This window comes from Streptomyces sp. NPDC046821 (genome assembly GCF_040645335.1).
Lineage (GTDB): Bacteria > Actinomycetota > Actinomycetes > Streptomycetales > Streptomycetaceae > Streptomyces.
In genome coordinates, this window is the sequence record NZ_JBEYYB010000002.1 from 454,857 (window position 1) to 570,199 (window position 115,343).

The 115,343-nt window shown below is 70.0% G+C and carries 93 protein-coding genes and 1 riboswitch (2 of these 94 cut by a window edge); of the genes, 28 read left to right on the top strand and 65 right to left on the bottom strand.

The features are described from left to right. The 7 genes from ABZ893_RS05590 to ABZ893_RS05620 all read right to left on the bottom strand — a co-directional run. On the bottom strand, positions 1-416 hold the 5' end (the start) of the coding sequence (locus tag ABZ893_RS05590) for an ABC transporter ATP-binding protein (RefSeq protein WP_361397182.1). It extends 595 nt beyond the left edge of the window; 416 of the gene's 1,011 nt are visible here — the first part of the coding sequence; the start codon lies at positions 414-416; its stop codon lies off the left edge, out of view. An 80-nt stretch (positions 417-496) separates the two neighbouring features. Next, complete coding sequence (locus tag ABZ893_RS05595; protein ID WP_361397185.1) at positions 497-2,047, bottom strand: ABC transporter substrate-binding protein; 1,551 nt, start codon at positions 2,045-2,047, stop codon at positions 497-499. A gap of 36 nt (positions 2,048-2,083) precedes the next feature. Beyond that, entirely contained in the window at positions 2,084-2,971 is an 888-nt protein-coding gene (locus ABZ893_RS05600) for an ABC transporter permease (RefSeq protein WP_361397188.1), read from the bottom strand. 10 nt (positions 2,972-2,981) lie between these two features. Continuing rightward, positions 2,982-3,902, bottom strand: a complete 921-nt coding sequence (locus ABZ893_RS05605; RefSeq protein ID WP_361397191.1) for an ABC transporter permease — start codon at positions 3,900-3,902, stop codon at positions 2,982-2,984. Beyond that, positions 3,899-4,735 (bottom strand): enoyl-CoA hydratase/isomerase family protein, encoded by an 837-nt coding sequence (locus ABZ893_RS05610; protein WP_361397194.1) that lies wholly within the window; start codon positions 4,733-4,735, stop codon positions 3,899-3,901. Before ABZ893_RS05610 ends, ABZ893_RS05605 begins: the two co-directional genes overlap by 4 nt. Next, positions 4,725-6,866, bottom strand: coding sequence for an acetate--CoA ligase family protein (locus tag ABZ893_RS05615; RefSeq protein ID WP_361397197.1), 2,142 nt, complete (start codon positions 6,864-6,866; stop codon positions 4,725-4,727). Before ABZ893_RS05615 ends, ABZ893_RS05610 begins: the two co-directional genes overlap by 11 nt. A gap of 46 nt (positions 6,867-6,912) precedes the next feature. Beyond that, positions 6,913-8,355, bottom strand: coding sequence for an aldehyde dehydrogenase family protein (locus ABZ893_RS05620; RefSeq protein ID WP_361397200.1), 1,443 nt, complete (start codon positions 8,353-8,355; stop codon positions 6,913-6,915). Between the two features lie 192 nt (positions 8,356-8,547). Here ABZ893_RS05620 and ABZ893_RS05625 point away from each other — a divergent pair, with 192 nt between their 5' ends. Further along, a complete protein-coding gene (locus tag ABZ893_RS05625) occupies positions 8,548-9,351 on the top strand; it encodes an enoyl-CoA hydratase (RefSeq protein ID WP_361397203.1) in 804 nt (267 codons plus the stop codon). A gap of 136 nt (positions 9,352-9,487) precedes the next feature. Here ABZ893_RS05625 and ABZ893_RS05630 read toward each other — a convergent pair whose 3' ends face one another. Next, positions 9,488-10,129: a TetR/AcrR family transcriptional regulator gene (locus ABZ893_RS05630; RefSeq protein WP_361397206.1), complete on the bottom strand. Its 642-nt coding sequence runs from the start codon at positions 10,127-10,129 to the stop codon at positions 9,488-9,490. A gap of 284 nt (positions 10,130-10,413) precedes the next feature. On the opposite strand from ABZ893_RS05630, the gene ABZ893_RS05635 reads away from it, so the two are divergent. Beyond that, positions 10,414-14,919 (top strand): S8 family serine peptidase, encoded by a 4,506-nt coding sequence (locus ABZ893_RS05635; RefSeq protein ID WP_361397208.1) that lies wholly within the window; start codon positions 10,414-10,416, stop codon positions 14,917-14,919. Positions 14,920-14,954: 35 nt separating this feature from the next. After that, complete coding sequence (locus ABZ893_RS05640) at positions 14,955-16,640, top strand: kelch repeat-containing protein (RefSeq protein ID WP_361397211.1); 1,686 nt, start codon at positions 14,955-14,957, stop codon at positions 16,638-16,640. 114 nt (positions 16,641-16,754) lie between these two features. Here the strand turns inward: ABZ893_RS05640 and ABZ893_RS05645 are convergent, their stop codons facing one another. From ABZ893_RS05645 to ABZ893_RS05655, 3 genes are all read right to left on the bottom strand, one after another. Further along, a complete protein-coding gene (locus tag ABZ893_RS05645) occupies positions 16,755-18,086 on the bottom strand; it encodes a class I SAM-dependent RNA methyltransferase (RefSeq protein ID WP_361397214.1) in 1,332 nt (443 codons plus the stop codon). 135 nt (positions 18,087-18,221) lie between these two features. Then, the gene (locus ABZ893_RS05650; RefSeq protein ID WP_361397217.1) at positions 18,222-20,267 is read right to left on the bottom strand and encodes an APC family permease; all 2,046 of its coding nucleotides are present in this window, start codon (positions 20,265-20,267) and stop codon (positions 18,222-18,224) included. Between the two features lie 198 nt (positions 20,268-20,465). Beyond that, positions 20,466-20,837, bottom strand: coding sequence for a metalloregulator ArsR/SmtB family transcription factor (locus ABZ893_RS05655; RefSeq protein WP_361397220.1), 372 nt, complete (start codon positions 20,835-20,837; stop codon positions 20,466-20,468). Between the two features lie 140 nt (positions 20,838-20,977). Between ABZ893_RS05655 and ABZ893_RS05660 the strand changes: the two genes are divergently transcribed. From ABZ893_RS05660 to ABZ893_RS05670, 3 genes are all read left to right on the top strand, one after another. Further along, positions 20,978-22,147, top strand: a complete 1,170-nt coding sequence (locus ABZ893_RS05660) for an acyltransferase family protein (protein ID WP_361397223.1) — start codon at positions 20,978-20,980, stop codon at positions 22,145-22,147. A 183-nt stretch (positions 22,148-22,330) separates the two neighbouring features. Next, the gene (locus ABZ893_RS05665; RefSeq protein WP_361397226.1) at positions 22,331-23,002 is read left to right on the top strand and encodes a TrkA family potassium uptake protein; all 672 of its coding nucleotides are present in this window, start codon (positions 22,331-22,333) and stop codon (positions 23,000-23,002) included. Continuing rightward, positions 23,002-23,679 (top strand): TrkA family potassium uptake protein, encoded by a 678-nt coding sequence (locus ABZ893_RS05670; protein WP_361397229.1) that lies wholly within the window; start codon positions 23,002-23,004, stop codon positions 23,677-23,679. Before ABZ893_RS05665 ends, ABZ893_RS05670 begins: the two co-directional genes overlap by 1 nt. 122 nt (positions 23,680-23,801) lie before the next feature. Here ABZ893_RS05670 and ABZ893_RS05675 read toward each other — a convergent pair whose 3' ends face one another. From ABZ893_RS05675 to ABZ893_RS05710, 8 genes are all read right to left on the bottom strand, one after another. Beyond that, positions 23,802-24,572: a DUF3159 domain-containing protein gene (locus ABZ893_RS05675; RefSeq protein ID WP_361397232.1), complete on the bottom strand. Its 771-nt coding sequence runs from the start codon at positions 24,570-24,572 to the stop codon at positions 23,802-23,804. Between the two features lie 3 nt (positions 24,573-24,575). Continuing rightward, positions 24,576-24,986 (bottom strand): OB-fold nucleic acid binding domain-containing protein, encoded by a 411-nt coding sequence (locus tag ABZ893_RS05680; protein ID WP_361397235.1) that lies wholly within the window; start codon positions 24,984-24,986, stop codon positions 24,576-24,578. Positions 24,987-25,040: 54 nt separating this feature from the next. Next, positions 25,041-25,724 carry a response regulator gene (locus ABZ893_RS05685; RefSeq protein WP_361397238.1) on the bottom strand — a complete coding sequence of 228 codons (684 nt, stop codon included), beginning with the start codon at positions 25,722-25,724 and terminating at the stop codon, positions 25,041-25,043. Next, positions 25,721-28,276 carry a sensor histidine kinase KdpD gene (locus tag ABZ893_RS05690; RefSeq protein ID WP_361397241.1) on the bottom strand — a complete coding sequence of 852 codons (2,556 nt, stop codon included), beginning with the start codon at positions 28,274-28,276 and terminating at the stop codon, positions 25,721-25,723. Before ABZ893_RS05690 ends, ABZ893_RS05685 begins: the two co-directional genes overlap by 4 nt. Before the next feature lie 206 nt (positions 28,277-28,482). Then, positions 28,483-29,226 carry an ABC transporter ATP-binding protein gene (locus ABZ893_RS05695; protein WP_361397245.1) on the bottom strand — a complete coding sequence of 248 codons (744 nt, stop codon included), beginning with the start codon at positions 29,224-29,226 and terminating at the stop codon, positions 28,483-28,485. Between the two features lie 169 nt (positions 29,227-29,395). After that, positions 29,396-30,157 carry a DUF3710 domain-containing protein gene (locus tag ABZ893_RS05700; RefSeq protein WP_361397248.1) on the bottom strand — a complete coding sequence of 254 codons (762 nt, stop codon included), beginning with the start codon at positions 30,155-30,157 and terminating at the stop codon, positions 29,396-29,398. A 1-nt stretch (position 30,158) separates the two neighbouring features. After that, positions 30,159-30,686 (bottom strand): dUTP diphosphatase, encoded by a 528-nt coding sequence (dut, locus tag ABZ893_RS05705; protein ID WP_361397251.1) that lies wholly within the window; start codon positions 30,684-30,686, stop codon positions 30,159-30,161. Beyond that, positions 30,683-31,267 carry a PaaI family thioesterase gene (locus ABZ893_RS05710; RefSeq protein WP_361397253.1) on the bottom strand — a complete coding sequence of 195 codons (585 nt, stop codon included), beginning with the start codon at positions 31,265-31,267 and terminating at the stop codon, positions 30,683-30,685. The genes dut and ABZ893_RS05710 overlap by 4 nt, the downstream gene beginning before the upstream one ends. 58 nt (positions 31,268-31,325) lie before the next feature. Here ABZ893_RS05710 and ABZ893_RS05715 point away from each other — a divergent pair, with 58 nt between their 5' ends. Next, the gene (locus tag ABZ893_RS05715; RefSeq protein ID WP_361397257.1) at positions 31,326-31,772 is read left to right on the top strand and encodes a DUF3093 domain-containing protein; all 447 of its coding nucleotides are present in this window, start codon (positions 31,326-31,328) and stop codon (positions 31,770-31,772) included. Between the two features lie 16 nt (positions 31,773-31,788). On the opposite strand, the gene ABZ893_RS05720 is transcribed toward ABZ893_RS05715, so the two are convergent. The 4 genes from ABZ893_RS05720 to ABZ893_RS05735 form a co-directional block, all read right to left on the bottom strand. Next, a complete protein-coding gene (locus ABZ893_RS05720) occupies positions 31,789-32,742 on the bottom strand; it encodes a hypothetical protein (RefSeq protein WP_361397260.1) in 954 nt (317 codons plus the stop codon). A gap of 13 nt (positions 32,743-32,755) precedes the next feature. After that, complete coding sequence (locus ABZ893_RS05725; protein WP_003951337.1) at positions 32,756-33,052, bottom strand: DUF4193 domain-containing protein; 297 nt, start codon at positions 33,050-33,052, stop codon at positions 32,756-32,758. 427 nt (positions 33,053-33,479) lie between these two features. Beyond that, positions 33,480-34,724: a HAMP domain-containing sensor histidine kinase gene (locus ABZ893_RS05730; protein ID WP_361397263.1), complete on the bottom strand. Its 1,245-nt coding sequence runs from the start codon at positions 34,722-34,724 to the stop codon at positions 33,480-33,482. Between the two features lie 5 nt (positions 34,725-34,729). After that, positions 34,730-35,383, bottom strand: a complete 654-nt coding sequence (locus tag ABZ893_RS05735) for a response regulator transcription factor (protein WP_361397266.1) — start codon at positions 35,381-35,383, stop codon at positions 34,730-34,732. A 326-nt stretch (positions 35,384-35,709) separates the two neighbouring features. Here ABZ893_RS05735 and ABZ893_RS05740 point away from each other — a divergent pair, with 326 nt between their 5' ends. After that, positions 35,710-35,883, top strand: coding sequence for a hypothetical protein (locus tag ABZ893_RS05740; RefSeq protein WP_361397269.1), 174 nt, complete (start codon positions 35,710-35,712; stop codon positions 35,881-35,883). Between the two features lie 91 nt (positions 35,884-35,974). On the opposite strand, the gene ABZ893_RS05745 is transcribed toward ABZ893_RS05740, so the two are convergent. Then, entirely contained in the window at positions 35,975-36,772 is a 798-nt protein-coding gene (locus tag ABZ893_RS05745; protein WP_361397272.1) for an inositol monophosphatase family protein, read from the bottom strand. Positions 36,773-36,781: 9 nt separating this feature from the next. Beyond that, positions 36,782-37,918 carry a ferrochelatase gene (locus ABZ893_RS05750; protein WP_361397273.1) on the bottom strand — a complete coding sequence of 379 codons (1,137 nt, stop codon included), beginning with the start codon at positions 37,916-37,918 and terminating at the stop codon, positions 36,782-36,784. A 104-nt stretch (positions 37,919-38,022) separates the two neighbouring features. Between ABZ893_RS05750 and ABZ893_RS05755 the strand changes: the two genes are divergently transcribed. Continuing rightward, positions 38,023-39,294, top strand: coding sequence for an MFS transporter (locus ABZ893_RS05755; protein ID WP_361397276.1), 1,272 nt, complete (start codon positions 38,023-38,025; stop codon positions 39,292-39,294). Then, positions 39,221-40,573, top strand: coding sequence for a D-arabinono-1,4-lactone oxidase (locus tag ABZ893_RS05760; RefSeq protein WP_361397279.1), 1,353 nt, complete (start codon positions 39,221-39,223; stop codon positions 40,571-40,573). The genes ABZ893_RS05755 and ABZ893_RS05760 overlap by 74 nt, the downstream gene beginning before the upstream one ends. A gap of 18 nt (positions 40,574-40,591) precedes the next feature. Here the strand turns inward: ABZ893_RS05760 and ABZ893_RS05765 are convergent, their stop codons facing one another. After that, positions 40,592-41,962: a hypothetical protein gene (locus ABZ893_RS05765; protein ID WP_361397282.1), complete on the bottom strand. Its 1,371-nt coding sequence runs from the start codon at positions 41,960-41,962 to the stop codon at positions 40,592-40,594. A 460-nt stretch (positions 41,963-42,422) separates the two neighbouring features. On the opposite strand from ABZ893_RS05765, the gene sepH reads away from it, so the two are divergent. Then, complete coding sequence (sepH, locus tag ABZ893_RS05770) at positions 42,423-43,493, top strand: septation protein SepH (protein ID WP_361397285.1); 1,071 nt, start codon at positions 42,423-42,425, stop codon at positions 43,491-43,493. A gap of 79 nt (positions 43,494-43,572) precedes the next feature. Here sepH and ABZ893_RS05775 read toward each other — a convergent pair whose 3' ends face one another. Then, on the bottom strand, positions 43,573-44,427 hold the full coding sequence (locus ABZ893_RS05775) for a sulfurtransferase (RefSeq protein ID WP_361397288.1): 855 nt from the start codon (positions 44,425-44,427) through the stop codon (positions 43,573-43,575). Between the two features lie 261 nt (positions 44,428-44,688). Between ABZ893_RS05775 and ABZ893_RS05780 the strand changes: the two genes are divergently transcribed. Further along, positions 44,689-45,474 (top strand): VOC family protein, encoded by a 786-nt coding sequence (locus tag ABZ893_RS05780; protein WP_361397290.1) that lies wholly within the window; start codon positions 44,689-44,691, stop codon positions 45,472-45,474. A 26-nt stretch (positions 45,475-45,500) separates the two neighbouring features. Here ABZ893_RS05780 and ABZ893_RS05785 read toward each other — a convergent pair whose 3' ends face one another. The 4 genes from ABZ893_RS05785 to ABZ893_RS05800 form a co-directional block, all read right to left on the bottom strand. Beyond that, positions 45,501-46,151 carry a thymidine kinase gene (locus tag ABZ893_RS05785; RefSeq protein WP_361397293.1) on the bottom strand — a complete coding sequence of 217 codons (651 nt, stop codon included), beginning with the start codon at positions 46,149-46,151 and terminating at the stop codon, positions 45,501-45,503. 38 nt (positions 46,152-46,189) lie between these two features. Beyond that, positions 46,190-47,380 (bottom strand): nucleotide pyrophosphatase/phosphodiesterase family protein, encoded by a 1,191-nt coding sequence (locus tag ABZ893_RS05790; protein WP_361397296.1) that lies wholly within the window; start codon positions 47,378-47,380, stop codon positions 46,190-46,192. After that, a complete protein-coding gene (locus ABZ893_RS05795; protein WP_361397299.1) occupies positions 47,380-47,967 on the bottom strand; it encodes a DUF5998 family protein in 588 nt (195 codons plus the stop codon). Before ABZ893_RS05795 ends, ABZ893_RS05790 begins: the two co-directional genes overlap by 1 nt. Before the next feature lie 105 nt (positions 47,968-48,072). Beyond that, positions 48,073-50,907, bottom strand: coding sequence for a GNAT family N-acetyltransferase (locus ABZ893_RS05800; protein ID WP_361397302.1), 2,835 nt, complete (start codon positions 50,905-50,907; stop codon positions 48,073-48,075). Between the two features lie 305 nt (positions 50,908-51,212). Between ABZ893_RS05800 and ABZ893_RS05805 the strand changes: the two genes are divergently transcribed. Further along, positions 51,213-51,494, top strand: coding sequence for an HPr family phosphocarrier protein (locus ABZ893_RS05805; protein WP_361397305.1), 282 nt, complete (start codon positions 51,213-51,215; stop codon positions 51,492-51,494). A gap of 87 nt (positions 51,495-51,581) precedes the next feature. Here the strand turns inward: ABZ893_RS05805 and ABZ893_RS05810 are convergent, their stop codons facing one another. The 3 genes from ABZ893_RS05810 to ABZ893_RS05820 all read right to left on the bottom strand — a co-directional run bounded on the left by ABZ893_RS05810 (position 51,582) and on the right by ABZ893_RS05820 (position 55,545). After that, positions 51,582-52,382, bottom strand: coding sequence for a M23 family metallopeptidase (locus ABZ893_RS05810; RefSeq protein ID WP_361397308.1), 801 nt, complete (start codon positions 52,380-52,382; stop codon positions 51,582-51,584). Between the two features lie 12 nt (positions 52,383-52,394). Then, positions 52,395-52,553: riboswitch (cyclic di-AMP (ydaO/yuaA leader) on the bottom strand. Positions 52,554-52,780: 227 nt separating this feature from the next. Beyond that, positions 52,781-54,166, bottom strand: a complete 1,386-nt coding sequence (locus tag ABZ893_RS05815) for a pitrilysin family protein (protein ID WP_361397311.1) — start codon at positions 54,164-54,166, stop codon at positions 52,781-52,783. After that, entirely contained in the window at positions 54,163-55,545 is a 1,383-nt protein-coding gene (locus tag ABZ893_RS05820) for a pitrilysin family protein (RefSeq protein ID WP_361397735.1), read from the bottom strand. The genes ABZ893_RS05815 and ABZ893_RS05820 overlap by 4 nt, the downstream gene beginning before the upstream one ends. A gap of 288 nt (positions 55,546-55,833) precedes the next feature. Between ABZ893_RS05820 and ABZ893_RS05825 the strand changes: the two genes are divergently transcribed. After that, positions 55,834-58,290, top strand: a complete 2,457-nt coding sequence (locus tag ABZ893_RS05825; protein WP_361397313.1) for a DNA topoisomerase IV subunit A — start codon at positions 55,834-55,836, stop codon at positions 58,288-58,290. Here ABZ893_RS05825 and ABZ893_RS05830 read toward each other — a convergent pair. Then, complete coding sequence (locus ABZ893_RS05830) at positions 58,287-59,390, bottom strand: GTP-binding protein (protein WP_361397316.1); 1,104 nt, start codon at positions 59,388-59,390, stop codon at positions 58,287-58,289. The two genes, ABZ893_RS05825 and ABZ893_RS05830, sit on opposite strands and share 4 nt — an antisense overlap. A gap of 307 nt (positions 59,391-59,697) precedes the next feature. Here ABZ893_RS05830 and ABZ893_RS05835 point away from each other — a divergent pair, with 307 nt between their 5' ends. Together ABZ893_RS05835 and ABZ893_RS05840 are read left to right on the top strand one after the other, a co-directional pair. Then, positions 59,698-60,198 (top strand): DUF6082 family protein, encoded by a 501-nt coding sequence (locus ABZ893_RS05835; RefSeq protein WP_361397319.1) that lies wholly within the window; start codon positions 59,698-59,700, stop codon positions 60,196-60,198. Between the two features lie 102 nt (positions 60,199-60,300). After that, positions 60,301-60,537: a hypothetical protein gene (locus tag ABZ893_RS05840; RefSeq protein WP_361397321.1), complete on the top strand. Its 237-nt coding sequence runs from the start codon at positions 60,301-60,303 to the stop codon at positions 60,535-60,537. Positions 60,538-60,595: 58 nt separating this feature from the next. On the opposite strand, the gene ABZ893_RS05845 is transcribed toward ABZ893_RS05840, so the two are convergent. Next, positions 60,596-61,762 (bottom strand): citrate synthase/methylcitrate synthase, encoded by a 1,167-nt coding sequence (locus ABZ893_RS05845; protein ID WP_361397324.1) that lies wholly within the window; start codon positions 61,760-61,762, stop codon positions 60,596-60,598. Between the two features lie 108 nt (positions 61,763-61,870). On the opposite strand from ABZ893_RS05845, the gene ABZ893_RS05850 reads away from it, so the two are divergent. The 4 genes from ABZ893_RS05850 (at position 61,871) to ABZ893_RS05865 (ending at position 66,802) form a co-directional block, all read left to right on the top strand. After that, positions 61,871-63,157, top strand: a complete 1,287-nt coding sequence (locus ABZ893_RS05850; RefSeq protein WP_361397327.1) for a citrate synthase — start codon at positions 61,871-61,873, stop codon at positions 63,155-63,157. 10 nt (positions 63,158-63,167) lie between these two features. Continuing rightward, on the top strand, positions 63,168-64,139 hold the full coding sequence (locus ABZ893_RS05855) for a sucrase ferredoxin (RefSeq protein WP_361397330.1): 972 nt from the start codon (positions 63,168-63,170) through the stop codon (positions 64,137-64,139). 219 nt (positions 64,140-64,358) lie between these two features. After that, positions 64,359-66,125: a sensor histidine kinase gene (locus ABZ893_RS05860; protein ID WP_361397333.1), complete on the top strand. Its 1,767-nt coding sequence runs from the start codon at positions 64,359-64,361 to the stop codon at positions 66,123-66,125. Next, positions 66,122-66,802 carry a response regulator gene (locus ABZ893_RS05865; protein WP_361397335.1) on the top strand — a complete coding sequence of 227 codons (681 nt, stop codon included), beginning with the start codon at positions 66,122-66,124 and terminating at the stop codon, positions 66,800-66,802. Before ABZ893_RS05860 ends, ABZ893_RS05865 begins: the two co-directional genes overlap by 4 nt. A gap of 12 nt (positions 66,803-66,814) precedes the next feature. Here the strand turns inward: ABZ893_RS05865 and ABZ893_RS05870 are convergent, their stop codons facing one another. The 3 genes from ABZ893_RS05870 to ABZ893_RS05880 form a co-directional block, all read right to left on the bottom strand. Further along, positions 66,815-67,879 carry an ABC transporter substrate-binding protein gene (locus ABZ893_RS05870; protein ID WP_361397338.1) on the bottom strand — a complete coding sequence of 355 codons (1,065 nt, stop codon included), beginning with the start codon at positions 67,877-67,879 and terminating at the stop codon, positions 66,815-66,817. Positions 67,880-68,007: 128 nt separating this feature from the next. Continuing rightward, complete coding sequence (locus tag ABZ893_RS05875; protein ID WP_361397341.1) at positions 68,008-68,877, bottom strand: ABC transporter permease; 870 nt, start codon at positions 68,875-68,877, stop codon at positions 68,008-68,010. Further along, a complete protein-coding gene (locus ABZ893_RS05880) occupies positions 68,867-69,682 on the bottom strand; it encodes an ABC transporter ATP-binding protein (protein ID WP_361397344.1) in 816 nt (271 codons plus the stop codon). Before ABZ893_RS05880 ends, ABZ893_RS05875 begins: the two co-directional genes overlap by 11 nt. 160 nt (positions 69,683-69,842) lie before the next feature. On the opposite strand from ABZ893_RS05880, the gene ABZ893_RS05885 reads away from it, so the two are divergent. Further along, complete coding sequence (locus ABZ893_RS05885; RefSeq protein WP_361397347.1) at positions 69,843-70,535, top strand: response regulator; 693 nt, start codon at positions 69,843-69,845, stop codon at positions 70,533-70,535. Between the two features lie 197 nt (positions 70,536-70,732). Here the strand turns inward: ABZ893_RS05885 and ABZ893_RS05890 are convergent, their stop codons facing one another. The 6 genes from ABZ893_RS05890 to ABZ893_RS05915 all read right to left on the bottom strand — a co-directional run bounded on the left by ABZ893_RS05890 (position 70,733) and on the right by ABZ893_RS05915 (position 77,682). After that, positions 70,733-72,325 carry a cation acetate symporter gene (locus ABZ893_RS05890; RefSeq protein ID WP_361397350.1) on the bottom strand — a complete coding sequence of 531 codons (1,593 nt, stop codon included), beginning with the start codon at positions 72,323-72,325 and terminating at the stop codon, positions 70,733-70,735. Then, the gene (locus ABZ893_RS05895) at positions 72,322-72,816 is read right to left on the bottom strand and encodes a DUF485 domain-containing protein (protein ID WP_361397353.1); all 495 of its coding nucleotides are present in this window, start codon (positions 72,814-72,816) and stop codon (positions 72,322-72,324) included. The genes ABZ893_RS05890 and ABZ893_RS05895 overlap by 4 nt, the downstream gene beginning before the upstream one ends. A 95-nt stretch (positions 72,817-72,911) precedes the next feature. Continuing rightward, positions 72,912-73,631 carry a response regulator transcription factor gene (locus ABZ893_RS05900; RefSeq protein ID WP_361397357.1) on the bottom strand — a complete coding sequence of 240 codons (720 nt, stop codon included), beginning with the start codon at positions 73,629-73,631 and terminating at the stop codon, positions 72,912-72,914. 68 nt (positions 73,632-73,699) lie between these two features. Then, positions 73,700-74,854, bottom strand: a complete 1,155-nt coding sequence (locus ABZ893_RS05905; RefSeq protein WP_361397360.1) for a histidine kinase — start codon at positions 74,852-74,854, stop codon at positions 73,700-73,702. Next, complete coding sequence (locus ABZ893_RS05910; RefSeq protein ID WP_361397363.1) at positions 74,851-75,375, bottom strand: DUF1453 domain-containing protein; 525 nt, start codon at positions 75,373-75,375, stop codon at positions 74,851-74,853. The genes ABZ893_RS05905 and ABZ893_RS05910 overlap by 4 nt, the downstream gene beginning before the upstream one ends. Positions 75,376-75,546: 171 nt before the next feature. Next, entirely contained in the window at positions 75,547-77,682 is a 2,136-nt protein-coding gene (locus ABZ893_RS05915; protein WP_361397366.1) for a DNA topoisomerase IV subunit B, read from the bottom strand. A gap of 443 nt (positions 77,683-78,125) precedes the next feature. On the opposite strand from ABZ893_RS05915, the gene ABZ893_RS05920 reads away from it, so the two are divergent. Beyond that, positions 78,126-78,356: a hypothetical protein gene (locus tag ABZ893_RS05920; RefSeq protein ID WP_207826496.1), complete on the top strand. Its 231-nt coding sequence runs from the start codon at positions 78,126-78,128 to the stop codon at positions 78,354-78,356. Between the two features lie 127 nt (positions 78,357-78,483). Here the strand turns inward: ABZ893_RS05920 and ABZ893_RS05925 are convergent, their stop codons facing one another. From ABZ893_RS05925 to ABZ893_RS05955, 7 genes are all read right to left on the bottom strand, one after another. Further along, positions 78,484-79,314 carry a serine protease gene (locus ABZ893_RS05925; RefSeq protein ID WP_361397369.1) on the bottom strand — a complete coding sequence of 277 codons (831 nt, stop codon included), beginning with the start codon at positions 79,312-79,314 and terminating at the stop codon, positions 78,484-78,486. Between the two features lie 156 nt (positions 79,315-79,470). Next, positions 79,471-80,943 (bottom strand): RNA polymerase sigma factor, encoded by a 1,473-nt coding sequence (locus ABZ893_RS05930; protein ID WP_361397372.1) that lies wholly within the window; start codon positions 80,941-80,943, stop codon positions 79,471-79,473. 507 nt (positions 80,944-81,450) lie between these two features. Next, on the bottom strand, positions 81,451-82,338 hold the full coding sequence (locus tag ABZ893_RS05935) for a FadR/GntR family transcriptional regulator (protein WP_361397375.1): 888 nt from the start codon (positions 82,336-82,338) through the stop codon (positions 81,451-81,453). Between the two features lie 161 nt (positions 82,339-82,499). Continuing rightward, entirely contained in the window at positions 82,500-84,920 is a 2,421-nt protein-coding gene (locus ABZ893_RS05940; RefSeq protein WP_361397378.1) for an ATP-binding cassette domain-containing protein, read from the bottom strand. Positions 84,921-85,118: 198 nt separating this feature from the next. Further along, positions 85,119-85,880, bottom strand: a complete 762-nt coding sequence (locus ABZ893_RS05945) for an NUDIX hydrolase (RefSeq protein ID WP_361397381.1) — start codon at positions 85,878-85,880, stop codon at positions 85,119-85,121. A gap of 117 nt (positions 85,881-85,997) precedes the next feature. Beyond that, a complete protein-coding gene (locus ABZ893_RS05950) occupies positions 85,998-88,112 on the bottom strand; it encodes a glycogen debranching N-terminal domain-containing protein (RefSeq protein WP_361397384.1) in 2,115 nt (704 codons plus the stop codon). Between the two features lie 677 nt (positions 88,113-88,789). After that, complete coding sequence (locus ABZ893_RS05955) at positions 88,790-90,232, bottom strand: DUF4192 domain-containing protein (RefSeq protein WP_361397387.1); 1,443 nt, start codon at positions 90,230-90,232, stop codon at positions 88,790-88,792. 133 nt (positions 90,233-90,365) lie between these two features. Here ABZ893_RS05955 and ABZ893_RS05960 point away from each other — a divergent pair, with 133 nt between their 5' ends. Together ABZ893_RS05960 and ABZ893_RS05965 are read left to right on the top strand one after the other, a co-directional pair. After that, positions 90,366-92,528 (top strand): RecQ family ATP-dependent DNA helicase, encoded by a 2,163-nt coding sequence (locus ABZ893_RS05960; protein WP_361397390.1) that lies wholly within the window; start codon positions 90,366-90,368, stop codon positions 92,526-92,528. Between the two features lie 219 nt (positions 92,529-92,747). Beyond that, positions 92,748-93,386 carry a hypothetical protein gene (locus ABZ893_RS05965; RefSeq protein ID WP_361397392.1) on the top strand — a complete coding sequence of 213 codons (639 nt, stop codon included), beginning with the start codon at positions 92,748-92,750 and terminating at the stop codon, positions 93,384-93,386. Between the two features lie 251 nt (positions 93,387-93,637). Here the strand turns inward: ABZ893_RS05965 and ABZ893_RS05970 are convergent, their stop codons facing one another. The 6 genes from ABZ893_RS05970 to ABZ893_RS05995 form a co-directional block, all read right to left on the bottom strand. Then, entirely contained in the window at positions 93,638-94,291 is a 654-nt protein-coding gene (locus ABZ893_RS05970) for a hypothetical protein (protein ID WP_361397395.1), read from the bottom strand. 67 nt (positions 94,292-94,358) lie between these two features. Further along, positions 94,359-95,060, bottom strand: coding sequence for a ribonuclease HII (locus ABZ893_RS05975; protein WP_361397398.1), 702 nt, complete (start codon positions 95,058-95,060; stop codon positions 94,359-94,361). Positions 95,061-95,475: 415 nt separating this feature from the next. Beyond that, positions 95,476-96,387 carry an ADP-ribosylglycohydrolase family protein gene (locus tag ABZ893_RS05980; protein ID WP_361397400.1) on the bottom strand — a complete coding sequence of 304 codons (912 nt, stop codon included), beginning with the start codon at positions 96,385-96,387 and terminating at the stop codon, positions 95,476-95,478. A 12-nt stretch (positions 96,388-96,399) separates the two neighbouring features. Next, complete coding sequence (locus ABZ893_RS05985) at positions 96,400-97,059, bottom strand: phosphoglycerate mutase family protein (RefSeq protein ID WP_361397402.1); 660 nt, start codon at positions 97,057-97,059, stop codon at positions 96,400-96,402. A gap of 172 nt (positions 97,060-97,231) precedes the next feature. After that, positions 97,232-97,837: a YdbC family protein gene (locus tag ABZ893_RS05990; RefSeq protein ID WP_361397405.1), complete on the bottom strand. Its 606-nt coding sequence runs from the start codon at positions 97,835-97,837 to the stop codon at positions 97,232-97,234. 33 nt (positions 97,838-97,870) lie between these two features. Beyond that, the gene (locus ABZ893_RS05995; protein ID WP_361397408.1) at positions 97,871-98,716 is read right to left on the bottom strand and encodes an arylamine N-acetyltransferase; all 846 of its coding nucleotides are present in this window, start codon (positions 98,714-98,716) and stop codon (positions 97,871-97,873) included. Positions 98,717-98,773: 57 nt separating this feature from the next. Between ABZ893_RS05995 and ABZ893_RS06000 the strand changes: the two genes are divergently transcribed. Next, complete coding sequence (locus ABZ893_RS06000; RefSeq protein WP_361397738.1) at positions 98,774-99,331, top strand: TerD family protein; 558 nt, start codon at positions 98,774-98,776, stop codon at positions 99,329-99,331. Positions 99,332-99,462: 131 nt separating this feature from the next. Here ABZ893_RS06000 and ABZ893_RS06005 read toward each other — a convergent pair whose 3' ends face one another. Further along, complete coding sequence (locus ABZ893_RS06005) at positions 99,463-102,351, bottom strand: vitamin B12-dependent ribonucleotide reductase (RefSeq protein ID WP_361397410.1); 2,889 nt, start codon at positions 102,349-102,351, stop codon at positions 99,463-99,465. Between the two features lie 136 nt (positions 102,352-102,487). Further along, positions 102,488-103,033 carry a transcriptional regulator NrdR gene (gene nrdR, locus ABZ893_RS06010; protein ID WP_361397413.1) on the bottom strand — a complete coding sequence of 182 codons (546 nt, stop codon included), beginning with the start codon at positions 103,031-103,033 and terminating at the stop codon, positions 102,488-102,490. Positions 103,034-103,571: 538 nt separating this feature from the next. Here nrdR and lexA point away from each other — a divergent pair. Continuing rightward, the gene (gene lexA, locus ABZ893_RS06015; protein ID WP_361397416.1) at positions 103,572-104,360 is read left to right on the top strand and encodes a transcriptional repressor LexA; all 789 of its coding nucleotides are present in this window, start codon (positions 103,572-103,574) and stop codon (positions 104,358-104,360) included. 196 nt (positions 104,361-104,556) lie between these two features. Here lexA and ABZ893_RS06020 read toward each other — a convergent pair whose 3' ends face one another. From ABZ893_RS06020 to ABZ893_RS06040, 5 genes are all read right to left on the bottom strand, one after another. Continuing rightward, entirely contained in the window at positions 104,557-106,548 is a 1,992-nt protein-coding gene (locus tag ABZ893_RS06020; protein WP_361397418.1) for an ATP-dependent DNA helicase, read from the bottom strand. Between the two features lie 40 nt (positions 106,549-106,588). Continuing rightward, positions 106,589-108,547, bottom strand: a complete 1,959-nt coding sequence (locus ABZ893_RS06025) for an IucA/IucC family protein (RefSeq protein ID WP_361397421.1) — start codon at positions 108,545-108,547, stop codon at positions 106,589-106,591. A 58-nt stretch (positions 108,548-108,605) separates the two neighbouring features. Beyond that, complete coding sequence (locus ABZ893_RS06030) at positions 108,606-109,580, bottom strand: GNAT family N-acetyltransferase (protein WP_361397424.1); 975 nt, start codon at positions 109,578-109,580, stop codon at positions 108,606-108,608. Positions 109,581-109,619: 39 nt separating this feature from the next. Continuing rightward, on the bottom strand, positions 109,620-111,767 hold the full coding sequence (locus ABZ893_RS06035) for an IucA/IucC family protein (protein ID WP_361397741.1): 2,148 nt from the start codon (positions 111,765-111,767) through the stop codon (positions 109,620-109,622). Between the two features lie 275 nt (positions 111,768-112,042). Next, the gene (locus ABZ893_RS06040) at positions 112,043-113,410 is read right to left on the bottom strand and encodes a diaminobutyrate--2-oxoglutarate transaminase family protein (protein ID WP_361397744.1); all 1,368 of its coding nucleotides are present in this window, start codon (positions 113,408-113,410) and stop codon (positions 112,043-112,045) included. A gap of 419 nt (positions 113,411-113,829) precedes the next feature. Between ABZ893_RS06040 and ABZ893_RS06045 the strand changes: the two genes are divergently transcribed. Together ABZ893_RS06045 and ABZ893_RS06050 are read left to right on the top strand one after the other, a co-directional pair. Further along, positions 113,830-115,056, top strand: coding sequence for a hypothetical protein (locus ABZ893_RS06045; RefSeq protein ID WP_361397427.1), 1,227 nt, complete (start codon positions 113,830-113,832; stop codon positions 115,054-115,056). 173 nt (positions 115,057-115,229) lie between these two features. Then, a protein-coding gene (locus ABZ893_RS06050) for a hypothetical protein (RefSeq protein WP_361397430.1) crosses the window boundary here: on the top strand, positions 115,230-115,343 show its 5' portion. Its footprint extends 1,089 nt past the window's final position; only the first 114 of its 1,203 coding nucleotides appear in the window; the start codon lies at positions 115,230-115,232; its stop codon lies off the right edge, out of view.

Genomic DNA, 115,343 nt, shown 5'->3' on the forward strand with positions numbered 1-115,343 from the left:
TTCCGGCAGCGTCCGGCGCTCCAGCCCTTACGGATACGGAGTGCCTCGGTGAGCTGGTAGCCCACGGTGAGCGACGGGTTGAGCGACGACAGCGCGTCCTGGGCGATCAGCGCCATCCGGTCGCCGCGTATGTCACGCATTCGCCGGTTCGACAGGGTCGTCAGTTCCACTCCGTCGAAGGCGACCGCTCCCCGGATCCGGGTGCGCCGGTTCTTCGGATAGAGGCGCAGTACGGCCCGCATCGCCGCCGATTTGCCCGAGCCGGACTCGCCGACGATGGCCATCGACTCGCCGCGGCCGATCGAGAGCCCGAAGTCGTTCACGGCGGCGACGGTGCCGTGCGGGGTCGTGAATTCGACCGAGAGCCGCTCGACGCTCAGCAATGGACTGCCTGTCTCGCGCGTGGCTGACGTCATGTCCCCTCCTTCCGCCGGACCGACACGATGGACGTTGGCTGTCATCGCACGATGGACGTTCGCTCTCATCGATCGACCCGTCACTTCAGCTTGATGTCCTGGAGGGTGATGCCCTCGCCCATCTCCGGGGTCCAGATCATGCGGTCGCTGACGCCATACATGGCGTCCGGCTGCCACATCGCGCCCACGGCGTACTGGTCGTGGATGACCTGCTGGGCCTTCTGCCAGAGTTCGGTGTTCTTCTTCTCGTCCGTCGTGCGGCCGGCCTCGGCCGACAGGTCGTCGAATTCCTTGATCCTGGCGATGCTCGACGTGGCGGAGGACTGGATGAAGGAGTTCAGCTTGCTGGCGTCGCCCTCGCCGAAGTCCCAGCCGATGATGTAGAAGGGGCCTGCGCTGCCGCTCGTCATCTGGTTGATGAGGCGGCCCCATTCGACGGTCTGGGGCTTGATGTCGAAGCCGGCCGCGTCGAGTTGCTGGTTCATGGCTTCGTAGATCTGCTTGTCCGCCGGGTAGCGGCCTTCCGAAGTCTTGGTGTGGAGGGTGAGTTTGCCCTTGTAGCCCGCTTCCTTGAGAAGTTCGCGGGACTTCTTGGGGTCGTAGGTGTACGGCTGGATCGACTTGTCGAACTGCTTGACGTCCGGGTCCATCGGAACGCCGAGAACGCGTCCGTGTCCCTTGAGGAGTTCGTCGACGATGCCCTTCACGTCGATAGCGTGCGCGAATGCCTCGCGGACCTTCGGGTTATTGAAGGGCGGCTTTCGCATGTCGAGGAGAACGGTGTTGACGAGGCCCTTGTGGCTCGATGCCACGTGCACGCCGGCCGCGCCGTCGACGCGCTTGACCTCTTCGACGGGGACCCGCTCGATCATGTCCACTTCGTGGGCGCGCAGGGCGTCCACGCGCGTCTTGTCCTCGGGCACGAATACGAACGTCGCCCCTGTCACCTGCGGCTTCTTGCCCCAGTAGGACGTGTTCGGCGTCACGGTCACCGACTGGCCCTTGTTCCAGGTCCCCAGCTTGTAGGGGCCGGTGCCGATGGGCTTCTCGGCGACCTTGGCGTAGCCGGCCTCGCTGAAGTACTTGGGCGGCACGATGTAGACGCGGCCGGTGCCGCCGAAGGGCTGCATCCGGCGCGGGAGCACGGGGTCGGGGTATTTGGTGACGATGTCGACGGTGTGGTCGTCGACCGCCTTGACCTCCTTGACGGACGCGATCTGGCTGGCGCTGACCGACGACGTGGTCTTCGGGTCCAGGATGCGCTCGATGGAGTACTTGACCGCCTCGGCGTTGAACGGTTCGCCGTTCGTGAATTTGACGCCCTTGCGCAGATGGAAGCGCCATGTCGTCGGATTGACGAGCTCGTAGGAGGTGGCGAGCTTCGGGACCAGCTTGTGGGTCTTCTTGTCGAGGTCGAGCAAAGTCTCGTAGATCTGGTTCATGATGGCCAGGTCGGGGCCGCTCGCGGAGCGCTGGGGGTCGAGCATGTCCACCCCGGCACTGAGCGCGATCTTTATCTTGCCGTTTCCGCCACCGCCTTTTGCCGAGGTGTCTTCGACGGAACACGCGGAGCTTCCTGCCAGGAGGGTTCCGGTGGCGATGGCCGCCACCAGCCGGCTGGATCCTCTCATTACGGATCTCCTTACCTGCGCACAGGCACTAGGAACCTAATTCGGGGACAAGCGGTCACGGACCGCTTCGCTGATGATGTTGACGCTGAGAACGAGGAGGAATATCGCGATTCCCGGGGTGATGGTGATCCACCAGGCCGACGCCATGTAGTCGCGTCCGTCGCTCAGGATCTCGCCCCATCCCGGTGAGGCCGAAGGTGCCGAGAGGCCGATGAATCCCAGGCCGGAGATGATGACGATCGCGTTGCCGAAGGCGAGGGCGCCCAGGACGAGAATGGACGAGGCGACGTTCGGGAGGATGTGCCGGAAGACGATCCGCAGACCTGAGCCGCGCATCACGCGGACGGCGAGAATGTATTCCAGTTGGGACACTTCGCGGGTCTCGATATGGACCACGCGGGCGATCTCGACCCATGACGCGAGTGCGACCACGAATACGACGAGCCAGAAGCTTGCGCCCAGAATGCCGACGACGGCAAGAGCGAGGAGGAAGAAAGGAAAGGAGAGCTGAAGATTGGTCAGCAGAATCAGCAGATCTCCGAGCCGACCGCCTCGATATCCGCAGTAAAGACCCAGAAGGGCGCCCACGGCGGTGCCGATCAGGACGGCGAGGGCCGCCTGCACCACGATGGTCTGCGCCCCGGCGAGCACCAGGGACCACAGGTCGCGGCCCAGCGCGTCGGTGCCGAACAGATGGCTTCCCGCGGCGGTCCGGCTGCCGGGCGGCAGGAGCCGGCCCCTGAGATGCTGCGCGCCGGGGTCCATCGGCGCGAGCTTGTCCCCGGCGACGGTGACGACGGCGAAGGCCGCGAGCATGAGGACCGCGATCACGGTCAGTACGCGATGGCGCAGCAGGCCGCGGAACCTCCGGAGGCCGACCGGCGGTCGGGTCCTGGACGCGTTCGTTTCCAGGGTCGTGGTCATCGGTTCCTCCTCACGCCGCAAGCCTCAGGCGCGGGTTGGCGGCGCGGGCCAGCACCTCGGTCAGGACGGTGACGACGGCGAAGATCACGGCGACGTAGACCACGATTCCCTGGACCACGGGGAAGTCGCTGCGGCTGATCGAATGGACGGCCAGGGTGCCGATGCCGGGCCAGGCGAAGACGGTCTCGGTCAGCACGGCCCCGCCGAGCAGGCTGCCGAACTGCACCCCGCCGAGGGCGAGGACCGGGAGCAGCGCGTTGCGGAGCACGTGAACTGTCATGACGCGGCGCTCACTTGCCCCCTTTGTGCGGGCCGTGTCGACGTACGGCATCGGCAGCACGTTGAGGACGGAGGCGCGGGTGAGGCGGGCCATGTTCGGAAAGAGGTAGAGCATCAGGTTGACGCTCGGCAGGACGAGGCTCGCGACGCCGGCGGTGCCGAAGGTGGGCAGCCACCCAAGCGTGACGGCGAAGACCTGAAGCAGCAGAAGCCCCGACCAGAACGACGGCACCGAGTTCCCCACCACGGCGACGGCCTGCACCACCCGGTCGAGGACGCCGCCCCGCCCCATCGCGGCCAGGGTGCCGAGGGGTACGGCGACCAGGACCGTCAGGACGAACGACGACGCCGCGAGGATGGCAGTGTTCGGCAGGTAGCGCAGCACGACGGCCGACACCGACGAACTGTCGAAGTAGGACTTCCCGAGGTCGCCCCGCACCGCCCCGCCCAGATAGGAGAAGTACTGGGCGAGGAGCGGCTTGTCGATCCCGAGCTGTGCGCGCAGTTGGGCGCGCTGGGCCGCGCCGGCGTCCTGGGGCAGGATGAGGCCGGTCGGGTCGCCGCTCATCCGGACGAGGACGAAGGTGAGCGTGAGCGCGCCGAAGACGACCAGGAGCCCGATCGCGATGTGCTTGACCAGGAGTCTCGTCATGGCTGCGAGGGTTCGGCGGGGCGCGGGGTGGGCTGGTAGTAGGCGGTGCGCCAGGCGGCGGCCTTCTTGGCGCCGTTCTCCTCGACCTGCCGCTTGAACTCGCGGGTGACCTCGTCCTCGAACGTGGACACGTGGGCCGCGGTGTCGACCCAGCCGTCCATGTGCGCGAGCATTCCGGCGGTCTCGTAGGCGCGGTTGATGCCCTGCTTGTGGGCGCGCAGCGCGCCGGAGGGGAGCTTCCGCAGCCGGTCGGCGACCTCGTACACGCGCTCGTCGAAGCGTTCGTCGGGCACAGCCTCCGACACGAGGCCCAGACGGAAGGCCTCGGTGGCGTCGAACCGGTCGCCGAGGAGCAGCACTTCCTTGGCCTGCTTGTGGTTCACCATCCACGGCACCATGAGGAACGCGATGCCTGCTCCGAACTGCACTTCTGGCAGGCCGAGTTGGCAGGACTCGGCCGCGATGGTGAAGTCCGCGGGGAGGGAGAGTTCGAAGGCGCCGGCCAGGCAGTATCCGTGGACGGCCGCCACGACGGGCTTGGGCGAGTTCCAGATCGTCCAGCGGGTCCGGTTGGAACCGGAGCGAAGGCTGTCGATGCGCGATTCGGCGTCCTCGTCCGCCACCTGCTCGGCCAGGTCGAATCCGGCGGAGAACGCGCGGCCCCTCCCCCGCAGCACGATCACACGGCAGCCGTCGTCCTTGGCGGCCTTCTCGACGAGGCGACCGATCTCGTCGTACATCGGGAAGCTGAGGGCGTTGAGTTTCTCCGGGCGGTTCAGCCAGATGGTGAGGACGCCCTCGGACTGCTCGGCCTGTACCCATTCAGCGGACATCGTCGGCTCCTCGGTCTCCCGTTTCCGGCTCGGTCTCCAGGACGACGGCGGCGTCGACGGCCTGCAGCGCGCTGCCCACCACCGTGAGCGGATTGATGTCGACGCTCTCGATGTCCGCGTCGGCCCGGCACATGGCGTGCAGCGCGGTCACCTGCCGGTGCAGCTCGTCGAGGTCGACGGCGGGCTTTCCGCGCCAGGGGCGGAGGTACGCGGCCACGGGCGAGTTCTCGATCGCGTGGGCGAACTCGGCGCTGTCGAGCGGTGGGATCAGCACGGCGACGCGGGCGGCGACCTCGCTCAGGACGCCGCCGATGCCGACGACGACGGTGTGCCCGAAGGTGGCGTCCTTGCAGATACCGAGCAGCAACTCCCGTTCGGCAGCTATCTGTTGGGACACCGTGCAGGCGATGTCTGATCCGGCGCCGGGGATCGTACTCATCTGCCGGAACGCGGCGGCCACCTCGTCGGCGGAGGCCAGGCCCAGCCTGACGCCGTTCACGTCCGACTTGTGGGCGACGTTGGCGAGTTGGGCCTTGAGGACGACGGGGTAGCCGATGGCTTCCGCCGCTGTCACCGCCTCCTCGGCCGAGGACACGAGTTCCTGGCGGACGGTGGTGACGCCTGCGGCCGCTACCCGCTGAAGGGACTCGTACTCGGTGAGGGCGTACCCGGCGCCGGCCTCGGACGGCGGCGCTTCTTTCTGCTCGGTCCCGTCCTGGCCCTCGATGCGGGCGAGGAAGGAGCCGCGTGCCTTGAGTGCGGCGAGGGCGGCGGCGGCCTCGGCGAGTGAGCCGTAGCAGGGCACACCGCTGAGGCGCATCGTGGTGAACGCCTCCTCGTGTTCCTTCGCGAAGGGCGTGTAGAAGACGATCGGCTTGCCCAGCTCCTGTTGCAGGGTGGCGAGGAGCGGCGCCGCGCTCTCGAAGGTGCGGCCGTTGTCGTCGACGAGTCCCGGGCGCCACCCTTCTCCGTACAGGCCGTAACTGAGGCCGCCGTGGAACTCCGGGCGGCTCAGGGGGTAGCGCATCAGGGTCCTGAACAGGGTGAGGTCCTCGGTGAACCCGCCGGTCATGTCGACGGGGTTGGACATCGGCGCCCAGGGCGGCAGGTACCGGCCGAACGTGTCCCGGAGCTCCTGGTCGAAGGCGGGGACGGTCAGGCCGGCCCGCTCGACGCAGTCGGTGCCGACGGTGGAGTGGCCGCCGCCCGATCCGACGATGGCGATGTTGTCGCCCTTCATCGGCGGGCAGCGCAGCAGTGCCTCGGCGACGGCCATCACGTGGTCCAGGTCGCGGACCTGCACGACCCCGGCCTGCTCGAACGCCGCGTCGTAGATGTCCTCGGCGGCCGAGAGGCGCGAGGTGTGCGAGGCGGCCGCGCGCCGCCCGGCCTTCGTCACACCTCCCTTGATGGCGACGATCGGCTTGCGCTCGGCGACGGCACGGCATCGCGCGATGAAGTCGGCACCGGCGTTCTCCTGGAGGCTCTCCAGGTAGAGCAGGATCACGTCGACGGCGTCGTCCTGCGCCATGTACTCGACGTAGTCGATGGCGGGGATGTCGGCCTGGTTGCCGAAGCTGACGAACGACTCGAAGCCGAGGTCGTGCCGCTTGGCGTTGTCGAACAGAGTGAGCGCGATGTTGCCGCTCTGCGAGACGAACCCGATGCGGCCGGGGGCGAGGTGTTCGACGTCGGTCAGGTTCATCCGGCTGCCGGTGCTGAACACGCCCATGCAGTTCGGGCCGACGACGCGCATCCCCAGTTCGTTGCACCGGGCGACCATGTCCCGCTGGATCCTGGCGCCGTCGTCGCTCATCTCGGCGAAGCCCGCCGTGAACACGATGCCGACCTTGACCCCGGCGGCCGCGGCCTCCGTCATGGCCTGCGGGGTCGCCTGCATTCCCACGGCGCCGAAGACGAGGTCGGGTACTTCGGGGAGGTCCTTCACCGAGGGGTAGATCGTCTCGCCGCCGACGGTGCCGCCGTTGCGGCCCACGGCGTACACGCGGCCTTGGAAGCCGTAGCCGCGTACCTTGTCGAAGAATTCGTTGCCACTGCGTGCCGATGTCGCGGAGACGCCGACGATCGCGATGCTTTTGGGGGCGAAGAGTGCCCTGAGGTAGTGGTCCACCTGGATTCCTCCTGTCCTCACTGACTCACGTGGCTGACCGGGTTGTTCAGTCGCGGGCGGCATCCGCCGGAAGTTGGAGGGACTGCGGTTCGAGGTACTCGGCCATGCCGTGCGCGCCGAGTTCGCGGCCGTAGCCGGAGTGCTTGAACCCTCCGAAGGGGGCGGCGGGGTTGAAGGCGCCGCCGTTGATGTCGACCTGTCCGGTGCGGATGCGCCGGGCGACCCGTACGGCGTGGCCGGTGTCGCGGGCCCAGACCGATCCGCCGAGTCCGTACCGGGTGCCGTTCGCGATCTCGACGGCCTCGCCCTCGTCCCGGTAGCCGATGATGCTCAGCACCGGGCCGAAGATCTCGTCCTGCGCGAGGGTGGACGCCGGGTCGACGTCCGTGAAGACCGTGGGGCGTACGTAGTAGCCGTCGCCGCATCCGTCGGGAGGGGTCTCGCCGCCCGCGAGGAGCCGGGCTCCGTCGCTGAGGCCCGCGCGGATGAACGCCCGTATGTGTTCCCGCTGTTGATGGCTGATCACGGGGCCCATGCGGGTCTTGTCGTCCGTGGGGTCGCCCACGGTGTGCTTCGCGGCGGCCGCCTGCGCCAGCTCGTTCACGTGGCCGAGCTGGCCGGCCGGTACGAGGAGGCGGGTCCACGCGTTGCACGCCTGGCCGGAGTTGAAGAACGCGTTGGCGACGCTGACCTTCACGGCGGTGGGGAGGTCGGCGCCCGGCAGGACGAGGCTCGCGGACTTGCCGCCGAGCTCCAGGGTCACGCGCTTGACGGTGCGTGACGCGGCGGCGGCCACGGCTCGGCCCACGTCGACCGATCCCGTGAACGAGACCAGGTCCACGTCGTCGTGGTCGACCAGCGCCCGGCCCGCGGCCGGTCCTCCGGTGACGACGTTGAGCACGCCGTCGGGCAGGCCCGCGTCCGTCAGGATCCCGGCGAGGAGCAAGGCCGAGAGCGGGGCCAGTTCACTGGGCTTGAGCACCACCGTCGCACCGGCGGCCAGCGCGGGGACGACCTTGCTGGTGACCTGGTGGACAGGGAAGTTCCACGGGGTGATGGCGGCGACGACGCCCACGGGCTGACGGACGACCAGCGAGTGCCCGATCCGCTCCTCGAAGTCGTAGGACGCGAGCACGTCGGCCGTCGCCGCCGTGACGGTGACGGGGAGTTGGGCGTGCAGGGAGCGGGCGATCCGGATCGGGGCGCCCAGCTCGGCCGTCACCACCTGGGCGATCTCTTCCCGCCGGTCCTCGAGCAGCTTCGCCGCGCGGCGCAGCACGGCCACCCGGTCCGCGACGGGCGTGGCGGCCCACGTCCCGAACGCCTCGCGCGCCGACCTGACGGCGTCGTCGACATCACCGGGTCCTCCGTCGGCCACGGTCGCGATGACGCGTCGCGTCGCCGGGTTCTCCACCTCGATACGCGCTTCGCCGGCCGGTGACGGCCGGGTGACGCCGTCGATGAACTGGCCATGGTGGGGCGTTGGCACGGATCCCTCCTTCCGGGGAACGGCCCTTCCGGGGCACGGCCCTTCCACCGCGTGATTCCTCGCGGCGTGTTCATGACGCTAAAACTAAACGATCGTTTAGACAAGGGGTGTGCATGGCGACTAGGTCCAGTATTCACTGGGGTATAGACCCCTAAACGATCGCTCAGAACTGACGAATGACGGAGGCAAGCCATGATGAGTGACACCAAACCGGTGGTCCTGGCCGTGGAGGACGGCGTCGCCACGGTCACGCTGAACCGGCCGGAGCGCCTCAACGCCATGACCGCGGAACTGCTCCATCTGGCGACCAGTACGTTCGAGACCGTCGCCGCCGATCCCACGATCCGCGTCCTTGTGCTCACCGGGGCGGGCCGCGCGTTCTGTGCCGGCGGCGATCTCTCGCAGGGCGCCGGCGGAGCGGTCACCGCGGGCGTCGGCCCCGAGTCGCGGGCCAAGCTGCTGCGGCAGTTCATGGAGACGTCGAAGCTGCTGCACGAGATGCCGGCGGTGACGATCGCGGCCGTCAACGGCGCGTGCGCCGGCGCCGGATTGTCGTGGGCGTGCGCGTGCGATCTGCGCTATGCCTCGGCGAGGGCGAAGTTCAACGTGGCCTTCCTCAACGCCGGGCTCTCGGGCGACTTCGGCGGTACGTGGACGCTGCCGCGCATCATCGGGCAGGGCCGGGCACGCGAGAAGTACCTGGTGTCGCAGCCGTTCGACGCCGCCGAGGCGGAGCGGATCGGCCTGGTCTCGGGCGTCTTCGAACCGGAGCGGCTACTGCCGGAGGTGACCGCCGTCGCGCGCCGGATCGCGGTCTCGGCGCCGCTCGCGGTCTCACGTATCAAGCAGAACCTGGCCGACAGCGCGACGGTCGACTTCGGGCGCGCGCTCGACCTGGAGGCGCAACGGCACACCGAGTGCGTGGAGTCGGAGGACGGGAGGGAGGCGGCGCGGGCGTTCATCGAGAAGCGGGCGCCGCGGTTCGTCGGGCGGTGACGGGGCCTGCCGGGGGCTGCTGAGGGAGGCCGCTGAGGCGTGAGTCGGCTCGGCGACGGGCCGACTCACCCGTACGAATCAGGCAGCTCGGCGACGGGCCGGCCCACCCATACGGTCGCAGGCCCACCCGTACGGTTCAGGCGCCCTTATAGGTAGGCGGTTCGAACTGCGGTGCCCGCGAAGACCCCACCAGCGAGAGCGCCATGTGTCCGTAGCGCCAGGCGATCTCCTCGGGGCTGAGCGGACCTGCCTCCCGGTACCAGCGCGCCACGAACGTGCACATCACGACGACCGCCCGGCTCGCCTCGCGCGGCCACGGCGCCGTGAACACACCCTTGTCGCAGCCGTCTTCCACGCACGCGTCGAAGAGGCGCTGCAGCCGGTCCCGCTGCGCGACGTTCCGCTCGCGGTTGTCCGGCTCCAGGCTTCTGATCTCGCTGTTGACGATGAAACTGGAGGCGATGTCCGACGCGTTCCACAGGACGTGCGACTGCGCGGCGGCGAACAGCCGGGCCGCCGGATCCGGGCCGGCGCGGCGCAGCGCCTCCTCGGTCCGGTCGATGGAGTTGTCCATGAACCTCGTGATGATCTCCATCAGAAGTTCCTGCTTGGACGCGTAGTAGTGGTACAGCGCCGCCGGGGTCACTCCGGCTTCCTGCGTGATGTCCCTGACCGACGAGCCGTCGTACCCGTGCTTGTAGAAGCAGCGGACCGCGGCGTCGATGATCACCTGCCGGCCCGGCCGGTGCGCACCCGAACCCGCTCTGCCCCGTGTCACAGCCTGCGACTTCCCTTGCTTCTCACGGCCCTCGTCAGCCCACGTTCCCGGGCGTCAGCCTACTCGCAACCCGTGCGCCACCCCCGCGCCGTCCGGCGAGGAAAAGGCGCTGTCGCGCTCCGTGCGACGCCGCCCCCGGGACCGCTACGGACCGTGGCGGATACATGCCAAGGCGTAAACCCGCACCTCTGCGCACATTGCCCGCTCCGGCACCGTAATGCCAGGGTTCGGCTCGCCCCCCGCGCATGGAACTGCTCCTTCATCGAACAGGAGTTGACATCGCGATGCCCAGCGCGCACCTCACCGTCCGATGGAGAACCGGTCCCGTCCTTGCCCTGGTCGTGGCCCTCATGGTCGCCCTCCTCGCCACCCTGGGGACCCAGCGGGCCGACGCGACCGACAAGATCGACAGCGATCTCGCCGCCGCTCTGAGGAAGGACCCGGCCACCCCGTTCTGGATCCGCTTCGGCGAGAAGGCCGACCTGAGTGCGGCGCACTCCGCCAAAGGCCGCGAGAAGCAGGGCCGGAGCGTCGTCGACGCGCTGCGCGACTCGGCCCGCGGTCAACAGTCCGGCGTCCTGGCGCAGTTGAAGCGGTCCGGCGCCGAGTACCGGACGTTCTGGGCGTCCAACACCGTGTACGTGTCGCGTGGTTCGCTCGAACTCGCCAAGTCGCTCGCCGAGGACGGCAACGTCGTACGGCTGCGCGGCGACCACGTCTACGAGCTGCCCGACACGACCCAGGCCCCGAAGGTCAAGGCCGTCGCGGCGGCCGACGACGCCGAGCCGGTCGAGTGGGGCATCGGTGCGATCGGCGCGGACAAGGCCTGGAGCCAGTTCGGCAGCCACGGTGAGGGCGTCGTCATCGGCTCCATCGACTCCGGAGCCCAGTACGACCACCCGGCGCTGCGCGACTCCTACCGCGGCACCCGCGCCGACGGCACCTACGACCACAACTACAACTGGTTCGACCCGAGCAACGTGTGCGGCACCCCCTCGCTCGCGCCCTGCGACAACGCCGGACACGGCACCCACACCATCGGCACGATGACCGGCGGCCTGGCCGGCAGCGCCCGTATCGGTGTCGCCCCGGGCGCCAAGTGGATCTCCGCGAAGGGCTGTGAGGGCCGGACCTGCTCCGAGGCCGCGCTGCTCGCCTCCGCGCAGTGGATGCTCGCCCCCACCGACCTGAGCGGCAAGAACCCGCGCCCCGAGCTGCGGCCCGACATCATCAACAACTCCTGGGGCAACGACAACGGCATCGCCGTCGAGGACTGGTACCAGGACTCCGTGAAGGCCTGGATCGCCGCCGGCATCTTCCCCGTCTTCGCGGGCGGCAACGCCGGTCCCGCCTGCAACACCGCGGGCAGCCCCGGCGACTACGCCAACTCGTACGCCGTCGGCGCCTTCGACTCCAAGGGCGTCATCGCCTCCTTCTCCTCGCGCGGCCAGGGCGAGAACGGTGCGATCAAGCCCGATATCGCGGCGCCCGGCGTCAGCATCCGCTCGGCCGTCCCCGGCAACGCGTACGCGTACATGAACGGCACCTCCATGGCGGCCCCGCACACCGCGGGCGCGGTCGCGCTGCTCTGGTCGGCGGCACCCGCCCTGGCCGGTGACATCACCGCCACGCGCAAGCTCCTCGACTCCACCGCCGTCGACGTCAACGACACGAGCTGCGGCGGCACCGCGGCCGACAACAACGTCTGGGGCGAGGGCAAGCTCGACGCCCTGGCCGCCGTCACCTCCGCGCCCCGCGAGGGCACCGGACTCGTCACCGGCAAGGTCACCGACGCCGCGACCGGCAAGCCCGTCGCCGGCGCCGAGATCCACATCAACGACCGCCGGCTGATCACCGACGCGGACGGCGGCTACGAACTGCGCGTCCAGGCCGGCGAGTACAGCCTCGGCGTCACCGCCTTCGGCTACGAGGACGTCCAGCGCACCGTCACCGCCGTCGCCGACAAGACGGTGACCGAGGACATCGTCCTGAAGGCCGCGCCGACGACCACCGTCCAGGGCAAGGTCGGCGACGCCTCCGGCCACGGCTGGGGCCTCTACGCGAGGATCAGCGCGGTCGGTGTCACCGGCGCGGGCCCCTGGTTCAGCGACCCGGCGACCGGCGCGTACAAGATCACGCTCCCGGCCACCGCGCACTACACGCTGAGCGTCGACGCCCGGTCGGCCGGCTATCAGCCGCTGACCCGCGAGGTGCCGTTCACGGCCGACGCCACCGTGGACCTCGGGCTCTCCGTCGTCACCTCGCACTGTGTGGCGCCCGGCTACTCCGTGGGCGGCCTCTTCGAGCCGTTCGACTCCAGCGAGAAGCCCAAGGGCTGGACGGTGGTCAACCACGCCGACGGCGGCGGCTGGGAGTTCGACGACCCCGACACCCTCGGCAACCGCACCCCGAAGGGCAAGGGCAACTTCGCCTCCGTCGACAGCGAGTTCTACGGCTACCAGCGCACCCAGAACTCCGACCTGATCAGCCCCGCGATCGACCTGACGAAGGTCGACAAGCCGGTCCTCCAGTTCGAGACCCAGTACCAGGGCCCCTCCTGGACCCGTTCCGTCGCCACGATCGACGTGTCGACCGACGACGGCACGACGTGGACGCAGCTGTGGACCCGGCAGAAGTCCAACCTGGTCGCCTCGCTCAGCCTCCCGCTGCCGCAGGCCGCCGGGCACGACAAGGTCCGGGTGCGCTTCAACTACAAGGGCGCGTTCGACCAGTGGTGGATGATCGACGACGTGCTGGTCGGTGACCCGGCCTGCGCCGCCGTCGACGGCGGGCTCCTCGTGGGCCAGGTGAAGGACGGCAACACGGGCGGGCCTCTCGCCGCCGCCACCGTCAGCGCACCCGGCGCGGGCGACGCCGCCTCCGTGCCCACCACCGAGGACCCGAAGACCGGCGACGGCCTGTACACGTCGTTCCTGCCGCCGGGCACCCACAAGGTCAAGGCCGGGCACGACCGTTACGCCTCGGCCGAGAAGACCGTCACCGTGGGCAAGGACCAGGTGGCCACGGCCGACTTCACGCTTCAGGCCGGACGGCTCGACGTGAAGCAGGCGTCGCTGGACCCGACGGTCCGGCTGGGCGCTAGCGGCGGGCAGACTCTGACGCTCACGAACACCGGCAAGGCGCCGGTGACGGTGCGGCCGGGGTTGTCGGGGGATGGACTGACGGCGACTTCGGCCGGGACGGCGACCGCTACCGCTGCTGGTAACGGCACCGCCGATGCGGGCCAGGCCACGTCCAAGGCCGCTGCGAAGGCCGCCAAGACTGCCGCCGACTCCGGCTCATCCGCCCGCGCAGTCCCCGGCGCCAAGCCCGTCTCCGGCTTCCTGTCCACCGACACCACCGGCGGACTGACGGCAGAGCAGCAACCCACCGTGACCCCGGACAACTCCGGTGCGGGCAACGGCGATTGGGCCACCCTCGCCCCGTACCCGACCGGCATCATGGACCCCGCAACCGGCATGTACCGGGGCGAGATCTACACCGCCGGCGGCTACGACGGCACCGGTACGACCGCGAGCGCCTACCGCTACGACCCCGTCGCCCGGGACTGGACGGCCATCGCGCCGCTGAACACCGCCCGGCAGGCCGCCGCATCCGCGTTCGTCGACGGGAAGTTCATCGTCACCGGCGGCTGGTCGGCCGCCATCGACGAGCTGCCCTCCACCGAGATCTACGACCCCAAGAAGAACACCTGGACCCAGGCGGCCACGCTGCCCAAGCCCTACGGCGGCATGTCCCGCGCCGTGCTCCAGGGCAAGCTGTACGTGATCGGCGGCTGCGTCGACAACGGCACCCTGCAAGGTGACTGCGGCCGCACCGACGTCCAGGTCTACGACCCGCAGAAGGACCGCTGGGGCACCGCGGCCGACTACCCCGTGCCCGTCTCCTGGTCGTCCTGCGGCGCCCTCGCCGGAAAGCTCTACTGCGCGGGCGGCATCGACGTACGCACCGGCATCCGCACCGACGCGTTCGTCTACGACCCGGCGTACGACCACTGGTCGCGCATCGCCGACGTACCGGCCGGCACCTGGGCCGCCTCCTACAACACCGGCGGCGGCAAGCTCCTGGTGACCGGCGGCATCGGCGACGACGGCCGCACCACGGCGAAGGGCTTCGCCTACGACCCGGCCGGCAACGCCTGGTCGCCGCTGCCCGACACCAAGTACCCCTTGTACCGCGCCGGTTCGACCTGCGGCCTGACCGTCGTCGGCGGCGCGGGCCAGGGCTGGCCCGGTATGCCGAGGGTGCAGTCCTTGACCGGATACGACGACTGCGGCGCCGCCGGCCTCGGCTGGGCGTCCGCGGAGAAGGACACCATCACGCTCCAGCCCGGCGAGCGGACCACGCTGCCCGTGCACCTGGACGCCGGCAAGCTGGAGCAGCCCGGCACGTACTCCGCCGCGGTCCAGCTGCGCGACGACAGCCCGTACGCCCCTCTCTCCGTACCGCTGAACGCCAAGGTGACCCCGCCGCCCGGCTGGGCCAAGGTCACCGTGGACGTCGAACAGACGGCGTGCACCGGCGGCAGCGACCCGCTCAAGGGCGCGTACCTGGAGATCGGCGGCAGCGGCGCACCGCTGGCCCGCAAGTCCGACCGTGACGGAGGGGCCGCCGTGTGGCTGCCCGTCGACGGCCAGAGCGACCGGATCACCGTCATCGCGTCCAAGGACGGCCTCAGTTCGGCCACCGGCGCGGCCACCGTCCAGCGGTCCGGGTCCGCGCACCTGACGCTGACCCTCAAGCCGGCAGGCGGGTGCCCGGGACAGTGAGACCACTCCACGACGCACACAGCAGGGAGATTCCCATGCGCCGCAGACCCCTCTTCGGCATCTCGGCGGCGGCCGTCGTACTCGCCGCCGGGCTCGTCGGCGGTGGCTCCGTCCAGGCCGACGAGGCACCCGAAGTCACCGTCAGCGCAACGGAGTTGACGGCCACGGCGGAACTGGGCAAGTCGGCCGAGACCGCGCTGACCTTCGCCAACCACGGTACCCAGGCCCACAAGGTGATCATCGGCGAGTCCACGGGCGACTTCACGATCCAGCGGGCGGGCGCCGCCCGCAAGGACGTGAAGGGCACGGCGGACCCCCACCGCCTGACCGCCGACAGCACCAAGTCCATTGAGGCCGAGGCTCAACTCGCCGAAGCCCCTTGGGAGTCCATCACCGCCCACCCCGTACCCGTCATGGACAACCTGGTGTCCGTGGGACCGGGCGGCAAGGTCTACTCAGTGGCCGGCGTCAGCAACGCCGTCATGGTGTCGACGGTACGGGCCTACGACCCCGTCACCGGAGCGTGGAGCAGCGTCGCGCCGCTGAGCGCGGTCCGAGAGAAGCCCACGGGCGGATTCGTCGACGGCAAGCTGTACGTCACCGGCGGCTGGAACAGCTCCGGCAGGCCGATCGAGACCACCGAGGTCTACGACCCGCAGCAGGACACGTGGACCGAGGGCGCGCCCAACCCCGAACCACTGGCCGCCGCCTCGTCCGCGGTGCTCGACGGCAAGCTGTACACGGTCGGCGGCTGCGACAAGGACGTCTGCGGCCAGACGACGGTCCAGTCCTACGACCCGGCCGCCGACACGTGGAGTGCCCATGCTCCCTACCCGGAGCCGGTGTCCTGGACGTCGTGCGGAGCCATCGCGGGCCGGCTGTACTGCGCGGGCGGCTACACCGACGGCGGCGGAGCCACCCCCAGCACGTACACGTACGACCCGGCCACGGACAGTTGGGCGAAGCTGCGGAACATGCCCGAGTCGCTGTGGGCCTCCGGCTTCACGGCGGCGGACGGCCGACTCCTGGTCTCCGGCGGCTCCACCGGCGAGGAGTACACGAACGCGGGCTACCAGTACGAGCCGGCGGCCGACACGTGGAGCGCGCTGCCGAACTCGGGCCAGATCTCGTACCGGGGCGGCAGCGCGTGCGGCCTGTACCGGGTGGGCGGCACGACCGGCGGCTTCGTCGGCACGACGGACGCCGAACGCCTCCCCGGCTACGACTCCTGCGGCTCGGGCGTGGACTGGCTGACGCCGGACCCGTCGGAGTTCGTACTCGACCCGGGCCAGGAACGCACGGTCACGGTCACGCTGGACAGCGCGAACCTCGCCCAGCCGGGCACGTACACGGCCGCACTGACGGTGAACACGGGCGGCGCCGACCGCATCGCCCCGATAAAGGTGACGTTCAAGGTCACGGCCCCGCCCCAATGGGGCAAGCTCAAGGGCACGATCACCAGCGCCACCTGCGCGGCAGCATCCCCCGGCCCACTGAGCGCGGCGACGATCACCCTCTCAGCAGACGGCTTCCACAGAGTCCTCCGCACGGGCCGAGACGGCACATACGCGTTGTGGACGGGCAAGCACGAGGGCCCGCTGACGGTGATCATCGCAAAGGACGACTGGCGAGCCCGAACAACGGAAGTAACCCTGACGGACGGCGAAACGAGAGACGTGTCCTTCGCCTTGACCCCTTACCCGTTCTGCCCGAAGGGATAAGGGCCCCGTCCGCCCCCTGACACCCCCGGCCGGGGCGCTACGTCAACGCCCCGGCCGGGGGCACCACTTGGAGCAGGGCGACCTTCATGCCGCACCCACGCGCAAACCGTCAGGTCACGCGTCCTTCTTCACCGGCTCCAGAATCGCCACGCACTCCACATGATGCGTCATCGGAAAAAGATCGAACGCCCGCAGCATCCGCACCTTGTACCCGCCGTCCCTGAAGTACGCCAGGTCGCGGGCCAGCGCAGCGGGGTCGCACGCCACATAGGCGATCCGGCGCGCGCCGAGCGACGCGAGGTGCTCGACCGTCTTCTTGCCCGCGCCTGCTCGGGGCGGGTCCAGGACGATCAGGTCCACCTCGGTGATGCCCGTGCGCGGGAGGACCGTTTCTACCTTGCCCTGTTCGATGCGGACCCGGTCGAAGCCGGCCAGGTTGTGGCGGGCGTCCTCCACCGCTCGCTTGCCCGATTCGATGCCGAGGACCGCGCCCTGGTCGCCGATGCGGTCCGCGATCGCGCCGGCGAAGAGGCCGACGCCGCAGTACAGGTCGAGGGCCATCTCGCCCTTGCGCGGCAGCAGGCCCTGCATGACCGCCTTCACCAGCGTGTCCGCGGCCTGCGGGTGCACCTGCCAGAAGCCGCCGCTGCCCACGCGGTGGGTGCGGCCGTCCGCGCGCTCGCGGACGAACCCGCGGCCGTGGACCCGGTGAATACCGCCGTCCTTCTCGTCGACGCGCAGCACCGACACCGGCTTGTCGAGTTCGACCAGCGGCAGGCGCGCGCCGGGGCGCGGGGTCAGGATGACCTGGCGGTCCTGCGAGCCCGTCGCCGCGATCGCCTCGATGGACTCCATGCCCGTCCAGTCGCGCTTCTCGATACCGAGTTCGCTGACGCCGGGCGCCGCGATCATGCAGTGCTCGACCGGCTCGACCTCGTGCGAGCGGTGGCGGCGCAAACCCGCCTTGCCCGTCTCCGCGTCCACCGCGTACTGCACGCGCGTGCGCCACTGCGGGACCTCGCCCGCCGGGAGCTTGTCGCCCTCGGCCGGCATGACCGTGCCGTCCCAGCCCGCTTCCTCGGGGGTGAGGCCCGCGAGGCGCTGGAGCTGTTCGGCGATGACCTCGCCCTTGAGGCGGCGCTGCGCGCCCGGCTTGGCGTGCTGCCAGTCGCAGCCTCCGCAGCGGCCGGGGCCGGCGTACTTGCAGGGGGCCTCGACGCGGTCCTTGGAGGCCTCGATCACGGTGACGGCGTCGGCGCGCAGGAAGCGGGCGCCCTCCTCGCCGTCCGTGACGCGGGCGACGACGCGCTCGCCGGGCAGCGCGTGCCGGACGAACAGGACCTGGCCCTCGTCCGTGCGCGCGATGCAGTGCCCGCCGTGGGCGACGGGGCCGACCTCGACCTCGTACTCCTCCCCGACCAGCGACTTCTTCGGTTCTGCCTGCATGGCGGGGGCTCCACAACGTAAGGAATGCGACGGACACGGCGAACATGAGAGAACGGCCGGACAACAGCCCACCAGTCTACGTGGCTGTCGTCCGGCCGTTCACCACGGTCAGAACGAGGTCTCAAAAAACAACGACTACTTGCCGCTCGGTTCCTTGGGGCGCTTCTCCACCGGGCCGCGCCGCACCGCGCCGGGCGCGTTCCAGTCCTGGCGCCTGCGGGCGCGCTGCTTCGCGGCCTCGGAGGACTCCAGCTGGTAGGGCACGGAGGTGACCATGATGCCGGGGGTGAACAGGAGGCGGCCCTTGAGGCGCAGGGCGGACTGATTGTGCAGCAGGTGCTCGTACCAGTGGCCGACCACGTACTCGGGGATGATCACGCTCACCGCGTCGCGCGGCGACTCCCGGCGCAGGTTCTTGACGTACTCGATGACCGGGCGCGTGATCTCGCGATAGGGGGAGTCGAGGACCTTGAGCGGGATCTGGATGTCGCGGCGCTCCCACTCCGCGCGCAGTGCCTTCGTCTCCGTCGGGTCGACGTTGACGCTCAGTGCCTCGAGCGTGTCCGAGCGCATGAGCTTCGCGTAGGCGAGCGCGCGCAGCGTCGGACGGTGGATCTTGGACACGAGGACGATCGAGTGGACGCGGGACGGGCGCACGCTGTCGTCGGTCGGCGTCTCCGGTGCGGCGATCTCCTCGGAGACCCGGTCGTAGTGCCGGCGGATCGCGGTCATCGTCGCGAAGAAGATGCACATGCCGAGGAGGGCGACCCAGGCGCCGTGCGTGAACTTCGTGACGAGGACGATGACGAGGACGAGGCCGGTCAGGAAGCCGCCGAAGGTGTTGATCGCGCGCGAACGATGCATGTGGGTGCGCTTGGCCGGGTCGCGCTCGGTCTTCAGGTGCCGGTTCCAGTGCCGGACCATGCCCACCTGGCTCAGCGTGAACGAGACGAACACGCCCACGATGTAGAGCTGGATGAGCCGCGTCGAGTCCGCGCCGTAGATGACGACGAGCAGAGCCGCCGCGCCCGCGAGGAGCACGATGCCGTTCGAGAACGCGAGACGGTCGCCGCGGGTGTGGAGCTGGCGCGGCAGGTAGCGGTCCTGGGCGAGGATCGAGCCGAGCACCGGGAAGCCGTTGTACGCCGTGTTCGCCGCGAGGAACAGCACCAGGGCGGTGGCCGCGGCGAGCAGGACGAAGAAGAAGCTGCCGTTGCCGAAGACGGCCTCGGCGACCTGCGTGATCACCGGGTCCTGCACATAGCTGGAGCCGACGGGCACACCGCCCCGCAGCAGGTTGTGCGCCGGGTTCTCGGCCATCCGGACCTGGGTGGTCAGGGCGAGGACGATGATGCCGACGAGCATCGTGATGGCGAGCACGCCCATCATCGTCAGCGTCGTCGCCGCGTTCTTGGACTTGGGCTTGCGGAAGGCCGGGACGCCGTTGGAGACGGCCTCGACGCCGGTGAGCGCGGCACAGCCGGAGGAGAAGGCGCGCAGCAGCAGGAAGACGAGGGCGAAGCCCGCGAGACCCTGCTGTTCCGCCTTGATGTGGAAGCCGGCGGTGGGCGCGCGCATGACGTCGCCGAGCACGAGACCGCGGAAGGCACCCCACGCGATCATGATGAAGACGCCCACGACGAACACGTACGTCGGAATCGCGAAGAGCGAGCCGGACTCCTTGACGCCGCGCAGGTTCATCAGCGTCAGCAGCAGGATCACCGCGACCGCGCACAGCACCTTGTGCTGGACCACGAACGGGATCGCCGAGCCGAGGTTCTCGATACCGGAGGTGATGGAGACCGCGACGGTGAGGACGTAGTCCACGAGCAGCGCGCTGGCGACCGTCAGGCCGGCCTTGGGGCCGAGGTTGGTGGTCGCGACCTCGTAGTCACCGCCGCCGCTGGGGTACGCGTGCACGTTCTGCCGGTACGACGCCACCACGGTGAACATCACGACCACGACCGCGAGAGCGATCCACGGGCTGAAGTGGTAGGCCGACACGCCCGCGACGGACAGGACGAGCAGGACCTCGCCAGGCGCGTAGGCAACGGAGGACAGGGCGTCTGAGGCGAAAACGGGGAGGGCGATGCGCTTCGGCAGGAGCGTTTCAGCGAGCCGGTCGCTGCGCAGAGCGCGCCCGATCAAGATCCGTTTGGGCACGTCGGTCAGTTTGGACACGCAGAGGATCGTAAGGGGTCGGCCGGAACGCCGCCCACCCACCACCCCTCTCGTCCTCATGATCCTCACACCGGCCTTCGTGCGGGTCATCGAGGTGGGAGGACGAGAGGTCGGCGGGGTGTGGGGTCAGCCCCGGCTCCACGAAGCCAGCGGAGTGTGGGGTCAGCCCCGGCTCGACCAAGCCAGCGGGGTGTGGGGTCAGCCCCCGGTCCCGCGAAGCCGGCCGGCCGGGGCCTGGTCGGCGCGCTCCGCGAGACGGCCGACCAGCAGGCGCACCACGGCGACGATGTCCGGGTCGTCCACGAAGTACACCTGGCGGCGCCCTTCGCGCCGGGAGCGCACGAGCCCGGCGAGCTTGAGCTTCGTCAGATGCTGGCTGACGGCGGGCAGCGCTCCGCCGACGCGCTCGGCGAGCCCTGTGACATCGCTCTCACCCTGAGCCAGGGCCCACACGATGTGCAGCCGGGCCGACGACGCGAGCAGTCCGAACGCGCCCGCCGCCTCCGCCAGTACCGCGGCCGGCGGGTCGTCGAAGGCGGGCCGGTCATCGAGGTCACGTACGCCCGTCACCAATGTCGTCGTCCTCTTCCACTTCCGCTTCGGCTCACCCGGCCCACGAGGATCACAGTCTAGGTGGGCACTGTGACGCCCGTAACGCCCGCTGCGGCCCAGGTTTACGCGGCGTACACGCGGTGGCTACGGTGCTGGGGATGCCCCGCAGCCACCTTCCCGCGCAGTGGCCCGTCGCCCATCAGGGTGGCCCAGCCGCGCCGTTGAACGAACCTTCGCTCATATCTCCGCGAGAGAAACCGCCGGCGAAAGCGACAGCCGGGGAGAAACCGGCGAAAAAGCGGGACGCGTTCTTCGACAACGCCAAATACCTGGCCATCGTGCTGGTCGCGATGGGGCACGCGTGGGAACCGCTGCGCGACGACAGCCGAGCGGCCGCCGCCCTCTACATCACCGTCTACACCTTCCACATGCCGGCGTTCATCGTCATCTCCGGCTATTTCTCCCGGAGTTTCGACGCGAGCCCGGAGCGGCTCAAGCGTCTGGTGACCGGGGTCGGCGTGCCGTATGTGCTCTTCGAGGTCGCGTACACCTTCTTCAAACGGTGGGCGAACGACGACCCGACGTATCCGATCAGCCTGCTGGATCCCTGGTATCTGACGTGGTTCCTGATCGCGTTGTTCGTCTGGCGGCTCACCACCCCGCTGTGGAAGGTCGTCCGCTGGCCGGTCCCGCTCGCCCTGGCCATCGCGGTGCTCGCGTCCGTCTCCCCCGACATCGGCGACGACCTCGACCTCCAGCGCGTCCTGCAGTTCCTCCCCTTCTTCGTACTCGGTCTGTGCCTGAAGCCCGAGCACTTCCAGCTGGTGCGCCGGCGCGAGGCCCGCATCCTCGCCGTCCCCGTGTTCGCCTCCGCGCTCCTGTTCGCGTACTGGGCCGCGCCGCGTATGAACGCCGCGTGGTTCTACCGGCGCGACAGCGCGCAGGAACTCGGCGCTCCGGGCTGGACCGGGGCCGTGATGACGCTCGCGATGTTCGGCTGCTCGGTCGTCCTGGTCGCCTGCTTCTTCGCCTGGGTGCCGGGCCGGAAGCTGTGGTTCACCGCGCTCGGCGCGGGGACGCTGTACGGCTATCTGCTGCACGGCTTCGTCGCCAAGGGCTCCCGCTTCTGGGACTGGTACGACATCACCTGGCTGCACACCCCGCTCGGCGAGGTCACGGTCACTCTGGCCGCCGCGACCCTGATCACCGTGTTGTGCACACCACCGGTCCAGCGGATGTTCCGGTTCGCGATGGAGCCGAAGATGGAATGGGCGTTCAAACGGGACGCCGCCGCGATCGCCGGAAGCCGGAACGGGCGGCGCGGCTGATCGCGCGCCCGATCACGCTTGGGGCTACGCGGATGCGGGCAACGGAGACCATGCGGCATAAGCTCGCCTTGGGGCGAACGCAGCACGCGGGTCGCCCCTTGTTGCCCGGCAGACTGAGAGAGAAGAGTGAGCACGGTGTTTTCGCAGGTCATCGGGATGACCAGGACTGCGGGGTAGCGGCCGGTGCACATCGTCATCATGGGGTGCGGCCGGGTGGGTTCCGCCCTGGCCCAGACCCTTGAGCAACAGGGGCACACGGTCGCCGTCATCGACCAGGACCCCACGGCGTTCCGTCGCCTGGGTTCCGGATTCGGCGGACGCCGCGTCACCGGGGTCGGCTTCGACCAGGACACCCTGCGCGAAGCGGGGATCGAGGAGGCCGGCGCGTTCGCCGCCGTCTCCAGCGGTGACAACTCGAACATCATCGCCGCCCGCGTGGCCCGCGAGATGTTCGGCATCGAGAACGTCGCGGCCCGTATCTACGACCCGCGCCGTGCCGAGGTCTACCAGCGCCTGGGCATCCCGACCGTCGCGACCGTGCGGTGGACGGCCGACCAGATGCTCCGCAGGCTGCTGCCGTCCGGCGCCGAGCCGCTGTGGCGCGACCCCACCGGGGGCGTCCAGCTGGCCGAGGTGCACGCCTCGGTGGCCTGGGTGGGCCACAAGATCAGCCGGCTCCAGGAGGAGACCGGCGTCCGCGTCGCGTTCGTGACCCGGCTCGGCGAGGCGATCCTGCCCACGTCGCAGACGGTTCTGCAGGAAGGCGACCTGGTGCACGTGATGATGCGCACCGACGACGTCGAGAAGGTCGAAGCGGCGTTCGCCGAGGGTCCTGAAGAGGGGGGCGGTCACTGATGAGGGTCGCCATTGCCGGAGCGGGCGCGGTGGGCAGGTCCATCGCCGGTGAGCTCCTGGAGAACGGGCACGAGGTCCTTCTCATCGACAAGGCGCCGACCGCCATCTCGGTCGAGCGCGTCCCGCAGGCGGAGTGGCTGCTCGCCGACGCCTGCGAGATCACGTCCCTGGACGAGGCGGCGCTCCAGCGCTGCAACGTCGTGATCGCGGCGACCGGCGACGACAAGGTGAACCTCGTCGTCTCCCTGCTCGCGAAGACCGAGTACGGGGTCCCGCGGGTCGTCGCCCGCGTCAACAACCCCAAGAACGAGTGGCTGTTCAACGAGTCGTGGGGCGTCGATGTCGCGGTCTCCACGCCGCGTCTGATGTCCGCGCTCGTCGAAGAGGCGGTGAGCGTGGGCGACCTGGTCCGCCTCCTCCGCTTCAGCCACGGCGACGCGAACCTGGTGGAGCTGACGCTGCCGCCCGAGTCGGCCCTGGCCGGCACGCGCGTGGGCGACGTCCACTGGCCGGAGGACACGTCCCTGGTGACGATCATCCGCGGCACCCGGGTCCTCGCCCCGTCCCAGGAGGACTCCCTGGAAGCGGGCGACGAACTCCTCTTCGTGGCCGCCCAGGCCCGAGAGGAACAACTCGAAGACCTCCTCTCGGTCCGCCGCGAGGACGTAGCGGGCTAAGTCTTTTCCCTGCATACGTAAATGGGGGCCCGGAGTATCGAACTCCGGGCCCCCATTGCGCCCTTCAGGGGCGCGGGGAACTGCGCGACAAGCCCCCACGAACCGTCAGCCGCGAACGAACCTCACGCTTCCCGGCGATGACGCGCACCGCCGGCTTCCTTGCGCGCAGCCTTCGCCTCCTTCTCGGCCTGCTCCTCGGCTTCCATCTCCGCGAAGACATCGATAGGCGCGGGCGCCTTCGCCAGGAACACCCAGGTAAGCCACACGGCAAGCAGGAACGGCGGAATCTTCAGGGCGATCAGAACCCAGCCGAACTTGGTCGTGTCCGCCCACCAGTACATCGGAAAAAGAACCGCGCACTTGGCGAGCAGAATGAGCCCCCAGGCCCAACTCGCCTTCGCATAAGCCTGCTTACGGCCAGGATTACGCGTCCGCCAGGACAGGTTCTCCTTGAACACCGGCCCGAGAATGAGCCCGATCAACGGAACCCCGCACAGCGTGGTGACGATGTACGCGACGGCCAGGCCGAGCGTGTAGAGCATCCCAGGCAGGTAGAAGTCCTTGGCGTTGCCCGTCATCATCGCGAAGACGACACCGAACGCGACACCGAAGACGCCGCTGAATGCGTGCTTGACGGTGTCCCTCCGGACCAGCCGGACGACAACCAGCAACAGCGACACCGCGAGAGCGGCGATCGCCGAGACGTGCAGGTTCTTGTTGATCGTGAAGATGGTCACGAAGAGGAGGCCGGGAACGACCGTCTCCACCATGCCCCGCACGCCGCCGAAAGCCTCGAAGAGGGCGGCCTCGGTGACAGCCCTCGATTCGGCGTCCTGATCCGTGGCTTCGTGGTCCCTGGCTTCGCGGTCCGTCGGCTTGTCGAGGGACGTCACCGGCTACTCCCGTCCGAGCGGTCTGAGTTCGTACTTCGGGTTGAAGAGCACCCTACGGCCCCGGCTCATCGAGACCCGGCCGGAAGCGATCAGCTTGCGCCCCGGCTCGATGCCGACGATGGACCGGCGGCCGAGCCAGACGACGTCCAGAGCCGCGGAGCCGTCGAACAACTCCGCCTCCAGGGCCGGGACTCCGGCGCGTGGTCGGAGGGTGACCGTGCGCAAGGTACCAGTAACCGTGACTATCTGCCGGTCGTGGCAGTCACCGATGCGCGTACAGCCGTTGGTCTCCGAGTCCTCGCGCAGCTCCTCAGACTCCAGGTCCTCCTGGGACGTGGACAGCCGGTCCAGCATTCGCCGGAAGCGGCCGGCCGGCTTCTCGGACGGCGTCTCGGAACGAGGTACAGCACTCATACATGAAGCGTACCGGGGGTCACCGACAAGCCATGTCCGGGTCAGCCGCCAAGATCATCGCTCGAACCGGTACCCCATGCCCGGCTCCGTGATGAAGTGCCGGGGGTGCGACGGGTCCAGTTCGAGCTTGCGGCGGAGCTGGGCCATGTAGACGCGCAGGTAGTTGGTCTCGGTGCCGTAGGACGGGCCCCAGACCTCCTGGAGGAGCTGCTTCTGGCTGACGAGGCGGCCGGTGTTGCGGACCAGGACCTCCAGGAGGTGCCACTCGGTGGGCGTGAGGCGAACGTCACGGCCGTCGCGGTTCACCTTCTTCGCGGCCAGGTCGACGGTGAAGCCCTCCGTCTCGACGATGCCCTCGTCCTCGCCGCCGCCGGTTGGCTCGGCCCGGCGGACGGCGGCCCGCAGCCGTGCCAGAAGCTCGTCCATGCCGAACGGCTTCGTGACGTAGTCGTCGGCGCCCGCGTCGAGCGCCTCGACCTTCTCGTCGGAGGAGTGCCGCGCGGAAAGCACGAGGATCGGTACACGGGTCCAGCCGCGCAGCCCCTTGATCACCTCGACGCCGTCGATGTCGGGCAGGCCCAGGTCGAGCACGACGACGTCCGGGTGGAACGCGGCGGCGAGCTGGAGCGCGCCGGCGCCGTCGGACGCGGCCTCCACCTCGTACTTGCGCGCCTTCAGGTTGATGACGAGGGCGCGCACGATCTGCGGCTCGTCGTCGACCACGAGCACCCGGGTCATGCGTACCTGCCTCTCTGAGCAAGGGATGAAGTGGCGGGGGCGGCCTGCGGGCGGCCGGTCGCGGCGGTGAGCGTGAGGACCATGGTCAGTCCTCCGCCGGGGGTGTCCTCCGCCGTAAGTGTGCCGTTCATCGCCTCGACGAAGCCGCGCGCGACGGCGAGGCCGAGGCCCACCCCCGCTCCGCGCGGTGCGTCGCCGTAGCGCTGGAAGGGGGCGAAGATGCGGTCCTTCGCGGTGTCGGGGACGCCGGGCCCGCGGTCTACGACGCGTACCTCGACGCGGTCGCCGAGGGTGCTGGCAGCGACGAGGACCGTCTCGTCCTCGGGGCTGTACTTGACCGCGTTCTCGACGATATTGGCGACCGCGCGCTCCAGGAGCCCCTTGTCGACGGTGACCATGGGCAGGCTCTCCGGGATGTCCAGGTCGACGCTGCCGTCGGGGACGCCGACGAGCGCCATCGGGACCACCTCGTCGAGGTCGATCTCGCGCATCAGCGGGGTGACGGTGCCGGTCTGCAGGCGGGACATGTCGAGGAGGTTGCCGACGAGGTGGTCGAGGCGGTCGGCGCCCTCCTCGATGCCGGCGAGCAGTTCCGCCTGGTCCTCGGCGGACCAGGCGATGTCGTCGGAGCGCAGGGAGGAGACGGAGGCCTTGATGCCGGCGAGCGGGGTGCGCAGGTCGTGGCTGACGGCGGCGAGCAGGGCGGTGCGGATGCGGTTGCCCTCGGCGAGGGCACGGGCCTTGTCGGCCTCGGACTGGAGGCGCTGGCGGTCGAGGACGACGGCGGCCTGGGCGGCGAAGGCCGCGAGGACGCGGCGGTCCTCGGCGGGCAGCACCCGGCCGGACAGGGCGAGCGCCATGTGATCGCCGACCGGCATGTCGACGTCGGCGTCCTCGGGGCGTTCCAGGGGGTGCGGGCCGACGCTGCCCGCGCGGGTCCACGGGTCGACGTCGCTCTCGCGTTCCAGGAGGGCGACGGAGTCCATGGCGAAGGTCTCGCGGACCCGTTCGAGCAGGGCGTCCAGGCTGTCGTCGCCGCGCAGCACGCTGCTGGCGAGGAAGGAGAGGATCTCGGACTCGGCGCGCAGCCGGGCGGCCTGGTGAGTGCGTCTGGCCGCGAGGTCGACGACGGAGGCCACCGACACCGCGACCCCTACGAAGATCACGATGGCGACGATGTTCTTCGGGTCCGCGATGGTGAACAGGTGCAGGGGTGGCGTGAAGTAGTAGTTCAGGAGGAGCGTGCCGACGGCGGCCGACGCCAGGGCCGGGACGAGGCCGCCGACGAGTGCAGCGGCCACGGTCACCGACAGGACGAGCAGCATGTCGTTGGCGAGGCCCAGGTCGGTCCTCATGTGGGTGAGGACCAGGGAGAGCAGGGCGGGGCCGCCGACTCCGATGAGCCAGCCCCAGATGACCCGGGAGCGGCCGAGCCGGGCGCCGCGGGCGACGGGCAGGCCGCGGCCCTTGGCGACCTCCTCGTGCGTGACGATGTGCACGTCGAGGTCGGGGCCCGATTCGCGGGCGACTGTCATGCCGACGCCGGGCCCGAAGACGTACTGCCAGGTCCTGCGGCGTGAGGAGCCGAGGACGATCTGGGTGGCGTTGACTCCGCGGGCGAACTCCAGGAGCGCGGCGGGTATGTCGTCGCCTATGACGTGGTGGAAGGTGCCGCCGAGGTCCTCGACGAGGGTGCGCTGGACCGCGAGTTCCTTGGGGGACGCGGCGGTGAGGCCGTCGCTGCGGGCGATGTAGACGGCGAGGATCTCGCTGCCGGAGCCCTTGGCGGCCATCCGCGCCGCGCGCCGGACGAGGGTGCGCCCCTCGGGCCCGCCGGTCAGGCCGACGACGATGCGCTCGCGGGCCTGCCAGGTGGAGCGGATGTTGTGTTCGCCGCGGTACTGCTGGAGGTACTCGTCGACGCGGTCGGCGACCCAGAGGAGGGCGAGCTCGCGCAGGGCGGTGAGGTTGCCGGGGCGGAAGTAGTTGGAGAGGGAGGCGTCGATCCGGTCGGGCTTGTAGATGTTGCCGTGCGCCATGCGGCGGCGCAGCGCCTCGGGCGACATGTCGACAAGCTCGATCTGGTCGGCCCGTCGGACCACCTCGTCGGGGACCGTCTCGCGCTGGCGGACGCCGGTGATGGAATCCACGACATCGCCGAGTGATTCCAGGTGCTGGATGTTGACGGTCGAGACGACGTCGATGCCGGCGGCGAGGAGTTCCTCGACGTCCTGCCAGCGCTTGGCGTTGCGCGAACCCGGCACGTTCGTGTGCGCGAGTTCGTCCACCAGGGCGACGTCGGGGCGGCGGGCGAGGACGGCGTCTACGTCCATCTCGGTGAAGACGGCACCTCGGTACGTGAGCTCCTTGCGGGCGATCTGTTCGAGGCCGTGGAGCATCACCTCCGTACGGGGCCTGCCGTGGTGCTCGACGAAGCCGACGGCGCAGTCCGTGCCCCGCTCGATACGGCGGTGTCCCTCGGACAGCATCGCGTAGGTCTTCCCGACACCCGGTGCCGCACCGAGGTAGATCCGAAGCTTGCCGCGTCCCATGGCCCCATTGTCTTCCTGCTACGCGTGATGTACGCAGCGTCGACCCTACGGCCACCGGTTGCGGCAAACGGGGAAAGGGCGGGGCCGGCCGGCGTCTTTGACGTAACTCTGATGCGGGGGCCTAAGGCGCCCGGTGTGCTGGCCGCGCGCCCTCAGCGTGCGTCCGGCGCTCGGGGTGCGGGTCGCGCGGCCTCAGGCATCGCGGGTCAACCGGAACCCGGCTCCGTGATCTCCGTGATCTCGCCGTCGCTCAGTTCGAGCACGCGGTCGGCGAGGCCGAGGAGTGTGGCGTCGTGGGTGGCGACGAGCGCGGTGACGTGTTCGCTGCGGACGACGGCGCGCAGCAGCTCCATGACGGCGAGGCCGGTCTCGGCGTCGAGCTGGCCCGTGGGCTCGTCGGCGATGAGGAGGGCGGGCCGGTTGGCGAGCGCGCGGGCGATGGCGACGCGCTGCTGCTGGCCTCCGGACAGCTCGCCGGGTCGCTGTTCGGCGTGGTCGGCGAGGCCCACCAGGGCGAGGAGCAGCGCGACGCGTTCCTCGCGCTCGCGGGGGTCGGCCCTGCGCAGCCGCAGCGGCACCCCGACGTTCTCGGCGGCGGACAGGATCGGGATCAGGCCGAAGGACTGGAAGATGAACCCGATCCGGTCCCGGCGCAGCTCGAGGAGGCCGTTCTCGCCCAGGTCCGCGAGATCGAGGCCGTCGACGGTGATGCGGCCGCCGTCCGGTTCGTCGAGCCCTCCGACAAGGTTCAGGAGGGTCGTCTTGCCGGATCCGGAGCGGCCCTTGAGGGCGACCAGCTCGCCGCGCGGCACCTCGAAGGAGACGCCGCGCAGGGCGTGCACTGCGGCGGCCCCACTGCCGTAGGAGCGGCGCAGATCCTCGACGACGACCATGGGCCCGCCGCCGTCCTGGTCGAGGACGGCGGCCCCCGCTTCCGTGCTCTCGCTCATGCCCGCTCCCCCGTACGCTCCTCGGTCGGGCGTCAGTATGGTCACGCGGCGACGGGCCGGGCAATGGTCAGGACACCCGGCGCCCCAACTCCCGCGCCCCACAACGCCGATGGGCCGCACGCTCCTGAGGGAACGTGCGGCCCGTCTCTGGCCTGCGAGGTGTGCGGGGTCAGCGCACCTCGGTGATTTCGGGGCCGCGCTGCAGCTGGCCCATGCCGCCCGCGAAGCGCGAGCCTTCCTGGGGCTCCTGCTGGACGCCCTCGGCGACCATCTGCGCGTCGTCCGGCAGCTTCAGGACGATCGGGTCACGCGGGGCCATCGGGCCCTCACCGCGGACCACGACGGTGTCCCGGAAGATCTGCTCGAGGAGGCCCGCGGCCTGCGGCTGCACCGCGCCCTGCCCGGAGATCACTCCGCGCAGGAACCAGCGGGGGCCGTCCACGCCGATGAACCGGACGACCTGGAAGCCGCCCGTACCGTCCGGCAGCTGCACCGGCACCTGGGCCCGCAGCTCCCAGCCGAGGGGACCCTCGACCTCGTCGATGACGCCACCCTGCTGGGTGATGCCGGAGGCGATCTCCTCGCGGACCTCGCCCCAGATGCCCTCCTTCTTGGGGGCGGCGAAGCCCTGGAGCTGCACGGCGCTGTCCTGGAGGACGACCGTCGCCGCGACGATCGCGTCACCCGCGACCTCGACCCGCAGCTCCATGCCCTCGACTCCGGGCACGAAGAGTCCGCCCAGGTCCACGCGGCCCTCGCCGGGCTCGCGGACCTCGGAGACGTCCCAGGGTCCGTCGGGGCGCGGCTCGGGCTCGAGCCGCACCCGCTGCGGCTCGTCCGCGTCGTTGTCGGCGGCTACGCCGTCGACGACCTGCTCGGCCTCGCCCGCCGCGTCGTCAGCGGCCCCGTTCTTCTTGCGACGTCCGAACACGTCACTGTCCTTCCCGGTCGGATACGACCGATGCGTATCGATTCCCACCCTGATGCCCACCCGGGCCAGGCCCGACGGCGGCATGACCACCGGTGGACCCGAAGCCCCCCTCGGCCCGCGCCGAGTCGGGAAGCTCCGCCACCTCCTGGAAGCGCACCTTCTCGACCTGCTGGACGACCAGTTGGGCAATCCGGTCGAAGCGCTCGAACCGCACGCGCTCGCGCGGGTCGAGATTCACCACGATCACCTTGATCTCTCCACGGTACCCGGCATCCACCGTCCCTGGGGCATTCACCAGGGCGACACCGCAGCGGGCCGCGAGGCCGGACCGCGGGTGCACGAACGCGGCGTACCCCTCGGGCAGCGCGATGGACACCCCGGTGGGAAGGACGGCCCGTTCGCCCGGCGCCAGCTCGCACGCCTCGGTGGTCCGCAGATCGGCGCCCGCGTCACCCGGGTGCTCGTACGACGGCAGCGGTACGTCGGGGTCTACGCGCCTGATCTGCACGTCGAGCGGGGGCCGGCTCACGGGTTCACCTCGAAGGCACGGGTGCGCCGGACCTGGTCCGGGTCCGCCATGGCGGCCTGGATCTCCTCCGGGCGGCCGTTGTCGATGAAGTGGTCGACCTTCACCTCGATGAACAGAGCCTCGGCGCGGACGGCGACGGGGCCGTCGGGGCCGCCGATCCGGCCGGTCGCGGTCGAGTAGATCTTGCGGCCGGCGACGGCGGTGACCTCGGCGTCCAGGTGGAGCACGGTGTCCACGGGCACGGGGCGCACGAAGTCCGTCTCGAGCCGGCCGGTCACGGCGATGACGCGCAGCAGCCAGTTCAGCGAGCCGAGGGTCTCGTCGAGCGCGGTCGCGAGGATGCCGCCGTGCGCGAGGCCGGGGGCGCCCTGGTGGGCGGGGCGCACCGTGAACTCGGCGGTGACACGGACGCCGTCCTGGGCGCGCGCCTCCAGGTGGAGTCCGTGGGGCTGTTCGTCGCCGCAGCCGAAACAGTGTCCGTAGTGCGCGCCGAGCAGCTCGCCGGGTGCGGGGGCGTCGGGGTGCCGCACGGGCGCTATGGCGTCGGCAGGGGGCGTCAGAGCCGCAGAAGTACCACTCACAGGCGCAGACCTTACCCGCGCGTCATGGGAGAAAGCGCACCGTGCCAAGCTTGAGCGCATGGAGCTCTCCACCGCACCGTTCGAAGAACGCCTCACCGCCCCCCGCTCGTGGTGGCTCGTCTCTCTCCTGCTCGGCATCGCCTGCGGCCTGATCCTGCTGCCGTTCGGCACGCTCCCGCTCCTCGGCGGGCTCGTCGGCGGCACGGCCGCGGCCGCGGTGGTGACGAGTTCGTACGGTTCCGTCCGCATCCGCGTCGTGGCGGACTCGCTGGTGGCCGGGGACGCGAAGATCCCGCTGTCGGCCCTGGGTGACGTGGAGATCCTGGACGCCGAGGAGGCGCGCGCCTGGCGCACGTACAAGGCGGACCCGCGCGCGTTCATGCTGCTGCGCAGCTATGTGCCGACGGCGCTGCGCGTGGAGGTCGTCGACCCGCAGGACCCGACTCCGTACGTGTATCTGTCGACGCGGGACCCTGAACGGCTGGCGAAGGCGCTCGGGAAGTAAAGCCCGGCGGCGGCGCTCAGCTGTCGAGTTCCCGGGGCCTGTCCCCGGGAAGCGGCAGGCGCGGGTCGTGGGGGCGCTCCAGGGGCGGGAGCTCCGGGAGGGCGTCCCAGGGGACCTGCATCTTGCGGAGGTCCTTGCGGATCCGCTCCGCGAGTTTCTTGGTGTCGCGCCGGTTCATGACCGCGCCGACGGCGGCGCCGACCATGAACGGCATGAGGTTCGGCAGGTTCCGCACCATGCGCTTCATGATCTGCTGGCGCATCTCGCGCTTCATCTGGCCGCCGAGGGCGATGATCGTCGACGGCTTGGCGATGTCGATGCCGCGCTCCTCGGCCCATGAGGCCAGGTACGTGGAGCTGCGCTCCTTGAGGCCGCCGGGCGGACGCAGGCCGTAGACCTCGTAGAGCTCGGCAACGAGCTTCAGCTCGATGGCGGCGACGCCGGTGATCTCGGCCGCCATCTCGGCGGGCATCGCGGGCGGTACGGGCATCATCGCGGCGGCGCCGACTCCCGCACCGACGGTGGAGGTGGCGTTGGCCGCGCCCGAGACGAGCTTGTCCGCGAGCTGTTCGGCACTGAGGCCGGGGAACTGCCTGCGCAGGGTCGCCAGATCGCGCACCGGCACACGCGGTGCGTTCTCGATGATCCGGTCGGCGAGGTAGCCGAGTCCGGCCTTCGCGGCGGTGCCGCCCTTGCGGACGCCGTCCCTGACGGCGGCCACACGGCCTCTGGCGAGCTGTACGCGCCCGCCGAGAGGCGCGGTCTCGCCGGCTGCGGGCACGGCGGGCAGGTCGGTGAATCCCGCCGCCGCGAGGTCGCCCGCCACCTCGAAGGCGTCCGCGTCTCCGAGCGAGGCTGCTCCAGTGGGGGAAGAGCCTCGCTCGTCGTCACGCACGCCGTCGGACGGGCCACCGCCCGCGTCCCCGTACTTCCGGGAGCGGCGCTTCCAGGGCGGGGTCGAGCCTGTCACGGCCGACCCGGCCTCAGTCGCAGTCGCGGCAGATCGGCTGGCCGTTCTTCTCTCGGGCCAGCTGGCTGCGGTGGTGGACCAGGAAGCAGCTCATGCAGGTGAACTCGTCCTGCTGCTTCGGCAGGACGCGGACGGCGAGCTCTTCGTTCGAAAGGTCGGCACCGGGGAGCTCCAGGCCCTCCGCCGCCTCGAACTCGTCGACGTCGACCGTAGAGGTCGACTTGTCGTTCCTCCGGGCCTTCAGCTCTTCGATGCTGTCTTCGTTGAGGTCGTCATCGGTCTTACGTGGGGTGTCGTAATCCGTTGCCATTGTCGCTCTCCCCCTCTGGGTGTATGCGGTGTCTCCAGCGCACAACGCGCGGGAGGCCGGACTTTGTGCCCGACCTGAGGCGGAGATTTTGCCTCACATCAAGGTCTGTTACTCAATCGACACCCAACCGGACTCCTCTTGGGTGATCGGGTTGGATGGCGATCGGGACCGTACACGGTCCGAAGGCTGTTCTTCACGGGCGCCACCCCGTGTACTTCCCGTGATCCGGACCCCCGAAAACCCGGATTTTCCAGGCTTTCCGGGGACTTTCACGAACACGGAGAGTGGATGCCCAGCAGTTCGCTCTTGTGATCGATCACACACGGTTTCAACGGGACAAGGCCCCGAAAATTCCGCTAAAAGCGAACTCCCCCGGCACGTCGGCGGAAGCATCTCAGATCGGTCGCCACCCTGCATCCGAGATACGTCAAATAGGCAGGGTGACCCGCATGACGAGCCCACCCCCTTCACGCGGCTCCGCGATGATACGGCCCCCGTGTGCACGGGCCACCGACCGGGCGATCGAGAGGCCGAGGCCCACTCCCTTGTCGCTGCCGGTGCGCTCCGTGCGCAGCCGGCGGAACGGCTCGAAGAGGTTGTCGATCTCGTAGGCGGGCACCACCGGTCCCGTGTTGGACACCACGAGCACGGCCTGGCCGTGCTGGGCCTCGGTGGTCACCTCGACCCAGCCGCCCTCCGGGATGTTGTACCGGACGGCGTTCTGCACGAGGTTCAGGGCGATGCGCTCCAGGAGTACGCCGTTGCCCTGGACGACGACCTCGGCGCACTCCCCGCGGATCTCGACGCCCTTCGCGTCGGCCTCCGAGCGGGCCTGGTCGATGGCCTGCGAGGCGACCTCGGCGAGGTCGACCGGCTTGCGCTCGACGATCTGGTTGTCGCTGCGGGCGAGTAGGAGCAGGCCCTCCACGAGCTGCTCGCTGCGCTCGTTGGTCGCCAGCAGGGTCTTGCCGAGCTGCTGGAGCTCCACCGGCGCACCGGGGTCGGAGAGGTGGACCTCCAGGAGCGTGCGGTTGATCGCCAGCGGCGTGCGCAGTTCGTGCGACGCGTTGCCGACGAACCGCTGCTGCGCGGTGAAGGCCCTCTCCAGGCGGTCGAGCATGTCGTCGAAGGTGTCCGACAACTCCTTCAGCTCGTCGTCCGGGCCGTCCAGCTCGATACGCCGCGACAGGTCCGTGCCGGCCACCCGGCGCGCGGTGCGCGTGATGCGGCCCAGCGGGGACAGGACGCGGCCCGCCATCGCGTACCCGAAGGCGAACGCGATCACGGCGAGGCCGAGGAGGGCGAGGAGCGAGCGGCTGAGGAGGTTGTCGAGGGCGTGCTGACGCACCTGGTTGACGCACTCGCTCAACGCGTCGTTGAGCTGGGTGGTCGTCGGGTGGTCCGGCAGATTGGCGAAATTACGGCAGCTGGAACTGCTCACCTGGCCGCCGGTGACGGTGAACGGCAGGTCACTGCCGACGTTCAGCGCCTGTGCAGCCAGGAGATAGATGATCGACAGGAGCAGGATGCCCGCGATCAGGAACATGCCGCCGTAGAGGAGCGTGAGCCGTATACGGATCGTCGGGCGCAGCCACGGGTAGGGCGGCTCGACCTTTCTGGGGTCCCAGGTGGGTTTGGGGGGCGCGTGGGGCGGCGCCGGTGTCGAGGCCACAGAGATCAGATCCGGTATCCGGAACCGGGCACGGTCACGATGACGGCCGGCTCGCCGAGCTTGCGGCGCAGGGTCATGACGGTGACCCGTACGACGTTGGTGAACGGGTCGGTGTTCTCGTCCCAGGCCTTCTCGAGAAGCTGCTCGGCCGAGACGACGGCGCCCTCGCTGCGCAGCAGCACTTCGAGGACGGCGAACTCCTTGGGCGCGAGCTGGATCTCCTTGCCGTCGCGGAACACCTCGCGGCGGTTCGGGTCGAGCTTGATGCCGGCGCGCTCCAGGACGGGCGGCAGCGGCACGCTCGTACGGCGTCCGAGCGCGCGCACGCGGGCCGTCAGCTCGCTGAACGCGAAGGGCTTGGGGAGGTAGTCGTCGGCGCCGATCTCCAGGCCCTCGACGCGGTCGCTGACGTCGCCCGACGCGGTGAGCATGAGGACGCGGGTCGGCATACCGAGCTCGACGATCTTGCGGCAGACGTCGTCGCCGTGCACGAGCGGGAGGTCCCGGTCGAGGACGACCACGTCGTAGTCGTTCACACCGATGCGCTCCAGAGCGGCCGATCCGTCGTACACGACGTCGACGGCCATGGCCTCCCGGCGCAGTCCGGTGGCCACCGCATCGGCGAGCAGCTGCTCGTCCTCGACGACGAGTACGCGCACTTCGCTGTCCTTCCTGTGTGACCTGCGGGCACGTTCTGCGCACCCGTGAACAGGTCCGGTCGTGGAGTGTGGCCTCCATCCTGCCCCTTTCGGCCATAAACCGGCTGTAAGACGGTGGGACGGCTCCACAAGGCGGATTTTCTCTTCCGGATGAGGTTTCTGCTGAAGGAAGCGCGGGGAGGACGGCTTTACACCCGCGATCACGCTTTTATGTGGCGTGCCATGACCTCCGCTTCAGTGCAGGCCGGCTTGAGACGTGATCGCCCCTTCCCGAGGGCACACCCCCGTGCCACCGACCCACGACCCAGGACGAGGGGGCGCAAACCATGGACGCATTCACGGCAGGACTTCTGCAGCGCATAAGGGCGACCGAATCCGACCTGAGCCGGGCTCGCGAGACGGGCGACGACTTCCTCGTCGAGATCGAACAGGACGAGCTCAACGACCTGCATCGACTCGCCGCCGAACACGGCGTGGAGCTCGACGTCTCGCGCGTCTGACGCAGTACGGAAGGGCCCCGGCGCCTGGTCGATCCAGGCAGGCGCCGGGGCCCTTTCTTGTCTGCTGCTTCTTGTCTACGGCGGGGGCTGGTCAGTCGTGCCAGGCGCCGAGGTCCTCCAGGCGGGTCTGCAACTGCTCGAACAAGCCAGGGGCCGCCGCGATCGCCAGCTCGCCGGACAGCGCCTCGCCGGGCCGGCTACCCGTGAGCGCGCCCGCCTCACGTGCGATGAGGTCCCCGGCCGCGAAGTCCCACGGGTTGAGACCGCGCTCGTAGTACGCGTCGAGGCGTCCGAGAGCTACGTCACACAGGTCGATCGCCGCCGAGCCGCCGCGCCGGATGTCGCGCACCTTGGGGATCAACTCGCGCACCACGTCGGCCTGGTGGGCCCGGCGGGCGGCGAGGTAGCCGAATCCCGTGGCGACGAGCGCCTGCTCGAAGGGGGGCGCCACGCGCACGTGTGCCGGGCGGTCGTTCACGTACGCGCCGCCGCCGAGGACCGCGCGGTAGGTCTCGCCGCGGAGGGGAGCCGCGACGACGCCCACGAGGGTCTCGTCACCCAGGCGGGCGGCGATGGATACCGACCAGTCGGGTCGTCCGTACAGATAGTTGACCGTGCCGTCGATGGGGTCGATCACCCAGGTGACGCCGCTGGTGCCGGTGGTGCTGGCGCCTTCCTCGCCGAGCACGCCGTCGTCCGGCCTGCGCTCGGCCAGGAAGCCGGTGATCAGCTTCTCGGAGGCGATGTCCATCTCGGTGACGACGTCCACCGCGCTGGTCTTGGTGGCGGCCACTCCGAGGTCGTCGGGGCGGCCGTCGCGCAGGAAGCTCCCGGCGCGGGCGGCGGCCTCCAGGGCGACCTCCAGGAGTTCGGCCTTCAGGTCTGTCACGTCGGGTCCTTACGCGTACGGGCTGTCGGCGCCGGCGGCCGCGGGCTTGGGGGCGCGCGAGGGGCAGCAGCCCACCGGGCACAGGTTGTGGCTCGGGCCGAGCATTCCCAGGGCGCACGGCGTCACGGCCTTGCCGCTCTCGACGGCTGTCCGCTCGACGAGGAGGTCGCGGACGGCGGCGGCGAAGCGGGGGTCGGCGCCGACGGTGGCGGAGCGCCGCACGGGCAGGCCGATCTCGGCCGCCTTGGCCGTGGCCTCGGTGTCGAGGTCGTACATGACCTCCATGTGGTCGGAGACGAATCCGATGGGGGCCATCACGACAGCCGGCACCCCGGCGCCGTGCCGCTCTTCCAGGTGGTCGCAGATGTCGGGCCCCAGCCACGGGATGTGCGGGGCTCCGGAACGCGACTGGTAGACGAGCTGCCAGGGGTGGTCGACGCCGGTCTCGTCGCGCACGGCGTCGGCGATGGCGCGGGCGACGTCCAGGTGCTCCTTCACGTAGGCACCGCCGTCGCCGTGGTCCTCGACGGGTCCGGAGACGTCGGCGGCCGCGGTCGGGATGGAGTGCGTCGTGAACGCGATGTGGGCGCCGTCGCGCACGTCCTCGGGGAGGTCGGCGAGGGACTTCAGGACGCCGTCGATCATGGGCCGGACGAAGCCCGGGTGGTTGAAGTAGTGCCGCAGCTTGTCGACGCGCGGCACGTCGAGCCCTTCCGCTTCCAGGGCGGCGAGGGAGTCGGCGAGGTTCTCGCGGTACTGACGGCAGCCCGAGTACGAGGCGTAGGCGCTGGTCGCGAGGACGGCGATGCGGCGGTGGCCGTCGGTGACCATCTCGCGGAGGGTGTCCGTCAGGTAGGGCGCCCAGTTCCGGTTGCCCCAGTGGACGGGCAGGTCGAGGCCGTGGTCCGAGAAGTCCTTGCGGAGGGCGTCCAGGAGGGCACGGTTCTGTTCGTTGATGGGGCTGACCCCGCCGAACAGGAAGTAGTGCTGCCCCACCTCCTTGAGGCGCTCCTTGGGGATACCCCGGCCGCGCGTGACGTTCTCCAGGAACGGGACCACGTCGTCCGGGCCTTCGGGGCCTCCGAACGAGAGCAGCAGCAGGGCGTCGTAGCCGTCGAAGGGCGTGGGATCGAGCACATCGGACATGTCGTTGATCCTGCCACCCGTGACTGACAGCCGAAAACGGCGCTGCCGCCCGATCGTTCGCGCGTAAGCTGTCATGGCCACCTTCGCGCCTTACCGGAGTCGAGTTGCCCAGCCCCTACCGCGCCATATTCGCCCTGCCCGGCACCAAGAGCTTCTCGGTGGCCGGGTTCCTTGGCCGGATGCCCTTGTCGATGATGGGCATCGGGATCGTCACGATGGTCTCGCAGCTGACCGGTCGTTACGGGCTCGCGGGCGGGCTCTCCGCCACCGTGGCACTGTCGGCGGCTGCCATCGGCCCGCAGATCTCCCGGCTGGTGGACCTGCACGGGCAGCGTCGCGTGCTGCGGCCGGCCGCCCTGATGTCGATCACCGCCGCCGCGGGTCTGCTGCTGTGCGCGAAGTTCCGGGCCCCGGACTGGGCGCTGTTCGTCTTCGCCGCGCTGATCGGCTGCGTGCCGAGCGTCGGCTCGATGATCCGGGCGCGCTGGGCGGCGCTCTACAGGGACACCCCTCAGCTGCACACCGCGTACTCCTTCGAGTCCGTCATCGACGAGGTGTGCTTCATCTTCGGGCCGATCATCTCGATCGGTCTGTCGACCGCCTGGTTCCCGGAGGCGGGGCCGCTGCTCGCGGGCTGCTTCCTCGCGGTCGGTGTCTTCTGGCTGACCGCCCAGCGCGCGACCGAGCCGGCGCCGCATCCGCGCGGGCACGGCTCCACGGGCTCGGCTCTGAGGGCGCGCGGGTTGCAGGTCCTGGTGGTCACGTTCGTGGCAACGGGCACGATCTTCGGCTCGGTGGACGTGGTGACCGTGGCGTTCGCGGAGGACCGGGGCCACAAGGCGGTGGCGAGCCTCGTACTCGCTGTTTACGCGGCGGGTTCCTGCGTCGCCGGAGCGGTCTTCGGGCTGCTGCACTTCAAGGGGGCGCCCGCCCGACGGTGGCTGGTCGGTGTGTGCACGACAGCCGTGAGTATGATCCCCCTCCTACTGGTCGGGAACTTGCCGTTTCTGGCCGTGGCGCTGTTTGTCGCGGGCCTGTCCATCGCACCGACGATGATCACGACGATGGCTCTTGTCGAGCAGCACGTACCACGCGCGAAACTGACCGAGGGCATGACCTGGGTGAGCACCGGACTCGCGGTCGGTGTCGCGCTCGGTTCCTCCGTGGCCGGCTGGGTGATCGACGCCGCCGGTCCGAAGGCCGGGTACGGGGTGCCGGCCGTGGCCGGCGCCGTCGCGGTGGCGGTCGGGTTCCTGGGGTACCGCCGGCTGAAGCAGCCGGTGCCGCAGCGGGGAGGAACCAATGAGCACGGCGAACTCGGGCAGCACGACGACGAACGCCCGACAGACCAGGGCACAGAGCGCACCGTGGCGTAACTGGGCGGGGAACGTCACCGCGCGGCCGGTCCGCGAGGTGACGCCCGCGTCGGTGGACGAGCTGTCGGCGGCCGTCCGCGCGGCGGCCGAGGACGGCCTCAAGGTGAAGGCGGTCGGCACGGGCCACTCCTTCACGGCGGCGGCTGCGACCGATGGCGTATTGATCCGCCCTCAACTGTTGACCGGAATCCGCAACATTGACCGGGAGGCCGGGACCGTCACGGTCGAGGCCGGCACACCGCTCAAGAGGCTCAACATGGCCCTGGCCCGCGAGGGCCTGTCGCTCACGAACATGGGCGACATCATGGAGCAGACGGTCTCGGGCGCCACCAGCACCGGCACGCACGGCACGGGCCGCGAGTCGGCGTCGATATCAGCGCAGATCAAGGGCCTCGAACTGGTCACGGCCGACGGTTCGGTCCTCACGTGCTCCGAGAAGGAGAACCCGGAGGTCTTCGCGGCCGCGCGGATCGGGATCGGCGCCCTCGGCATCGTCACCGCGATCACGTTCGCAGTGGAGCCGATCTTCCTCCTCACCGCCCGCGAGGAGCCGATGGCCTTCGACCGGGTCATGAGCGAGTTCGACGCCCTCCACGCGGAGAACGAGCACTTCGAGTTCTACTGGTTCCCGCACACCGGAAACTGCAGCACGAAGCGCAACAACCGCAGCGCGGGCCCTGAAGCTCCGGTCGGAAAGTTCAGCAGCTTCTTCGAGGACGAGTTCCTGTCGAACGGCCTCTTCCAGGTGGTCAACTCGCTCGGCCGCGCGGTCCCGTCGACGATCCCGTCGATCGCCAAGATCTCCAGCCGCGCGCTCTCCGCCCGCACTTACACGGACATCCCTTACAAGGTCTTCACCTCGCCGCGCCGCGTGCGGTTCGTGGAGATGGAGTACGCGATTCCGCGCGAGGCCCTGGTCGAGACGCTGCGTGAGCTGAAGACGATGGTCGACCGTTCGAACCTGCGGGTCAGCTTCCCCGTGGAGGTCCGCACGGCCCCCGCGGACGACATCGCGCTCTCCACGGCGTCCGACAGGGACAGTGCGTACATCGCCGTCCACATGTACAAGGGCACCCCGTACCAGTCCTACTTCACGGCGGCCGAGCGGATCTTCACCGCGCACGAGGGCCGGCCGCACTGGGGCAAGGTGCACACGCGGGACGCGGAGTACTTCTCGTCCGTGTACCCGCGCTTCGGCGAGTTCACGGCGCTGCGGGACCGGCTCGACCCGGAGCGTCTGTTCGCCAACGACTACCTGCGGCGCGTGCTGGGCGACTGACGGTCCGGGCGGCGGGCCTCACCCGGTGGGCGTCCCCGGCTTCAGCAGCCCGGGGAGCGTCGTGCTGCCGCTCTCGGAGGCGCTGGGGGTGGCGGTCGGCGTCGAGGTCCCCGTCGCGGACGGGGTCGGTGCGGCCGTGGACTTGTCCCCGGCGGCACCGGCCCCGGACCCGGTGCCCGAGCCGGTACCGGAGTCCCCGCTGCCGGTGGGCGTCGGGGTGGGCTCGGCGGTCCCGCCCTTCCACGCCCCTCCCCCGCTCTGCGGGGTCCCGGACGGCGTCGCGGAACCGGCACCGTCCGACGGCTGCTGCGAGGTGTCGGGCGCGGGCGTGTGATCGTGGCGGGACGACGAGCCGCCTCCGCCGGTGAACGCCTCGCGCAGGGTGGTGCGCTGCCCGTCCCCGTTGAAGCTCTGGCCGGACGCCAGTTCGTACGTCGTGATGCCGGCCATGGTGATGCCGAAGACGACGGCGGCGGCGACGAGGGGGCGCCGCCAGCTCCGCACGCTCGCGCGGTGCGTGGTCGCTTCGGTGAACTCCTCGGTGAGGCCTGGGCCGTTGCTGGACCCCTCGCCCAAGTCGCCTGCCGGAGGCGGGAGTTCCGCCCCGGAGGCATCACTCGAAGGCGCCGCGATCGCGCGAAGCACGCGCGTGGCGTTGTCCACGCCGCCGGTTCCGAGCAGTTGAGTCTTCTCGGGATCACCGGCGCCGACCTTGAGAAGCATCGTCCGCTCACTGTCGGGAGCCCGGAGGACGGTGGTCTCCTCGGCGGCCTGAGCGGGCAGGACGGTGGTCTTGTCGGCGTCCGGCGCCGGCAGGACCGTGGTCTCGTCGGCCCGCTCGGCGGACAGCACTGTGGTCGCATCAGCGTCCGACGCAGGCACCACCGTCGTCGCGTCAGCATCCGACGCCGGAAGAACCGTCGTCGCCTCACCACCCCGGGCCGCCGGCAGAACCGTCGTCGCCTCCAAGTCCCGTGTCGCCGAAGCCACTCCCCACGTCGTGGTCTTCGGAAGCGGGACCATCCGCGTCGCCACACCCTCGGTGCCCGCCGACGCGGTGGCCACGCCGGACCGGAACGTCGCCGGCACCTGCCGTCCGTCACCGGCCACGGGTATCTGACGGCTCTTGGGTATCGCCTGGCCCGCGACATCACGTATCTGCTCGCCGGTACGCCGGAAGAAGTGCTGGAAAATCGTGCCGCCGCACGTGGCGAGCGCACTCACAACTCCTGCACCGACGATCGTCCCGTACACACCGAGCCCGGAGGCCAGCTTGGCCGCCACGACAGCGGCGACGGCGCTGCCCGCCACTTGCGGCACACTCAGGTCGAGCCGCTTCTCCTTGGGCTTTTCCTGTACGTCCTTGGAGGTTCCCGGCCTATCGCCCATCTCCGACCCTTGCCTGCCTTTCTCGACTTAGCTCACGAGAAAGGGACGTAAGAAGGATGGAATCAGTTCCACTTCTGGAGATTTCGTGAAGCACTTCACGTCCGTGGACCACAAGCGGGCCACACCCTGCCATCAGGCCCCGCCCCGGGCGAACTTCGATGGCGTGCCGGTCCACCCGAGTGGCCCGAATGGAGTACCGTTGCGAGCCCTGGGTCCGGTCTCCCATCAGGGTGCCCGGAGCCTTCCAGGACCGCCGAGAGGGGGTTCGTTGCACACGGTGACGAGCTCGGTCACTGAGCGTTGCGAACAGGTAACCGTGCCATAACGGCGGCCCACGGCCCATGCCCGACACGCCGGGCAACTCAGCAAGGTTGTGGCAGGCTGCACCCGGGCAGGCCACACTCGACTAGCGGAAGCAGCGACGCACGTGACGTCGGCAGGCACCACCCGGGAGGTCCCCATGCCCGAACTGCGTGTCGTGGCCGTCTCTAACGACGGCACACGGCTGGTGCTGAAGGCTGCGGACAGCACGGAGTACACGCTTCCGATCGATGAGCGCCTCCGGGCCGCCGTGCGCGGCGACCGTCCGCGCCTCGGCCAGATCGAGATCGAGGTGGAGAGCCATCTCCGCCCCCGTGACATCCAGGCGCGTATACGAGCCGGTGCCTCCGCCGAGGAGGTGGCACAGCTCGCCGGCATCCCCGTCGACCGTGTGCGCCGCTTCGAGGGCCCCGTGCTCGCGGAGCGTGCCTTCATGGCCGAGCGTGCCAGGAAGACCCCCGTCCGCCGCCCCGGCGAGAACGCGGGACCCCAGCTCGGCGAGGCGGTGCAGGAGCGGCTGCTGCTGCGTGGCGCCGACAAGGAGTCCGTCCAGTGGGACTCCTGGCGTCGCGACGACGGCACCTGGGAGGTCCTGCTCGTCTACCGGGTCGCGGGCGAACCGCACTCGGCGAGCTGGACGTACGACCCGCCCCGGCGGCTCGTCCAGGCCGTCGACGACGAGGCGCGCTCGCTCATCGGCGAGACCGACGACATCGCGGCGCCGGAACCCAGCTTTCCGTTCGTGCCGCGTATCGCCAGGCTGCCTCGCGACCGTCCGCTCGACCGGGCCCTGGACCGGCAGTTGGAGCGGCCCACCGCGCCGACGCCCGTGCCGGAGGTCACCGACGAGGGTCCGGCGGCCGTCTCGTCGTCGGAGCGCGACTCGCTGACCAGCCTCCTGGAGGCGGTACCCAGTTATCGCGGCGACATCGTGGTCCCCGAGCGTCCCTCGGTGCCCGCGCCGGAGCCCGTCACGGAGGAGCCGGAGCCCGCTGAGGCCGAGGAGCCCGCTGCGCCGGCCGCGTCCGCCGGGGCGGGTGCCGCGTACGCGGACGTCCTCATGCCGCGCAGCGTCGCAGGTCACCGGGACCGGCTCACCGGCACCACCGACCGCCAGGCCGAGGCCGACGGGGTGCGTCCGGGGCGCCGGGCGGCCGTGCCGAGCTGGGACGAGATCGTGTTCGGCACCCGCCGCAAGAAGCAGGAGTAGGAGTAGGACGCGTAGGACACGAGAGGCCCGCGCCGTTCCCGGCATGGGCCTCTCCTGTTTCCGGCGCGCTGTTCGCGTACTACTGAGGGTCGGGGCCGGTCGCCACCGGGCGGGACTCGTCCGAGGACCACTCCGACCACGAGCCGACGTACAGGGCCGCGTCGATGCCCGCCACCGCGAGGGCAAGGACCTCGTGGGCGCCGGAGACGCCGGAGCCGCAGTACACGCCGACCTCGCCCGAACCCCCGGACGCACCAACGGACTTGAAGCGGGCCGCGAGCTTTTCGGCGGGCAGGAAGCGGCCGTCCTCGGCCACGTTCTCCGTCGTCGGCGCGGACACGGCGCCCGGGATGTGGCCGCCGACTCGGTCGATCGGCTCGACGTCACCGCGGTAGCGCTCGGCGGCACGGGCGTCCAGGAGAACGCCCGAACGCGCGAGCGCCGCCGCCCCGTCGGCGTCCAGGAGCGCGGCCGCGCCCGGCGCCGGCCCGAACGTGCCGGGCTCGGGCGAAGGTGTCACCGTCTCCAGCGGGCCCTCCCAGACACCGAGACCGCCGTCGAGCACGCGCACGGACGGGTGACCCGTCCAGCGCAGCATCCACCAGGTGCGCGCGGCCGCCCAGCCCTGGCCGCCGTCGTACACGACGACGTCCCGGTCGGCCGACACACCGGCATTACGCATGACCGCGCCGAAGGCCGCCACGTCCGGCAGCGGATGCCGGCCCGCCGCGCCGGCCGGGCCCGCGAGATCCGCGTCCAGGTCGACGAAGACCGCGCCGGGGATGTGCCCGGCCTCGTACGCGGCCCGGCCGTCGAAGGCCGGGGCCCCCGTCGCCTTGGGCACGCTCAGCTGCCAGCGGACGTCGAGGAGGACCGGCGGGTTCTCCCCGGCCAGGTCGCTCGCGAGTTGGGATGCGGTGATGATGGCATTCATGAGGGCCATCCTGGCCTATGGTCTGGCCGATGCGCCGTCGGTCCGCTAGCGTGCACGATCGACTACCGAGCGTTGACCTATTGACCGGACCACCTGACAACGGCCCTGGCGCGGCAGCGGATGCGCATCACTCCACCCGGCATCCCCGTGCGAGGGCTCCGGCCGTGGCGGCGCGACCCCTGAGCGGCGTGCGGCACGGGATGCCACGATCGGCTCGGGCGCGTCGCGACACGTGATTTCGTTCCCGAGGAGACAGTGACGATGACCGAGGCAGCAGCCAGGCGGGCGCCGGGCACCCCCTGCTGGGTGAGTCTCATGGTGCACGGCATGGCGGCGACCCAGGAGTTCTACGCGGCGTTGTTCGGCTGGGAGTTCCGGCCGGGACCGCAGCAGCTCGGACCCTATGTGCGAGCCCTGCTCGACGGTCAGGAGGTGGCGGGCATCGGGCAGCTGCCGCCCGACCGCCATCTGCCCGTCGCCTGGACCCCCTACCTCGCCTCGGACGACGTGGACGCCACGGCCGAGAACATCCGTCACTGTGGCGGCACCGTCGGCGTCGGCCCGCTGGACGCCGACGACGCGGGGCGGATGGCCATCGCGTCGGACCCCGCTGGCGCGGTGTTCGGCATCTGGCAGCCGGCCGGGCATCTGGGGATGGCGCTCACCGGGGTGCCGGGCGCGCCCGCGTGGAACGAACTGGTGACCCAGGAGACCGCCGGTGTCGCGAAGTTCTACGAGGCGACGTTCGGTTACGAGGAGGAGGCCGTCGTCTCGGCCGACCTGGACTATCTGACGCTGCGCCTGAACGGCACGCCGGTGGCGGCGGTGCACGGCGTGGGGCAGGCGCTGCCGCGCGACCGGGGTGCGCACTGGATGACGTACTTCGAGGTCGCGGACGTGGACGAGTCCGTGGCGCTGGTCGAGGAGCTGGGCGGGCATGTGCTGAGGCCCGCGCGGGACAGTTCGCACGGCCGGGTGGCGACGGTCGCGGATCCGGAGGGCGCGGTGTTCACGCTCGTACGGTCGGCTCCGCCGGAGGAGCGCTAGGGGCGGTCCGTGGAGAGGGCCGGGGGTCAGTCCGAGGCGACGGGGAGTACGTCCGGGGAGAGGGTGCCGGAGCGGGACGCCGCCGAGGTGAGGCGGCGGCTGTGGTGGCGCCGGCACAGGACCTCGTAGCCGACCTCGTCGTCGCTGCCGTCGACGTCTCCGACGACGACCTGGGCGCCTTCTACGACCATCCGGCCGCCGACCGTGCGGGCGTTGTGCGTGGCGCGGGCGCCGCACCAGCACAGGGCCTCGACCTGGAGCACCTCGACACGGTCGGCGAGTTCGACCAGGCGCTGCGAGCCGGGGAACAGCTTGGACCGGAAGTCGGTCGTGATGCCGAAGGCGTAGACGTCGAGGCCGAGGTCGTCGACGACGCGGGCGAGCTGGTCGATCTGGGCGGGGGCGAGGAACTGCGCCTCGTCCGCGATGACGTAGTCGACGCGGCCGCCCTGGGACAGCTGGTCGACGACGTACGCGTACAGGTCGAGGTCGTCGGCGACCTCGACGGCGTCGGTGACGAGGCCGAGACGGGAGGACAGCTTGCCCTCGCCGGCGCGGTCGTCCCGGGTGAGGATCAGGCCCTTGAGGCCGCGTGCCGAGCGGTTGTGCTCTATCTGGAGAGCGAGGGTGCTCTTCCCGCAGTCCATCGTTCCGGAGAAGAACACGAGCTCGGGCATGGGGAGTCGAGGGCCTTTCAGCGGGTGTGGGGGGAGGGTCAGGCGCGTACTTCGAGCAGCGGGACGAGCTGCTCGGCAGGCGTCATGGAGCCGTGGTTGCCGACCATGGCCGACTCGTTGGGCTCGTTCTCCGAGGCGATGATGACCACGTCGTCGTGGGCGGCCGCGATGACGTCGCCCAGGCGCGCGTACACCCGCTCGTCGACGTGCGGGCCGAACCAGCCGGCCTCGATCGCCTCGTCGCGGCTCGCGATCCAGAACTGCTCGCCGAGCACCTCGCGCCACACGGTCAGCACGTCGGCCTCGGCGCCCGGGACCGCGTAGACGTGGCGGGCGCGGCCCTCGCCACCGAGCAGGGCGACGCCGGCGCGCAGCTCCCAGTCCTCGTCGAAGTCGATTCGGGACTGCTCGTCGAACGGGATGTCGATCATGCCGTGGTCGGCGGTGATGTACAGGGCGCTGCGCGGCGGGAGCTGTTCGGCGAGGCGCTGGGCGAGCCGGTCGACGTACATGAGCTGGCCGCGCCAGGGGTCGGAGTCGACGCCGAAGCGGTGGCCCTTGCCGTCGACCTCGCTGTAGTACGTGTAGACCAACGACCGGTCGCCGGCGGCCAGTTGTTCGGCGGCCAGGTCCATGCGGTCCTCGCCGGAGAGGCGCCCGCGGAAGGTGCCGCCGCTGAGGGCGATCTTCGTGAGGGGCGTCGACTCGAAGGCGGGCGCGGAGACCTGCGCGGTGTGCACCCCGGCGTCGTGCGCGCGCTGGAAGATCGTCGGGTACGGCTGCCAGACCTGCGGCTGCGTCCAGGGCATCCAGCGGAGCTGGTTCATCAGCTCGCCGGTGTCGGGGTTACGGACGGTGTAGCCGGGGAGGCCGTGCGCGCCGGGGGGCAGGCCGGTGCCGACGGAGGCGAGGGACGTCGCGGTGGTCGCCGGGTAGCCCGCGGTGATGGGGCTGCCGGTGCCGCCGCGCGAGGACGCGAGGAGCGAGGTCAGGAAGGGCGCCTCGTCCGGGTGGGCCTTGAGCTGCTCCCAGCCGAGCCCGTCGATCAGGAAGACGCAGGCACGGTCGGCGGGGGCCAGCTCGGGGATCGCCGGGGCGCAGCCGGGGACGCCGAGGTGGGCGCCGAGCGTGGGCAGCAGGTCGGCGAGGGATCCCGCGCCGTACTCGGGTACGGGGGCGGATCCGAGGGCGAGCGGCTCCTGCCAGGCCTCCCAGGCGGGCGCGGCCATCAGCGGGAGGTCGCCGCGGTGGCCTCGGACAGGGACTGGGCGAAGGCGAGGGTCTGGCGGACGGCGTCGGGGCCGTCACCGGTCTCGCTGACGCGCAGGCTCAGGTCGTCGGCGGTCGAATTGCCCGTGTAGCCGTGGTCCGCCTCGCAGTTGGGGTCGCCGCAGGCCGCGGGCTCCAGGTCGATGCGGGAGACGGCGCCCCAGCCGATGGTCAGGACGACCTCGCGGGGCAGGGTGCCGGGGACGTACTTCTCCGGGTTCGCGACGACGCGGCTGACGACGACGGAGGAGATCCGGCCGAGCTTCACGGACTCGGTGGACGTCGTGGCGTACGGCGTCGGCGACGTGCTGTCGGCGGCCTGCTCGTCGGTGTGGCTGACGATGAAGCGGGTGCCGGTGAGGACGAGCACGGTGACGTGCCGGCGCACCTCGTTCGAGTCGAAGGTGGTCTCCTGGTGGACCAGATACGAACCGATGGGTTCGCCGCCGACCGCGGCCTCCACCGCCTCGGCCACGAGGGCCGGGTAGTAGCCGCTGCGCTCGATCGCGGCGCGCAGCCCTTGGGTCGTCGTACTGGTCTTGGCCATGGGATCCATCTTAAAGCCCGGCGGAGGGCGCGCGGTGCGCCTGTGGACAGCGCAGCGGACACCCGCTATGTGGGCCGCGTCTCACCTGCTTGTGGAGTACGCCGGTCACCTGCCGGTGTAGTACGCGGGCAGGGTGCGCGGGCCCAGGTCGTCGCGGGCGGGCGGCGGGGCGAGGCGTACGGAGGCGCCGAGGACCGACAGGCCGTGCTGCGCGACGACGACGGGCTCCAGGTCGACGCCGACGACCTCGGGGTGGTCGTCCACGAGCCGCGAGACCCGTTGCAGCAGCTCTTCGAGGGCGGCCGTGTCGACCGGTGCGGCGCCGCGCCAGCCGAAGAGCAGGGGCGCTGTCTTGATGCCTCTGACGATCGACTGCGCGTCCCGGTCGGTGACGGGGATCAGGCGGTGCGCGGTGTCGCCCAGGAGTTCGGAGGCGACGCCGGCGAGCCCGAAGGAGAGGACCGCGCCGGCGGCCGGGTCGATGACCGCGCGGACGACGGTGTCGACTCCGCGGGGCGCCATGGCCTGGACTACGGGCCGCAACTCCTCGGGCTCGCCCAGGTAGTCGGACAGCTCCTCGTAGGCGCGGCGCAGCTCCGTCTCGTTCGAGAAGTCTAGGCGTACGCCGCCGAGGTCGGCGCGGTGGCGCAGGTGGGCGGCGGTCGTCTTGAGGGCCACGGGGTAGCCGAGGGCGCGGGCTGCCGCGACCGCCTCGTCGGGGCCCGGGGCGGGCAGGGTCTGGCGCACTTCGATGCCGTAGTGGGCGAGGAGGGCGCAGGCGTCCTCGGGGGCCGGCTCGCAGCCGTGCCGGGCGTCGTCCTTGGCCAGGAGTTCCGCGATGAGCTCGGCGGCGCCGGTCTCGTCGATGTCGTCGTAGACGGGGACCTTGCCGGGGTCGACCGAGTCGCGCCGCCACTGGGCGTACCGGACGGCCTCGGCGAGGGCTCGGACGGCGCGCTCGGCCGCGGGGTAGGCGGGGATGAGTGCGGGGGCGGGGGCGGGCTCGTCCGTGGGCGGGCGTCCGGCCGGGGGGCCGCCGTGGTTCTTGGCCTGCGCGCGCGGGCCGGTGCTGGTGGCGGCGGAGAGCGCTTCCGCGAGGCCGCCGAGTTCCACGTGGACGACCAGGACGGGCTTGGTGGGGGTGCCGGCGGCGGCCGAGCTGAGGGCTTCGGCGAGGGCCTGGTCCTCGGCTGACGCCTCCCCCACGGCGGGCATCGCCGTGACGACGACGGCGTCGCACTTGTCGTCCGCGAGGGCCTCGGTGAGCGCCGCGTGGAAGTCCTCGGCGGACGCTGCGGTCGTCAGGTCGAGCGGCGACTTGGGCCGCAGTCCTTCGGCGAGGCAGACGTCGTACGTGAGGAGGCCGAGCGACTCCGAGTTGCCGAGGATGGCGACGCGGGGGCCCTGCGGGAGGGGCTGGCGGGCGAGGAGCAGGCCGGTGTCGACGAGTTCGGTGATGGTCTCGACGCGGATGACACCCGCCTGGCGCAGCAGGGCGGAGACCGTCGCGTAGGGCAGGTGCGTGGCGCGGACGGCGTGGCCGAGGGGGGCGATGCCGCTGTGCCGGGCGCCCTGCACGACGACGAGGGGTTTGACGGCGGCGGTGCGGCGGGCGAGGCGGGTGAACTTGCGCGGGTTGCCGATGGATTCGAGGTACATGAGGGCGACGTCCGTGTCCGGGTCGTCGTACCAGTACTGGAGCACGTCGTTGCCGGAGACGTCCGCGCGGTTGCCGGAGGAGACGAAGGTCGAGACGCCGGTGACTCCGGTGACGCCGGCGCCGCGCCGCTCCAGGCGGGCGAGCAGGGCGATGCCGATGGCGCCGGACTGGGCGAACAGGCCCATGCGGCCGGGGCGAGGCATCTCGGGCGCGAGCGACGCGTTGAGCCGCACCTCGGGCGAGGTGTTGATGACGCCGAACGCGTTCGGCCCGATGAGCCGCATCCCGTACGAGCGGGCCTGGCGCAGCAGTTCGCGCTGGCGGGCGCGGCCTTCGTTGCCGGACTCGGCGTAGCCGGCGGAGATCACGACGATGCCCCGGACGCCGCGCTCGCCGCACTCGGCGACGACTTCGGGGACGTGCTCCGCGGGGACCGCGACGACGGCGAGGTCGACCGCTTCGGCGGCGTCGATGTCGTGGACGGAGCGGTGGGCGGGGACGCCGTCGAGGTCCCGCAGGTCGTCGGGGAACGCCTTGTTCACGGCGTGCAGGCGGCCCGTGAAGCCGGCGTCGCGGAGGTTGTCGAGGACGCTGCGGCCGACTCCGCCGGGGGCGCGGCCCACGCCGACCACGGCGACGGAACCGGGGGCGAGCAGCCCGCGCACCGAGCGGGCCTCGGCGCGCTGTTCACGCGCGCGCTGCACGGCGAGCGAGGCATCGGTGGGTTCGAGGTCGAACTCCAGGCGGACGACGCCGTCCTCGAAGCGACGCTTCTGGGTGTACCCGGCGTCCGTGAACACCTTGATCATCTTGATGTTGGCGGGCAGCACCTCGGCGGCGAAGCGGCGGATGCCGCGCTCGCGGGCGACGGCGGCGATGTGCTCCAGGAGCGTGGAGGCGACGCCCCTCCCCTGGTGGGCGTCCTGCACGAGGAAGGCGACCTCGGCCTCGTCGGCGGGCGCGGAGGCGGGCATCCCCTGCTCGTTGATGCGGTCGTAGCGGACGGTCGCGATGAACTCGCCGCCCACGGTGGCCGCGAGGCCCACCCGGTCCACGTAGTCGTGATGGGTGAAGCGGTGCACGTCCTTGGCGGACAGGCGCGGGTAGGGCGCGAAGAAGCGGTAGTACTTCGACTCGTCCGAGACCTGCTCGTAGAAGTTCGTGAGCCGCTCGGCGTCCTCGGTGGTGATGGGCCTGATGCGCGCGGTGCCGCCGTCGCGCAGCACCACGTCTGCTTCCCAGTGGGCGGGGTACGTGTGCCGGTCCGACGGGGTCTGCATGGGGCAAGCGTACGGCTCGGGACGGACAGTCGTGGGGGGTGCGGCGCGAGTGGTTCGCGGGGTGTGTGGGCGGGGCGTGCGGGCGCGGTTCGCGGGCTCGGGGCGCCGGTGGCGTGCGGGCTGGGTGCCGGCGATGTGCGGGCGTACGCGCGCGGTGGCGCACCGGTCGCGGGGTGCGCGGGCCGCAGGCAGGCTATGAGGGCCGACGCGCGCGTGCGTGCGGCGCGAAGGGCTCACAGCGGTCACGTCCACCGGTGTGGGACACTGGTCTAGACAACTGTGAGCATCCTGAAGGGCAGCAACACATGGCTGAGCGCCGCGTCAACGTCGGCTGGACCGAGGGCCTCCACGCCCGCCCCGCCTCCATCTTCGTCCGCGCGGCCACGGCGGCCGGCGTCCCCGTGACGATCGCCAAGGCCGACGGCAACCCCGTCAACGCCGCCTCCATGCTCGCGGTGCTCGGCCTGGGTGCCGAGGGCGGCGAGGAGATCACCCTGGCCTCGGACGCCGAGGGCGCGGAGGTCGCGCTCGACCGCCTGGCCAAGCTTGTCGCCGAGGGGCTGGACGAGCTTCCCGAGACGGTCTAGGCCGCACCCTGGACGCGTAGGACTCGTAACGTCGAAAGCCCCGGCTCGGTGAGCCGGGGCTTTCGTCGTTGGCAGTGTGGACGGGCGTCAGACGTTCACGCCGTGGCCGCGCAGGTACGCGACGGGGTCGATGTCAGAGCCGTAGTCGGGGCCCGTGCGGGCCTCGAAGTGGAGGTGCGGGCCCGTGGTGTTGCCGGTCGCCCCGGAGAGGCCGATCTGCTGGCCGGGCGTGACGGTCTGGCCGACGGAGACGCCGATGGACGACAGGTGACCGTACTGCGTGTACGTACCGTCATTCATCTTGATCACGATGTTGTTGCCGTAGGCGCCGCCCCAGCCGGCCTCGACGACCGTGCCCGAGCCCACGGCGTGGACGGAGGTACCGCTGGCCGCGTGGAAGTCGATGCCGGTGTGGCTGCCGGAGGACCACAGTCCACTGCTGGCCTTGTACCCGGTGGACACGTACGAGCCGGTGATCGGCATGACGTAGGTGTTCAGGCGCTTGCGCTCGGCCTCGCGGGCGGCGCGCTGCTTGGCCTCGCGTTCGGCCTTGGCCTTGGCCTCCGCCTTGCGCTTGGCTTCTTCGGCCTGTCGCGCGGCCTCCGCCTCGGCCTCGGCCTCCGCCTTGGCCTTCGCGGCGGCTTCCTCGGCGGCCTGCTGCTGGGCGGCGGCCTGCGCGTCGATCTGCTCGGCGAGCGAGTCACCGATGGAGATGGCCTTGGTCAGGCCTGTCTGCTCCATGGCCGTGTGCTCGGCGGCGAGGGCGGGGGAGGCGAGGCCTCCGATGACACCGGTCGTGGTGATCGCGGCGACGCCGGCGACATTCGCGGTGGTACGCGTGAACCGGCTCGGGCGACGGTGCTTCCCGGTGGCACGGGTGAACGCCATGGGGCGCTGAATCCTTTCCCTCCTTCTCGCCTACCGGGTTAGCTGACGGGTTCGGAGCAGGAAGGTCTCCTACGGACACCCTTCGGGAAGGGCGTCCGATTCACCCCAGGGACTGCGGTGGGTCCCCGGCTCCCCCGGCTCGCGCCTTGGGGGACTCGGCGATGGCTGCCCGGTGCCGCGGGCGCGGCGTACTTCTGGCGGACAGCCGGACCGACGCTAAGCGGGTCAACTTTCAATCAACAAACAAAACCGCGCTTTTGTTGTGCATGACACAGGGCAGACAGGCAACCACCGGCCCAATTCGGACATACGAGGGCCCCGGTGGTCATCTCACCCACCGGGGCCGCAAGTTGTCCGTGTTGTCCGACTCTCGGCCAGACTCTCGGTCCGGCTCTCGGTCAGCCGGTGACGACGGTCACCTCTCCGATGCCGAGCGCCCGGACGGGCTCCTCGATCTGCGCCGCGTCACCCACGAGCACCGTCACCAGGCGGTCGGCCGGGAAGGCGTTCACGACGGCCGCGGTGGCCTCCACGGTGCCCGTCGCGGCGAGCCGGCGGTACAGCTCCGCCTGGAAGTCGTCGGGCAGGTGCTGCTCGACCTGGTCGGCGAGCGTCCCCGCGACGGCCGCGGCGGTCTCGAACTTGAGCGGGGCAACGCCCACCAAGTTCTGCACGGCGACGTCCCGTTCGGCGTCGGTCAGGCCCTCCTCGGCGAGCGTACGGAGAACCTTCCACAGGTCGTCGAGCGCCGGACCCGTGTTCGGGGTGTCCACGGAACCGCTGATGCTGAGCAGCGAGGCGCCCGTCCCGTCCGCCGCCGAGAGCAGCACCTGGCCGAACGCGCGCACGCCGTAGGTGTAGCCCTTCTCCTCGCGCAGGACCCGGTCCAGACGCGACGTGAGGGTGCCGCCCAGGCAGTACGTGCCGAGCACCTGCGCCGGCCAGACCCGGTCGTGCTTGTCGGAGCCGACGCGGCCGATGCGCAGCTGCGTCTGTACGGCGCCGGGCCGGTCGACGATCACGACGCGGCCGCGGTCGTCGGCGGTCACCGGCGGCACGGGACGCGGCTGTGCCGGGCCTCCCGTCCAGGCGCCGAGCGTCTCCGCGAGGAGGGCGTCGAGGTCGGTGCCGGCGAGGTCGCCCACGACGACCGCGGTCGCCGTCGCCGGGCTCACGTGCTGCTCGTAGAACGCGCGCACGGCTGCCGCGTCGATGGGGGTGACCGTCTCCTCGGTGCCCTTGCGGGGGCGGGACACGCGCGCGGTGGCCGGGAAGAGCTGCTTGGAGAGCTCCTTGGCGGCGCGGTAGGCCGGGTTGGCCGTCTCGTGCGGGATCTCGTCGAGCCGGTTGCGCACCAGGCGGGCGATCTCCTTGGCGTCGAACGCGGGCGCCCTGAGGGCGTCGGCGAGCAGGCCGAGCGCCTTCGGCAGCCGGGAGACGGGCACTTCGAGGGAGACCCGTACGCCCGGGTGGTCGACGTACGCGTCCAGGGTCGCGCCGCAGCGTTCGAGCTCGGCCGCGAACTCCTCGGCGGCGAGCTTGTCGGTGCCTTCGGAGAAGGCCCTCGCCATGATGTTGGCGACGCCGTCGAGGCCGGCAGGCTCGGCGTCCAGGGGGGCGGCGAGATTGACCTCCACGGCGACGACCTGCTGGCCGGGGCGGTGGCAGCGCAGGACCGTCAGGCCGTTGTCGAGCGTGCCGCGCTCGGGGGCGGGGAACGCCCACGGCTTGGGCGCGCCGGCCTGGGGCTGCGGGTGGAAGTCCATGGTCGCGAGCTCGGTCACTTGCCCGCCTCCTCTTCTGCGGTCGCGTCCGCCGTCACGTCGGCCATCTCATCTGCTTCTTCGGCTTCGTCGGCTTCTTCGGGGGCCGTGGGTTCGTAGACGAGCACCGCGCGGTTGTCGGGGCGCAGATGGGCCTTGGCCACCTCGTGGACCTCCTCGGCGGTGATGTCGAGGACGCGCTGGACGGCGGTCAGGGCGAGCTGCGGGTCGCCGAACAGAACGGCGTACTTGCACAGTTCGTCGGCGCGGCCCGCGACCGTGCCGAGCCGGTCGAGCCACTCTCGCTCCAACTGGGCCTGGGCGCGCTCCATTTCCTCCGGAGTCGGGCCCTCCGTGACGAACCGCTCCAGCTCCTCGTCGACAGCCGCCTCGATCACCGGGACCTCGACGTCACCGGACGTCTTCACGTCCAGCCAGCCCACGGAGGGCGCCCCCGAGAGCCGCATCAGGCCGAAGCCGGCGGCGACGGCGGTCTGGTCACGGCGGACGAGACGGTTGTAGATCCGGGACGACTCGCCGCCGCCGAGGACCGTGAGCGCCAGGTCGGCCGCGTCGCACGCGCGCGTGCCGTCCGCGGGCAGCCGGTAGGCGGCCATCAGCGCACGCGCCGGGACCTCCTCCTCGACGACCTCGCGCAGCTCCTGACCGATGCGCTCGGGCAGCGAACCGTCACGCGGGGGCAGCTTGCCGTCGTGCCGCGGGATGGAGCCGAAGTACTTGTCGACCCAGGCCAGCGCCTGCTCGGGGTCGATGTCCCCGACGACGGAGAGGACGGCGTTGTTGGGCGCGTAGTAGGTGCGGAAGAAGTTCCGCGCGTCCTCCAGGGTGGCCGCGTCCAGGTCCGTCATCGAACCGATGGGCGTGTGGTGGTACGGGTGGCCCTCCGGGTACACGAGGGCGATCAGCTTCTCGAACGCGGTGCCGTACGGGACGTTGTCGTAGCGCTGACGGCGCTCGTTCTTGACGACGTTGCGCTGGTTCTCCATCGACTCGTCGTCGAGCGCGGCGAGCAGCGAGCCCATGCGGTCGGCCTCCAGCCAGAGCGCGAGCTCCAGCTGGTGGGCGGGCATGGTCTCGAAGTAGTTGGTGCGCTCGAAACTCGTCGTCCCGTTGAGCGAGCCGCCGGCGCCCTGCACGAGCTCGAAGTGCCCGTTCCCCTGGACCTGCTTCGAGCCCTGGAACATCAGGTGCTCGAAGAGGTGCGCCAGGCCCGTACGGCCTTCGACCTCGTGGCGCGAGCCGACGTCGTACCAGAGGCAGACCGCCGCGACCGGGGTCAGGTGGTCCTCGGAGAGCACCACGCGCAGGCCGTTGGCGAGGGTGTGCTCGGTCGCTTTCAGGCCGCTGGAACCGGCCTCGGCGGTGGCCGTGTGACCCATGGGCATGTACGTCCCTTCGATCGCGGAACTATCGCGGAAACCGCGGATCTGCCGCCGGTTCCGCATTCATATCTGCATCCGGAAATGCCACTGTATGCAAGCGTCCGGACGCCTGGCGAAGTTCCCGCACGCGGTACGCCGAGAGCGAGCGCCGATCGCCGTACGGACGGGTCGCCGATCGCCGTACGGACGGGTCGCGGTCGGCGTTGTCAGTGGGGCGGTCCACAATGGTGCGCGTCAGACTCTCGTACATGCCCCGGCAGCATCTGTGAAGGAGCCGCAGCAGCGATGGCCCGCCGCAGCACGAAGACCCCGCCTCCCGACGACTTCGAGGAGAAGATCCTCGACATCGACGTTGTCGACGAAATGCAGGGCTCCTTCCTGGAGTACGCCTACTCGGTGATCTACTCCCGGGCCCTGCCGGACGCCCGTGACGGCATGAAGCCCGTACACCGGCGCATCGTCTACCAGATGAACGAGATGGGCCTGCGCCCCGACCGCGGTTACGTGAAGTGCGCCCGCGTCGTCGGCGAGGTCATGGGCAAGCTGCACCCGCACGGTGACACGTCGATCTACGACGCCCTGGTGCGCCTCGCCCAGCCCTTCTCGATGCGTCTCCCCCTCGTCGACGGCCACGGGAACTTCGGCTCCCTGGGCAACGACGACCCGCCGGCCGCCATGCGTTACACCGAGTGCCGGATGGCCGACGCCACGTCGCTGATGACGGAGTCGATCGACGAGAACACGGTCGACTTCGCGCCGAACTACGACGGCCAGGAGCAGGAGCCCGGGGTCCTCCCGGCCGCCTACCCGAACCTGCTGGTCAACGGCGCGTCCGGCATCGCCGTCGGCATGGCGACGAACATGCCCCCGCACAACCTGGGCGAGGTCATCGCCGCCGCCCGGCACCTCATCCGGCACCCGGGCGCGGACCTCGAGACGCTGATGAAGTTCGTCCCGGGCCCCGACCTGCCGACCGGCGGCCGGATCGTCGGCCTGTCCGGCATCAAGGACGCCTACGAGTCGGGCCGCGGCACCTTCAAGATCCGCTCCACGGTCACCGTGGAGAACGTGACGGCGCGCCGCAAGGGCCTCGTCGTCACCGAGCTGCCCTTCGCGGTCGGGCCCGAGAAGGTCATCTCGAAGATCAAGGACCTCGTCGGCTCGAAGAAGCTCCAGGGCATCGCCGACGTCAAGGACCTCACCGACCGCCAGCACGGCCTGCGCCTGGTCATCGAGATCAAGAACGGTTTCGTGCCGGAGGCCGTCCTGGAGCAGCTCTACAAGCTGACGCCGATGGAGGAGTCCTTCGGCATCAACAACGTGGCGCTGGTCGACGGCCAGCCCCTCACGCTCGGCCTCAAGGAGCTTCTGGAGGTCTATCTCGACCACCGCTTCGAGGTCGTCCGCCGCCGCAGCGAGTTCCGCCGTACGAAGAAGCGGGACCGGCTGCACCTGGTCGAGGGCCTGCTCGTCGCCCTGGTGGACATCGACGAGGTCATCCGCCTCATCCGCTCCAGCGACAACTCCGCGCAGGCGAAGGAGCGCCTGATGGAGCGCTTCTCGCTGAGCGAGATCCAGACGCAGTACATCCTCGACACCCCGCTGCGCCGCCTCACCCGGTTCGACCGTATCGAGCTGGAGTCGGAGCGCGACCGGCTCAACGGCGAGATCGACGAGCTGACCGGGATCCTGGAGTCGGACGCCGAGCTTCGCAAGATGGTCTCGGCCGAACTGGCGTCGGTGGCGAAGAAGTTCGGCACCGATCGTCGCACCGTGCTCCTGGAGTCGGCCGGTACGGCCGTCGCGGCAGTGCCGCTCCAGGTCGCCGACGACCCGTGCCGCGTCCTGCTGTCCTCGACGGGCCTCCTGGCGCGTACGGCGTCCGCCGACGTGCCCGAGGGCGACGAGGACGCGCGGCGGACCAAGCACGACGTGATCGTTTCCGCGGTCCCGGCGACCGCGCGCGGCGAGATCGGAGCGGTCACCTCCAGCGGCCGTCTGCTGCGGCTCAACGTCATCGACCTGCCGCAGCTCCCGGAGACGGCCACGGCGCCGAACCTCTCCGGAGGCGCGCCCGTCAAGGAGTTCCTGTCGTCCCTGGCGGCGGACGAGACGGTGGTCTGTCTGACCACGCTCGACGAGTCGTCGCCCGGTCTCGCGATCGGCACGGAGCAGGGTGTCGTCAAGCGTGTGGTGCCCGACTACCCGTCCAACAAGGACGAGTTGGAGGTCATCGGCCTCAAGGACGGCGACCGCATCGTGGGCGCGGTGGAGCTGCGTACGGGCGAGGAGGACCTCGTCTTCATCACGGACGACGCCCAGCTGCTGCGCTACCAGGCGTCGCAGGTGCGTCCGCAGGGGCGGCCTGCGGGCGGTATGGCGGGCATCAAGCTGGCCGACGGCGCGAAGGTGATCTCGTTCACCGCGGTCGATCCGGCCGTCGACGCGATCGTGTTCACGGTGGCCGGCTCGCGCGGCACGCTCGACGACTCGGTGCAGACGACGGCGAAGCTCACGCCGTTCGACCAGTACCCGCGCAAGGGGCGCGCCACGGGTGGCGTGCGCTGCCAGCGGTTCCTGAAGGGCGAGGACTGTTTGAGCCTGGGCTGGGCGGGCCCGACACCGGCCCGCGCGGCCCAGAAGAACGGGACTCCCGCGGAGCTGCCGGAGATGGACCCGCGCCGCGACGGCTCGGGCATCTCGCTCGGAAAGCCGATCTCGGTGGTGGCGGGGCCGTTCTAGCCCGCCACTGACGGGTCCGCTTCCTGCGGATCCTGGTGCTGTACATACCTCAGGACGCCCCACATGCTCGCCTCGTCGGCAACGGTGTGTGGGGCGTCCTGTGTGCAGGCGGTCAACTCCTTGCGCAGGCGCGGGGTGTCGATCCCGGCCCCGATGAGGACCAGTTGGCTCAGGCGGGGCTCGCCGGGTGCCCAGGGCTCGGGGTTGAACCGGAGGAAGCGGCCGACGGCGTGCACGCTGTACTTGTTGCGCGCGTCGGCCGTGCCGAAGTCGACGTACCCCTTGATGCGGTAGAGCCCCTCGGGCCTGCTGTCGAGGAAGGCCATCAACCGGCGGGGATCGAGCGGCACTTCGGACTCGACGGAGGCGGAGTCGTAGGCGGCGTGCAGGTGGCCGTCGTGGGCGTGGTCGTGCTCGTCTGCACTTTCACTGTCGTCGCGAGGCAGGTCGTCGAAGGACAGCTGCCCGATCCGCTCCCGCGTCGGCCGGCAGTCGAAGAGGAACTCGGGGTCCACGCGCGCGTAGGTCGCGGGAACGACCGCCGCGCTTCCGGAGAGCCCGCGTACGAGGTCGAGAACGCGCAGCTGTTCGCCCTCCGGGACCCGGTCCGCCTTGTTGACGACCACGAGGTCCGCGATGGCCAGATGCCGGTCGATCTCGGGGTGGCGCTCCCTGGTCTGGTCGAACTCGACGGCGTCGACGACCTCGACCAGGCCGCCGTACACGATCCGGGGGTTCTCGCTGGCGAGCACCATCCGTACGAGTTCCTGCGGCTCGGCGAGGCCGCTTGCCTCGATCACGACGACGTCGATCCCGGCCGACGGCCTGGTGAGGCGGTCCAGGTACTCGTCGAGCTCGCTCGCGTCGACGGCGCAGCACAGGCATCCGTTGCCCAGGGAGACGGTGGAGTCGCCGAGCTGCCCGGCGACGGCCATCGCGTCGATCTCGATGGACCCGAAGTCGTTGACGATCGCACCGATCCGGGTGCCGCCGCCGTGGTGCAGCAGGTGGTTGAGCAGGGTCGTCTTGCCGGAACCCAGGAACCCGGCGAGTACGACGACGGGGATCCGCTGCGGCTGCTCCTGCCTCGGCTGACTCAACGCGCGACCTCTCTCACACCGGCGCGAGAGCCGGCGTTCTTACGACGAATGAAGGCGGACTCAGGATACGAGCGCGTAGATACACCCTGGAGTGAACGATTGTTCGCGTCTTGAGCTGGGCACACGAGAATCATGGCGCCCCGGGCGAGCGACCCGTGTTCCCCGTGCGCCTCCTCTCCGCTCCTCAGCCGATCAGCGCCGCTCGGCACCCTGAGGGGCGGCTAGCGCGCCGCCCACCGCCCGCCGGTCCCACTCCGTCGCCCCGCACCCGACGATCGGCGAACGGTCGCCTGAATCGGGGGTTGACATGGCCACACAAAGTAACGGGATCCGAGCGCTGAGTGCTGCCGCGCTGGTGGGGTTCGCTCTGGGCACATTGACTGCCGTCGGCCAAGCCGCCCAGCGGCGCAAGCACGCCTCACTCACCGAACAGCACCGGCTGCACTTCGAGCTGTTGTGCAAGGCCATGGACGACCCAGCCCTGGCCGCCGTCCTTGACACATACGACGACCCTGTACCGCCCGAGACTCAACGTCAGTACCTGTTCGTCAACGCCCTGTACACCAATGCCCTGTACTTCCACCGGATCGGCGCCATGAGTCGGCCGGAACTCTACGGGCACCTTCGAGTGATCTGCCAGAACCAGATCGTCCGGGACTACTTGAAGGCCACGCGCCATCACCGGGCAAGCCTGGACGACTCCTCAGACGAAGCAGCACTGGGGCAGATCGTGGACCAATTGATGATGGACCTGGAAGACGCAGATACGGAGGATTGGTGGGTAGTAGGCGAACCTCCCGTTGGATAGGGCCACTTGGGTGAAGGTTAGCCTTGCCATCCTGATCCAGCAGGCGGCGAGCCGCTACTCTGGGGCCGCATCTTGCCCCCTAGTCCGAGGACCGGGATCCCGTTGAACATCGTGCGCCGCATCGGCGCGTCTCCCCGTGAGCGCGGCAGCGCCTCCGGCCAGACATGTCCTGACATCTTTGAGCTTGCCGATGGCAGCTTCGCCGTTATCGGCACGGATGTCACCGAGAAGCTCGACGCCGAGCTTCCGCCCGACGCCGCACGAGCCGACTACGAACGAATCGTCCGCATCACGCGCGACACGCTCGTTCGCGCCAAGTCAGATATCCCGAACTCCTGACCTCTGCAGTTGACAGCACCGGAGCCCGGTCCCGACGAGGGGCCGGGCTTCGGTGTGTTCAGGGCATGACCGGTACCGGCTGCGGAGCCGTCGGCCCGACATAGCGCGCCGCCGGGCGGATGATCTTCGGATCCCGCGCCTGCTCAAGGATGTTGGCGCTCCACCCCACCACCCGCGCAGCGGCGAACGTGGGGGTGAACATCGCGCGGGGCAACCCGCACAGCTCCATGACCACGCCCGCGTAGAACTCCACGTTCGTGTGAAGTTCCCGTCCCGGCTTCAGCTCCGCGAGGATCGCTTCCACCTGCCGTTCGACCTCGACGGCGAACTCGACCATCGGTCCGCCGAACCTCTCGGCGATGCCGCGCAGCATCCGCGAGCGCGGATCTTCCGTCCGGTAGACAGGGTGACCGAAGCCCATGATCCGGTCCCCCGCGAGGACCCGCTCGCGGATCCAGCCGTCGATACGGTCCGGCGTACCGATCGCGTCGAGGGTGTCGAGTGCTCGGCTCGGCGCACCGCCGTGCAGCGGCCCGGAGAGCGCCCCGACGGCACCGACGAGGCAGGCCGCGACGTCGGCACCGGTCGACGTGATCACCCTTGCTGTGAACGTTGACGCATTGAACCCATGGTCAATGGTTGAGATCAGATACTGCTCGACGGCACGAGCATGAGCCGGGTCGGGTTCCGAACCCGTCAGCATGTAGAGGTAGTTGGCCGCGTACGACAGGTCCTCGCGCGGCTCGACCGGTTCGAGGCCTTCACCCAACCGGTGCAGCCCCGTGAGCAGCGTCGGGACGACCGCCGTCGCGGCCAGAGTGTCCTCGCGGCGCCGCTCGTCGTCGATGTCGTACACGGGCCGGAAGCCCTGCGAGGCGCCGAAGAGCGACAGGGCGCTGCGCAGTCCGGCGAGCGGGCCGGAGAGCGCGCCGGCGCGGGCGATCGCGGGCAGCGCGGCCTGGACGACGTCAGGCAGTCGGCGCAGGGCGGCCGTCCGCGTGGCGAAGGCCGCGGACCGCGCGGCGTCGGGCAGCTCGCCGTGGATCATCAGGTGCCATACGTCCTCGAAGCTGCGGGTCTGCGCGAGCTCGACGGCCGAGTACTGGCGGTAGTGGTAGAAGCCCTCACGCCCTCTGACGTCACCCAGTTCGGTGTCGGTGACGACGACGCCCGCGAGTCCGCGCGGCACGTCGGCAGGAGCGGTCATGGTCCCGTTGGTCGACATGTTTCCTCCCTCGACTTGATTCGACTCTCTATGCTTGACTCATCTCATGTCAATATTGATTCAATCAATACATAAATCAATGCACGCGATCCGGATACGGTGACGCCCATGACCGATCACGAGCCGAACCCCGCACGGGAAGCCCGGCGACTCAGCACCAAGGAGGCCGCCCAGCTGCTGGGCGTGAAGCCCGAGACCGTGTACGCATACGTGAGCCGCGGTCAGCTGAGCAGTCGCCGGGCGGGACCCGGCTCGCGCGGCAGCACGTTCGACGCGGACGAGGTGGCGGCGCTCGCGCAGCGCAACAAGCGGGAACCCGCGGCCAGTTCGCCCCCCGGCGAGCTTTCCGTACGTACCCGCATCACATTGATCGACAAGGACCGCTACTACTTCCGAGGGGTCGACGCCGCCGAGCTGGCCGCGCACCACACCTACGAAGAAGTCGCCGAGTGGCTGTGGACCGGCGCGCTGCGGCCCGGGATCCGGTTCACCGCACCCAGGCAGTCCCTCTCCGCGGCCCGGCGCGCCGCGGGAGCGCTGCCCGAGCACAGCAGTCCCGTCGACCGCCTGCGCGTCGCGGCGGTCGCCGCGGCAGTCGCCGACCCGCTCCGTTTCGACCTCTCCGAAGAAGCCGTTCTCGGCACGGCCCGCACTCTCATCCCCACGTTGGTGGCGGCCCTGCCGCCCGTACGGCACACGCACCGCGACGGCGGCCCGCTCGCGCAGCGTCTCTGGGGACGCCTCAGCGGACACGAACCTGACGATCCGTCACTGCGCGCCCTGGACACGGCACTCGCGCTGCTCGTCGACCACGACCTCGCCGCGTCGACACTCGCCGTCCGCGTCGCCGCGTCGGCACGCGCCCACGCGTACGCGGCCGTGTCCGCGGGTCTCGGCGTCCTGGAGGGCCCCCTTCACGGCGCCGCCAGCGGCCTCGCGCACCGTATGCTCCTCGACGTTCTCGACCGCGGCAGCGCCGCTCCGGTCGTCGCGGACGAACTGCGGGCCGGGCGCCGCGTCCCGGGCCTCGGGCACCGCCTCTACCAGGGCGAGGACCCGCGGGCTCAGGCCCTGTTCGCCCTCCTCGAAGAGATCCCCAGGGCCTACCCGGCGCTCGCCGCGGCCCGCGACATCGTGGCGACGACCGCCCGTCACACAGACCTCCACGCCAACGTCGACCTCGCCCTCGCGGTCCTCACCGTCTCGTGCGGGATGCCCGCGGAGGCCGGCGAGACCGTCTTCGCGGTCGCCCGGACCGCGGGCTGGATCGCCCACACCCTGGAGGAGTACGGCGAGCGCCCGCTACGGATGCGGCCGAGCGGCCAGTACGTGGGCCTGCGCCCGCCCCAGCCGCTGCCCACACCTCTTGGTCCGCTGCCGGAAGAGCGGGGTTAGGCTCCCCTGTGTGAGTACGTGTGCGACCGCCTCGCGGGATCTGAACGAGCCTCTCGCGGGGACCGCCGCCACCGCGAGGACCTGGCTGCTGATAGAGCAGCCCGGCCCCTGGGGTGCGAAGGCGCTGACGTCCAGTCATCTGGACCCGGAACTCGGCCGGGCCCTGGAGGCGGCCGCGGAAGGGACCGGAGTCCGCGTCGCCCTCATCCGGCGACCGGGCCGGCACGCCGACCGCCACACCGCCGCCTTCCGCCGCAATGTGTATGTGGCCCACACAGTTCCGGGAAACACATGGCTGCGCGGCCACATGACCGAGTCTCCGGAGGAGTTGCTCTCCCTCGACTTCGCCGCCCTGGGAGCCGGTGATCACCAGGGCTTCGGCACGCCGCACGACGGCGCGCCCCTCGCGCTCGTCTGCACCAACGCCAAGCGCGACCGCTGCTGCGCCCTCCTGGGCCGGCCGCTCGCCGCCGACCTCGCCGCGTCCGGCCAGGACGGCGTCTGGGAGGTCACCCACCTGGGCGGCCACCGCTTCGCCCCCACACTGCTCGTCCTGCCGCACGGATACGCGTACGGCCGTGCCGACGCCGCCCACGTCAGGACCGTTCTCGACGCGGTCCGCGCGGGCCGCGTCGTCACGGAAGGGTGCCGTGGGAACTCCGCCTGGGGGCGTCCGGGGCAGGCAGCGGAACTCGCCGTACGGACGTCGGCCGGGGTCGACGCCGCTGGGGTGCTGAACGTCGAGGGTGTCGTGAGCGTCGCTGGTGCGGAGGGCGAGGCTCCGCGCTGGGAGGTGACCGTCGTTCACACGGATGGCCGACACTGGCGCGTCACCGTGGAGCAGGGGGTTTCGCTGCCTCCGCGCCCCGAGAGCTGCGGCGCCGCGCTGGGCACTCCGGCGCGCATGGACGTCATCGCGGTGGACGAGATAGGGGCCGGTTCTCCGGCGAATAGGACAGGGGCGGTCAGCAACGGGCGCTGAGCGTCCTGGAGCGCTCCTGTGGGGCCCGACGCCGGGAGACCGTCCGCGCGACGCCCGCCACACACCCGTACCCCCACTAAACCGCACCACTAGAACAGCACCGTTAGAACCACACCGTCCGCTACGGAGCGTCAGATTCCGGCCGTCTCCGCTACACAGCGCGAGATCCCCACCACAACCGCTACGGGCGGACGCCGCCCGCCCCGTACGGTGCTTCGTATGAGCCCCACTCCCCCCTCGCGCCGGCTGCGTCTCAGCCTGCCTCGACGCGTCTTCGCGCAGGTTCTGCTCATGCAGGTGGCGATCGCCGCCGGGGTGGCCGTCCTCGCGACTGGGCTCTTCCTCGCGCCGCTCAGCGACCAGCTCGACGATCAGGCCATGCGCCGCGCGCTCGCGATCGCGCAGACCACCGCGGCCCAGCCGCGCATCGCCGACGATCTGGCGCGCTCACGCCCCACGGTCGACGGCCCCGTCCAGCGGGAGGCCGAGCGCATCCGTAAGGCCAGCGGCGCCTCGTACGTCGTGATCATGAACAAGAAAGGCGTGCGCTGGTCCCACAGGGACCCTGGCGAGGTCGGCGGAATCGTTTCCACCGACCCCAGCGAGGCGCTCGCGGGCCACGAGGTCATGGAGATCGACAGCGGCACCCTGGGCCGCTCGGCGCGCGGAAAGGTTCCTCTGCGCGACGCGCGGGGCGACATCGTGGGCGCCGTCTCCGTAGGCATCGAGTACGACAGCGTCAGGGCGCGCCTCATCCATGCGATTCCGGGTCTGTTCGCGTACGCGGGCGGGGCCCTCGCCGTCGGTGCGCTTGCGGCCTACCTGATCTCGCGCCGGGTGCAGCGGCAGACCCGTGACCTGGCCTTCTCCGATATCTCGGCGCTGTTGTCGGAGCGCGAGGCCATGCTGCACGGCATTCGTGAAGGGGTCGTGGCGCTCGACCGGAGCGGCCGGATCCGGCTGCTCAACGACGAGGCGCACCGGCTCCTCGGCATCGGCGACGAGGTCATCGGACAGTCGCTCGACGACGCGCTCGGCCCGGGACGTACGACCGATGTGCTGTCGGGCCGGGCCACAGGAACGGACCTGCTGACGGTCCGCGGCCAGCGCGTCCTCATCGCCAACCGGATGCCCACGGACGACGGCGGCGCCGTGGCGACCTTGCGCGACCGCACCGAGCTGGAACAGCTGGGCCGGGAACTGGACTCGACGCGCGGTCTGATCGACGCCCTGCGCGCCCAGGACCACGAACACGCCAACCGTATGCACACGCTCCTCGGGCTGCTCGAACTGGAGATGTTCGACGACGCCGTGGAGTTCGTCGGCGAGGTGGTCGGCGACCACCGGGCGACGGCGGAGCAGGTGACCGAGAAGGTGCACGATCCGCTGCTCGCGGCCCTTCTGGTGGGCAAGGCGACGGTGGCGGCGGAGCGCGGCGTGGCCCTGTGGATCTCCGACACGACGCTGCTCCCGGACAGGTTGATCGACCCTCGGGGGTTGGTCACGATCGTCGGGAACCTGGTCGACAACGCGGTGGACGCGGTCGCGGGCACCCTCCACGCGCGCGTGGAGGTCGACATACGGGCCGACGACCGCACCGTGGAGCTGCGGGTCCGGGACACGGGGCCCGGCGTTCCGGAGAGCCGCCGCGAGTTGATCTTCACGGACGGCTGGTCCACCAAGAAGCTGCCGTCCCACGGGAAGCGCGGCCTCGGCCTCCCCCTCGTGCGCAGGCTCGCGGAGCGTCAGGGCGGCAGCGCCGATGTCGTCGAACCGGAAGGCGGGGGCGCCGAGTTCGTCGTCGTCCTGCCGGAGGCACTGACGGACCCGGACCTCGCGTCGGACGGGCTGACGGACCCAGACCTCGCGTCGGACGCGCTGACGGACACCGACCTCGCGCCGGAGGCCACCGAGGCACCCCTGCCGACGGCTCCGCTTCCCGCGGTTCCCCCCACGGCCACCACCACGAAGGAGAACCCGCGATGATCGAAGTGCTGGTCGTCGACGACGACGTCCGCGTCGCCCGGGTCAACGCGGCCTACGTTCAGAAGGTGCCCGGTTTCCACGTGGTGGCCGAGGCCCACAGTGCCGCCGAGGCCCTGCGAGAGGTCGAGACGCAGCCGCACATCGACCTGATCCTCATGGACCACTATCTGCCGGACGAGACGGGCCTGGCGGCCGTGCAGGAGATCCGGCGCCGCGGTCATCTGACCGACGTGATCATGGTGACGGCGGCCCGGGACGTCTCGACGGTGCAGGCCGCGATGCGGCTCGGCGCGCTGCAGTACCTGGTCAAGCCGTTCGCGTTCGCGGGCCTGCGGGCGAAGCTGGAGGCGTACGCGGGGCTGCGCCGCACGCTGGACGGCGGCGGGGAGGCCGAGCAGGCGCAGGTCGACCGGATCTTCGGCGCGCTGTCCGTCGACTCGGAGCCGACTCTGCCGAAGGGCCACTCGCTGAGCACGGCGGAGCTCGTCCGCAGGGCGCTGGTGGACGCCGAGGGCCCGCTCTCGGCGCTCGAGGTCGCGGAGGAGACGGGGCTGAGCCGGCAGACGGCCCAGCGCTATCTGAAGCTTCTGGAGCGCACGGGGAGGGCCAGACTGACCCTCAAATACGGCGATGCGGGCCGCCCAGAGCATCGTTATGTCTGGGCGACCCGCACCTGAGGGACGTACGGCTCAGCCGGCGTTGGCCGCCTTGTCGACGAACTCGGTGGTGAACGTCTTGCTCAGGTCGACCTTGGCGTTCTTGATGTTCGGGTTGAACGCCTTGAGCACGCTCTCAACAGTCTCGGGACCGTTCGTGGGCATCACGCCGTCCGTCGTGAACATCGGCAGAGTCGACTTGATCGCCTCGGCGTACAGCTTCTTGTCGCCCTGGGAGTAGTCGGCGGGCATCTTGGCCGCGATCTCGTCGGCGCTGTGCGTGGACATCCACTTGAGCGTCTTGACGAAGGCGTTGGCGAGCTTCTGGACCGTGGGCTTGTGGCTGTTGACCCAGTCCGTCTGCATGTAGAGGCTCGACGACGGGTACGGACCGCCGAGCGCCTTCTCGGAACCCTCCGGGGTCCGCATGTCGATGAGGATCTTGCCGAGCTTCTTGTCCAGGACCGTGGCGACGGTCGGGTCCGTCGTCATGCCGCCGTCGATGGAGCCCTGCTGGAGCGCGGACACGAACGTCGGGCCCGCGCCGACGGCGACCGGCGAGAACTCGTTCTGCTGAACGCCGTTCTTGACCGCCAGGTACTTGGTGAGGAAGTCGGTCGAGGAGCCGAGGCTCGTGATGCCGAGCTTCTTGCCCTTGAAGTCCTTGGGCGACGTGATGGTCTTCGCCTTCTCGTTCGAGACGATCTCCACCTCGCCGGGAGCACGCGAGAACTGGACGACGGACTCGACTGCCTTGCCCTTGGTCTGCAGGTCGAGCGTGTGGTCGTAGAAGCCGACGGCTCCCTGGACCTGGCCGGAGACGAGGGCCGTCTCGGCCTGAACGCCCGCGGGCTCACTCAGGAGTTCGACATTCAGGCCCTCGTCCTTGAAGTAGCCGAGCCGGTCCGTGAGCATCGCCGGCAGGTAGATGACCTTGTCCAGGCCGCCGACCATGATCTTGACGTTCTCGCCCTTGCCGTCCGCCTTGTTGCCGGAGCTGTGGGTCGTGCTGGCGGCGTCGTTGGCACATGCCGTGAGCGAGGAGAGCGCCAGCAGGCCGGTCGCAGCGAGGGCGGAAAGCCGCGCGGTCTTACGCATGGTGGTTCACGTCCTTGTGAAGAGGGTTGGGGAAGCAATGGGGTGGAGCGGTGCGGGGAGGGGGTGCGGGGATGCACGTGGAGCGGTGCGGGGAAGGGGCGGCGATTTAAGGGCTCGCCCCGGAGGGATCAGCTGTCCGAATTCGTCGGCTTCCAGCGGAAGATGCGGCGCTCGGCGAAGGTCAGCAGCCCCTCGGCGAGCAGCGCTACGACGGCGAGGATGACCATCGCCGCGTACACACCGCTCGTGTTGAACGTGCCCTGGGACTGCGCGATGAGGAGGCCGACACCCTTGGTGGCGCCGATGTACTCACCGACGATGGCTCCGATCAGCGCGAAGCCGAAGCTCACGTGGAGGCTGGTGAAGATCCAGGACGTGGCGGACGGGATGACGACCTGAAGCGTCACGCGGCGGTCGGTGGCGCCCAGGATGCGGGCGTTGGAGACCAGGTTCCGGTCGACTTCCCGGGCGCCCTGGAAGGCGTTGAAGAACACCGGGAAGAACACCAGGACGACGGCGGAGGCGACCTTGGAGGCCGGGCCGAGTCCGAACCAGATCACGAAGATCGGGGCGAGCACGATCCTCGGGATCGAGTTGAGGACCTTGATGTACGGGCCGAGGACGTCGGCGAGGAAGGTGATGCGTCCGAGCGCGATACCGCAGACGACACCTACGGTCACGCCTATGACCCAGCCGAGCAGCGCCTCGTAGAGCGTGTACCAGACCTGTTCGCCGAGCGAGCCGAGCGCCGTGCCGTGCGTGATCCACGTCCAGATCTGGTCCCAGATCTTGGAGGGCATGGAGAAGTTGAACGGGTCGATGATCGCGGCGCGCGACAGCGCCTCCCAGATGCCGAGGACGGCGACGAGGAGCAGGATGCGTGCGCCGCCGATCACGATCTTGCGCCGGCGCGCGGCGCGGGCCCTGGAGACGGCGCGGTCCGACTTGGTGAGTTCGGCGCCGGCGGCGGGCAGGGCGGTGGCGGTGTCATGCGACATCGGCGGCACCCCTCTCGCGCGTGATGCGGACCTCTTCGCCGAGGGACTCCCAGATCTCGCGGTAGATCTCGATGAACTCCGGCAGCAGCCGGACCGATTCGACCTTGCGGGGGCGCGGCAGGTCGATGTCGAACACCTGCTTGACAGTGGCCGGGCCGGCCGTCATGACGACGACCTTGTCGGCCAGCGCGATGGACTCCTCCAGGTCGTGGGTGACGAAGACGACCGAGGCGCCCGTGCCTTCCCACAGCTCCAGGAGCTCGTCCGACATCAGGGCCCTGGTCTGCACGTCGAGGGCCGAGAAGGGCTCGTCCATGAGCAGGATCTCGGGGTCGTTGACGAAGGTGGCGGCGAGTGCGACGCGCTTGCGCTGGCCTCCGGAGAGCTGGTGCGGGTAGCGGTCCTCGAAGGCCGCGAGCCCGACGCGGGCCAGCCACTCGCGGGCCTTGGCCTTCGCCTCGGCCTTGGGGACGCCGCGGAAGCGCGGGCCCGCCATGACGTTCGACAGAACAGTTCGCCAGGGGAAGGTCGCGTCCTGCTGGAAGACGAATCCGACCTTGTCGCCCACTCCCTCGACAGGTTCACCGGCCACCAGGACCTCGCCCTCGGTGGGCTCCTCCAGGCCGCTGACGAGGGTGAGGGTGGTCGACTTGCCACAGCCCGTGGGGCCGACGACGGCCACGAACTCGCCACGTCCGACGGTGAGATCGAGCTCGCGGACCGCGGTGTGCAGGCCGCCCGACGGCGTCCGGAAGGTTTTGCTAGCGCCCCGCAGTTCGATGGCGGGGCCGGTGTCTGTGCTCATGCCGGGAAGGTAGGTGTGACCTGGGACACCGCATCAGTCTTCTGGGCGCAAGGTGTACTTCTGCTTGCAAGAGGCTGTTGTGCTCGTTTTGCTCGCGCTACAACAGCTGAGCCGAAACACGGGCTTAACAGCTCGCCTGGGCTTGAGGGAGAGAGGCCCGATGATTGACGTCCTGGTCGTGGACGACGACTTCCGTGTCGCCGAGATCAACGCGAAGTACGTGGGAAAGGTTCCCGGCTTCCGGGTGGCCGCGCGTGCCCACAACGCCGCGCAGGCGCTGGCGGCCGTGGAGCGCCAGCGCATCGACCTCGTGCTGCTCGACCACTACCTGCCCGACATGACCGGCCTCGAACTCGCCCACCGGATGCGGGAGAGCGGCCACAACACCGACGTCATCATGATCACGGCGGCGAGCGACGTCCTGACGGTGCAGGCGGCGATGCGCCAAGGGGCCCTGCACTACCTTGTGAAACCGTTCACCTTCGCCGCGCTGCGTTCACGCCTCGACTCGTACGCGGCCCTGCGGCGTACCGTCGACCGGGTGAGCGGGCGTGGAGCGGCCGGCCAGGAGCAGGTCGACCGCATCTTCGGCGCGCTACGGGCTGTGCCGATGCCCGCGTCGCCCGGCCTGCCGAGCGGCCAGTCGGAACCGACCACGGATCTCATCTGCGGCGTGCTCCACCGCGCGGACCATCCCCTTTCGGCGCACGAGGTGGCGGCGGAAACGGGCCTGAGCCGCTCCACGGCCCAGCGGTATCTGCGGCACATGGAACAGTCGGGCCGACTCCGCCTTTCGCTCAAGTACGGGGATACGGGGCGGCCCGAGCACCGGTACGTGTGGGTGGCGCCCTGAGGGGCGATGCGCGCGCAGAACGGTGGCGCCCTGAGGCGCCGATGCGCACGCAGCACCGGGGCTGAGGCGGGCTGGCCCTCCGCCGCGCGGTCCTGCGCGAGCACGGGCCTGAACGGACCCGTGTCCGCGGTGGCGGGACGCCCGAGGAACGTGCCGCCGGAGGAACGTGCCTGCGCAAGGGGCGTGCGGTGCGCCCCTCAGACCGCTCCCGCGCCGGTCAGCGCGCGGACCTCCGTCTCGGCGTGCTTGGCCTCGTCCGGCGGCTCGGTCGAGGTGATCGTGCCGATCCACCCCGCGAGGAAGCCGAGGGGGATCGAGACGAGACCGGGGTTCTCCAACGGGAAGAGCTGGAAGTCCACGCCCGGGAACAGCGACGTCGGGCTCCCTGACACCACCGGGGAGAGCAGCACTAGGACGAGGGCCGGACCGAGCCCGCCGTAGACGGACCACACCGCGCCGCGTGTGGTGAAGTTCCGCCAGAACAGGGAGTAGAGCAGGACGGGCAGGTTCGCGGAGGCCGCCACGGCGAAGGCGAGGCCCACAAGGAATGCCACGTTCAGGTCTTTCGCGAGCAGTCCCAGAGCGATCGCGACCACGCCGATGCCGACCGCGGCGACACGGGCCACTGCGACCTCGCTGCGCGGCTTGGCGTCGGGGCGGCGCCAGGACGCGTACAGGTCGTGGGCCACGGAGGCCGAGGAGGCGAGCGTGATCCCGGCGACGACCGCGAGGATCGTGGCGAACGCGACGGCGGCGACGACCGCGAACAGAACCGTTCCCCCTGTCGAGTCCGGGCCGCCGCCCAGGTCGAGCGCGAGCAGCGGAACCGCCGTGTTCCCCGCCGCGTTCGACCCGCGCACAGCGTCGGATCCCACGACCGCCGCAGCGCCGAAGCCGAGGACGATGGTCATCAGGTAGAAGCTGCCGATGAGCCCGATGGACCAGATCACCGAGCGGCGCGCGGCTCGGGCCGTCGGCACGGTGTAGAAGCGCGACAGGATGTGCGGCAGGCCTGCCGTGCCCAGTACAAGGGCGAGTCCCAGGCTGATGAAGTCGAGACGTGAGGTCCAGTCACCCCCGTACTTCAGTCCCGGCGCGAGAAACGCGGCCCCGTGCCCGCTGCGCTGCGCGGCCGTACGCAGCAGCTGGTCGAAGTCACCGTGGAAACGGACCAGGACGAGCACGGTCAGGGTGATCGCCCCGCCCATGAGCAGAACGGCCTTGACGATCTGGATCCAGGTGGTGGCGCGCATCCCTCCCAACGACACGTAGATCACCATGAGTCCGCCGACACCGACGACGGTCCACGCCTGTACGGCTCCGCCGGTGCCACCGAGCAGCAGCGCGACCAGGCTGCCCGCACCCACCATCTGCGCCACCAGATAGAGAACGGACACCGTCACCGAAGAAGTTCCCGCCGCGATTCGCACCGGGCGCTCCCGCATCCTGGCCGCGACGACGTCGGCGAGCGTGAACCGGCCACAGTTACGCACGAGTTCGGCGACAAGGAACAGTACGACGAGCCAGGCCACGAGGAACCCGACCGAGTAGAGCAGGCCGTCGTAGCCGAAGAGCGCGATGAGGCCCGAGATGCCGAGGAAGGATGCGGCCGACATGTAGTCGCCCGCGATGGCGAAACCGTTCTCCATGGGGGAGAAGAGCCGGCCGCCCGCGTAGAACTCCTCCGCCGATCCGTGTCTGTTGCGGCTCACCCACGTGGTGATTCCCAGCGTGACGGCGACGACCGCGCTGAACAGCACCAGCGCCAGCGTCTGATGGTTCCCGGTCACCGCTGCCCACCGATCACTCGGGTCATCTCCTGGGTGTCCCAGCGCAGTTCGAGCGCCGCACGATCGCGCCGCAGGCGCGCGTGGCGCGCGTACAGCCAGGTCAGCAGGAAGGTGCTGAGGAACTGTCCGAGTCCCGCCAGCATCGCCACGTTCACCGCTCCCGCGACGGGCCTGTCCATCAGCCCGGGGGCCGTCGTCGCCGCCACGATGTACGCCAGGTACCAGGTGAAGAACACGGCGACGGCCGGGACGACGAACCTCCGGTAGCGGCTGCGCACTTCCTGGAACGCGGCACTGCGCTGCACTTCCAGGTAGATCGCGGCCGCACTCCGCTCCGGGGGCCCGGTCTGGGGAGGCACGGCCGGGGCCGGTGCCCCCGTGCCGTCCAACTCGCCCCACCCGGAGGCCAGCGCGTCGTACCAGGGATCGCCGAGAACTACGCGATCACCGGGCCGGGTCTGCGCCACCTCGCGCCCGTCGTGCTTCTCCACCGAACTCTCCTTGTCCGCGGGCCACCTAGGCCGCGTGCCCAAGGATGGGCAGATCGGGAAGATCCCGGACTCTTCTCACACCTGCCTTCACTCCATTAGGTGATTGCGGAGCCCGGTGGCTGAACAAGGCCGTGGCGATAGGCATACCGCACCGCCTGGGCGCGGTCCTTGAGACCGGCCTTGGCGAAGAGGTTGTTGATGTGCGTCTTCACCGTCGCGGTCGAGACGTGCAGGGCCCGCGCGATCTCCTGATTGCTCAACCCCTCGGCGATGAGCACCAGTACCTCGGCCTCGCGCGCCGTGATCCCGTCGGGCGGCTCGCTGGGGGCGGGCGTCGGCGGCGACTCCGCGAGGCGCTCAAGGAGCCGCCGCTGGATGCTCGGGGACAGCCCCGCGGCACCGGAGAGCACGTCCTCGATGGCCCGCACGATCTCGTCGCCACCCGCGTCCTTGGTCAGATATCCACGGGCGCCGGCCTTGAGCGCGGGGAACAGCGACTCGTCGTCCGCGTAGGTGGTGAGGATGACCACCTGGGTGCCGGGGTACTGGGACCGGATGCGCCGCGTCGCCTCCACGCCGTCACAGCGCGGCATACGCAGGTCCATGAGAACGACGTCCGGGGCGAGTTGGGCGACCAGCGCGACGGCCTCGTCACCGTCACCGGCCGCACCTACGACCTCGACGCCGGGCAGCAGCCCGAGCAGCATGACGATGCCTTCACGCACGACCGTCTGATCGTCGGCGACGACCACTCTCGCGTCCTTGCGTGCCGCACCGTCCGCCCGCGAACGGCCCGCGTCCACACTGCGATCCACCCCCTTCACCCCGGCGTCCGTCCTACTCACCCCCGACTTGCCCCCGCTCGCCCCCGGGTCCGTCCCACTCACAGCGGTACCTTCAGCGTCACTGCGAAACCCTCCTCGTACGGCCCAGCCTCCAGCGTGCCGCCCAGCAACTCGGCACGCTCCCTCATCCCCAACAGACCGTAGCCGGAACCACTGACAGTGAGCTCCGCGGAAGCCTCGACCGACCCCGAATCCCTTACGTAGAGGGTCACTTGGTCGGCGCCGTACTCAAGTCTGACCTGCGTCTTCGCACCGGGCGCGTGCTTGCGTACGTTCGTCAGGGCCTCCTGGGCGACTCTGCGTACGGTCTGTGACGTCTCCACGGAGAGTGGGCGCCGATCCCCCTCCACCGAGACCGTCGCGCCGTCCGTGGCCACCAGTTCGCGCAGGAAGTCCTCCAGCGGGGTCATTTCACCGCGCAGCGCCGAGAGCGCCTGGCGGGTCTCGGTGAGGCCGTCGCGGGCCATGGCGCGGGCGGCGACGACCCGCTCGTGGATCTGGTCCAGGTCCGCTCCGCGCTCGATGAGCAGGCGTGCCGCTTCGAGGTGGACGAGCTGGGCGGAGAGGCTGTGGGCGAGGACGTCATGGATCTCGCGGGCGATCCGGGCGCGCTCGGCCAGGGCGGCGGATTCCGCCTCTGCCGCCCGCGCCACTCTCTCCTGGCGGAGCAGCCGCTGGGCGTTCCCTCTTGCCTCCGCGTCCAGGCGCAGGACGTAGCCCGCCAGGCAGAGTCCGACGGTGGTGACCGCTGTCGTGAACCACGCGTCGTTGTTGAGGATCGCGAACCCGGTGAGCGCTCCGGCCGTGAGCGGAACGGCCGCGATCAGTGGAAGCCGCTCCAGGGCGGTGACGGCGCAGCCGCACCAGAGCACGAGGGCGGGCCCTCTGAATCCGGTCTGCTCCGCCAGGAACGCCGCGCCCATCAGGAGGGCGAGCAGGCCCACGGAGGGCCACAGCATGTGTTCCAACGTGGTCCGGAAGAAGGCGACAGCCGCGGCTCCGCAGGCAATGAGCATGATCGGCGCGAGGGCGAGGACCCAGCCGTGCATCCCCCGCTCGGCCACGGCGCTCCACACCAGGGCCGTGAGCGCGACTGTCCGTACAACCCGGGCGAGGAGCCGCCTCGCCCGGGTGAGCCCTTCGCGGGAGAGCGCCTCGCGTGAGGGCCAGGTGGTCCAGGCTTCGGTCGTCACACACGGTCCTTCCACAGCGGCACGCGCACGGCGTCACCGTACGCCGCGGCCTCCTGGGGTGCGGGCCGCACGGACTGCGCGCGCCAGACGAGGACTCCGGAGCGGACCAGCAGGGTGGCCGCGAGGGCGAGCATGAGCGCGGCGCTGCCCTGCTTGACGCCGAAGGCCGCGCCGGCAGCGTAGAGACCGCCCCTTATGGCCACCCCGAGGGCCCAGACGCCGCCGCTCGCCTTGGTGCTCCTGCTCCACACGGTGCCGTCCTCGGCGGTCCACAGTCGAGTGGTCCAGGCCCAGCCGGCGCCGATGGCGAGGCCGACGAGGAGTTCGAGGGCTATGAGTGCGGCCGACAGGGCCTGGTGGTGGGGATCGAGGAGGTCCGGCTCGCGTACGGCCATGACGACGAGCACGCCGGGCACGACCCACCAGCGCCTGTCCGTGGTGACCCGCTGCGCCGTGAACTGGCGGGCGACCACGAGCACGACGACGGCGATGATCACCAGCACGTTGGCGAGCCCGGACATGACGGCCTCCGATTTTCCGAGAAGTGCGAGTGCGACGTCCGACGAGGTCGAGCCACGTCGGCCAACGCATTCGAAGTTACGGAAAAGGCCGGTTCACGGGATCGGAGCTGGGGTGGATCGTGGGTGGATCAGCCGGCTCCACCCACGGGTGGAGCCGGCGTCGGGGTCACGTCAGGCGTCGATCCGGGACCGGTCGAGGGTCGCGGCCGAGCTGCTGATGAACTCCTTGCGCGGCGCCACATCCGTACCCATGAGCAGATCGAAGACCTGCTCCGCGGCGTCCAGCTCGCCGATGTTGATCCGGCGCAGCGTGCGGTGGCGCGGATCCATCGTCGTCTCGGCCAGCTGGTCGGCGTCCATCTCTCCGAGGCCCTTGTAGCGCTGGATCGAGTCCTTGTAGCGGACGCCCTTGCGCTGGAACTCCAGCAGCGTCTCGCGCAGCTCGCGGTCCGAGTACGTGTAGACGTACTTGTCCTGGCCCTTCTTCGGCTGCACCAGTTCGATGCGGTGCAGCGGCGGCACCGCGGCGAACACGCGGCCCGCCTCGATCATCGGCCGCATGTAGCGCTGGAAGAGGGTCAGAAGCAGGGTACGGATGTGCGCCCCGTCCACATCGGCGTCGACGAGCAGGATGATCTTGCCGTAGCGCGCGGCGTCGATGTCGAAGGTCCGCCCCGACCCGGCTCCTATGACCTGGATGATCGCACCGCACTCGACGTTCTTCAGCATGTCCGAGACGGACGACTTCTGGACGTTGAGGATCTTGCCCCGGATCGGCAGGAGCGCCTGGAACTCGGAGTTCCGCGCGAGCTTGGCGGTGCCGAGCGCGGAGTCTCCCTCGACGATGAAGAGCTCACTGCGCTCGACTTCGTCGCTGCGGCAGTCGGCGAGCTTGGCCGGCAGGGACGACGACTCCAGGGCCGTCTTCCTGCGCTGCGCGTCCTTGTGCTGGCGGGCCGCGATCCGCGTACGGGCTGCGGCGACGGCCTTCTCCATGACCGCGCGGGCCTGGGCCTTCGCGTCGCGCTTGGTGGACGTCAGGAACGCCTTGAGCTCCTTGGCGACGACGCCCGCGACGATCCTGTTGGCCGCCGAGGTGCCCAGGACCTCCTTGGTCTGGCCCTCGAACTGGGGCTCGGCGAGGCGGACGGTGACGACCGCCGTCAGACCTTCCAGAGCGTCGTCCTTGACGACGTCGTCCTCGGCGACGCGCAGGAGCTTCTGGGAGCGCAGCACCTCGTTCATCGTCTTGGTGAGCGAGCGCTCGAAGCCGGTCACGTGGGTGCCGCCCTTGGGGGTGGCGATGATGTTGACGAACGACCGCAAGGTCGTGTCGTAACCGGTGCCCCACCGCAGCGCCACGTCCACACCGAGCTCGCGCGTGACCTCGGTCGGCGTCATCTGACCGTGGTCGTCGAGGACGGGGACGGTCTCCTTGAAGGTGCCCTGGCCGGAGAAGCGGAGGACGTCGCAGACCGGCTTGTCAGCCGCGAGGTACTCGCAGAACTCACTGATTCCGCCATCGAAGCGGAAGGACTCCTCACCCTTGCTGCCGCCGTCGCCGAGCCCGTACTCGTCGCGCACGACGATGGTCAGGCCGGGCACGAGGAAGGCGGTCTGGCGGGCGCGCTGGTGCAGGTTCTCCAGAGAGAGCTTGGCGTCCTTGAGGAAGATCTGGCGGTCGGCCCAGTAGCGCACGCGCGTACCGCTGCGGGTCTTCGGGATCCGCTTGATCTTGCTCAGTCGCGCGGAGGGGTCGAACGTCGCATCGGGACCGGACTTGGCGAAGGCGCCGGGGACACCGCGCCGGAAGCTGATCGCGTGCGTGTTCCCACCACGGTCGACCTCGACGTCGAGCCGCGCGGAGAGCGCGTTCACCACGGAGGCGCCGACACCGTGCAGACCGCCGGAGGCCGCGTAGGAGCCGCCGCCGAACTTGCCGCCCGCGTGCAGCTTGGTCATGACGACCTCGACTCCGGAGAGTCCGGTCTTGGGCTCCACGTCCACGGGGATGCCGCGGCCGTTGTCCCGCACCTCCACGGAGGCGTCGTCGTGAAGGATGACCTCGATGTGGTCGCAGTAGCCTCCGAGGGCCTCGTCGACGGAGTTGTCGATGATTTCCCAGAGGCAGTGCATCAGGCCACGGCTGTCCGTCGACCCGATGTACATGCCAGGGCGCTTGCGTACCGCCTCGAGCCCCTCAAGGACGAGCAGGTGCCGCGCGGTGTAGTTGGAACTGTCCTTGTCCACGATGCCGCCTGCTCCGGTCAGCAGCGCTGTGGACGGCACGGACGTTTCGGCGGTCACGCAGTTCGCTCCTCGCTGAATTTCAGTTGGGACCCTTTTGGGTAAGGGGCCGGCTTCGGTCGCCGCTCAGAGGGTACCGAGGCCTGGTAGAGCCGTTGTAACGCCACCCTCGCCCTCAGCCCAGACTAGTCCAGCATCGTATGCATGTTCGATCCCTCGATGGGGTGAAGCCCACATCACGTTCCCTTCGAGGCATGAACCATTTAGGCTCCGGGCACGTCCTCATCTACAAACCGGCAAGCCAGCCGGAGAGGACCGACCTGATGAAAACGCGCGAACCCGTAAGACACGTAAGAGACGCAATACGGCACATTCGCCGCCAACCGGCAACAGACAGCCCCTCGGAAAGAAATTTTCGAGGAAAAGCCACGAGCGGGAACGTTTTCGGCCTGGTTGGATGTTGACCCTGGTACGACAGCTCGTCGAGCTAGAGAAGAGGCGACGTGACTACTGTTCTGACCCCCGCGAGCCCGCTGACGGCCGCTGACCGCTGTGACCGTTGCGGCGCCCAGGCGTACCTGCGCGTTGTCCTCATCAGCGGTGGTGAACTGCTCTTCTGCGCCCACCACGGACGCAAGTTCGAGCCGGAACTCAAGAAGATCGCCGCTGAGATACAGGACGAGACGGAGCGCCTCACCGCCGTTCCGGCAAGCGCCGAGACCGAGGAACGCTGACGCCTCGCACCACGACGAGCCAGCTCCGGCCCAGGCCGGTCCACGGGCGGTCAACCCCTGCACCACAGGGATTGACCGCCCGTCCTCGCTCAGTCCCGACTCATACCCACAGAACGCCTTGAAGGTGTCAGGTGGGCGTCGGCATGACCCGCATGGCCTCCGACACCCGGGTGTAGACACCAGGGCGCCCAGGGCGCGCACAGCCGCTCCCCCATGACACAAGCCCGATCAGGCGGCCATCCGCCACGAGCGGGCCACCGCTGTCGCCCTGACAGGCGTCCCGCCCGCCCTGCAGCTCCCCCGCGCACAGCATCGTGTCGGCGCGATACGTCCCGTCCGCGCTGCCGGGGTACGCCTCCTTGCACACCGAGTCGTTCAAGACGTGCAGACCGGCGGCGCGCAGCGTGTTGCTGTAGTCACCGGTTCCGACCGTGTCGCCCCAGCCGTAGACCTCCGCGCCGGTGCCGGCCTTGTAGGCATCGTCACCCGACTCCGCCGTGGGGATCACGTACCTCGCGGGCAGCGGCGTACCCAGGGTGATGAGCGCCACATCGCCGGAGTTGGTCGCAGGGTCGTACTTGGGGTTGACCAACATGTGCTGCACCGGGATCTCCGCCCCCGCGCTGGTCGTCAGGTCGTCACGGCCCGCGATGACCTTGAGGTCACTGACGGAGCGCAGCGGCGTACCCAGGACCTCCTCGCTCAGACAGTGAGCGGCGGTCATGACGGTGGACGGCCCGACGACGACACCTCCGCAGAACTGACCGGCCCGCGTACCGCCGAACCGGTCACGGCTGGACAGTGCGACCACCCACGGATTGTCGGCCACATGGACCGGCCGGCCACCGACGACGACACTGTCCGCCACCGATGTGGCGGGGGAAGCCAGTGGCAGCAAGAGCCCTGCTGCCAGCAGGGCAGGCGCCCGGAACTGCTTTCGGGCGAAGGGACGGATCATGCGGTGTCCTCACTCTGGGTTCTGTCGACACACCCAGCGTGAGTGAACTTCGTGCGTCATGCACACGAGCACGCCGAAGGGTCCGGCTCCCGCGAGGGGGCCGGACCCTTCGGCTACGCGCTTGTTGCCACCCGGAACGCGTCCGGGCGGTCGCGACTAGTCCAGGTAGTCGCGCAGGACCTGGGAGCGCGACGGGTGGCGCAGCTTCGACATCGTCTTGGACTCGATCTGACGGATGCGCTCACGCGTGACGCCGTAGACCTTGCCGATCTCGTCGAGCGTCTTCGGCTGGCCGTCGGTGAGGCCGAAGCGCATCGAGACGACGCCCGCCTCGCGCTCGGACAGGGTGTCGAGGACGGAGTGCAGCTGCTCCTGGAGAAGCGTGAAGCTGACCGCGTCGGCCGGCACGACCGCCTCGGAGTCCTCGATGAGGTCACCGAACTCGCTGTCGCCGTCCTCACCCAGGGGGGTGTGGAGGGAGATCGGCTCACGGCCGTACTTCTGGACCTCGATGACCTTCTCGGGGGTCATGTCGAGCTCCTTGGCCAGCTCCTCCGGGGTGGGCTCGCGGCCCAGGTCCTGGAGCATCTGGCGCTGCACGCGCGCGAGCTTGTTGATGACCTCGACCATGTGCACCGGGATACGGATGGTGCGGGCCTGGTCGGCCATGGCGCGGGTGATGGCCTGGCGGATCCACCACGTCGCGTACGTGGAGAACTTGTAGCCCTTGGTGTAGTCGAACTTCTCGACCGCGCGGATCAGACCGAGGTTGCCCTCCTGGATCAGGTCCAGGAAGAGCATTCCGCGGCCGGTGTAGCGCTTGGCCAGGGAGACCACCAGACGGAGGTTGGCCTCCAGGAGGTGGTTCTTGGCGCGGCGGCCGTCCTCGGCGATGATCTCCAGCTCGCGCTTGAGCTTCGGCGCGAGCTTGTCCGCGTTGGCCAGCTTGTCCTCGGCGAACAGGCCGGCCTCGATGCGCTTGGCGAGCTCGACCTCCTGCTCGGCGTTGAGCAGCGGGACCTTGCCGATCTGCTTCAGATAGTCCTTGACGGGGTCGGCGGTGGCGCCGGCCGCGGCGACCTGCTGCGCGGGCGCGTCGTCCTCGTCCTCGTCGGACAGGACGAAGCCCTGCGCGCCCTCCTCGCCGGGCTCGCCTTCGGCCTTGGCCGTACCGGGGGTCTCCTCGGTGACCTCGTCGTCGATCTCGTCGTCCTTCTTGGACGTCTTCCGCGTCGCGGCCTTCTTGGCGACGGTCTTCTTCGCGGCGGCCTTCTTGGCCGTCGTCTTCTTGGCTGCGGCCTTCTTGGGCTCGGCGTCCTCGGTGTCAGCCGCGGCGGACGACGACTCGGGGGTGGCCGTGGCAGCGACCTTCTTGGCCGTCACCGTCTTGGCGGCGACAGTCTTGGTGGCGGTGCGCTTGACCGGGCTCTTCGCTGCGACGCTCTTGCGGGGGCGCTTCGGCTCCGCGGCACTGACCATCAGCGTCACACCCTCTTCCTCGAGGATCTGGTTGAGGCTGCGCAGAACGTTCTTCCACTGAGTGGCCGGAATCTGGTCGGCCTCGAAGGCACGGCGCACGTCATCGCCGGCGATCTGGCCATCAGCCTTTCCCCGCTCAATGAGCGCCATGACAGAGACGGACTCGGCGATCTCCGGCGGGAGCGTACGGGATGTGCTGGCCGACACGAACAACCTCTCGGAACGATGGAAAACGGCTTCCGGCCCCGTCCTGTGAGGACTGGAGCCGACGACCGCCGACTGAGGGATGAGCCGACGGCGCGTGCGGGGGCCGGGAAGATGCACAGCGCCATGCGCGGCAGCTGTATTCCCTCCTCGGCTGTCACCTCTTAGGTCATCGCGCTGTTCCGAGGAGCGTTACGCCCAATCTGCGTGGCCCGAGTCACACCCCGTAAGCGATCAAAAACTAATGGATACGGTCAAACATGGCCACTCTTCGAGTACCCAGGCCACATCGGCGGAACCCATGGACAGCGCATGTGTGGCCGGATCGCGCCGGTTCCAACGGAACAGGCGCGATCCGACGACACACGAGCAACATGGGTGGGCACGCCCGGACCGTGCGGCGCGTCGAACACCGGGTCTCGGCGGCGGGACGCCGGAACGCCGCGAAGTCCTTCAGTGCTCGCGGGGCGCGGGGACCACACGTTCGACTTCGGGGTGGACGGTGAGCAGCTGACGCATGGCCGCCTCCGCGCCTGTGCCGTCACCCGCGGCGAGGGCGTCGGCGATCCGGGCGTGGTGCGCGACAGCCGACTCGTTCGGACGGTCGCAGCCCGTGACGGGGCCGCCGGACACCTGGAGGGCCGCCGACACGATTCCGGACAAGTGCTCCAGCATTCGGTTGCCCGCGAGCTGGATGAGCAGGGAGTGGAACTCGGCGTCGGCGCGGGCGAAGGTGATCGGGTCACCCTGCCCCAGGGCGTGGCCCATGATCTCGACCATGTCGGTGAGACGCTGCTGGACGTCGTCACGACCGTGCCCGGCCGCGAGGCGGGCGGCGAGGGGCTCGATCGTCCAGCGCAGCTCGTTCAGCTCGCGGCGCTGATCGTCACGCTGCGGACCGAAGGCGCGCCATTCGATGATGTCCGGGTCGAGCAGGTTCCAGTCACTGACGGGGCGGACGCGGGTGCCGACGTTGGGTCGGGCGCTGACCAGGCCCTTGGCCTCGAGGACGCGGAGCGACTCACGGACGACGGTGCGGGACACCTCGAATCGCTGGCCGATCTCCTCGGGGACGAGCGGGCGGTCCGCGCCGAGGTCTCCGGAAACGATCATCTGGCCGAGCTGCTGGACGAGTTGGCCGTGCAGGCCGCGGCCGCGGCTGCCGGCGGCGCGGCGCCCCATCCTGCCGAGGTCCTGGTCCGCGACGTCCCACACGGGGGCACCGACGCGGTCGGCGCCAGAGGCCTCCCCGTAGGGGTAACGGTCGAGTTCGCCCGGGCCGGCCAGGCCTGACTCGGCGGAGCGGGCGGCGGTCATCATGGTGTGCGCAAGGGTACTCACGGATCTGTTGTCGGCGCCGCCCCCAAGTCCCTTGAGGTCTTTGGTGAAAAGCACACGAAAGGGTGATCGCTTACCTCGTCGCAATTGACGCCTTATCGGATGGAAATGGGCGGTCTCCAGGGAGTTGTGGGCGAGGCCGCGCGGCTGGCACCCGACGCTCGTCACCGAACCCTGGGACGCAGCACCGTGACCAGATAAGCGCAGAGCAGAGCAGTTACCGACAACATCAGTGCGCTGCCTACGGGTTGGACGATCATCCGCAGTCCGGCCATCAAGAATCGCTCCCCTCCGAACGGCCAGTGCACCAACGCAAGATCACGAAGCCTCGCCGGAAGTCCCGCCGCGGTTCGTACAGAAGGCCCTGTCATGGCCTTCTGTACGAGCGGTACGACGATGATCGGCACCGCGAGTACGGCGGCCAGCCCGGCCGTTGTGGAGCGGAACACTCCAGAAGCCAGCACTCCCGCCCAGGCGCAACCCACCACGAGCGCGAACCAACTCACGCTGGAGGAAAGCCAGTCGGCGGGAACTTCGATGAGCACTTCTCCGTATACAAGGTGAAGCAGCATCGCGTCGGAAGCGACGACGGCGAAGGCCAGCGAGAGGGCGGTGGCCGTCGCGACGACGAGTTTGGCGCAGAGCAGTCCCAGGCGACGCGGGACGGTGCCGCCGTCGGCCGCAAGGGCGGGGTGCCGGAATTCGTCACCGAACGCGAAGGCGCCGAGCAACCCCGCGCCGAGGGCCGCGGGCGGCAGGGGCAGTGCCTGCGGCCAGGCGACCAGCAGGCGGGACTGCCCGGTGTGGCCGGCCCGTGCGAGAAGCACGGCGAGGACAGCGGAGACAGCGAGCACGGTGGCCGCGGTGAGGTATCCGGTGGCGATGCCTGTCGCCCGGCGGATCTCGTAGCGCAGCGGGCGGAGGGGGCTGCATGCCGGGCGGATGGTGATGGGGGGAGGTAGCGGGGACAGGGGCGCGGGAACGGGAACGGCGGGGGCTGTGGTGACGGGCGGGTGCGTGCCGGTGGCGGAGGTGCCGCGGCCTGGGGATGGTGCGAGTGCTTTGCGCGTGAGCTGACCGAGGCGCGGTGTCGCAGTGCGCGAGGCGGCGGGGCCCAGGTCGGCGTCGGCGAGGAGCGGGACGAAGGTGCGGGGGATGGGGAGTGTGTCCTCCTGCGTGAAGGTGCTCTCTTGGGCGGATGGGGTGGTGTGTGCTGGTGATTCCGCTAGTGCTGCGGAGGGGGTCGGTGGCGCGGTCGGCGTCGTGGCAGGTGCAGGCAGTTCCCTTGACGTCGTGGCGGGTGCGCGCGTCGCGGCGGGCGCGGGCAGCTCCGCCGGTGCTGCGGCAGGCGCAGGCAGCTCGGCCGAAGCCGGGATGGGTGACGGCAGCTCGGCCGACGTCGGGATGGGTGACGGCAGCTCGGCCGACGTCGGGATGGGTGACGGCAGCTCGGCCGGCGTCGGGGCGGGTGCGGGCGGCTCTGCCCGTTCTGCGGCAGGCGAAGGCAGCTCCGCCGACCCTGTGATGGGTGGTGACGGCAGCTCCGCCAGGGCCGACTGCTGCGTGGACACCTCCTGCGTCACGGCCGCTTCCGCGCTGACAGGCAGTTCGAGGGAGCGTTCCGCGCGAGCTGCCTCCGTGCTCGTGAGTTCCGCCCTCGACGGATTCGCACCGGCGGCTAGCTCGGTACGTACCGGGATGCTCATCGCGGGCCCGGCGTCCCCGACCTCGTCGGCGAGTTGGTGGACCAGGATGTTGTGGCGGAACGCCGTTTCTCCGATGTCCGCACAGTTACTGCCGTACACGGAGAGCCGGTTGCCTCCCTCGTTCACGACCTCCACGGAGCGTTGCTTCGCGCGCGCTTCCTTCGCCAGCAGGATGCCGAGCCGGGCGGCATACGGGCTGCGGACGACGACGCGGGGGCGCAGCCGTGTGCGGGCGAAGTCCGCGACATCCTGGTCCGCGACGAGGCGCCCCTGGTCGAGGGTGACCACACGGTCCGCCGTCCGCGCGGCCTCCTTGGCGTCATCGGTGGTGAACAGCACCGTGCCACCCAGCGACGCGTGCGCCCGGAGGATTCCGTGGAGCCACTTGCCCTCACGTGCCGAGAGTCCGTCGGCGGGACCGTCGAGGACCAGCGTGTGCGGGTCCGCGAGCAGCGCGCAGGCGAGGCCGAGACGTCGGTCCATGCCGCGCGAGAGCGTCCCGAGCCGCTGATCGCGGAGGCTGACGATGCCCACCGCTTCCAGGACTTCGTCCGCGCGGCGGACAGGCTCCCCGGCGGCTGCGCACAACATACGCAGGTGTCCCCGCACCGTGCGGGACGGATGCCCCTGGACCTCGCCGAGCAACACCCCTACTTCACGCGAGGGACAGGGGATGCGGTGCAGTGGCCGGCCCCTGAAATACGTGATTCCACGGCCGTGTTGGAGTTCGAGCATCAGCCGCACCGCCGTCGTCGTACCGGACGCGCGGGCGCCGAGCAGCGCCGTGACACGGCCCGTCGGCGCCTCGAAAGACACGTCGTCGACAGCGGGCGGGAGCTCCTGGCGGGGATTGCTGGTCAGTCCGAAGGCCTGGATCATCGCTTCTCTCGCAGGGTGTGCGACCGCTCGGCGGCCGGGACCCCTCCGTCGAGCGGGGACGGACGAACCCCGTGGGTACCGCAGCAAGATAACGCGATATTCGTGACTTTTCGGGCAGGGTGCGGGCTGCGGGTCCCTGCGCGGCGCAGGCGGGCCGAGCCCGGAGGTCAGCCCGGTCGGGTCCCGGTCAGCTCCGGGTCACACCTCGGGGCGCAGCATCGGCGGATTGAGCAGCGTCGCACCGCCGGCCCGGAAGAGCTGTGCCGGCCTGCCGCCCTGCCGTGTGGTGGTCCCGCCCGTGGGTACGAGGAAGCCCGGGGTGCCCGTCACCTTGCGGTGGAAGTTCCGCGGGTCGAGCGAGACGGCCCACACGGCCTCGTACACGCGCCGCAGCTCACCGACCGTGAACTCGGGCGGGCAGAACGCCGTGGCGAGCGACGAGTACTCGATCTTCGAACGGGCGCGCTCCACACCGTCGGCGAGGATCTGCGCGTGATCGAAGGCCAGGGGCGTCGCCTGCTCGCCTTCGAGCCCGTACCCACCCGGGTTCAGCAGGTCCTCCACGGGTGCCCAGCGGGCGCTGTGCGCGTCTCCGCCGGGGCGCGGCGCGGGCAGATCCGGCGCGAGGGCCAGGTGAGCGACACTGACGACCCGCATACGGGGGTCGCGCTTGGGGTCGCCGTAGGTGGCGAGCTGCTCCAGGTGCGCGCCGTTGACCTGCTCCGGGGCCGCCGGGTCGTGGGCGGTGAGCCCGGTTTCCTCGACGAGCTCGCGTGCCGCCGCCGACGACAGGTCCTCGTCGTCCCGTACGAAGCCGCCGGGAAGTGCCCAGTGCCCCAGGAACGGGGGTTCACCACGCCGTACCGCCAGCGCACAGAGCGCGTGGCGGCGCACGGTCAGGACGACCAGGTCGACGGTGACTGCGAAGGGCGGGAAGGCCGACGGGTCGTAGGGCGACATGCCGCGATCATAGTCGTCTTCCTGACGATAAACACTCCCTTCACGATGTTGGTCGGACCTTCTTGGAGCTCCGGGAGCGCAGGCCCCGCCGATCTTCCGCACTCACGTCCTCCCCGGTCACACCCCCAACTGCAGTCCGTCAGCCGCCTCCTCGACCATCGCGAGCCCGAGCCTGCTGACCCGCACCGAGAACGGGGCGCCCGCGACCCGCAGCCCCGCCAGACCGATCTCCCCCAGGGGCGCACCGCACATCGGTCTGAGCGTCACGGTTCCGGCGGGCGCGTCCGGACGGATCCCGACGAGGGTGGTGAGGAGCCGCACTCCTGCCGCCGCTGCGGTGGCCGCGGGTCTGCAGGCTGCCGGATGCGGGAGCGGGTCGCCTCCTTCGTAGCGCTGCTCCCCCGCGTACATCTCGGGCAGCCTGTATCCGAAGGCCTCGGCCGCGAGCACGACTCCCCGCAGCAGCGAGGTCGCCTCCTTCTCATAGCCCGCGGCGGCCAGTCCGGCCACGGCCAGCACTGTCTCCTGCACCCGCACGGCGCCGCCACGGTGTCCGAACGGGTTGTACGACGGCTCGCGAACGCCCAAGCTGCGCAGCCCCCACCCGGAGTCGAGGGCCGGCCCGCCCAGCAGCCTCGCGAGCTGTTCGGTCTGCACCTTGTCGAGGAGGCCCTGCGCCGTCAGACCGGCACCGAGCAGCCCGGTGTCCAGGAGGTGGGCGGAGGAACTGCCCAGGTGAGGAAGAAGGCGTCCGTCGGGCGTACGGGCTGCTGCCGGTCGGCCACCTCCGCGGTCCTCCGCCCAGAAGTCCTCCCGAAATCGCGTCCGCAGCGCCTGGGCCCACTGCCTCAGCCCTACGCCTCCGGGACGGTCAAACGAGTCGAGCAGATCCGCTCCGAGGAGTGCGGCTCGATGGGCGTGCGCCTGGGTCTCGCAGCGCAGGAGCCCGCCGGGACCGGAGTCCGCCAGGTAAGGCGCTACGCCGACGGCGGACCGGAGCCACTGGAGGCAGCGCTCCGCCGTGGGTAGCAGCTCGGCGACCTCCGCCTCCGGCAGGCCCCAGCGTCTCGCCTCCGCGAGGAGGACCGGGAACAACAGCGTCGCTTCCGTCCCGGTGCAGCTGGGCGGCAGATGCGGGCCTGCGTCTCTCAGGGGGCCAGGAATCATGCCCGACTGCGGTCCTGATCCCGGGAGTTGGGTGCGCGCGAGCGCCCTGAGGGTGCCGACGGCCAATCTCGTTCCGAGTGGCAGCACCATCCGTGCCGCAGCCAGGGCCTCGGCCGGAGCCAGGCCGCACCGCCATGGTGCGCCGGCCGCGAGGTAAAGGTCCGAAGGGTAAGCCGGGTCACGCAGCATCAACGCGTGCAGGTCGTCGATGCAGGACCTGAGCAGTGGCGCCACCCGCGGGTCGTCGCCTCTCGCGGTTGCCCCGGCAAGCGGGCGTACGGCTCCGTACCCCACCGCCTGGCCCACCCCTGAGCCGTCGCTCCGGACGCGAAGTTCGACACTCCAGGTGCCGCCCGGCGGCAACTCGGGCTCCCAGCGCAGCAGTCCGGCGGAGGCCAGCGCATCGAGGGGCGGCGGGTCAGCTGTGACCGTGGCGTGTCCTATCGGAGACGACCACCGCAGGCCGGAGTCGTGGACCGTGGCGGCCAGGTCACGCCCCGGCCGCCCCGCCGCCACCGCGCCCAGTTCCGCCAGATCCGTGCCGAGAGCGACCTCGACGGGGAGTCGTAACGCGCGAGTGGCTGAGCTGCGCAGCGTGATCCGCTCCGTGCCGTCGGCATGTCGAAACCGTTCGACGATGACGTCCGGGTCAGGGCCGCCGTCCACCACTGGTCGCAGTGTCGCCACGAACCTTGCCCTTTCGGCGGTGTCCATACGGGCCTGCACCGCGACCGGCTCGCGTCCTGCGACTCGTAGCAGACACCGAGACAGCAACCGGCGCCCTGCGCGGTAGAACCCTTCCAGTCCGTCGCCCGTCAACTGGCCTTCCCGTGAAGAGATCGCGAGGAAAGGCAGAGCGACACAGATGAGTGCGGTGTGTGCCGGTGGCAGTTCGGTGTAGCGCCGGGGAGTGGGGGCGATGATCCTGCCGGCGCGCGCAGCTGAGGGTGGAGCGTTTCGACCGCCGTGCGTTAACTGGGCGCTTGACTCGGTGCGGCCACCGGACGGGATGGGGACTGTGGATGTCGTGCGGCCGGCGGATGAGACCCGAGTGGTCGGCTCCATCGGGCCGCCGCTGGATAAGCCTCGGACGGCCAACTCCTCAAGGTCATTGGGAGCTGACGGCGTCCCAAGGGCGGGAGCCGACAGTCGTGTGCCGGCAGATGCGCCGCTCGGGGGTAAGCAGATCTCGGCGAACTGGCGGCTCGGAGTGTCCGTGGCGCGACGGCTCTGACCATCTACGAGTGCGCTGCGCGGGCCGCTCCCAAGCGCTTCGATGGACGCGCCTGCCAACTCCCCCGGCATCCCGCCATCAGGCTCTGCCTCATGCCTGGTTGAGGACGTCATCACTGCCTCCCCTCCCCACGGCCACTCGGAATCGCGTCGAGAGCGCCGTGCCCGACGTCCATCTCCAGGGCGAGGGCCACGAGTGCGTCGGACATGGTCGATGACACAGAGGGCGGCATGGGCTGGTTCCTTCCTCGCCCGGCGCGCACGAGGCGCCGGTGGCGCTCCGTACGGTCGACGAGAAGACGACGGCGCGGCCTGGTCAATGGCTGCGCCACAGACGTGAACGGGCTTGCCTCGCCCCAAGTCACGCCCTCGGAACAGGAAGCGGAGTAATCGGCACGACCTGCCCGCCGCCGACTTACCCTGCTTTACGCCCCGAATCGCGGTCACCCACACGAGGGCGATCCCAGACATCGGCGAAGGCGCCCTGAGCCACCAGCACAGGCCGGTACTCATCCGTCCCTCCGAGTCCCCTGCCGGCCGACTCGGCGGCGTCCCTGAGGGCGCCTCGTTGCGTGTGCACCCGCCTGGGCCGGCCCCTTACCGGCTCCCGCACGTCGTGCTCCACGCCGTCGCAGGGCGGCCTCCAGGGCCCGCATCGCCCGTGCCTCAGCCGCATCCTCCGAGTTCTCGACTCCCGGGCGCCCAGTGGAAGCCTCGGCCTCACGACCGGCGGCAGCCTCAGCGTCTTCCCCGATCCCGGACCTCACGTCGACATCCGGCGCATCACCGTCGCCGACCTCCTCGGAACCCGTCCCAGGCGGCGCCAGACTCCGCTCCTCTCGCGCCTTGCGCAGGCTGCGTCGCACCAGCTCCGGATCCAGGTCCGCGCTGCACGCCTGCGAGAGGAGTCGGGCGAAGACGTATCGCGGGTCGGCGTCCAGGGCCATGTCCAGGGCCTCGCCCGCCTCCACCTTGTCGCCCAGGGACCAGGCGACCCAGCCCGCGAGCGTCAGCGGCGCCGCGGCGTGCTCGCCGTACGTGCCCACGCAACGGCGGGCCAGGGCCCTCCACAGCCGCAGCGCCAACGGCGCTTCGTCGCCTTCCATCCACTCGGCCGCAGAATCCCTGGTCAGCCGGTCCTGGAGGCCGAGGATGAGCCTGGCCGCCTCGTCGTGCCCGAGGTGCTCGTCGTCCCTGAGATCGGCCTCCAGCGTGTCACCGCCCACCGACGCCTGCGCGAAACGCCGCCAGACCCGCTGGGCTAGATCGAGCGTCTCACCGGCGACTTCGGCGCGCGGGGCGCCGGAGAGAATCCTGGGGACGAGCGCCATGGCCGCGGCGTCCAACGCTCGCTCCTGTTCCGCCACCGCCGCCGTCTGCCAGGGCGCGAGCCTGGCCCTCATCTCCCGCAGCGGGCGCCTCACTTGGACCCCCGCGTACGTCATCGCGGCCGCGGTGACGGATGTACCGGACTTGGCCAGCGGTGTGCCGTCGGGCGGGCAGCACTCCTCGACGGGGCAGCTGTACGACCAGAAGTGGTCGTCGGCGATGCACAGAGCCTCGACCACGGGCACGTCGAGCCGACCGCACGCGATGCGCAGCATCTGGGCCAGTGGCCGCAGGTGCTCCATGGCCTGTTGCCTCGTCTCGCGATTCTTCGGGTCCCGGCACAGGAACGCGACGATGCCGTCCGGAATCCCGTCCCGCCGTTCGCAGCCGCTGACGAGGCACCGGGCCATCTCCTCCGCGACGGCCGGCCAGTCACCGAGGCGCTCGGGGATTCCGATGCGCACCCGTCCGCCGAAGCGGCCGCGATGCAGGGCGACCAGCACGATGCTGTCCTCGGGCCTGAACCCGAGCAAAAACGGGAGCGCCTCGGCCAGTTCGGCGGGGTTGCGCAGGGTGACCTGTTCCGTGCCGGATGCGCCGGCTGCTTCGCTGTGATTCGTCATGTGACGACCATGCCGCGAATCACAAGATTCCGTTTTTGCCTGTGGATAACCCAGGTCAGGGACACGACAGGAGTTGTCCACAGACGTGAAGGCTCATTCGCGCGATGTCCGACCCATCGGGTTGCATGGGGGCATGAGCAACGAAGAGCTGCGCACGGCCGCCGATGCCGTCCTCGCCCGACTCGTCGGTGACGCGACAGGCCGAGCCCGACTGCGCGAGGACCAGTGGCGCGCGATCGAGGCGCTGGTCGCGGACCACAGAAGGGCGCTCGTCGTGCAGCGCACCGGCTGGGGCAAGTCCGCGGTGTACTTCGTCGCCACGGCGCTGCTGCGGGAGCGCGGCAGCGGCCCGACCGTGATCGTCTCCCCCCTCCTCGCGCTCATGCGTAACCAGGTGGAGGCGGCGGCTCGCGCCGGAATCCGCGCGCGCACGATCAACTCCTCCAACACGGAAGAGTGGGAGACCGTCCAGGCCGAGGTCACCGCGGGTGAGGTCGACGTTTTGCTCGTCAGTCCAGAACGCCTCAACAACCCCGACTTCCGCGATCAGGTCCTCCCCCGCCTCGCGGCCGCCACCGGGCTGCTCGTGGTGGACGAGGCCCACTGCATCTCCGACTGGGGGCACGATTTTCGGCCTGACTACCGACGCCTTCGCACCATGCTCGCCGACCTGCCGCAGGGCGTCCCCGTCCTGGCGACCACGGCCACGGCGAACGCTCGCGTGACGGCGGACGTAGCCGAGCAGCTCGGTACGGGCGGCGGCTCCGATGCCCTGGTACTGCGCGGTCCCCTCGACCGCGAGAGTCTCAGTCTGAGCGTGCTCCAACTCCCGGACGCCGCCCACCGGCTGGCCTGGCTCGCCGACCACCTCGACGAACTCCCCGGCTCCGGAATCATCTACACCCTCACCGTCGCCGCGGCGGAGGAGGTGACCGCCTATCTGCGTCACTGCGGGCACACGGTCGCCTCCTATACAGGCAAGACAGAGAATGTGGATCGCCAGCAGGCCGAAGAGGACCTTCTGGCCAACCGCGTCAAGGCCCTGGTCGCCACGTCCGCGCTCGGCATGGGCTTCGACAAGCCCGACCTCGGCTTTGTGGTGCACCTGGGTTCGCCTTCATCCCCGATCGCGTACTACCAGCAGGTCGGCCGCGCCGGTCGTGGTGTGGAGCACGCCGAGGTGCTGCTTCTGCCCGGTAAGGAGGACGAGGCGATCTGGCGGTACTTCGCCTCACTCGCCTTCCCGCCCGAGGAGCAGGTGCGCCGCACACTCGACGCACTGGCCCAGGCCGGTCGGCCGCTGTCGCTGCCGGCCCTCGAGCCGCTGGTGGAGCTGCGCCGCTCGCGGCTGGAGACGATGCTGAAGGTCCTCGATGTGGACGGTGCCGTGCACCGCGTCAAGGGCGGCTGGATCTCCACGGGCGAACCCTGGATCTATGACTCCGAGCGCTATGTGTGGGTCGCCAAGCAGCGCGAGGCCGAGCAGCAGGCGATGCGGGACTACGCGACGACGACCGGTTGCCGCATGGAGTTCCTGCGCCGACAGCTCGACGACGAAGGCGCGGCCCCTTGCGGCCGCTGTGACAACTGCGCGGGGGCACGCTTCAGCGACAAGGTGTCCGGTGACACTCTCAATGCCGCGAAGGGTGAACTCGGCCGCCCGGGCGCCGACGTGGAGCCCAGGCGGATGTGGCCCACCGGTCTCGCTGCGGTCGGCATCGACCTCAAGGGCCGTATCCCCGCGGGCGAGCAAGCGGCGGCGGGCCGTGCTCTCGGCCGCCTTTCGGACATCGGTTGGGGTAACCGCTTGCGGCCGATGCTGGCTCCGCAGGCCCCGGACGGGCCGGTGCCCGACGACGTGGCGAAGGCTGTAGTGGAAGTGCTCGCCGACTGGGCCAAGGGGCCCGGCGGCTGGGCACCCGGCGCCGCCGACGCGCAGCCGCGCCCGGTCGGCGTCGTCACCATGGCTTCGACGTCCAAGCCCCGCCTCATCCAGTCCCTTGGCGCCCGGATCGCCGAGGTGGGACGGCTTCCGTTCCTGGGCTCCATCGAATACGCCGCCGGAGCCGACGCTGCCCGCGTGCCTCGTAGTAACAGCGCCCAGCGGTTGCGGGCCCTCGACGGCGCTCTCGTCGTGCCGCCGCAGCTCGCCTCCGCGCTCGCGGCGGCGGAGGGCCCCGTTCTGCTCGTCGATGATCTGACGGAGACGGGCTGGACTCTGGCGATGGCCGCACGGCTGCTGCGCCGGGCGGGCGCCAAGGGGGTGTTGCCGCTGGTCCTGGCCGTACAGGGCTGAGGCCGGCGCGGGGCCGCCGCAACTTTGGGTAAGGATTTTGCCGACGCATCCCCAGAAACCGGTCCGCGGCCTCAATTGCTCGTTGCCGCAAGGCAGTACGACGGGAAGAATTGGAGTCGCTCCCGCGCGGCTCACTCGTGGTCGGTCAGGGCTGTGCCGCGGTGCGCTCTCCCAGTCCGAACCCGCCCGCGTTGTGGGCGCGTAGCCGAAGGGAGGACCGTGACCTTCGGATTCGTTCCGTCCTCTGCGGCATCGATGTCGGCGTCCTCGACACGTGCCGACGCATTCTCCGACTCCGCCAACCAACTCGCCAGGATGCTCGAACCCGCGGAATGGGCCGCGGCGGGGATACCGCTGCTCCGCAATCCGCGTGAGGTCGTCAGCGGTCTGCACGTCCGGCATCGCCCCGCTCCGGAAACAGCGATCGTCGCCGTACTCGATGCCGAGGAGCGGCTGAGGGCCAGCGCGTCGTTCGCACGACGGGCCAGCGCAGCGGACGGCTGGGTGTTCCGTAACGCGCTGCTCGCGCAGCTGCGCCGGGTCATCCCGCATGATCTTCGGCTTCGGACGCCGGTGCGCACGGCCGTGCTGCTCTACTGCCGCGAGGGCGACATGCGGTGGACCGAGGAGGACGGGGCGTGGATGTGGGGGCTGCGGGACGCCTGCACGCTGCACGGGCTGCGCTGTGGCGCGTACATCACCATGACGCGCGACGGCTGGCAGGTGCTCGGTGAGGGGCGCGGTGGACGACGACCCGGCCTGGGGTCGACCCCTGAGCGGTTCGAGGGCGGTGAGCAGCCACTTCCGCGAGTCGGCGGTGGCGCTTCGGAGGTGTCGCGCCGCGCGGCGGCCCGCTGAAAGCTGCCGCCTCGCCGCGGCTGTGTCGGCGACGGTGGAAGTGAAACGGGACCGGGCAGGTGTCGGGCAACCCAAAAGCACGGGCCCCACCGGCCGCCACCGAGTCGCCAGGTCACCAAGTCACCAAGTCACCAAGTCACCAAGTAAGGGAACGCCTCGTCACGGAGCACGTAAAGAGGATGTTCGGCGCACACGGCGCCGCCGGCTGCCCTGGGACCGTCGAGCGGTCCGGGCAACCGGCGTGCGGCGTGTCAGACTCCGGCGCCCAGCACGGAGTTGATCCGCTGCGGGTCACCGCACACGATCAGCAGGACACCCGCCCGGCTGAGGGCGCGCGGCAGACCGGTGACGGCTGCCTCGTCGGAGCCGCCGTTCAGCGCGACGACGACCACGGGCCGCTCGGTGGCGCGCTCGACGGAACCGGCATCGGCGTAGAAGACGTCGTCACCCGCGTCGTGCTGTGCCCAGTAGGCGGTGTCGCCGAAGGACAGCTCGTGCGTGGCCCACGGGTGCGGGTCACCCGTGGTGATCACCAGCACCTCACCGGGCGCGCGGCCCGAGTCGAGGAGCAGGTCGACGGCTTCCTCCGCGGCGTCCAGCGCGCCCTCGGCCGAGGCCGGGATCAGCTGGATCTGCGGCTGAGCGGTCGTGTCCGCCGCGGCGGACACGGTCGGGGCGGCCGGAGCGGGCGGCCCCGGCTTGACGGCGGGTGCCGACTCGCGCGACGTGCGCTGCGCGGGCGGCATCGGCCTTGCGGGACCCGGGCGTCCGGGTCGCGGCGGCGCCGCGGGGCGCGGGCCGGGTACAGGGCGGGGGGTCGGCGCGGTGCGGGCACTGGTGGCCGGAGTGGCGCGGGGACCCTGGGCACTCTCGTGAATCTGAGGCTCCTCGGGAAGGAGAGGCATGAGCTGATGTCTATCAAACGCCGGTGCGATGAGCTTCGGCGGGTGGCACATGAGTGCGAGCGGAGGATCAGAAGTCGAAGCCGAGCTGGCCTTCGATCTCCGGAACGTTTCCGTCCGCCCAGCTGCGGGCCTTCTTGAGGTGCCGCCACTGGGGCAGCGCATCAAGATACGCCCACGAAAGCCGGTGGTACGGGGTGGGCCCCCGCTCCTCCAGCGCGGCTTTGTGGACCGGCGACGGATAACCGGCGTTGGCCGCAAAACCGAAGTCTGCATGTTCGATGCCCAGTTCGGCCATCATTTTGTCTCGCCGAACCTTGGCGATCACCGATGCCGCGGCGACGGCCACACAGGACCGGTCGCCCTTGATCACCGTACGAACCTGCCAGGGAGCACCAAGGTAGTCGTGCTTCCCGTCGAGGATGACCGCGTCCGGGCGGACCGGAAGGGCTTCGAGAGCCCGCACGGCGGCGAGCCGCAGAGCGGCCGTCATCCCCAGCGCGTCGATCTCCTCGTGGGAGGCGTGCCCGAGAGCGTGCTCCGTCACCCAGCTCTCCAGCGTCTCGGCGAGCGCCTCGCGTCGCTTCGGGCTGATCAGCTTGGAGTCGGTGAGGCCTTCGGGCGGTCGACGCAGTCCGGTGACGGCTGCGCACACGGTGACCGGACCGGCCCACGCGCCACGACCGACTTCGTCCACACCGGCGACGATTTTCGCTCCGGTAGTGGCGCGCAGTGAGCGCTCGACGCTGTGAGTGGGTGGTTCGTACGGCATGGCGCAAGACAGCGTACGCCGCCACACCCCGTCGGCGACACCCCGGTACGACCTCGACGATGCCAGGGCCCGACCGAGCCACCGATTCGCCGTCGGCGCGACTCCTTCTCCGGGCCGAGGCCAGTTCTTCACGAACGCGATTCACTCGCGCCGGAGCACCTCCACAAGGCGATCACCGGCGGTGCCATCCAGCCGAGAGCGGGACCGCGCCGAGAGCTCTCTATACGTTGGGGCAGGCGACGGTGAGATACACCGACTTAGTCATGAACACGCCCTGCCTCCGACGCCATCCCGGCGGCGGTGAACCGCCCCACGGTGTGCTCATGCGAATAGGGTGAGCACGACCTCCTTGCCGCAGTCCAGCGCGAAGTATCCATCGCCGTCCCCCTGTTGGGGATGATGACGCCACGACGCATCAAAGGACCGGCAACCCCGGCGCCCACCCCGGCAGTGGCTCCGCTCGTCTCAGCCACTCGTCCGACGGAGCGCCACCCCGGCCGGAAGCCACCACCCCGCCCGCGATCGCGCACGTCGTGTCCATGTCCCCGCCGACCTGGGCAGTCGACCAGAACGCCCCCTCGAAGTCACCGAGCCCCCGCGCCGCCGACCACAGAGCAAACGGCACCGTGTCATGAGCCGACGTCCGCCGCCCGCACCCGAGTACCGCGGCCACCGTCCCGGCGTCGTCGTAGTCGAGCATGTCTCTGGCCCGCCGGAGTCCCGCGCCCACCGCGCTGCGCGGCACCAGCGCGATCACGCCATCGAGCAGTGCCTGCGGAGTCGGCGGTCCCGCAGGATCGGCCGCAAGCGCCGCGGCGGCTGCCACGGCCATGGCTCCGACCACGGCTTCCCGGTGCTGATGCGTCGGGTACGCCGAGATCTCGGCCTGATGCGTGGCCTGCTCCGGATCATCCGCGTACCAGGCCCCGAGCGGAGCGATTCGCATCGCCGCGCCGTTGCCCCAGGAGCCCTGGCCCTTGAAGAGCGCGGCGGACAGGGAACGCCAGTCTCCGCCCTCGCGGATCTGGCGGAGCAGCCGGTTCACGGCCGGCCCGTAGCCTCGGTCGAAGTCATGGTGCTGTGCGAAGGACCGGGCCAGCTCGTCCTGATCGATCCGGTTCTCGGCGGCCAGGACCGCCACCACGGAGCACGCCATTTCGGTGTCGTCGGTCCACTGCCAGATGCCCTCGGGCAGCTCACGGCTCTGGAGCAGCGGATAGTTCACCGGCACGAAGAACTGCGACCCCAGCGCGTCCCCCACCGCCAGGCCACGCAGACTGCGAAGCGCACGGTCGAGCCGCACTCGAGGAGAGGAGTCAGCGGTCATCGCCCCACCCATCTAACCGGTGACTCCGTACGGCTCCGGATCACGCCAGCGTTCGAACGGCCGGTCCAAGGTGTATTTGCCGTTCTCCCCGAGAACGAGCGATCGCGTCTCACCGTTCCCGGGATTCGACAGTGATTCGAAGTCCGCGACCGTCCAGTGGAACCACCGCATACAGAACAGCCGCATGGTGAGTCCGTGGGTCACGAGGAGGACGTTCGGCGGGTGGTCGGGCGCCTCGAAACTGCGGTACAGGCTCTCCAGGAACGCGCCGACCCGGTCGTACACGTCCGCCCCGGACTCGCCCTGCGCGAAGCGGTAGAAGAAGTGCCCGTAGGCGTCGCGGTACGCCTTCTGGAGGCGTACGTCCTCCCTGTCCTGCCAGTTTCCCCAGTCCTGTTCGCGCAGCCGGGGCTCCTCGCGCACGCGTACGAGCTCAGGATCGAACTGGAAGGCGCGGAGGGTCTGGTGCGTGCGCCGGTAGGGCGAGACGTAGACGCTCACGCGCTCGCGTCCGAACAGTTCCCGCAGGTACTTGCCCGTCTCGTCCGCCTGTTGCCACCCCGTCTCGGTGAGGGCCAGGGCGTGGTCGGGTTCGCGTTCGTAGACGGTGTCGTCGGCGTTGCCCTCCGACTCGCCGTGCCGGACAAGGACGATGCGCCGCGGACGTGCCATACCAAAACCCTAGATCGAACAGCGGCTGTTCGAGCACCCGTACGGGCTCCATCCGGGGGCATGTCGCACAGCGCGGCGGTTCACCGCGGCCGAACCAGGCTCGCACACGGCCTTCGCCGCCGACCCCGTTCGCTCACGCGCCGCCCATGCCGCCCTCCGTCACCGCCCTCACTCACACCGTCCAAGACGGCTCTAGCTCCACGATGTCGCCCGTTATCGCAGCGACATCGGACTCCGTCCCGGCGCGCGTCGAGAGCCGCTCCACGCCCTGCGCCTGGTACTTGCCACGTTCCGCGGCGGACTGCCACATCGAGAGGATCAGGAACTCATTGCCCGGCGCCTCTCCGAAGAGCCCGCGCACCATGCCCGGGGAGCCGGCCATCGCCGGGTTCCAGATCCTCTCCTGCATGAGCGCGAAATGCTCCTCGCGCTGCGGGTACACCCGGCAGTGCGCCAGACGCACCGTGTCGGCATCCGTGAAGCGCGGCTCGAAGCCCGTCTTCACGTCGAACCGGTGGTCGAACAGCTTCACTTGCATGTCCGTGAACGTGCCCGACTGTGCGGCGGCGAGCCGTTCGTGCGCGCGCGCCATCGCGGAGTCGTAGAAGGCGCGGCTCTCCCAGAAGCCGAGAACATGGGCCACCCCCGGCCTGTTTCTGCTCCAGCCCCCGCCCTGTCCCCGGAAACCCGGCTCCCCCAGAAGCCCCGCCCACTTTCGCTGCCCCCGCTCGAATCCTCGTCGGTCCGACACGGCACAGCGAATCCACTTGACCAGCACCGCGCTATCGTACGGCCCGCAATGTGGGTTGGGTCACGCTCCGGAGGCGTGCACCCGGATCAGCCGCGCCGCGTCCTCGTCACTCAGTTCGATCCCGAACTCATCGGCGAGCAGAGCGATCAACTCGCCTTCCTTTACCTCCCGTTCGTCCCTGGTTCCGTCCGGACGTTCGATCGAGAACCGCCTGCCGACAAGCGAGCGCAGAGCGTCGTCCGCGGCGCGCTTCACGACAGGCCTATGAGTGAAGGGGGACCTCGGATGCGTCGACGTGTAGTGGTTCATCACTACGTAGTCGATCGGATGGCACTCCTGCGGGCCGAAGCCGTAGAGCTCCTCCCAGCCACCAGGACGCAGGCTCCGCAGAACGCGTACTCCCTCGCCCTCTGGCACGCCCTCGCCCTCCGATACAAGACCGAAGGTCCACTGCCCCTGACGCATCTCGACCCCGTCCCGCAGCGGGAGCGGCTCGCGCAGGCCCTGGTTGCCGAAGCCCACGTCGCAGAGGAACGTCTCGCCGTCGGCCACGGTGACCTGGGTCAGCATGTGGGTCACGGGGCGGATCGATGTGGCGGCGCCCACGCGCACGCGTGCCCCAAGTCCCTTCACCGAGAAGCCGATCCGCTCCAGGACGGCCGCGAAGAGCAGGTTCTGTTCGAAGCAGTAGCCGCCACGGCGCTGCCGCACCAGCTTGGCCTGGAGGGCGGCGAGATCCAGGTCCACCGGCCGCCCGAGCATGATCTCCAGGTTCTCGAACGGGATCGACGCGACATGGGCCCGGTGCAGCTCACGCAGCGTCTCCCGGTCCGGCTTCAGGTCTCCCGTGAAGCCGATTCGCGCCAAATAGGCGTCGAGATCAAGGCCTTCCCCGTTCCAGTTCATGGTCACGATCGTAGGCCGTAGCGTGTCCGTAGTAGTCAGTAGTGGTCATGAGCATTCATAACCAGCCGTCGAGGAGGGGGAGTTCGGATGAGTAGCTTCACGAAAGGGCTCAAGAAGGTCGAGGTCGCGCTGAAGTGGGATCCGAGCCCGGCCGGCTCGCCGCCCCATGATCTCGACATCGTCGCGGCGACCTACACGTCCGCCGATCCGGGCAGCGAGCCGGCCTACGTAGTGCACTTCGACAGTCGCTCCCCCGACGGGACGATCAACCTCGACCGGGACAGCACGACAGGCCAGGGCTTCGGGTTCGACGAAGTCATGACACTGGAGCTGGAACGCCTGTCGACCTCCTACGCGCGCGTGGTCGTCGGTGTCGCCATCCAGCAGGGCGAGCAGGCGACGACCTTCGGAGCGGTCGCGAACACCGCGGTCCGGGTCCGTGAGGGCTACACCGACCTCGCCCTGAACGACTTCTCCGTAGTGGCCGATTCCACGGCGGCCGTGGTCGCCGAGTTCATCAGGGACGACTCCGGAGCATGGGCCTTCCGCGAACTGCTCCAGGGCTTCGACACCGACCCCACGTCGTTCGCGGCGACGATGGGCAGCGCGCACTGAGCACTACGTAGACCGCGCACTGAGCACTACATGGACCGTGCACTGTGCACTACGTAGACAACGAAAAGGTGAGGGGCGACGAGCCAGATGGCCCGCCGCCCCTCACCTCACTTCGTCAGCTGAGCAGTTGATCAGCTGCAACCGCTGGTCGAGCCGCAGCCCTCGCAGATGTAGCACGAGCCCGCGCGCTGCATCTTCGTGCCGCAGGAGAAGCACAGCGGAGCGTCCGCCTGGATGCCCAGCTGCATCTCCACCAGCTCGGCGCTGGTGTGCGCCTGCTGCGGAGCCGGCGCCGCCTCGGCCTTGGGGGCCTCGACGGCCTTCAGGGACTCCGTCTGGCGCGGCGCGGACTGCGCGAGACCCTCGACGTCGACCTCGTCGTCGGCGGGCTCGTACGAGCCCGTCTCCAGGTGACGCTGGCGCTCCTCGGCGGAGTGGATGCCGAGCGCGGAGCGCGTCTCGAAGGGCAGGAAGTCGAGCGCCAGGCGGCGGAAGATGTAGTCGACGATCGACTGCGCCATCCGCACGTCCGGGTCGTCCGTCATGCCGGCCGGCTCGAAGCGCATGTTCGTGAACTTCGAGACGTACGTCTCCAGCGGGACGCCGTACTGCAGGCCTACGGAGACGGCGATCGAGAAGGCGTCCATCATGCCCGCGAGGGTGGAGCCCTGCTTCGACATCTTCAGGAAGACCTCGCCGAGACCGTCGTCCGGGTAGGAGTTGGCGGTCATGTAACCCTCGGCGCCACCGACCGTGAAGGAGGTGGTGATCCCCGGGCGGCCCTTCGGGAGGCGCTTGCGAACCGGGCGGTACTCGACGACCTTCTCGACCGCGGCACGGATGGTGTCCTCGGCCTTGGCGGTGACCGCCGCCTTCTCCTTCTCCTTGGTCTTGGCGGAGAGGGGCTGGCCGACCTTGCAGTTGTCGCGGTAGATGGCGAGCGCCTTGACGCCCATCTTCCACGCCTCGAAGTAGACCTCTTCGACGTCCTCGACCGTGGCGGTCTCGGGCAGGTTGACCGTCTTGGACAGCGCCCCGGAGATCCAGGGCTGGATGGCGGCCATCATGCGGACGTGACCCATCGCGGAGATGGAACGCTCGCCCATCGCGCAGTCGAAGACCTCGTAGTGCTCGGTCTTCAGGCCGGGAGCGTCGACGACGTTCCCGTTCTCGGAGATGTGGGCGACGATCGCCTCGATCTGCTCCTCCTGGTAACCCAGGCGGCGCAGGGCCTGCGGGACCGTGCCGTTGACGATCTGCATCGAACCGCCGCCGACCAGCTTCTTGAACTTGACCAGGGCGAGGTCGGGCTCGAGGCCGGTGGTGTCGCAGGACATCGCGAGACCGATGGTGCCGGTCGGGGCGATGACGGAGGCCTGCGAGTTGCGGAAACCGTTCTTCTCGCCGAGGCGGACGACGTCCTGCCAGGCCTCCGTGGCGGCGGCCCAGATCGGGGTGTCCAGGTCGTCCATGCGGACGGCCTTGGCGTTCTCGTCGGCGTGCTGCTTCATGACGCGCTGGTGCGGCGTCGCGTTCTTGGCGTAGCCGTCGTACGGGCCGACGACCGCGGCCAGCTCGGCGGAACGCTTGTACGACGTACCCGTCATCAGCGACGTGATGGAGCCGGCGAGGGCGCGGCCGCCGTCGGAGTCGTAGGCGTGGCCGGTCGCCATGAGCAGGGCGCCCAGGTTCGCGTAGCCGATGCCCAACTGACGGAAGGCGCGGGTGTTCTCGCCGATCTTCTGCGTCGGGAAGTCCGCGAAGCAGATCGAGATGTCCATCGCGGTGATGACCAGCTCGACGACCTTGGCGAAGCGCTCGACGTCGAAGGACTGGTGGCCCTTGCCGTCGTCCTTCAGGAACTTCATCAGGTTCAGCGACGCGAGGTTGCAGGACGTGTTGTCCAGGTGCATGTACTCGCTGCACGGGTTCGAGCCGTTGATCCGGCCGGACTCCGGGCACGTGTGCCACTGGTTGATGGTGTCGTCGTACTGGATGCCGGGGTCGGCACACGCCCACGCGGCCTCGGCCATCTTGCGGAAGAGCGACTTGGCGTCGACCTCCTCGATGACGTCACCGGTCATACGGGCGCGCAGACCGAACTTGCCGCCGGTCTCCACGGCCTTCATGAACTCGTCGTTCACGCGGACCGAGTTGTTGGCGTTCTGGTACTGGACGGACGTGATGTCGTCGCCGCCCAGGTCCATGTCGAAGCCCGCGTCACGCAGCGCGCGGATCTTCTCCTCTTCCTTCACCTTGGTCTCGATGAAGTTCTCGATGTCGGGGTGGTCGACATCGAGGATGACCATCTTGGCCGCGCGGCGCGTGGCGCCACCCGACTTGATCGTTCCTGCGGAGGCGTCGGCACCGCGCATGAAGGAGACGGGACCCGAGGCGTTGCCGCCGGAGGACAGCAGTTCCTTGGAGGAACGGATCCGGGAGAGGTTCAGGCCGGCGCCGGAGCCGCCCTTGAAGATCATGCCCTCTTCCTTGTACCAGTCGAGGATCGACTCCATGGAGTCGTCGACGGCAAGGATGAAGCAGGCGGAGACCTGCTGGGGCTGCGGCGTACCGACGTTGAACCACACCGGTGAGTTGAAGCTGAAGATCTGGTGCAGGAGGGCGTACGCCAGCTCGTGCTCGAAGATCTCCGCGTCGGCGGGCGAGGCGAAGTACTTGTAGTCCTCGCCGGCCTTCCGGTACGTCTTCACGATCCGGTCGATGAGCTGCCTGAGGCTCACCTCGCGCTGCGGGGTGCCGACCGCGCCGCGGAAGTACTTGCTGGTGACGATGTTGACCGCGTTCACCGACCAGAAGCCGGGGAACTCGACGCCACGCTGCTCGAAGTTGATCGAGCCGTCGCGCCAGTTGGTCATGACGACGTCACGGCGCTCCCACTCCACCTCGTCGTACGGATGCACGCCGGGAGTCGTGTGGATGCGGTCGATGCGCAGCCCCTTGCTGGCCTTGGCTCCCTTGGGACGGGAACCTCGCGCCGGGCCACTCGTCGTCTCTGTCATGCCGCCTCCCTATACCGGGCTAAAACGCCCCGAAGTGCCTCGATCTTCCCGTGGCACGGTGTGTGTCTTGTACTGCGGGCGCCGCTCGCGCCGCCCGCAGCAGGTCTGTATGGCCGCCGACGGACCCCTGGGCCGGTCAGTCGGCAGCGGTGGCGGGCACGGGGACTTCGACAGTCCCTCCGGGCCCGCAGTCACATGGCTCGCGCTCTCCACCCGCGTCGCCCCGGCTTCCGCCGGGCAGCTGTTCCCTCAGCTCGGCGATGGCCGAGTCAAAGTCCTCCAGCGAGTCGAACGCCCGGTACACGGACGCGAAACGCAGGTAGGCGACGAGGTCGAGTTCCTGAAGTGGGCCGAGTATGGCCAGCCCCACGTCATGAGTGGTCAGCTCAGCGCTTCCGGTGGCCCGCACCGCCTCCTCGACCCGCTGGCCGAGAAGAGCGAGGGCGTCCTCGGTGACAGGGCGGCCCTGGCACGCCTTGCGGACGCCGTTGATCACCTTTGTGCGACTGAAAGGTTCGGTCACCCCGCTCCGCTTGACGACCATGAGCGAGCACGTCTCCACGGTCGTGAAACGACGGGAGCAGTCGGGGCACTGGCGACGCCTGCGGATCGACGTGCCGTCGTCGGTGGTGCGACTGTCGACGACACGGCTGTCGGGGTGCCTGCAGAAGGGGCAGTGCATGGAACTCCAACCCTCCTTCACGGCACGACTCAATGGCCTCAAGAGGCCCTTCAGGCCCCTCGAAGCAGCCACAAGCATAGGCGATGACCGAGACCTCGATGGACCGGGGACCACAACTTCTGGGCTGCTGATGCAATCCAACCACTAGATCTAGGGCCTGGACGCTAATTTGGCCCTACGCGTGTCGCTTCAGCTTCTCGAGCGCCCGGGCGGGCACGCGCGCGTGGCGGATGTACGCGGATCGCACACATGGCAGCCGCGAATCACGGCCGACACCGCACGGAAGAGGGGGCCGGTTCCGGGTTGACGGACCACTGGATGGCACACTGAAGCCCTACGGAGTGGGTCACGGCCTCGGCGGTGAAGCGTACCGTAATCAACCGAATTGCCACTCCGGTAGAGCGCAAGGCATACACCCGGGCACGCGACCAGAACAAGCAATCTGCGATTTTTCACTCGAACGTGTGTTTGGCGCAACCTTTCGAAAGCAACTACCGTTGGCTAGCTAGGGAGAACATCTCGAGAGGGGCCGACCGACGTGACCACCACCGCCGCAGACAGCGCCACCATCACCGCCCAGGACCGTTCCCAGGGCCGACTCGAGCCGGTGCACGCCATGAACGACGCGCCCATGAGTGCAGAGGGGCCCAAGCCGGCGCGCTCCCTGCCCGGCCGACCTCCCGGCATCCGCGCGGACAGCTCAGGGCTCACGGACCGGCAGCGGCGCGTCATCGAGGTGATCAGGGACTCCGTGCAGCGGCGTGGTTACCCGCCGTCGATGCGTGAGATCGGCCAGGCGGTGGGCCTCTCGAGTACGTCTTCGGTGGCACACCAGCTGATGGCCCTGGAGCGCAAGGGCTTCCTGCGCCGCGACCCGCACCGGCCCCGTGCGTACGAGGTCCGCGGCTCCGACCAGCCGAGCGCGCAGCCCACGGACACCACGGGCAAGCCGGCCGCTTCGTACGTCCCGCTCGTCGGCCGTATCGCCGCCGGTGGCCCGATCCTCGCCGAGGAGTCCGTCGAGGACGTGTTCCCCCTCCCCCGGCAGCTGGTCGGCGACGGTGAGCTGTTCGTCCTGAAGGTCGTCGGTGACTCGATGATCGAGGCCGCGATCTGCGACGGCGACTGGGTCACGGTCCGCCGTCAGCCGGTTGCCGAGAACGGTGACATCGTGGCCGCCATGCTCGACGGCGAGGCCACTGTGAAGCGGTTCAAGCGCGAGGACGGCCATGTGTGGCTGCTTCCGCACAACTCCGCGTACCAGCCGATCCCCGGCGATGAGGCGACCATCCTCGGCAAGGTGGTCGCCGTCCTGCGGCGGGTCTGACCCCCGCACCCCTGACCGGGCCCCGGAACCAACTGCGCCGGTTCCGGGGCCCTGCCATGTCTGGGGCGGGTTCTGGCGTAGTTCTGGCTGGGGCGGCTGCTGGGTTCGGGGGCGGCGCCGTATTCCGGGTCTCTGCGCTGCGGTCCATTTCCGGGACCGCAGCGCTCCGGCCGGCTGGAGGCTGAGCCTCGTCGGCCTACGCCGTCTCGTCCGCCTCAGCGATCGCCTTCGCGTCGATCGCCGCCAGGGACCGCCGTACCTGGTTCCGGTCAGTCGTGTACCAGAAGTCGGGCATCGAGTTCCGCAGATAGCTGCCATAGCGGGCGGTTGCGATGCGCGGGTCGAGGATCGCGACCACGCCTCGGTCCCCGGTCGCCCGTACGAGGCGGCCGGCGCCCTGAGCCATCAGCAACGCCGCGTGCGTTGCCGCGACCGCCATGAAGCCGTTGCCTCCGGCGTCCTCGACGGCCTTCTGGCGGGCGCTCATCAGGGGGTCGTCGGGCCGTGGGAACGGGATCTTGTCCATGACGACGAGCTGGCAGCTCGAGCCCGGGACGTCCACGCCCTGCCACAGGGAGAGCGTGCCGAACAGGCAGGTCTTCGGGTCGGCCGCGAACCCCTTGATCAGTTCGCCGAGGGTCTCTTCGCCCTGGAGCAGGATCGGGAACTCGGGGAGCCTCGTCCGCAGCTCCTCCGCTGCGGCCTGCGCGGCCCTCATCGACGAGAAGAGGCCCAGCGTGCGGCCGCCCGCGGCCTGCATCAGCTCGGCCAGCTCGTCCATCATGTCCGTCCGGGTGCCCTCACGCGCGGGGCGCGCGAGGTGCTTGGCGACGTAGATGATGCCCTGCTTGCGGTAGTCGAAGGGCGAGCCGACGTCGACGCCCTTCCACTGCGGGAGGTCGTCTCCTTGGGCGCCTTCGGGACCGAGGCCCAGCGACGCGCCCACTCCATTGAAGTCGCCGCCGAGCTTCAGTGTGGCCGAGGTCAGGACGACTGAGCGGTCCGTGAAGAGCTTCTCCCTCAGCAGGCCCGACACGGACATGGGGGCCACGCGCAGCGAGGCGCCGAAGCGGTCGTGGCGCTCGTACCAGACGACGTCCCACTCGGAGCCGTTCGTGATGCGCTCCGCGACGTCGTGGATCGTCTCCACGGAAGCGAGGGCCTGCTTACGGACCGCGTCCTCGTCCTGGACCGACTTGTCACGGGTGGCGCCGATGGCCGAGATGACGGTCCTGGCGGCGTCTCGCAGGGCCATCAGCGCGTAGCCGAGGTCCTCGGGAATCTCTTCCAGGCGGCCAGGTAGCGCGAGCTCCATGAGCCGTTCGAAGCCCTCGGCGGCGGTCTGGAGCTGGTCGGCCGCCTTCTCGTTGACGAGCTTGGCCGCTCGTCGCACCGCGCGGTTCACCTGGCCCGGCGTGAGCTCGCCGGTCGCCACGCCGGTGACACGGGAGACCAGCTCGTGCGCCTCGTCCACGATCAGCACTTCGTGCGAGGGGAGAACCGGCGCTCCTTCGATGGCGTCGATCGCGAGGAGCGCGTGGTTCGTGACGATCACCTCGGCGAGCTTGGCCCGCTCGCGCGCGGCTTCGGCGAAGCACTCCTGACCGTAGGCGCACTTACTGGCGCCCAGGCACTCCCGCGAGGAGACGGACACCTGGGACCAGGCCCGGTCGGAGACTCCGGGGGTGAGGTCGTCCCGGTCGCCCGTCTCCGTCTCGTCCGCCCAGTCCCGCATCCGCAGCAGGTCCTGGCCCAGCTTGCTGGTCGGTGCGGCCGCCTCGAACTGGTCGAAGAGCCCCTCGTCCTCTTCCTGCGGCACGCCCTCGTGGAGGCGGTGCAGGCACAGATAGTTCGACCGGCCCTTGAGCATGGCGAACTGGGGGCGCCGGCGCAGCAGGGGGTGCAGCGCGTCGACCGTGCGCGGCAGGTCGCGCTCGACGAGCTGGCGCTGGAGAGCGAGCGTGGCCGTCGCGACCACGACCCGCTCGCCGTGCGCCAGCGCGGGCACGAGGTAGCCGAGGGACTTACCGGTGCCCGTGCCTGCCTGAATGAGCAGGTGGGAACCGTCGTCGATCGCCTCGGCGATGTTCTCGGCCATGGTCACCTGGCCAGGGCGCTCCGTACCACCGACGGCGGCGACGGCGGCGTGCAGGAGCTCGGGGAGGGCGGCGCGCGGGGAAGCAGTCATAGCTCGACCACCCTACGGGGCACCACTGACAATCCCGCTCTCAAGGCTGGTGGAGTGGGTTGGCCACCGTGCCGTGCACGGCCGCGTGCGGACGCTCGGGCCGGTCACGGTAGCCGTCCAGATGCAGCCGGTTCCGGTTCAGGCAGAGTCGCTCGATACGAGGGGTGAGCAGGTCGAACATCTCGTACCGCTCCTTGAGCTCGGGGAAGCGCGCCTGGTAGCGCAGGATCTCGGCGCGCAGCAGGGACCAGAACGTGTCCTCCGTGACGCCGAGCTGTTCCTCGCACAGAGGTGCCAGGTATCGGAACACTCCGATGAACAGCCCCGAGTGGATGAACTGTGTGAGGAAGGCGGGTTCCTCGGTGAGCAGGATCTCGCGTACGTCCTGTGGCATGTGGTCGTGTTCGGGCAGCGGTACGGCGCTCAGGTTCACGTCGTCCACGAAGTCCTTCACCGCGAGCCGTACCGGCACGTCGTGATCGTCGAAGACGACGATGGCGTTCTCTCCGTGCGGGGAGAACACCGTTCCGTAGCGGAAGAGGAAGTGCAGGAGCGGGGGCAGCAGGGCCGCGAAGAGGTGGCGTAGCCACACCTCCGGGGTCAGGCCCGAGCGGGCGACCAGCTCTGCGGTGAAGGCCCGTCCGTGCGGGTCGACGTGGAGGAGGGAGGCCAGTGTGCGGGCCCGTTCACCGGGCGCCAGGTACCGGGACACGGGTTCGCGCCAGATGGCGCCCAGCAACTCCTTGTACTGGTACGGCACTTCTTCGAGGCCGTCGTACAGAGGGTGCTCGACCGTGACTGAAGCCACCTCTCCCAGGAGGATGACGCCGCAGTCGTCCTTCAAGAAGGGGTCGGCTTCGCGCAGGGCGTGCATCCAGGCGGTCACGGAGGGGGCCGCGAGCGTGCGCTCTGTGGGCAGCCCCCGCCACACAAGGGTGTTGAGCACGGAGAGCGGGAGCTTCACCGTGTGGCGGTCAGGGCGCGACATGTTGAGGAACGTACGGATGGACTGCTGCGGAAGACGCAGGTCACCGTCGGTCGGGAGCGGCACGATCTCGTCGTTCGCCAGGGAACCGGCGAAGAGCGGCAGCACGATGTGGTTCCACTGCCAGGGGTGGACGGGGAGGTACAGGTAGGACTCGGGAGCGAGGCCACGCGCGCGTAGTGCGTCGGCAAAGGAGTCCCGCGTCTCCGGGGAGAGCTCGCGGTCGTAGAGGTGGCGCGCGGTCGCCAGCTCCGTGACGCCTCGGTACGTGGCGAGCTTCGTGTGGACGGCGATCCACGGGAGCGCCGCGCGCGTGCGGCCCTCGGGGGCCCAGCGCGCGGTGTCGGTCGCGGAGAAACCCATACGGCCCTTGTTGAGAACGAGCCACGGGTGGCCCGTCTGGTGCCCTTCGAGCTCCGCGTATCCGAGGTCGGCAAGCTCGGCCGAGGCGAGGGCAGTGTGGTCGAGACGGGCGTCGGCAGCGAGGGTGACGGACAGCTCGCGGATGAGGTGCCCCAGCGTGGCGCCGTCGAGATCGAGGACGTGTTTGGCGCGGAGGAGGAAGGTGAGGGGGTCGGTGAAGGGTTCCGGCTGGCTGGTCGCGGCGCCTTGGCCTTCCGGCGTCCGGGAGTCCGCCGGCCGGCCGGCGATCCACTCGATGCTGTCCGGATCGACCAGCCAGCTGCCGTACGCGGCCCGGCGCGCCCTGAATCGGAAGGCGCTGCCGGGCGGCCTGTGAGCACCCTCGACGGAGAGGGTGTAGAGGTCCAGTTCTGGTTCCGGAACCGGATTTGATTCCTGCTCCGGGTCTGATTCGGGCTCCGGGTTCGATCCCGGCTCCGCCTCCGGCTCGCTCACACGTTTCGGTTCGATGATCTCCTCGTACGCGAACTCGCCGATCATCTTCGCCAGCAGCCGGGCTGCGGCGCGCTCCCAGTTTTCACGGGTGAGTTCCGATGGGTCGTACAGCGCGGGAGACGCTTCGGAAGTCTGGGGCGCGGACGCATTCGGCACATGGACTCCTCGGGTCGGGAACCTGATCGGGATGAGCGGTGTACTAAAAGTGCCGGGCTCAGAGCAGAGCGCGCAGGGCCCGGTCTCTGACCATGAGTGCCGCTCGCTTTTCGGGGAGGTCCACTTCGGCGGAAAGGCGGAAACCAGCACTCAAGAAGGCGGATACGGAGGGGGTGTTACGAAGGTCCGGCTCTGCTACGACGCGGGCGCAGGGCGGACGGTGATCGAGTACGAGGTCGGCGACGGCCCTGAGCAGGTTTGTGCCGAGTCCTCGGCCGCGGTTGGCGACACCACCGATGAGGAGGTGAACACCGGTGTCGTGCGGGCGGGCGGGGTAGTGGCGGGCCAAAGGGTCGAGGTCGGCGCGGTAGATCTCCCAGTAGCTCATCGGCGTGCCGTCCAGCACTCCGAGGCAGGGGACGCTGCGTCCGTCGCCGTCGAGTTGGGGGCGGAGATGGTTTTCCGTGACGGCCTGTGGGCCTTCGAGTTCCCAGAAGGCCGCTACGGCGGGGTCGTTCATCCAGCGGGTGATCAGCGGTAGGTCCCGTTCCATACGGACGGGGACCAGTTGGAAGACGCCGGAGGGTGTGGTGGCCGGTCCCCATGCTCCGACGTTGTCCAGCAGGTCGTCGTCGGTGCGGTTCGTCGAGGTGCCGCCGGGTGCGTGCGCTCGCGTGTCTACGCCGGTGTGCCCGTAGCCGTAACCGTACGCATCGGAGCGTGTCCCGTGGGCGTGTCCCACGGGGCCGTTGCCCTGATCGCCGGCTCCACCCTGCTCGGCGATCAGGTCGAGGAGTTCGTCGGGCAGGCGGAGGTCCAGGGTGTCGGCGACGTCCGCGCCGACGCCGGGGGTCTCTGCGTCACCTGTCTCGGTGCCGGCCGTGCTGCTGGCGGCGGCCATGTCTGCGGCACGAGTGGGTCCGGCGAGTTCGCCGGCGTTCGGGGCCGGGGCGGTGCTCTCGTCGGTGGCGGTGTAGGTGAAGGGGGTGTTGGGCGAGACTCCGGCGCCGGTGCGCGCGTCGGTGGATGACACGGCGACGTTCCTCTCAGGGGATGGGGTGGGTCATGTACCTCAGGAATGAAGGGGGTTGGCGATGGTGACGTAGACGGACTGAGTGTCGACGGGTCCGACGAGTTCGTCGAGTCCGTGCAGACGGGTGAGGAGGTTGGCCTTGCACCGCAGGGTCGGGGAGTCGAGGAGGTGACCCGGCAGCGGGCTGCGGAGCGGGTCCGGGCCGGATGCGACGTCGGCGAGGAACCCGCGGAAGGCGGCGAGCAACAGGCGTTCGTCCGCGAGCTGTTGGGAGCCGAAGGCGCCGATGAGGCCGAGGACGTTGTTGATGCCGAGGTAGTAGGCGAAGCGCTCGTCGGTGACGTCGTCGGACACGAACGTGTCGCTCCGGGTGCCGATTCCGGGCAGCCTGCTGTTCAGTTCGGCTCGCCGGGACTCACGGAAGTAGTAGCCCTGGTTGTCGCGGAAGCGGCCGCCGATGGGCCACCCCTCGGCGTCGAGCAGCAGCAGGGTGTTCTGCTGGTGGGCTTCCAGAGCGACGCCCGCGGTGCTGTCCAGCCAGAGCACGGGGCGTACGACGTGTTCGAGGTACCGCAGGAACCACTCGGCGGCGACGGCTCCGCGTGGGCGTCCGGTGCGGTCGGCGAGGCGGGTGACGGTCTCGGCGAGTCGGGAGCGCATGACTCGTGGGTCGCCGTGACCGTTGGGCGTGGCGAGGGGCCTCGGAGACACGAAGCCGGCGATGCAGGCCGCGTCGTCGCCGGATGCGAAGGGGTTGTTCCGGATCATCACGTCCAGGCCGAGTACCGGTTCTCCGTCCAGGTCGTTGACGGCGAGCCAGGCGGGGTCCCGGACGATGTCGAAGCCGGGGTGAGCGGCCTGCCACTGCTCGAAGAGGCCTGTGCGGAGGAGGCGGTGGACCTCTACGCCTCGGTGGAGTTCCTTACGGAGGTTTTCACGACGGGAGTTGGTGATACGCAGGCCGAGCGAGAGCTTCAGCATGGCTGGGGCGTCGGGTTGGTACAGGGTACGAACGGAGGAGGTGGGGTACCACGGCGCGCCGTGGGCGCCGAGGTCACGCAGGAGACCGGCGTCGAGGAGGGCGGCGGTCTGGGGGCGGTGCTTGAGTTCGCGGACCTGCCAAGGGTGCAGGGGCAGCGCGGCGTGGCCGTCAGGGAGGGGCAGGCTCGCTCCGGCGAGTTGGCGGGCGATCTGGTCGGCCGGGAGGGGACGGCCTCGCTGGGTCCAGGCCGAGTCCATCGCGAGTACGGACCGGTTCACCGCCATCCAGTGCACGGGAAAGGATCCCTGCAACTCCGGTGAGTAGAGGCGGGATTCGGCCTCGGACAGGCCCTCGCGGCTCTTCGGGGTGGGGTGCAGGGGGTGACCGAGTACGAGGGACTGTTCGGCGGCCAGGAAGTGGTCGGCGGTGTCGGCCGGGTTCCTGCGGCGGTGGGCGATGAAGTCGGCGGTGCGTCTGACCGAGTCCGCGACTCGCCCGACGAGGTCGGCGCCGTCGCCGGAGACGCCGGCGTGGGTGGGCGGGGTCTCGGGGGCGTCGGTTGGCATACGGGCCTCGGTTGCTACGCGGGCTTCGGTCGTCTTCCGAGGGGCTGCGGTCGCGGTGCCGGCGTGAGGGCCGACAGCATCCTGGCTGACGCCAACGGGACGTGCGACCAGCTGGCTGCCGCCAAGGGGGCCCCCGACCAGCTGGCCGCCTCCAACGGGACCCGCGACCAGCTGGCTGTGGCCACCGGGAGCCGGATCCTGTCCGGCGCCGCCCAGAGGCCCCGCGCCCAGTCGGCTGTCGCCGCCGGAAGACGGGTCCGGGAAGGCGCCGCCATGGGGCTCCGCCACCGCGTGGATCTCCCCCACCAGACCGGCGGCGCCCTGCTCACCAGCCCCCGGGCCCCCCTCCTCGCGGCTGAGGAGGGCGGCGACTGTCACGGCGTCTACGCAGGGGGCTCCGAGGGGGCCGTTGTGCAGGTAGGGCATACCGAACCGGTGCCAGCCGGTCGGGGACCAGTAATGGACAGGAACGAGGAGGGCGGTGCCGCTTGCGGGCAGAGGAACACGCAGAGTGCCGTGTTGGGGTTCGGCCAGGCCGTTCTCCCGCACCCAGCAGCGGAGCAGGTTCTCGACGGCTGCGGCCTGGGCGGCCGTGCCGGGGTCGGGATGCTCCAGCAGGTCGGCGGTGGAGCCGTGCAGTTGCTCGGCCGCCTGACTGCCGCCCGTCTGCCGGGGGACCGTCCCGCGTTCCGGGGCAAGCTGGGGCTGCGTTTCGCAGGCTCCGCCCGCCTGGGGGCGGAGGCAGTCTTCGGGTGCGGGGGTGGCGTTCAAGGGGGCTTCCTTGTGGGGTTGTTGACTCCGTGATGCGGTGGTCCGGGCTGTCCGGTGTGCCGCTGCTGGCCGTGGTGATCGGTGTCGTGGCGATCCTGACCCGCCAGGTGTGGGGCCCTCGGGCGGCACCGGGTCCGGCGGGGTTACGCGCGGTGCTTGCGGGCGGCTTCGGTCAGGGCGTCGGCGAGGCGCTCGACGACCGCGGCGGCCTGTTCGTCGGTGATCGTCAGCGGCGGCAGCAGGCGTACGACGCTGGAGTAGCGCCCGCCGAGTTCGACGATCAGGCCCCGGTGTAGGCATTCGCGCTGCACGGCGGTGGCCAGTTCGGGCGCGGGAGACAGAGGGCTCAGGTCCGAGCTGCCGGGGCGGTCCGGGTCCCGAGGAGTGTCCACGTCGACCAGTTCGACGCCGATCATCAGGCCGCGGCCGCGTACTTCGCCGATGCAGGGATGTTCGGCGGCGAGGCCCTGGAGCTGGCTGATCATGCGGGCTCCCAGGAGGGCGGCGCGTTCGGCGAGGCCGTTCTCGCGGACGTAGGCGAGGGTCGCGGCGCCGGCGGCCATGGCGAGCTGGTTGCCGCGGAATGTGCCGGCGTGGGCGCCGGGCTCCCAGACGTCGAGGTCGTCGCGGTACACGACGACGGCCAGGGGGAGGCTGCCGCCGATCGCCTTGGACAGCACCATGACGTCGGGTACCACGCCGCTGTGTTCGACGGCCCAGAAGGCTCCGGTCCTGCCGACGCCGGTCTGGACCTCGTCGGCGATCAGGGGGATGGAGCGAGCCGCGGTGAGTTCGCGCATCCGCTGCATCCACGTGTCGGGCGCGGGGATCACGCCGCCTTCCCCCTGGACAGGTTCGAGGATCATGCCAGCCGGGAGCCGTACGCCCGACTTGGGGTCGTCGATGAGGGATTCGGTCCAGCGTGCGGAGAGTTCGGCGCCCTGCTCGCCGCCGATTCCGAAGGGGCAGCGGTAGTCCTGCGGATAGGGAAGGCGCGTGACGTTCACGTCCTCCGCCCCACCGGACACTTCGAGCGCGCCCGAGGTCATGCCGTGGTAGGCGCCGGTGAAGGCGAGCAGTCCGTTGCGGCCGGTGGCGGTGCGGACGAGTTTGAGAGCGGCCTCGACGGCGTCGGTCCCGGCCGGTCCGCAGAACTGGATGCGGGCCCGCTCCGCGAGTCCGGCGGGCAGCGTCCGGAAGAGTTCCGTGGTGAAGGCGTCCTTCACGGGAGTGGCCAGATCGAGTACGTGCAGCGGGGCACCGGAGTCGAGGACTCTCCGGATCGCTTCGAGTACGACGGGGTGGTTGTGTCCGAGGGCGAGGGTGCCCGCGCCGGAGAGGCAGTCGAGGTAGCGGCGGCCGTCGGCCCCCTCGATCGTCAGCCCGCGTGCCCGTACTGGCACGATCGGCAGGGCGCGCGCATAGGTGCGGGCCGCGGATTCGCGGGCGGACTGCCTCCGCAGGATCCCCTCTTGGGCCACGCTTTCACGGGCGGCGCCCCCCGCGGACACCGCCGCGGTCGCAGGCTCGGTGACGGCCACGACTCTTGGTCCTCCCGCTGGATCCCGTTGGATCCTGTCGAATTGTCCGTTTCTGGGGATCAGTTGACGTACGGGCGTCCGGCAGCCGGGGAGGAACCCCAGGGACAGAGCGGCGACAGCAGATCCCCCGTACGTACCAACGACGGTGATAGCAAGGGATCACGGGTCGGCCGAAAATCACCGCCGGGTGCAAGATCCCCGCCGTGACGGAACCGTTGCCGTTCCGTGCGGAGTCGCTCACAGGGCGCGCATAGGGTGGGGTGCCGTTCGACGGAGGTCGAGGGTTCGTTCGCGGGGTGGGGGCACGTCGGGTGCCGGACGTCGCGCGTGCGGTCCGCGATCGCCGGCGCCGACCAGGCAAGCCACCGAAGCCCAGGGGGATTCACGACATGCGACCCATACGTCCGCTCTCGACCGTTCAGCGCGGGAGGAGCGCACGCCGCAGAACGTCCCCCGTGGCGGCCACTCTCGCCGTCAGCGCGGTGCTCGCGCTCGCCGCCACCGCGTGCGGTCCCGGCGACGACAGCGCGGACCCGAAGCCCACCGCGTCCACGACACAGGCCGGCGGCGACAAGATCCAGATCCCGGGCGACCTCAAGGACCGGCTCAAGAAGCACGGTATCGATCTGGACAAGTGGAAGAAGGGCGAGTGGAAGAACTGGGACAAGGACAAGTGGCTGCGTGAGGCGCAGGACTACGTCAACCCCATCATCGACGGCCTGTGGGACCGGGACCGGATGCGGGACGCCGACAAGAACCCGGACAACCAGGTCGACGACAACGACATCTCGGGCGACCAGGGCGTGACGGACCCGACGCCGGTGCCGGTGAAGGCCGCGGCCGTCGGTACGCCGTACCACGAGAGCGCGCCGTACGCGGGCAAGCTCTTCTTCGACGGGCCCGAGGGGTCCATGGTGTGCTCGGCGACGGTCGTCACGGACCCCGCGCACCCGGGCAAGTCGGACATGGTGTGGACCGCGGGTCACTGCGTGCACGCCGGTAAGAACGGCGGCTGGTACCGCAACATCGCCTTCGTTCCCTCGTACAACGACGCGGGTCTGTCGGATGCGCAGTTGAAGAAGGCCACCCGGGAGCAGGTCGCCCCGTACGGCGTCTGGTGGGGCGAGTGGGCGCAGACCTCGGACCAGTGGATCGAGCAGGGCGGTCCGACGGGCGGCAAGGGTGCGCCGTACGACTTCGCGGTCATTCACGTCACTCCGGAGAAGGGCAGCGAGGGCAAGTCCCTCGAGGAGACGGTCGGTTCGGCGATGCCGGTCGATTTCAACGCTCCCGCGGTGCCCAAGATCGCGACGATGACGGCGAAGGGGTACCCGGCGGCGCCGCCGTACGACGGTCAGACGCTGTACCAGTGCGCCGACAAGCCGGGGCGGCTCTCGCTCGCGAAGGCCGACCCGACGATGTACCGCATCGGGTGCACCATGACCGGCGGTTCATCCGGGGGCGGCTGGATCGCGCAGGGTTCCAACGGCAAGCCCGCGCTGGTGTCGAACACGTCGATCGGCCCGGTGACGGCCGGCTGGCTCGCGGGTCCGCGCCTCGGCAAGGAGGCCAAGGGGATCTACGAGGCTGTCAGCAAGAAGTACGCCGGTCAGTAGGGGCGGTAAGGCGACAGCTGACGGCGGCGGGGCGACGAAATCTTCACCACCCCGCCGCCGTTGGTCCTCATCTCCACAGGCATAGTGGGGTGCTGCGTCCGGGGCCTCGCCAAGGGGCCGTTCCGGACCTGACAAGCTCATGACACGTTCGTTTCACCGGGGGGATTCGCACCATGCGTTCCACACGTCCGTCATCCACGCGCAGCCGGGGCCGTCGCACGGTTCTCGCCGCGACGGGGCTCGTCGCGGCACTGGCGTTCACCGCCACCGCCTGCGGTCCCGGCGAC

Bases quoted from the DNA above. Each gene is read 5' to 3' on its own strand.
- ABZ893_RS05595 (WP_361397185.1), bottom strand. From the start codon at position 2,047: ATGAGAGGATCCAGCCGGCTGGTGGCGGCCATCGCCACCGGAACCCTC.
- ABZ893_RS05600 (WP_361397188.1), bottom strand. From the start codon at position 2,971: ATGACCACGACCCTGGAAACGAACGCGTCCAGGACCCGACCGCCGGTC.
- ABZ893_RS05605 (WP_361397191.1), bottom strand. From the start codon at position 3,902: ATGACGAGACTCCTGGTCAAGCACATCGCGATCGGGCTCCTGGTCGTC.
- ABZ893_RS05610 (WP_361397194.1), bottom strand. From the start codon at position 4,735: ATGTCCGCTGAATGGGTACAGGCCGAGCAGTCCGAGGGCGTCCTCACC.
- ABZ893_RS05625 (WP_361397203.1), top strand. From the start codon at position 8,548: ATGATGAGTGACACCAAACCGGTGGTCCTGGCCGTGGAGGACGGCGTC.
- ABZ893_RS05635 (WP_361397208.1), top strand. From the start codon at position 10,414: ATGCCCAGCGCGCACCTCACCGTCCGATGGAGAACCGGTCCCGTCCTT.
- ABZ893_RS05640 (WP_361397211.1), top strand. From the start codon at position 14,955: ATGCGCCGCAGACCCCTCTTCGGCATCTCGGCGGCGGCCGTCGTACTC.
- ABZ893_RS05645 (WP_361397214.1), bottom strand. From the start codon at position 18,086: ATGCAGGCAGAACCGAAGAAGTCGCTGGTCGGGGAGGAGTACGAGGTC.
- ABZ893_RS05660 (WP_361397223.1), top strand. From the start codon at position 20,978: ATGCCCCGCAGCCACCTTCCCGCGCAGTGGCCCGTCGCCCATCAGGGT.
- ABZ893_RS05670 (WP_361397229.1), top strand. From the start codon at position 23,002: ATGAGGGTCGCCATTGCCGGAGCGGGCGCGGTGGGCAGGTCCATCGCC.
- ABZ893_RS05680 (WP_361397235.1), bottom strand. From the start codon at position 24,986: ATGAGTGCTGTACCTCGTTCCGAGACGCCGTCCGAGAAGCCGGCCGGC.
- ABZ893_RS05685 (WP_361397238.1), bottom strand. From the start codon at position 25,724: ATGACCCGGGTGCTCGTGGTCGACGACGAGCCGCAGATCGTGCGCGCC.
- ABZ893_RS05690 (WP_361397241.1), bottom strand. From the start codon at position 28,276: ATGGGACGCGGCAAGCTTCGGATCTACCTCGGTGCGGCACCGGGTGTC.
- ABZ893_RS05695 (WP_361397245.1), bottom strand. From the start codon at position 29,226: ATGAGCGAGAGCACGGAAGCGGGGGCCGCCGTCCTCGACCAGGACGGC.
- ABZ893_RS05715 (WP_361397257.1), top strand. From the start codon at position 31,326: ATGGAGCTCTCCACCGCACCGTTCGAAGAACGCCTCACCGCCCCCCGC.
- ABZ893_RS05725 (WP_003951337.1), bottom strand. From the start codon at position 33,052: ATGGCAACGGATTACGACACCCCACGTAAGACCGATGACGACCTCAAC.
- ABZ893_RS05740 (WP_361397269.1), top strand. From the start codon at position 35,710: ATGGACGCATTCACGGCAGGACTTCTGCAGCGCATAAGGGCGACCGAA.
- ABZ893_RS05750 (WP_361397273.1), bottom strand. From the start codon at position 37,918: ATGTCCGATGTGCTCGATCCCACGCCCTTCGACGGCTACGACGCCCTG.
- ABZ893_RS05760 (WP_361397279.1), top strand. From the start codon at position 39,221: ATGAGCACGGCGAACTCGGGCAGCACGACGACGAACGCCCGACAGACC.
- ABZ893_RS05765 (WP_361397282.1), bottom strand. From the start codon at position 41,962: ATGGGCGATAGGCCGGGAACCTCCAAGGACGTACAGGAAAAGCCCAAG.
- sepH (WP_361397285.1), top strand. From the start codon at position 42,423: ATGCCCGAACTGCGTGTCGTGGCCGTCTCTAACGACGGCACACGGCTG.
- ABZ893_RS05775 (WP_361397288.1), bottom strand. From the start codon at position 44,427: ATGAATGCCATCATCACCGCATCCCAACTCGCGAGCGACCTGGCCGGG.
- ABZ893_RS05780 (WP_361397290.1), top strand. From the start codon at position 44,689: ATGACCGAGGCAGCAGCCAGGCGGGCGCCGGGCACCCCCTGCTGGGTG.
- ABZ893_RS05785 (WP_361397293.1), bottom strand. From the start codon at position 46,151: ATGCCCGAGCTCGTGTTCTTCTCCGGAACGATGGACTGCGGGAAGAGC.
- ABZ893_RS05790 (WP_361397296.1), bottom strand. From the start codon at position 47,380: ATGGCCGCGCCCGCCTGGGAGGCCTGGCAGGAGCCGCTCGCCCTCGGA.
- ABZ893_RS05795 (WP_361397299.1), bottom strand. From the start codon at position 47,967: ATGGCCAAGACCAGTACGACGACCCAAGGGCTGCGCGCCGCGATCGAG.
- ABZ893_RS05800 (WP_361397302.1), bottom strand. From the start codon at position 50,907: ATGCAGACCCCGTCGGACCGGCACACGTACCCCGCCCACTGGGAAGCA.
- ABZ893_RS05805 (WP_361397305.1), top strand. From the start codon at position 51,213: ATGGCTGAGCGCCGCGTCAACGTCGGCTGGACCGAGGGCCTCCACGCC.
- ABZ893_RS05810 (WP_361397308.1), bottom strand. From the start codon at position 52,382: ATGGCGTTCACCCGTGCCACCGGGAAGCACCGTCGCCCGAGCCGGTTC.
- ABZ893_RS05820 (WP_361397735.1), bottom strand. From the start codon at position 55,545: ATGGGTCACACGGCCACCGCCGAGGCCGGTTCCAGCGGCCTGAAAGCG.
- ABZ893_RS05825 (WP_361397313.1), top strand. From the start codon at position 55,834: ATGGCCCGCCGCAGCACGAAGACCCCGCCTCCCGACGACTTCGAGGAG.
- ABZ893_RS05835 (WP_361397319.1), top strand. From the start codon at position 59,698: ATGGCCACACAAAGTAACGGGATCCGAGCGCTGAGTGCTGCCGCGCTG.
- ABZ893_RS05845 (WP_361397324.1), bottom strand. From the start codon at position 61,762: ATGTCGACCAACGGGACCATGACCGCTCCTGCCGACGTGCCGCGCGGA.
- ABZ893_RS05850 (WP_361397327.1), top strand. From the start codon at position 61,871: ATGACCGATCACGAGCCGAACCCCGCACGGGAAGCCCGGCGACTCAGC.
- ABZ893_RS05860 (WP_361397333.1), top strand. From the start codon at position 64,359: ATGAGCCCCACTCCCCCCTCGCGCCGGCTGCGTCTCAGCCTGCCTCGA.
- ABZ893_RS05865 (WP_361397335.1), top strand. From the start codon at position 66,122: ATGATCGAAGTGCTGGTCGTCGACGACGACGTCCGCGTCGCCCGGGTC.
- ABZ893_RS05870 (WP_361397338.1), bottom strand. From the start codon at position 67,879: ATGCGTAAGACCGCGCGGCTTTCCGCCCTCGCTGCGACCGGCCTGCTG.
- ABZ893_RS05875 (WP_361397341.1), bottom strand. From the start codon at position 68,877: ATGTCGCATGACACCGCCACCGCCCTGCCCGCCGCCGGCGCCGAACTC.
- ABZ893_RS05880 (WP_361397344.1), bottom strand. From the start codon at position 69,682: ATGAGCACAGACACCGGCCCCGCCATCGAACTGCGGGGCGCTAGCAAA.
- ABZ893_RS05885 (WP_361397347.1), top strand. From the start codon at position 69,843: ATGATTGACGTCCTGGTCGTGGACGACGACTTCCGTGTCGCCGAGATC.
- ABZ893_RS05910 (WP_361397363.1), bottom strand. From the start codon at position 75,375: ATGTCCGGGCTCGCCAACGTGCTGGTGATCATCGCCGTCGTCGTGCTC.
- ABZ893_RS05925 (WP_361397369.1), bottom strand. From the start codon at position 79,314: ATGATCCGTCCCTTCGCCCGAAAGCAGTTCCGGGCGCCTGCCCTGCTG.
- ABZ893_RS05930 (WP_361397372.1), bottom strand. From the start codon at position 80,943: ATGGCGCTCATTGAGCGGGGAAAGGCTGATGGCCAGATCGCCGGCGAT.
- ABZ893_RS05940 (WP_361397378.1), bottom strand. From the start codon at position 84,920: ATGATCCAGGCCTTCGGACTGACCAGCAATCCCCGCCAGGAGCTCCCG.
- ABZ893_RS05945 (WP_361397381.1), bottom strand. From the start codon at position 85,880: ATGTCGCCCTACGACCCGTCGGCCTTCCCGCCCTTCGCAGTCACCGTC.
- ABZ893_RS05950 (WP_361397384.1), bottom strand. From the start codon at position 88,112: ATGGAGCCGACCACTCGGGTCTCATCCGCCGGCCGCACGACATCCACA.
- ABZ893_RS05955 (WP_361397387.1), bottom strand. From the start codon at position 90,232: ATGACGAATCACAGCGAAGCAGCCGGCGCATCCGGCACGGAACAGGTC.
- ABZ893_RS05960 (WP_361397390.1), top strand. From the start codon at position 90,366: ATGAGCAACGAAGAGCTGCGCACGGCCGCCGATGCCGTCCTCGCCCGA.
- ABZ893_RS05970 (WP_361397395.1), bottom strand. From the start codon at position 94,291: ATGCCTCTCCTTCCCGAGGAGCCTCAGATTCACGAGAGTGCCCAGGGT.
- ABZ893_RS05975 (WP_361397398.1), bottom strand. From the start codon at position 95,060: ATGCCGTACGAACCACCCACTCACAGCGTCGAGCGCTCACTGCGCGCC.
- ABZ893_RS05980 (WP_361397400.1), bottom strand. From the start codon at position 96,387: ATGACCGCTGACTCCTCTCCTCGAGTGCGGCTCGACCGTGCGCTTCGC.
- ABZ893_RS05985 (WP_361397402.1), bottom strand. From the start codon at position 97,059: ATGGCACGTCCGCGGCGCATCGTCCTTGTCCGGCACGGCGAGTCGGAG.
- ABZ893_RS05995 (WP_361397408.1), bottom strand. From the start codon at position 98,716: ATGAACTGGAACGGGGAAGGCCTTGATCTCGACGCCTATTTGGCGCGA.
- ABZ893_RS06005 (WP_361397410.1), bottom strand. From the start codon at position 102,351: ATGACAGAGACGACGAGTGGCCCGGCGCGAGGTTCCCGTCCCAAGGGA.
- nrdR (WP_361397413.1), bottom strand. From the start codon at position 103,033: ATGCACTGCCCCTTCTGCAGGCACCCCGACAGCCGTGTCGTCGACAGT.
- ABZ893_RS06020 (WP_361397418.1), bottom strand. From the start codon at position 106,548: ATGACTGCTTCCCCGCGCGCCGCCCTCCCCGAGCTCCTGCACGCCGCC.
- ABZ893_RS06045 (WP_361397427.1), top strand. From the start codon at position 113,830: ATGCGACCCATACGTCCGCTCTCGACCGTTCAGCGCGGGAGGAGCGCA.